This window comes from Pseudomonas sp. SJZ077 (genome assembly GCF_007993905.1).
Lineage (GTDB): Bacteria > Pseudomonadota > Gammaproteobacteria > Pseudomonadales > Pseudomonadaceae > Aquipseudomonas > Aquipseudomonas mandelii.
This window is the reverse complement of sequence record NZ_VIUJ01000020.1, coordinates 1-109,193: the sequence shown is the minus strand read 5'-3', so window position 1 is coordinate 109,193 and position 109,193 is coordinate 1. Positions and strand designations below refer to the sequence as shown.

The following is a 109,193-nucleotide window of genomic DNA, read 5'->3' as shown; positions in this document are numbered from 1 at the left end:
AACTGCGTAACTCTTTGTTTACCAAGGAGTTTTCCGTTTCGACTGCGCCGGAAGTGGGGCGAATTATAGACTTCCAGAATCTGCCGTCAACCCCTAACTTAAGCTTTATTCAGATTTGAGCGTAATACGCGCAAATGCCTTCTTTCCGGCCTGGCAAACATGGGTCGCGCCCAGCACGTATATAAAGGTGCGATCAACAACCTCTCCATCTATACGCACACCGCCGGAATTCAGCAGATCACGGGCCACCGCCGAGTTCTTCACCAGCCCCGCCTTATTAAGGACAGCAGCAATCGGCATGTCTTCAGTAGCCGTCAGCTCGATCTCCGGCAGATCGTCCGGCAACTCGCCATCCTTCATACGATTGCCCGCTGCACGGTGAGCATTGGCCGCGGCCTCTTCACCATGGAAACGCGCAACGATCTCTTCGGCCAGCTTGATCTTGATGTCACGAGGATTGGCGCCCGCCTCGACATCAGCACGGAATGCGTTGATTTCATCCATGGAGCGGAAGCTGAGCAATTCGAAGTAGCGCCACATCAGCGCATCCGGAATAGAGACCAGCTTGCCATACATGACACCCGGCGCTTCCTGGATACCGACGTAGTTGCCCAAGGACTTGGACATCTTCTTCACACCATCCAGACCTTCGAGCAGCGGCATCGTCAGAATGCATTGAGCCTCCTGACCATAACCGCGCTGCAGTTCACGCCCCATCAGCAGATTGAACTTCTGATCGGTACCGCCCAACTCGACATCCGCGCGCAAAGCGACCGAGTCATACCCTTGAACCAGCGGATAGAGGAACTCGTGAATAGCGATTGGCTGGTTGGTCGTGTAGCGCTTGTCGAAGTCATCACGCTCAAGCATGCGAGCCACGGTGTACTGCGAAGTCAGACGGATGAAGTCCGCCGGCCCCATCTGGTCCATCCAGGTGGAGTTGAACGCCACCTCGGTTTTGGCCGGATCAAGAATCTTGAAGACTTGAGTCTTGTAGGTCTCGGCATTCTCGAGAACCTGCTCGCGGGTGAGCGGAGGACGCGTTGCGCTCTTGCCGCTCGGATCACCGATCATACCGGTGAAGTCACCTATAAGGAAGATCACCTGGTGACCCAGTTCCTGGAACTGGCGCAGCTTATTAATAAGCACGGTATGACCCAGGTGCAAATCCGGCGCGGTCGGATCGAAGCCTGCCTTAATACGCAGCGGCTGGCCACGCTTGAGCTTTTCGATCAGCTCGGACTCGACCAACAGTTCTTCCGCACCACGTTTAATCAGCGCTAGCTGCTCTTCAACCGACTTCATAACAGACCCGCAAGGCTCGAATTCAAAGGGGACCAACCATACAAGATCACGCGTCAAATACAAAGTTTGGCCGGCGCAATGACGCCAATCCGCTGGCAGAGTGACCGCGGACTTGCTTCAGAGATGATTTGGTTATATTTTATACAGTTATTTCATCTTCATCATGTCATTCATCTTTTCCAATTCATCTTTTTCAAAGTCAAAAATTACCTATGACCAAAGAATCGTCTAAAGCGCCACCGCTTTACCCGAAGACCCACCTGCTCGCAGCAAGTGGCATCGCCGCTCTTCTGAGCCTGGCGCTTCTGGTATTCCCTTCCAGTGATGTAGAGGCCAAAAAGACGACGCTGAGTCTTGAGCTGGAAAGCCCTGCTGAACAACTGACACAAGATCAAGACGCTGCTGAAGCCGTTCAAGCCACAAATGAACCGGCAGCCTCCCCTTTCGCGCAGATCGAAAACAGCGCTGAAGAGCCACAGGAAACCGCCCAGGCCGAGCCCGTACCTACCCCGGTCACCGAAGAAAAGAAGACCCCAAACCACAGGGAAGTGATCGTTTCCAAAGGCGACACACTTTCCACGCTGTTCGAGAAAGTAGGCCTCCCCGCCACTTCGGTGCATGAAGTCATGGCCAGTGACAAGCAGGCCAAGCAATTCAGCCAGCTCAAACGCGGCCAGAAACTCGAATTCGAACTGACCCCCGACGGCCAGCTGAGCAACCTGCACAGCAAGCTCAGCGACGTCGAAAGTATTACCCTGACCAAGAATGACAAGGGTTATACGTTCAACCGCATTACCGCCAAGCCAACCGTGCGCTCCGCCTACGTTCATGGCGTGATCAACAGCTCGCTATCGCAGTCTGCCGCGCGTGCCGGGCTGTCCCACAGCCTCACCATGGACATGGCCAGCGTGTTTGGCTATGACGTCGACTTCGCCCAGGATATCCGCCAGGGTGACGAGTTCGATGTGATCTACGAGCAGAAAGTCGTCAACGGCAAGGCTGTCGGCAACGGCCCGATCCTGTCCGCACGCTTCACCAACCGCGGCAAGACCTACACCGCCGTGCGTTACACCAACAAGCAAGGCAACAGCAGCTACTACACAGCCGACGGCAACAGCATGCGCAAGGCGTTTATCCGCACGCCAGTGGACTTCGCCCGCATCAGCTCGAAATTCTCCATGGGTCGCAAACACCCGATCCTGAACAAGATCCGCGCTCACAAAGGTGTCGATTACGCCGCTCCACGCGGCACGCCGATCAAAGCGGCCGGTGACGGCAAAGTGTTGTTGGCCGGTCGCCGTGGCGGTTACGGCAATACCGTGATTATCCAGCACGGCAACACCTACCGTACGCTGTACGGCCATATGCAAGGCTTTGCCAAAGGCATCAAGACTGGCGGCAGCGTCAAGCAAGGCCAGGTAATCGGTTATATCGGCACAACCGGGCTCTCCACCGGCCCACACTTGCACTATGAGTTCCAGGTCAATGGCGTGCACGTCGACCCACTGGGCCAGAAAGTTGCGATGGCCGACCCTATTTCCAAAGGGGAACGCGCACGCTTCCTTTCGCAAAGTCAGCCGCTGATGGCGCGCATGGACCAAGAGAAAGCCACCATGCTGGCTTCGAAGCGCTAAATCATGACGCTCTATATCGGTGTGATGTCCGGAACCAGCCTCGATGGCCTGGACATTGCGCTAATCGAGCTGACCCCGGCGATCAACCTGATCGCCACGCACTACACCCCCATGCCTGACTCCCTGCGCGCCGAGCTGCTTGGCTTGTGCGCCAGCGGCGCGGACGAGATTGCCCGCTCCGCCATCGCCCAGCAGAACTGGGTGAAACTGGCGGCTCAGGGCATTAACACTCTCCTCCGCCAACACAACCTGAAACCCGAAGACATTCGCGCGATTGGCAGCCACGGCCAGACCATTCGCCACGAACCGGCGCGCGGCTTCACGGTACAGATCGGCAACCCGGCCCTGCTGACCGAGTTGACCGGCATCACCGTGGTCAGCGACTTCCGCAGCCGTGATGTGGCCGCTGGCGGGCAAGGCGCGCCTTTGGTGCCGGCCTTTCACGAAGCGTTGTTTGATGAACGTGCCGGCAATCGTGCGGTATTGAATGTCGGCGGATTCAGCAACCTCAGCCTGATCGAGCCCGGCAAACCTGTCGCCGGTTTCGACTGCGGCCCGGGCAACGTCCTGCTGGATGCCTGGATTCATCAGCAACGCGGCGACAATTTTGATCGTGACGGCCAATGGGCTGCCAGTGGCAAGGTTGAACCGGTTCTGCTGAATGAATTGCTGAGTGATCCATTCTTCGTAACCAAAGGCCCGAAAAGCACCGGCCGCGAAGTGTTCAACCTGCCATGGCTGACACAGCATCTCTCGAAGCTCCCGCCCTTCGCCGCGGAAGATGTGCAAGCAACCCTGCTCGAACTGACCGCACTGACCATCGTCGAGTCATTGCAGCACGCCCAATCGGACACGCAGGAACTGCTGGTCTGCGGTGGTGGCGCGCACAACGCCACGCTGATGAACCGTTTGGCCGCCCTGCTGCCGAACGCGAGAGTCAGCAGCACTGCCGCTTACGGTGTGGACCCGGACTGGGTCGAAGCCATGGCCTTCGCTTGGCTGGCTCATTGCTGCCTGGAAGGCATCGCCGCCAACCGCCCGAGCGTCACTGGCGCCCGCGGCCTGCGCGTACTCGGCGCCATCTACCCGGCATAAACGCCGCACAGCAAAACGCCGCAAAGCCCTGAAGCCATGCGGCGCTTGATACTGCGGTGAAGCGCGATCAGATCGAGAACGAAGAGCCGCAACCACACGTGGTGCTCGCGTTCGGATTCTTGATCACAAAACGCGAACCTTCCAGACCTTCCTGATAATCCACCTCGGCACCGGCCAGGTACTGGAAGCTCATCGGGTCTACGACCAGACTCACACCTTCGCGCTCGACGATGGTGTCGTCATCGGCCACTTCTTCATCGAAGGTGAAGCCGTACTGAAAACCTGAACAACCGCCGCCCGTAACGAATACGCGCAGCTTCAAGCGATCATTCCCCTCTTCATCGACCAGGCTCTTCACCTTGTGCGCGGCACCGTGGGTGAATTGCAAAGCGGTGGGGGTGAAGGATTCGACGCTCATGCTGACTATCTCCCGGCGTTACGCCGCCATAATGCGTGATGACGCGCATTATCCGCTTCTCCTAGAAAATCGGTCAACTATTGTTACGGTATAGCAATAAACCCGATTGCCGGTTCGAAATGCAAAAAGGCCCGTCAGACGGGCCTTTTTGCTGAGCGGGATAAAGCCTTACGGCAGCATGCCGGCGTGGGACAGGCCCAGGCGCTCATCCAGCCCGAACAGAATGTTCAGGTTCTGCACCGCTTGACCCGACGCACCCTTGACCAGGTTATCGATTACCGACAGCACCACCACCAGATCGCCGTCCTGCGGACGATGCACGGCGATACGACAAACGTTGGCACCGCGAACACTGCGGGTTTCCGGGTGGCTGCCCGCCGGCATCACGTCGACGAACGGCTCGTTGGCGTAGCGCTTTTCAAACAACGCCTGCAGATCCACCGAGCGATCCACGACGGTCGCATACAGCGTCGAATGAATGCCGCGAATCATTGGTGTCAGGTGCGGAACGAAGGTCAGACCGACGTCCTTGCCCGCTGCACGACGCAGACCCTGGCGGATTTCCGGCAAGTGACGGTGACCTTTGACGGAGTAGGCTTTCATGCTTTCCGACGTCTCGGCGTACAGCGAACCGACCGAAGCGCCACGACCGGCACCGCTGACACCGGACTTGCAGTCAGCAATCAAACGCGTGGTATCGGCCAGGCCGGCTTCCAGCAATGGCAGGAAACCCAATTGCGTCGCCGTTGGATAGCAACCCGGCACCGCGATCAGGCGCGCATCCTTGATTTGCTCGCGATTGACTTCCGGCAAACCGTAGACCGCCTCCTCCAGCAACTCCGGCGCGCCGTGAGGCTGGCCGTACCACTTGGCCCACTCGGCAGCGTCTTGCAGACGGAAGTCAGCCGACAGGTCGATGACCTTGGTCCCCGCTGCGAGCAACTCACCGGCCAGTGCATGGGCAACACCATGAGGCGTGGCGAAGAACACCACATCGCAAGCGCCCAGCGTCTTGATGTCCGGAACACTAAAGGCCAGGCCGTCGTAGTGGCCTCGCAGGTTCGGGTACATGTCGGCCACGGCCAGACCGGCCTCGGATCGGGAAGTGATCACAACCACTTCAGCTTGCGGATGCTGTGCCAACAGACGCAGCAGTTCGACACCGGTGTAACCCGTGCCGCCGACGATACCGACCTTGACCATAAACCTGCCCTCAACGAACCCACTGGAAAGCCGTCGATAATAGGGGCCGCGCGGCCCTGCGACAACCGCTTAGGTGACGTGTGGCGGCTCATGTGTCCCTTCTCGGGCATATCGCCCAACTTTTGGCGAGTGGCTTTTGTGGCCAGGCAAGGCCTCGCGACGAGTCATAGCTCGCTATGGCGAGGAGCGGCAACGCCGTCTGGCCGCAAAAGACGCCGTCAAAATTGAACAGTTATGTCCGAGACGGGACACTTTCTCTACTATTCGGGCTACCGTGAACCTGGGAATAACTAAAAATGCTTTATCTATGGCTCAAAGCGCTTCATATCGTCAGCATGGTCTGCTGGTTTGCCGGCCTGTTTTACCTGCCCCGCCTGTTCGTTTATCACGCCCAAAGCGAAGACACCGTCAGCAAGGAACGCTTCAGCCTCATGGAGCGCAAGCTGTACCGCGGCATCATGGGCCCGGCGATGATCGCTACCCTGATATTCGGCATTGCACTGATCTGGCTTAACCCGAGCCTCTTCAGTCAAGGCGCGTGGATTCACGCCAAGCTGACCCTGGTGGTGATCCTGATCGGCTACCACCACATGTGCGGCGCGCAGGTGAAACGTTTTGCCCGTGGCGAAAACACCCGCAGCCATGTCTTTTATCGCTGGTTCAATGAAGTGCCGGTTCTGATATTGCTGGCTATCGTAATTCTGGTCGTCGTTCGGCCGTTCTAATAAGCACAACTCACCGGGGTACTTCCAATGTCGCTGCCCGCTTTGCTCGAACAACGCTTGCGTCTGCCGGTAGTGGCAGCGCCGATGTTTCTGATTTCCAATCCGCAATTGGTGCTCGCCTGCTGCCGTAACGGCGTCGTCGGCAGCTTTCCTGCGCTGAACCAGCGCGAGAGCAGCGGCTTCAAGGCCTGGCTGGAAGAGATCGAAGCAGGGTTGGCGACACTGGAGAACCCGGCGCCTTACGCGGTCAACCTGATCGTTCACAACACTAACCCACGGCTGCAAGCTGACCTTGCGATCTGCATCGAGCATAAAGTACCGATCGTGATTACCAGTCTCGGTGCAGTGAAAGAAGTAGTCGATGCCGTTCACAGCTATGGCGGACTGGTGTTCCATGACGTGACGACGCGGCGCCATGCCGAGAAAGCTGCCGAGGCCGGTGTGGACGGCTTGATCGCCGTGGCAGCGGGTGCCGGTGGACACGCTGGAACCTGGAGCCCGTTCTCGCTGATTGCCGAGATTCGCCAGTTTTTCGACAAGACCCTATTGCTGGCAGGCTGCCTTAACCACGGCCACGAGATCCTTGCTGCGCAATTGCTCGGCGCTGATCTGGCCTATTTCGGTACGCGATTTATCGGCACCACCGAAAGTCATGCGCCTGACGCCTACAAAGAGATGCTGCTGACGTCCAGAGCCGCGGACATCGTCCATACGCCGGCAGTGTCAGGCGTACCGGCGAGTTTCATGCGTCAAAGCCTGGAGGCTGCCGGTTTCGACATGGCGGCACTGCAAGGCAAGGGCGAAGTCGACTTCGGCTCCAAACTCAAGCCGATCAGCGATGAAGCCAAAGCCTGGAAAACCGTGTGGTCTGCGGGCCAGGGTGTCGGGGAAATCGATGATTTGCCGAGCGTCGATCAATTGGTCGCTCGACTTGACGCGGAATACCGCAAGGCTCTGGAACTGGCGGCCGAGCTGCCCAAACGCTGGCCACGATGAGATGAAAGTTTGGCCAGCCCGCCCCGGCTGGCCTTACAATCCACGCTTGAAACACACCCTATTACAAATTCTCGCGACAAGGATGCCTCGCAATGAGCGACAACCGTTTCAAGATCGTGTTCGACGGCGCTCTGCTGCCAGGCGTTGACGCCGCCAGCGCCAGAGAGAACCTGGCTAAACTCTACAACAGCCAAGTCGCAGCCGTCGAACGGCTATTCACTGGCAAGACGGTTACGCTCAAGAAAGACCTGTCGCACGCCGACGCGCAAACCTACCTTCAAGCGCTGACGAAAACCGGCATCGATGCTCGCATCGAAAGCGAATCGTCCATTGAGCTGAACCTGGACGAAGCCCACGAGCACAGGCCTGTCGCCAGCCAACCGGCATTTGCCGACCCCGCATCCCCTTACGCACCACCCCGAGCCACTGTCGGCGAAAGCCTGCCCGCGTATGCTCCACTCAAGCCATTCAGCGTTGAAGGCCGCATCGGTCGTTTGCGCTATCTCGCCTGGACGATGGTCCTGACGCTGGTCACCCTGGCCGTCGGTTCGGTATTGGCCATTTTCGCCTTCGCCATCATCAGCGCCGATTCGACCGCAGGCCTGATACTCGGTGGCCTGGTTGCGTTCATGCTGTTCATTGCCATGGCGGTCGTGAGCATTCAGATCAGTGTCCAGCGCCTGCACGACATCGGCTGGTCCGGCTGGCTCTGGTTGCTGAACCTCGTACCCTTCGTAGGCAGCTTCTTCCCGTTCGTGATCATGATCGCCCCGGGCACCAACATCGCCAATCGCTATGGCGCGCCGCCTCCACCCAACACCACGGCTGTCAAAGTGTTGTCTTCGTTGTGGGTGGTGTTGATCGCCATCGTCTTGGTTGGTGCGCTGGCCGGAGGCCTTACGGCGATCCAGGAAGAGTATGAAACTGCTGCCGAAACCAGCTATGACAGCAGCTCGGTAATCACTGAAGAAGTGGAAGTCGAGCCGGCCGCAGAGGCTGAGCAGGCACCCGATTCTGCAGACGATGAAGCCGAATAAGCCCCGGTCCCTGTAGACTCTGCGAAAGAATGAACAGCGCTCCCCGCCCGTGACACCCGCGTCGCCGGCGCGGAGCTGCTGCGATGGAGAACTGCATGACCCGTTACGCTCTGATCACTGGCGCTTCCAGTGGGATCGGCCTGGCGATGGCCGAAGCGCTGGCCCGCCGAGGCCGCAGCCTGATTCTGGTGGCCCGACAACGTGATCAGCTGGAAAGTATTGCCATTGAACTGACCCAACGCTTTGGCGTGGAAGTGCTGTTCCGCGCCTGTGACCTCGGCGAACCGCTACGGCTGTCCGGGTTCCTGCTGGAACTGGAGGAAGGTGACCGGCAAATCGATTTGCTGGTCAACTGCGCCGGCATCGGCACCTGCGGACCCTTTCTGGCCCAGGACTGGATGACCGAGCAGGACCTGATCGAAGTGAACATCCTGGCCCTCACTCGCTTGTGCCATGCCATCGGGAACAGCATGGCCTTGCAGGGGGGCGGACAAATTCTGAACGTCGCTTCAATGGCGGCATTCCAACCAGGCCCGTGGATGAGCACGTACTACGCCAGCAAAGCCTATGTGCTGCATTTTTCCGAAGGGTTGCGCGTCGAACTGAAGAAATGTGCGGTCAAGGTCTCGGTGCTGTGCCCCGGCCCGACCCGTACCGGGTTCTTCCGTACCGCTCAACTGGACACCGGTAAACTGGCCGACAGCAACATGCTCATGAGTCCCGAAGAGGTTGCGCTGTATACGGTGCGCGCCCTGGAGAAAAATCGAGCGATCATCATTCCCGGTCGAGGCAATCGCTGGCGCGCCCTCCTGCCACGGCTGGGCTCTCGCTGGCTCAATCGGACAATCGCTGGCATGGTCAACAAGGCCTACTGCCCGCGCTGACCCGGCCTCAAGGTAAAAGGCTGGGCTCGGGGATAACCCATGAGTACACTCAAGCCAGCCCAAACAACGGAGAAAACAGCTGTGGATACTCTGTTCACCAAGATCATCAACCGGGAAATCCCGGCGAAGATCATCTACGAGGACGACCAGGTACTGGCCTTCCACGACATCGCCCCACAGGCACCGGTGCATTTTCTGGTCATTCCGAAAAAAGCGGTGCGCACCCTCAACGACCTCACCGAGGAAGACAAGGCTTTGGCCGGACATATTCTGTTCACCGCCCAGCGCCTGGCCCTGGAACTGGGCTGCGAAGAAGGTTTCCGTGTGGTCATGAACTGCAATGAACTGGGTGGGCAGACTGTCTACCACATTCATATGCATGTGCTGGGTCAGCGCCAGATGCACTGGCCGCCGGGCTGATTGCAAAAAGCTTCGAGGGAGTGGCCAGCCACTCCCGTATGACCCAGCGCAAACCTTCCCCGGCCGATTGGGTTAAACTGGCCGCCGAGATTCCTCCCGGAGGTCAGCATGACTACCCAGCGTCACTACTCGCCGATTGACCGTCTTCTGCTGCAAGCCGATGCCGCGATGCGAACGTTGCTGCCTTTCAGTGGCCAGCCATACCGTCCGTCGCCAGCCATCGTGCAGCCGGATGCGCAAATGAGTGACGAAGACACCCGCCACGTTGCTGGCTTGATGCGCATCAACCATACCGGTGAAGTCTGCGCCCAGGCGCTGTATCAGGGTCAGGCCCTGACCGCCAAGCTGCCGCACGTGCGGGCCGCCATGGAACATGCTGCCGAAGAAGAAATCGATCACCTGGTCTGGTGCGAGCAACGCATCCAGCAACTGGGCAGCCACACCAGCATTCTCAACCCGCTGTTCTACGGCATGTCGTTCGGGATTGGCGCAGTGGCCGGATTGATCAGCGACAAGGTCAGCCTGGGTTTTGTCGCCGCCACCGAGCATCAGGTGTGCAAACACTTGAACGAGCACCTCGAGCAATTGCCGGCGGAAGATGAAAAGTCCCGGGCTATTCTCGAGCAGATGCGGATTGATGAAGAACATCATGCCGAGAGTGCACTGGATGCCGGAGGTTTTCGTTTTCCGGCGCCGGTGAAGTTCGGGATGAGTCTGTTGGCCAAGGTAATGACCAAGAGTACTTACCGGATCTGATCGATACGTTGCCTGACAGGGCCTCTTCGCGAGCAGGCTCGCTCCCACAAGGTTCTGTATTCCAGACATGAAAAAGGCGACTGCCGTGAGGAAGTCGCCTTTTTTGTGCTTGAAATCTTAGTTCGGCATGTTGCGCGCGTAGAAGATTTCCAGCATTTCGTGTTTCACACGGTCAGTCACCTGAGCACGCTGCTCGGAAGACAGGTTGCTGGTGGCATCGCCGAACAGGTAGTTATCCAGTTCGAAGTTCTTCAGCAACATTTTGGTGTGGAACAGGTTTTCCTGGTACACGTTCACGTCGGTCATCTGGTACGCGCCGCGGGTGTCTTCGGACAGGTAGTTCTGGATCGAGTTGATCTCGTGGTCGATGAAGTGCTTTTTGCCTTCCACGTCACGGGTGAAGCCGCGCACGCGATAATCCACGGTCACGATGTCCGAATCGAACTGGTGAATCAGGAAGTTGAGCGCTTTAAGCGGTGAAATCACGCCACAGGTCGACACGTCAATGTCCACACGGAATGTCGCAATGCCGTCGTCCGGGTGGATCTCCGGGTAGGTGTGCACCGTGATGTGGCTCTTGTCGAGATGGGCCAGGATAATCTCGGGCAACGGGCCCGGCGATTCTTCGATCTGGCTGTCGGTCGGGGTTACCGGCTCTTCAGAGATCAGAATCGTGACGCTGGCGCCCTGGGGTTCATAGTCCTGACTGGCAATGTTCAGGATGTTGGCACCAATGATATCGACAACTTCCGTGAGGATCTGCGTCAGGCGTTTCGCGTTGTACTCTTTATTGATGTACTCGACGTAAGCCTGTTGGTCTTGCGGGGTTTCCGCGTAGCAGATGTCATAGATGTTGAAGCTCAAGGTCTTTGTCAGGTTATTGAACCCGTGGAGCTTGAGTTTGCTTTTCACCGTTAAAAACTCTCTATGTATTGCGGCCCGGGCCGCGTGATCAAGCATGCCCGTCAGATGCGAACAACGCAGCTGCGTAGGACGGTTAACACCTCTTCGCGATGGCGATTTTGGTTGTCTGTTCGGGTTCGCAGCCTGTCGATGACGAGGCCGTTACCCTGAAAAAAGTGGCGCATTATGCAGACGTCAGCTTGGGATCGCCAGAGTCTGCACTGCTTTTATGATAGTTGAATGTCGATTCAACCGAGTTCGATGATTTCGTAGTCGTGGGTAATGGCCACGCCAGCCGCGCCCAGCATGATCGAAGCCGAGCAATACTTCTCCGCCGACAGCTCGATGGCGCGTTTGACTTGGGCTTCTTTCAGCCCCCGGCCCTTGACCACGAAGTGCATGTGGATCTTGGTGAAGACTTTCGGATCCTCGGTCGCGCGCTCGGCTTCGAGAAAGGCTTCACAGCTTTCGACGGCCTGACGGGACTTCTTGAGGATGCTGACCACATCGAAATTGCTGCAACCGCCGACACCCAGCAGAAGCATTTCCATCGGCCGGACACCCAGGTTGCGACCACCTGCATCGGGCGGACCGTCCATGACCACGACGTGTCCACTGCCGGATTCACCGAGGAACATGGCTTCGCCAGCCCATTGGATGCGTGCCTTCATCGCCAGACTCCACTGCATAAAAAAGGGTCGCCAGCTTAGCACAGGGCCCCGGACTGACAGTGCCTTGCATTTGTAGGGCATAACCTTCTGAACCGTAGGTAAATTCTCGAATATTGCAGGAAGTGTCTGTTAAGCTGGCGCCAATTCGCTGGCGCATGGCCAGCCTTTGCGCAGCCGTCGTCTGCGACTCATAAAAAAACCAAACACACCGTGAAGTCTTTTCGGGATACAACCATGGTTGCTATTGCCCCAACCCCCAAAATCAAGAACCTCGACAAGCTGTTGATGCATTGCCAGCGCCGTCGTTATGCGGCCAAGAGCAACATCATTTGTGCCGGTGATCGCTCGGAAACGCTGTTCTTCATCATCAAGGGTTCGGTCACGATCCTGATCGAGGATGACGACGGCCGCGAAATGATCATCGCCTACCTGAACTCCGGGGACTTTTTCGGTGAGTTGGGTCTGTTTGAACAAGCGGGGCTTGAGCAGGAACGCAGCGCTTGGGTACGCGCGAAGATCGAGTGTGAAGTCGCAGAAATCAGCTATGCAAAATTCCGCGAGCTGTCCCAGCAAGATCCAGACATTCTTTACGTGCTCAGCGGACAAATCGCACAGCGTCTGCGCAATACCACGCGCAAGGTCGGCGACCTGGCCTTCTTCGACGTAACCGGTCGTGTCGCCCGCTGTCTGCTGGAACTGTGCAAACAGCCAGATGCCATGACCCACCCGGACGGCATGCAGATCAAAGTGACCCGCCAGGAAATCGGGCGGATTGTCGGTTGTTCACGGGAGATGGTCGGTCGCGTGCTCAAGGATCTGGAAGAACGCAACCTGGTGGACGTCAAAGGCAAGACCATGGTGGTCTTCGGTACGCGCTAAGCCTTGAACATGTCTGCCAGCAACTGGCGATAAAGCGCATCAAGCCGCCCGAGCGCATCGGGTGCGGCAAATTTCTCATGCAGGGCAATGTGGCTTTCGGCGCGAACCCGCTGCTCCAGGCCGCAGGCTTCATTGAAGCGATTGACTGCGGCGACCATCGACTCACGTTCGTTATCCAGCAACAACGCACCGTGTACCAATCCGACCGGACGTGTGCCGCCCTTGCTCTGGCGCCAGCGCTGGGCAGTGCCGACCATCTTGCGGCCGTCGAGATTGACGTTGAAACGGCCATCGCAGAATGCGCCGTCGACTTCGCCCAGGGACGAAACGCCGCCCAGCTCATCCAGTAACTGACAGATCGGGTCGCAGAGTCGACGGTAAGCGGTTTCGATTCGATTTTGATCGCCTTCGCTACGCGGGGGTGCGTAGACAAGGGCGATATTGATGGTGGAAGCCGATTGCGGCACTGGCTCGCCGCCGGTTTCACGTAACAGCACCGGCCAACCGGCGGCGGCTGAGACTTCGCAGGCCGCTTCGAAGCCGGGTAGACGATTCAGGCGTCGGGGCATGACCAGTGCGCGGTCGCCGGGTTGCCAGAACAGCAGACCAAACTCAACATCACCGGCACAGACAGACGCCAGCAGATCCTGTTCGGCCTGTAAGCCGGCTTCGACAGTCAAAGAGACGATTGAGGTCATAAGGTATTCCGTTGGACATGAAGTCTGTGGTGCTACTTATGCCGCCATCGCGAGCAAGCTCGCTCCCACAAGGAGTTTGCGGACACCGCAGATCCAATGTGGGAGCGAGCTTGCTCGCGATGGGGTCGACTCGGCCGGAGCCTGATCAGTCGAGGGTCGAACCGCTGACCGGACCGCCGCGCTCAGGAAAGAACAGGCGCTGCAGTTCAGTGCCCGGGCTTTCAGCGCGCATGAATGCCTCGCCCACCAGGAACGCGTACACGTCGCTGATTTCCATCAGTTCCACATCCGCCCGGTTGAGAATGCCGCTCTCAGTAATCACCAGGCGATCACGCGGGATGCGTGGCAACAGGTCGAGCGTGGTTTCCAGGCTGACATCGAAGGTGTGCAGGTTGCGGTTGTTCACGCCGACCAGTGGCGTGTCGAGGGTTTTCAAGGCCCGCTCCAGCTCGTTGCCATCATGGACTTCTACCAGCACATCAAGGCCGACGCTTTTGGCCACGGCCGCCAGCTCGGCCATTTTCACGTCGTCCAGTGCGGAGACGATCAACAACACGCAGTCAGCGCCCAAGGCACGGGCTTCGACGATCTGGTACGGGTCGATCATGAAATCCTTGCGGATCACTGGCAGGTTGCACGCTGCCCGCGCCTGCTGCAGATACGCATCGGCACCCTGGAAGTAATCGATATCGGTTAGCACCGACAAGCACGTCGCGCCGCCCTTCTCGTAGCTTTTGGCGATGTCGGCGGGAACGAAGTGCTCGCGGATCACGCCTTTGCTTGGCGACGCTTTCTTGATTTCGGCAATGACGGCCGGTTGTTTCGACTTGGCCTGAGCAATCAATGCCTGGGCAAAACCACGGGGTGCATCGGCCGCCTTGGCCAGACTTTCCAGCTCCGCCAGACTCACACGGGCGCTACGCTCGGCGACTTCCTGGACTTTGCGGGCCAGAATGTTTTCCAGAACCGTCGGTACACTCATCCCTCATTCTCCACTTTGAATACCGCGGTAAATGCACCCAACTCCTCAAGTTTTTCCCGTGCGAGGCCTGTGTGCAGCGCATCGTGCGCCAGGGCAACGCCTTCTTTCAAACTGGTCGCCAGGTCGGCGGCGTACAGCGCCGCACCGGCATTGAGCACAATCATCTCGGCGGCTTTCTGTCCGCTCTCGGTCTTGCGCTTGCCCAAAGCATCGCGAATCAGCTCAAGGGACGCCGCCGGACTTTCCACTGCCAGGCCGTGCAGGCTCTGGCTCTTCATGCCCAAGTCTTCTGGCTCGACCCAATATTCGGTGATCTGGTCATTCTTCAGTTCTGCCACATAGGTTGGCGCCGCCAGGCTGAACTCGTCCAGGCCATCCTTCGAGTGCACCACCAGCACGTGCTTGCTGCCCAGACGTTGCAAGACTTCGGCCAGTGGCCGGCACAACGCCTGACTGAACACGCCCACCACCTGATGTTTCACGCCGGCCGGATTCGTAAGCGGGCCGAGCATGTTGAACAAGGTACGCAGGCCGAGATCCTTGCGCGGGCCGGCGGCGTGCTTCATGGCACTGTGATGGGTCTGGGCAAACATGAAACCGATGCCGACGTTATCGATGCAGCGAGCCACCTGCACCGGGGTCAGGTTCAGGTAGATCCCGGCCGCCTCCAGCAGATCGGCGCTGCCGCTTTTGCCCGACACCGCACGGTTACCGTGCTTGGCTACGGTGCAACCGGCTGCAGCGACTACGAAGGAGGAAGCTGTCGAGACGTTGAAAATGTTCGCACCATCACCACCGGTGCCGACCACATCGACGACGCCGTCGAGGGTCTTGAGTTCGACCTTGTCCGCCAACTCGCGCATGACAGAGACCGCGCCGACGATCTCGTCGATGCTTTCGCTCTTCATACGCATGGCCATCATGAACGCGCCGATCTGCGCATCCGTGCATTGCCCGGTCATGATTTCGCGCATCACATCGCGCATTTCATCGGTGCTGAGGTCGAGCTGATCGACGATACGGCTCAGGGCTGTCTTGATATTCATGAAAAGTCCTTAGCGCGTGCCGCCGGTTTGTTTGAGGAAGTTTGCGAACAGCTCGTGGCCCTGCTCGGTGAGGATAGACTCGGGGTGGAACTGCACACCCTCGATGTTCAATGTCTTGTGGCGCAAGCCCATGATCTCGTCGACCGAGCCGTCTTCGAGCTGGGTCCAGGCGGTCAGCTCCAGGCAATCGGGCAGGGTTTCGCGCTTGACGATCAGCGAGTGATAACGCGTCACCGTCAGCGGATGATTCAGACCTTCGAACACGCCCTTGTCCTCGTGGAATACCGGGCTAGTCTTACCGTGCATGACTTGGCGGGCGCGGACTACATCACCGCCAAAGGCCTGGCCGATGGACTGGTGGCCGAGGCAGACGCCGAGTATCGGCAGCTTGCCGGCGAAATGCTTGATCACGTCGAGCGAGATGCCGGCTTCGGTCGGTGTGCAAGGACCGGGGGACACGACGATGCGCTCAGGGTTGAGGGCTTCTATGTCGGCAATGGTGAGTTCATCGTTGCGCACGACTTTGACCTGGGAGCCGAGCTCACCGAGGTACTGCACAACGTTGTAAGTAAAAGAGTCGTAGTTATCGATCATCAGCAACATGGCGTTTGGAACCTCTTGAATTCACTGACTTTTAATACAGCCTTCGAATGATTACCCGCAGCGTCCTGCGCTTTTTCAGTCGCCGGGTGCGCCAGCAAAGCGGTATGTCATACGGGTGAAGAAGGCAAAGCGGTACAGGTCCGGCGGGGCCGGCAAAAGAATTCAGGCGCGCCAACGCCAGCGGGCGTGTGCCTTGATGACTTGATCCAGAAGTTTGCTGATGATCAACACGGGGAAGGTCTCATTCATACGTCTCGGCACAGTAACTTAGCTGGGCAGAGCGTGCAATATGGCCGTGGCGACTGGCTGCGAAACAATCGAAGGGTTCGCGACCGATGGCAAAAGGCCGGAAGTTTTTGGTACTGTCGTTTCGTTCACTACAACAATAAATAAACGGACTTGCTCATGATCAAACAGACGTTGTTTGTACCGCTCGCAGGATGCTTGCTCGCCGCGGCCTGCGCCCAGGCGATCGCCGCGCCTAACCCTTACTCCAATTTCGTCGTCTTCGGCGACAGTCTCAACGATGCCGGGACCTTTGCCGACACGGGCGGGCCTGCCGGCTCGACCCAGCGCTATACCAACCGCACGGGGCCGGTTTACCTGGATGGCAACGGTGAAGTCCGCTCGCTCAACTCCACGCAGATCCTGGGGGGGAAACTGGGGTTCTCGGCGGATCAGACCGCCTCATCGTCCTCGGCGGTACGTGCCAGCAATGGCCAGCCCGATGGCAACAACTGGGCCGTCGGCGGTTATCGTACCGACCAGATTCTCGACTCGATCACCAGCACCTCCGCCACGGGTGATCGCACCCGGGCAGGCTACCTGCCGTCGAACAATTTCCGCGCCGACCCGAATGCGCTGTATTACATTTCGGGCGGTGGTAATGACTTCCTTCAGGGGCGCGTGACCAGCCTGCCCCAGGCCAGCGCTGCCGCCGATCGTCTGGTCAGCAGCGTGCAAACCCTGCAACAGGCCGGTGCTCGCTACATCATGGTCTGGTTGCTGCCGGACATCGGCTTTACCCCGGCCTTCAACGGCACCCCGTTGCAAGCGTTCACATCCCAGCTCAGTTCTCAGTTCAACACCGAACTGGTAAGCCAACTGCAAAACGTCAATGCCAACGTCATCCCGCTCAACATTCCGGTGCTGCTCAAAGAGACGTTTTCCAACCCGGCGCAGTTCGGCCTGGCCACCGACCAGAACCTGAGCGCCACCTGTTTCAGCGGCAGCAGCTGTACCGAAAACGCCCGTTACGGCATCAACAGTGCGACGCCGGACCCGACCAAGCTGATCTACAACGACTCGGTGCACCCGACCGAAGCCGGGCAGCGTCTGATTGCCGATTACGCTTACTCGCTGCTGGCCGCGCCGTGGGAAGCCACCCTGTTGCCACAAATGGCCCAGGGTACGCTGCGCTCTCATCAGGATGAGTTGCGCAACCAATGGCTGGCCGATTGGGAAAACTGGCAAGGCGTGGGCCAATGGCGAGCGATTGTCGCCGGCGGCGGCCAGCACCAGGATTTCGACAGCCAGCGCAGTGGTGCCAGTGCTGACGGCAATGGCGCCAACCTCAACATCGGTGGCAGCTACCGGCTGAATGACGCGTGGCGTGTAGGTTTGGCGGCGGGCTTCTACAACCAGAAGCTCGAAGCCGGCGACAACGATTCGGACTACAAGCTCAATACCTACATGGGCACGGCGTTCGCCCAGTACCAGCAGAATCGCTGGTGGGGTGACGCGGCCGTGACGGCCGGGCATCTGGATTACGACAGCCTCAAACGTAAATTCCAGCTGGGGGTCAATGAACGCGGGGAGAAAGGCGATACCGACGGCTATCTGGTGGCTTTCAGCGGTCGCGTGGGGTACGACATCGCGCCGATGGCGAGCAGCCCGTGGCACTTGTCGCCATTCGTGAGCGCTGATTTCGCCAAAGTTGAAGTCGACGGTTACTCGGAGAATGGCGCCGACTCCACTGCGCTGACATTCGACGACCAATCGCGCATTTCCCGGCGTCTCGGCCTTGGCCTCCAGGGTAAGTACCAGATCACCTCGCAAACCCAAGTCTTCGGCGAACTGGCTCACGAGCGTGAGTACAACGACGATACCCAGAATGTGACCATGAACCTCAAAAGCCTGCCGAACAACCGCTACACCCTGGCCGGCTATACCCCACAGACCAACCTGAACCGCCTGAACCTGGGCGTGAGCCACAACCTCACCAAGGACCTGGCTTTGCGGGCGAGTTATGACATTCGCAAGGATGATGACTTTACCCAGCAAGGCATTAACGTAGGCGTTGCGCTGGACTTCTAAACATCAGGCAAAAAAACGCGGCGCCCTCACAGACGCCGCGTTTTTTTATGCTGAACACTTATTGTGGCGAGCGATCTTGCTCGCGCTCGGCTGCGAAGCAGTCGTCGATTGGGCCTGCTTCGCAGGCCAACGGGAGCAAGCTCCCTCGCCACAAAGGCTCACTCCCACAGATGTTGCGTGAACTCAGGCGTCCGGGGTTTGTTCGGCCAAGGCTACGGCGCGGAACATCGCGCGGCGCTTGTTCAGGGTTTCTTCCCATTCCAGCGCCGGCACCGAATCGGCGACGATGCCGCCGCCGGCCTGCACGTGCAGCTCGCCGTCCTTGATCACGGCCGTGCGGATCGCAATGGCGGTGTCCATGTTGCCGTTCCAGGCGAAGTAGCCCACCGCCCCGCCGTAGACGCCACGCTTGACCGGCTCCAGTTCGTCGATGATCTCCATCGCCCGAATCTTCGGCGCGCCCGACAACGTGCCCGCCGGCAGAATCGCCCGCAGCGCGTCCATCGCCGTCAGCCCGGCTTTCAATTGGCCAGTGACGTTGGAGACGATGTGCATCACGTTGGAATAACGCTCGATGACCATCTTCTCGGTGAGTTTCACCGAACCGATTTCCGAGACCCGTCCGGTGTCGTTACGGCCCAGGTCGATCAGCATCAAGTGCTCGGCGATTTCCTTGTCGTCCGACAGCAGGTCTTTTTCCAGCGCCAGATCGGCCTCTTCGTTAGCCCCGCGTGGGCGAGTGCCGGCAATCGGGCGCACGGTGATCAGGTTGTCTTCGACCCGCACCAGCACTTCCGGCGAACTGCCGACGACGTGGAAGTCGCCGAAGTTGAAGAAATACATATAAGGCGTCGGGTTGAAGCAACGCAGCGCCCGGTACAGATCGATCGGCGCAGCCTTGAAGTCGATCGACATACGCTGCGACGGCACGACCTGCATGCAGTCACCGGCCAGGATGTATTCCTTGATGGTGTCGACGGCTTTTTCGTAATCGTCCTGGGTGAAACTCGAACGGAATACCGGGTCAGCCGACTGTTGCTTGCTGAAATCCAGGCCGCGGCGCGGGGTGATCGGCTGACGGAGTTTTTCCAGCAGCTCTTCCAGTCGCGCCTGGCCTTGCTCGAATGCATCGTCCTGCGACGGATCGGCCAGCACGATGGCGTGCATTTTCCCGGCGAGGTTGTCGAACACCACCACCGCGTCGGAGACCATCAGCAGAATATCCGGTACGCCCAGCGGATCCGGGTTCGGGCATTTGCCCAGACGTTTCTCCACATAGCGCACGCAGTCGTAACCGAAGTACCCCACCAGACCGCCATTGAAGCGCGGCAGGCCGGGAATGGTTGGCACGTTGTAGCGGGCTTTGAATGCTTCGACGAAGGCCAGCGGATCTTCGGCTTCATGGCTTTCGATCTCGACGCCGTCGTGGGTCACGCTGACGTGATGATCATGAACCCGCAGCACGGTGCGGCACGGCAGGCCAATGATCGAATAACGGCCCCACTTCTCCCCGCCCTGCACCGATTCCAGCAGGTAGGAGTTTGGCTCGTCGGCCAGTTTCAGGTAGATCGACAGCGGCGTGTCGAAGTCGGCCAGGGTTTCGCAGGCCAACGGGATACGGTTATAGCCGGCAGCGGCCAAACGCAGGAATTCTTCGCGGATCATGGGGTAGCCTCGTGGCTTGAGGTGCTAACAGTCAGGTATGCAAACGCGCCGGAAAGCCGGCCAGAATCGAGTCAGGCGCGCCAACGCCAGCGGGCCAGGGCCTTGATGACTTTCATCCAGAGTTTGCGAGTGACCACCACGATGACGTTTCCAGAAGGGGATTGAGCAACGTCGGGCAACGTTATCTCAGAGGCTGGATCCAGGCAACCGGGAATTAGCTTGCGCAGATCGTCGATCACCAGCGCCGGCGACTCTTCCGAAATCGGCCGACCGTGGTTGTAGCCGTAGCTGAGGGCCACGCACTTGACCCCTGCCGCTTTCGCCGCCAGCACATCGCTGCGTGAGTCGCCGACAAACAGCGACTGCGAGGCCGGTATGTTGGCCATTTTCATCACGAAAAACAGCGCGGCCGGGTCAGGTTTCTTCTGCGGCAAGGTGTCGCCGCCGATGATCCATTTGAAGTAACGGCCGATTTTCATCTGATCCAGCAGTGGCGCGACGAAGCGCTCCGGCTTATTGGTGATCAGCGCCATTTCGACACCCTGCTTGTGCAGCCATTTCAGGGTGTCACGCACGCCGGGATAGACCACGGTCAGATCATGGCTCTCGCTGTAAGCCTCCATGAAGATATCCAGCGCGCCCTCGGCTTCGCCATCGTCGACCGCCGAATGGTCGATGCCACCGGCCAGCGCACGGCGGACCAGCACCGGCGCGCCATTGCCGACCCATTCACGCACCGACTCGATGCCGGCGGGTTGACGCCCCAGTTTGAGCAGCATGTTATCCACGGCCACAGCGAGGTCGGGGACCGAGTCGACCAGCGTGCCATCCAGATCGAACATCACCAGCCGTGGTAGACGCCCCGGAAACAGCTGCTCAAAGCCACTCATGGACGAGCCAACGCCAGTTCGGAACGCATCTTTTCAATCACCTCTTGGTAGTTCGGTGCATTGAAGATCGCCGAACCGGCGACGAAGGTGTCCGCGCCAGCCGCAGCGATTTCACGGATGTTGTTCACGTTGACGCCGCCGTCGATTTCCAGGCGGATGTCACGGCCGGAGGCATCGATCAGCGCGCGTGCTTCACGCAGTTTGTCGAGGGTGCCGGGAATGAACTTCTGCCCGCCAAAGCCCGGGTTGACGCTCATCAGCAGAATCATGTCGACCTTGTCCATCACGTACTTGAGTACGTCCAGCGGCGTCGCCGGGTTGAACACCAGGCCGGACTTGCAGCCGCCCTCGCGGATCAGTTGCAGGGAACGGTCGACGTGCTGCGTGGCTTCGGGGTGGAAGGTGATGTAGGTCGCGCCGGCCTCGATGAAGTCACCGACAATGCGGTCCACCGGGCTGACCATCAGGTGCGCGTCAATCGGCGCGGTCACCCCGTATTTGCGCAGCGCGGCGCAAACCATCGGGCCGATGGTCAGGTTTGGCACATAGTGGTTGTCCATGACATCGAAGTGCACGAAGTCGGCGCCGGCGGCCAGGACGTTGTCCACTTCTTCACCCAGGCGGGCGAAGTCGGCGGAGAGAATCGACGGAGCAATGACGAAGGGCTGCATGACGCACCTTTTTTGAGCAGAATCACGATGGCGCGCATTGTATACCTCATGCTTTGATGCGCGCGACGTGGCCGCGATGATCAGTACGCCGCTCGGTAAATCTTCTCGATATCGACGGCGCTCAGTTTGCGTGGATTGTTGCGCATCAGGCGCTCGATTCCCGCCGCTTCCACGGCCATGGCCGGGATCGCATCCTCCGGCACACCGAAACTGCGCAGCCCTGGCGGAATCTCTACCGCCGCGCACAATGCGGCCATTGCCTCCACGGCTTTGTCTGCTGCTTCGTTGGCGCTCAGATGGACAGTCCTCACCCCCATGGCTTCGGCAATATCCTGCATACGCTCGACGCAGGCCATCTTGTTCCACGTCATGACATACGGCAGCAGCAAGGCGTTGCTGACACCATGAGCGATGTTGAAACGCCCGCCCAGCGGATACGCCAGCGCATGCACCGCGCCGACCCCGGCATTACCGAAGGCCATGCCGGCCATCAGGCTGGCGGTGGCCATGTCTTCGCGGGCTTGCAGGTTGGACGGGTTGGCATAGGCCTTGGGCAGCGCTTTGGCGATCAGCTTGATGGCGCCGATGGCCAGGGCATCGGTGATCGGCGAGGCGTTGACCGACAGGTAGGATTCGATGGCATGCACCAGCGCGTCGACACCACTGGCGGCGGTGACGCTGCGCGGGCAGGTCAGGGTCATTTGCGGACTGACCAGCGCCACGTCCGGCAATAGGTAGTCGCTGACAATCCCTTTCTTCAATTGCGCGACCTTGTCGGAGAGGATCGCCACATTGGTCACCTCCGAACCGGTGCCGGCCGTGGTCGGGATGGCGATCAGCGGCGGACCTTTGCGCGGCACCTGATCCACACCAAACAGATCCTCCAGCGCACCGTGGTAACCGGCGTAGGCCGCGACGCTTTTGGCGATGTCGATGGCGCTGCCGCCGCCGAGGCCAATCAGACCGTCATGCCCGCCCTCGCGGTAAACCCGCATGCAGTCTTCGACGATGGCGATTTCCGGGTCTGGCAGCACACGGTCGAAAATTTCGTAGGATCGATCGCCCAACTGCGCCAGCGCCAGCTCGACCGTGCCTGACTTGACCAGCGCCGCGTCGGTGACGATCAGCGGGTTGTCGATATCCAGGCGGGTAAGTTCGGCGGCCAACTGCTCGATGGCACCTGCGCCGGTGATCAGTTTGTGAGCAATCTTGAAAGAGGAAAGACTCATCGTGCGCAGCCTCTTATAAATAGGGGAGCTGGGCACAATAGTAGCTGGGGATTGGGGTTTGTCTGCTATTCAGGTTGTGAATGACCCAACATCCCGAAACACCTTGAACTCCTGTGGGAGCGAGCCTGCTCGCGATAGCGGAGTATCAGTCGACATCAATATTGAATGTCAGTCCGTCATCGCGAGCAGGCTCGCCCCCACAGGGGATGGTGTGTGGGTTTAGACCTGGGCGGTGCGCAGTTTTTCGCTGCGGCCACGCAGCCACTCGAGGGTCAGCAACAGGATCACCGAGAAGGCAATCAGCAGGGTTGCTGCAGCGGCAATCGTCGGGCTGAGGTTTTCGCGGATACCGCTGAACATCTGCCGAGGCAAGGTCGCTTGTTCGGGACCGGCGAGGAACAGCGTCACCACCACTTCATCGAACGACGTCGCGAAGGCAAACAGCGCACCCGAGATCACACCCGGCGCAATCAGCGGCAACGTCACCCGGCGGAACGCCGTCAGCGGCGAAGCTCCCAGACTGGCAGCGGCGCGCACCAGGTTATGGTTGAACCCCTGCAAGGTCGCCGAAACAGTAATGATCACGAAAGGCACGCCCAGCACCGCGTGCACCACGATCAGCGAGAAGAAGCTGTTGCCCAGGCCCAACGGCGCAAAGAACAGGTAGCTCGCCACACCGATGATCACTACCGGCACCACCATCGGCGAGATCACCAGGGCCATGACCAGCGCTTTGCCCGGGAAATCACCCCGAGTCAGGCCAATCGCCGCCAGCGTTCCGAAGATCATCGCCAGCACCGTCGCCGCCGGAGCGACGATGATGCTGTTCCTCAATGCCCGCATCCATTCCGCCGAGGCGAAGAAGTCCTGATACCAGTGCAGCGAGAAGCCTTGCAGCGGATAGACCAGGAAACTGCCCGAGTTGAACGACAGCGGAATGATCACCAGCACCGGCAGAATCAGGAACAACAGAATCAAGCCGCAGAGAATCCGCAAGCTGTAGAACCACACCCGCTCAATGGGCGACATATAAGGACTCAGCATTTCATTCTCCCCTTAGCTCAGGCGCAGGCGACTGGCGCCCACCAGCCAGCTGTAAATCAGATAAAGCACCACGGTCGCCAACAGCAGCAGCCCACCGAGTGCGGTCGCCATGCCCCAGTTGATGCTGGTGTTGGTGTAGAAGGCGACGAAGTAGCTGACCATCTGATCGTTCGGGCTGCCCAGCAACGCCGGGGTGATGTAGTAGCCAATGGCGAGGATGAACACCAACAGGCAACCGGCGCCGACACCGGCATAGGTCTGTGGGAAGTACACCCGCCAGAAACTGGCGAACGGGTGGCAGCCGAGGGAAATCGCGGCGCGCATGTAGGTCGGCGAAATGCCTTTCATCACGCTGTAGATCGGCAGAATCATGAACGGCAGCAGGATGTGCACCATGGAGATGTAAACGCCTGTGCGGTTGAACACCAACTCCAGCGGCTTATCGATGATGCCCAGCGCCATCAGGCCGCTGTTGATCAAGCCACCCGATTGCAGTAACACGATCCACGCGGCCACCCGGACCAGGATTGAGGTCCAAAAAGGTAACAACACCAGAATCATCAGCAGATTACTTTGGCGTGACGGCAGGTTCGCCAGCAAGTAAGCCAAGGGATATGCCAGCAACAAGCAGATCACGGTGATGATCAGGCCCATCCAGAACGTGCGGGCGAAAATGTCGAGGTAGATCGCCTGGTCAGGCGTGGCCGGTGCGATTTCGCCGAGGTCGTCGATGCGATGATCGACAGCCGCCAGCAAATAGTACGGTGTGATGTTGCTGGTATTGCGGCGCACCGCTTGCCAATAGGCCGGGTCGCCCCAGCGTTCGTCGAGGCCTTCCAGCGCTTCTTTATAAGAGGCCGGTTCAGTGGCGAACGGCAAGGCGCGGGCGGTTTTGGTCAGCAGGCTGCGGTAGCCGGCCAACTCCATGTTCAAGCGCTTGGACAAGTCGCCCAGGGTCTGATTCTTGCGCGCTTCAGCGAGGTCTTCGCTGGCCGCTTTGTACACCGGCTCGGCGGGCAGGCCGCGGCCGTCCCAACTGGCGATGGCCGCCACAGTGCGCGGCATGCCGCCGACCACTTCTGGGTTACCAACGCTTTTGTAGAGCAGCGCCACGATCGGCACCAGGAACACCAGCAACAGAAACAGCACCAGGGGCGCGATCAAGGCCTGGGCCTTCCAGCGGTTGATCCGCTCGGCGTGCTTGAGCCGCTGCTTCAAGGTGGGGTCAGTGCCCGCGTTCAGGGGAATGGCGGTGGCCATGGCGTACTCCGGAAATCTTTGATCGTTGCAGAGGCAGGCAAGCCTCCTCTGTTCTTGATAACTACATATCACCCCTGTAGGAGCGAGGCTTGCCCGCGAAAACGTCGGCACATTCAACATTAATGCTGACTGACACGCCGCCTTCGCGGGCAAGCCTCGCTCCTACAGGGGACTGATCGTTCCCACGCTCTGCGTCACAAGGACGCGGGGCGTCCCGGGCGGCATTCCCACGCAAGGCGTGGGAACGATCATCCGCAGAACCGTCGTCCTGTGTGACTTGCTTATTTGGCAGCCCAGGAATTGAAGCGCTGCTCCAGTTGCTCGCCGTTGTCAGCCCAGAAGCTGACGTCGATCTGCACCTGGTTGGCGATGTTTTCCGGGGTGGTCGGCATGTCTTTCAGGACATCCTTGGCCAACAACGGTACGGCTTGAATGTTGGCCGGGCCGTAAGCGATGTTTTCCGAGTAGGTCTTCTGCTGCTGCGGCGCCACCGAGAACGCGATGAATTTCTTCGCCGCTTCGGCGCGCTTGGCGTCCAGACCTTTCGGGATAGCCCATGCGTCGAAGTCGTAGATACCGCCGTTCCACACGACTTTCAGGTTGCTTTCTTTCTGCACGGCGGCGATCCGGCCGTTGTAGGCCGAGCTCATGACCACGTCACCGGACGCGAGGTATTGCGGCGGTTGTGCGCCGGCTTCCCACCACTGAATGCTTGGCTTGAGCTCATCGAGCTTCTTGAATGCGCGGTCCTGACCGTCTTTGCCAGCCAGCACTTTGTAGACGTCTTTCGGCGCAACGCCGTCGGCCATCAGTGCGAATTCCAGGGTGTACTTGGCGCCTTTACGCAGGCCGCGCTTGCCCGGGAATTTTTTGGTGTCCCAGAAATCCACCCAGCTGGTCGGTGCCGAGGCCAGTTTGTCGGCGTTGTAGGCCAACACGGTCGACCACACGAAGAAACCTACGCCGCAAGGCTGGATCGCGCCCTTGACGTAATCTTCGGATTTGCCGAACAGCGCAGGATCAAGTTGCTCGAACATATCTTCGTCGCAACCGCGAGACAGTTCTGGCGACTCAACTTCCACCAGGTCCCAGGACACGCTCTTGGTGTCGACCATGGCTTTGACCTTGGCCATCTCACCGTTGTATTCGCCAGCCACGATCTTGCCGTTGCCTGCCGCTTCCCACGGTGCGTAGAAGGCTTTGACCTGCGCCGCCTTGTTCGCCCCGCCAAAGGACACCACGGTCAAATCCTGGCCCGCCGCCATCGCGTGTGCCGCACCGATCATGCCCATGACCAAAGCGGTGAATTTCAGGGATCTCAACATTTATTGTTCTCTCCACGTGCAGGGTTGGTGTTGGTGTAGCCGGGGCGATCAGTTCGCCTCTAGAAGGGGATCGAGCGCGCGAACGTGTTCGACCTGCCAGCCAAGCGGTACCACGTCGCCGACAGCCAGCGCGGGATCGAGCTCGGCAATCGGTTGTTTCACGAAGAAGTCGGTCTTGCCGCAGACTTCCAGGCGAACCCGGACGTGGTCGCCCAGATAGATGAATTCCGCTACCCGCCCTGAGAAGCGGTTGACGCAGGACTCGCTGGAGCCGTTGAGGCTTACGCGTTCCGGGCGAATCGACAGCGTGACCGGTTCGCCGGTTTTGCCGACGTTGACCGCCAGGGCTTCAACCTTTTCACCGCGGCCGAGCTCGACGATGCAGCGGTCGCCGGTCTGGCTGTGCAAGCGGCCGTTGAGGCGGTTGTTCTCGCCGATGAAATTGGCGACGAAGGTGTTTTTCGGCTCTTCATAGAGGGTGCGCGGCGCGGCGATCTGCTGGATCTCGCCCTGATGGAACACTGCCACGCGGTCGGACATGGTCAGGGCTTCGCCCTGGTCGTGAGTCACGTAGACCACGGTCACGCCGAGGCGCTGGTGCAGGTGTTTGATTTCCATCTGCATGTGTTCACGCAGTTGTTTGTCCAGTGCGCCGAGGGGTTCGTCCATCAGCACCAGTTGCGGTTCGAACACCAATGCGCGGGCTAGGGCCACACGCTGTTGCTGACCGCCGGACAGTTGTGCCGGGTAGCGCTGGGCGAAGGCGTCGAGCTGAACCATGCTCAGCACACGTTTGACCCGGTCACTGACATCGCTCTTGTTCAAGCCGCGCACGGTCAGCGGGAACGCCAGGTTCTCGGCGACGGTCATGTGCGGGAACAACGCGTAGTTCTGGAACACCATGCCGATGTCCCGCTTGTGCGGCGGTACGTTGTTGATGGAGCGTCCGGCCAACTGGATTTCGCCGGCGGTGGGTGTTTCGAAACCGGCGAGCATCATCAGGCTGGTGGTCTTGCCGGAGCCGGAAGGCCCGAGCAAGGTGAGGAACTCGCCTTTGCGAATCTCCAGGTTGAGGTCTTTGACGATCAGGTTCTCGCCGTCGTAGCTTTTTTGCACTCCACGAAAGCTGACCAGAATGTCACTGGCCCCTGCGTTTGAATCGACCTGGCTCATACCCACACCTTTTTTGTTGATGACTGCTGTGGACTAAGCCTAGTGGACGCTGCCGACCGCGCAAATCGGGGCGCAGGAGAGAATCGCCTCAGCGGGATGGAAGGTTGGGTGTAGGGATTGCCCTACAAGGATGGCGGGGATGGGCAGGTGCAACGGTGATTTGCAGCTGCAAGCGGCAAAAATGGGCAAAAGCGGGATTTCAGGATGTCGCAAATGGATATGACGACGAGATTCCTGTAGGAGCGAGGCTTGCCCGCGAAGGCGCCCGCGCTGGCGCTAAAAGCTTCGCGGGCAAGCCTCGCGCCTACAGGGGATCGCATTCAGATCTAGAGGAGTTTGTGTTCCATCGCGTACTTCACCAGTTCCGCCAGTGAGGTGATGTTGAGCTTTTGCATCAGCCGCGCCTTATGGGTACTGATGGTTTTGCTGCTCAGGGCCAGTTGCTGGGCGATATCGTTAACGTTGGCGCCCTGGGCCAGGCGTTCGAACACCGAGAACTCACGCTCCGAGAGCAATGAGTGCAACGGCCGCGAATCGGTCAGGCCAACTTCGAAGACCATGCGGTCCGCCAGGTCCGGGTCAATGTAACGACCGCCCGCCGCGACCTTGCGGATCGCTGTCAGCAACAGCGCCGGATCGCTGTCCTTGGTCGCATAACCCGCGGCGCCGACCTTTAATGCCCGGGCAGCCATTTGTGCCTCATCGTGCATCGACAACACCAGGATGGCCGGCGGATTGTTCAACGCACGAATCCTTGGAATCGCTTCCAGGCCATTGACGCCAGGCATGGAGATGTCCAGCAACACCACTTCGCAGGGCACATGCCGCAAGGTTTCGAGCAACTGCTCGCCATTGCTCGCCTCCCCTACCACCAGCAAGTCCTTGGCCAGGCCAATCAACTGCTTGATGCCTTCACGGACGATGGTGTGGTCTTCGGCTACCAGTACACGGATCACAGTCTTCTCCATTCTTTTTATGTAAGAGCCAAGATCATTCTCGGGCAAGCTCGCTCCTAAAGTGGACTGCGGGGTTATCAGCTATCTGCGCACCTGCCCGAATCCCTGTGGGAGCGAGCCTGCTCGCGATGACGAAAGCAAAGTCACCACGAAGACTTCAGCCCTCATCCACCGGCACTCGCACACTCAACGTGGTGCCCTCCCCCGGCTCACTCTCCAGCGACAACCGCCCGCCCATGATCAACACCCGCTCACGCATGCCGACCACACCGAAGGACGTTGCCCTGCCCGTGGCGGGGACAAATCCTACGCCATCATCGCTCACCGTCAGACACAACTCGGCACCTTCCAGCGTCAATGTCAGTTCGACAGTATGCGCCTGGGCATGCCGCATGACATTGGTCAGCGCTTCTTGAAGGATTCGGAACAGCCCAATGGCCTTGGCATCACTGAGCACCGGCAGGTTCTCCGGCACCTGCACCAGACATGGAATCTGCGTGCGCGCCTCGAAACGCCGGGCCTGCCACTCGATCGCCGAGGCGATCCCGGCATCGAGAATCGGTGGTCGCAGCGCGGTCGCCACATCGCGCACCAGTTGGAACAGCTGCGCAATCAGGCGTTTCATGCTGTTCAAGCGCTCGTTCAGACCAGGGTCGAGCTGGGCGTAGGCCAATTCGCACATGGAGGTTTCCAGCTTCAGCACGGTGAGCATCTGACCCAGTTCATCGTGAACTTCCCGGGCGATGCGCGCTTTTTCCTCTTCCCGTACGCTCTCCAGGTGAGCGGAAAGCTCACGCAGTTGCTCGCGAGAACTGGCCAGTTCCAGTTCGATGCGCTTGCTCTCGCTGATGTCCCAGACAATCCCGTCCCAGACATAGGCGCCATCTTCGAGCCGACGAGTGATGGCCTTGATCTCGGCCCAGCGCTGCTCGCCCGAACGAGTAAGAATCCGCCCCTGCCACGACCAGTCACTGTCGGTGTCCAGCGCATGGTCCTGAGTCTGGTGATAGCTGGCCTTGTCGTCCGGGTGCACCAGGCTGCGCAGGCCTTTGTCACGGTGGGCCAGGGTCGCCGGCGAATAACCCGACAGGCTCTCGCTGCCTTCGCTGATGTAGGCAAAGTCGATCTGCCCTGTCACCGGCGCCCGCTCAAGGCGGAAGACCAATCCCGGAACGTTGGCCGCAATCCCCTGCAACCGCGCTTCGCTTTCCTGCAACGCCGCCAGGGCGCGACGACGTTCGGTGACGTCGTTGAGGTAGACCACCAGGTATTCACCACCACGAAAGCGCATAAAGCTCAACGAAACATCGGTCGGCAGGATGCTGCCATCCGCTCGCACACAGTTGGTTTCGAAACTTTGCGGCCCTTCTTCGCTGGCCCGGGCACGCTTCCACAGGTTCAGCCAGCGGTCCATGTGCAGGCCCGGCTCAAAGTCGATCAGCGGCCGATCCATGATGCCGCCGACCGGATACCCGAGCATGGTTTCGGCCGCGCGGTTGGCGTAGCGCACGTGGCTGTCCCAATTGACCCAGAGGATGCCGACGGTGCTCTGATCGATGGAAAATTGCGTGAGGCGCAACGCCTCTTCGCTGGCCTCGCGCAGGGCGATGTCCGCGCGCGCCTCCAATAGTCGCTGTTCCAGACTGTGTTGTTGGCGGCGCTGCCAGAACACGATGGCCATGCTGCTCAGCATCAACACCGCCATCAACAGGCTGAGGTTTTGCCAGAAGCCCGGGGTCTCGGTCAGGCGCGGGTATTTGGGTTGCAGCCATTGGTTGTGCAGTTGCTCCAGGTCCTTGGCCGGGATCGCCCGCAGCGCGCTTTCGACGATGCCCGCCAGTTCCGGTTGGTCCCGCCGAGTGGCTACTCGCAGCAATTGCGGCAAGCCGATGTCACCCACCACGACCAGCCCGGCAAATTCGGGCTCGACGGACAGCCGCCCCAATTGCGCTTCATCGACCACGGCATAACCGGCCTGCTGACTCAGCAACAATTGCAATGCCTGGCGCTCGGTCGGTACGCCTTGCAGGTTCAGGTGGGGATAGTTGCCGCGCAGATAGTCAGCCGTCGCACTGGGCATGCGCACAGCGACGCGGGTTTGGCTGTCGAGTTTTTCCAGCTCCACCGCGCCGGTGCTTTTCTGGTCACTGACCACCAGTTGCGGCACCCGCATGTAGGGGTCGGAGAATTGCCAGAACCGCAAGCCGGCGGGGGTTTGGGTCAGCCCGGGAGCGATGTCGATTTCACCCTCGCGCGCGGCGGCTTCCAGTTGCGCAAGGTCGGGGAAATTACGCCAGCTCAGCTCGACCTTGAGCGCTTTGGCCAGCCATTTCATCAACTCGACGTTGACCCCCGACAGGCGCTGCAAGCGGCGATCGTATTGCGCGTAAGGCGCCTGCAGCACCAGCCCGACACGCAATTCTCCGTGCGCTGCCAGCCACTGTTGTTGCTGGAGCGACAGGGGCGCGACGTGCGTCGGTGGCGCGGAAGCCGCCCAACTCATCAAGGGAAACCACAAACAGCCGATAACCCACAGGCAGCGAAAACGCATCATCGAAGTCTCACACACTGACAAATACTGACCAACCCATTAGGCTGCCGGAATAACTTCTGGCCTGGAATATCCGATGCCCCCTGTCTACCGCCTGGCATTGCCAGCATTGTGCCTGTCGCTGATCCTGCCTTGCGCCTTTTCCGTCGAGGCGGCCGACCCGGCACCTGCCGCTGCGGAAAAACCCGCAGAAGAAAAACCGGTCGAACGCCAGCCACTGCTTGAGCGTAGCCAGGAAGAAACGACAGCACTTGAGCGAAAAATCCCCGCGCAGGAACAGCAACAGCTGCAAGCCGGCGCCGACACCTTCCTTGCGCTGTGGAAACCGGCCAACACCGCCGAGCCCAAAGGCGCGGTGATTATCATCCCAGGCGCAGGTGAAACCGTTGACTGGCCGCAAGCAATCAGCCCGTTGCGTAACAAATTGCCCGACGCGAAGTGGAGCAGCCTGAGTATCACCTTGCCGGACGTGCAAAGCGACGCCATTGCACCACGCGTCATGGAAATGCCGCCAACGCTCAAGGCGCCGGAAACCGGCAGCAAGGACTCGACCACGGCAGCTCCCATTGAGCAAGCGGCAGGTGGTGAAGCGGAAGTTGCCGACAAGGCCATCGCCGAAACCACTGAGGAACAGTCAAAGGCCGCCGCCGAACGCATCTTTGCTCGAATTGATGCGGCCATTGCGTATGCCGAACAGCAAAGCGCTCGCAGCATCGTGGTGTTGGGCCATGGCACAGGTGCTTATTGGGCCGCGCGTTATTTGAGCGAGAAGCAGCCGTCGCAAGTGGAAAAATTTGTGATGGTCGCGGCACAGACGCCTGCCGCGGCGAAACCCGAACTGGTCGAACTGACGCCGACACTGAAGCTGCCGACGGCAGATATCTTCTACATGGATAAGCCGCTGGATCGCAACGCAGCACTGGCACGGATGCAGGCCAGCAAGCGCTTGAAGTCTTCAGCGTTCAGCCAGGTGTCGCTCAAGGCGTTGCCCGGTGACGCCAAGGCCGAGCAAGAGCAACTGGTGCGCCGGGTGCGCGGGTGGTTGAATCCGCAGAAGGCGGCGGACTGAAAGACCGCGTCGCCCCCATCGCGAGCAAGCCTAGCTCTTACAGGTTCTGTGCTGTATGACGCGAAACCTGTAGGAGCGAGGCTTGCCCGCGAAGACGGTATCCCTGGCGACACGAATCTTTCCAGCTACCGAAAATCCCGCCGCTCACGAATCAACGTATAAGCCGTATGCAGTTCGCGAGTCTTGTCCGTCGCCTCACGCACCTGCAACGCCGTCGCACCGCTGCCGGCAATCTTGTCCGGATGATGGCGACTGAGCAGGCGTCGATAGGCACGCTTGATCTGCGCCGGCTCGCTGGTCGCCGACACCCCCAACAGCTGCAAGGCATCCTGATAAGTCAGGGTGCTGCTGACCTGCGGGCGCTTGTGCTGATCGTAGTCAGCCGCCAGCGCCAGTACTTGTTGCGGCGTCCAGCCCAGCCACTTGCCCCACAGGGCCAGCAATTCACGTTCATTGTTCCCCGCACGCCCATCGGCCCAAACCATGCGCCAACAGGCGCGCAATACGCCTTCCGCGGCGTGGGGCTGAGCACTCAAGCGCCGCAGATACCCGCGCAACCGGTCACGGCCCGACTTGCCGCGATTGAACGCGGCAATAGCACGACGCTGCGCCGATTCGGTCATTTCCAGCGCACGCATTTCCTGGCGAGCCTGCTGGATGTGACCATCCACCACGCGTCCATCGCTCTTGGCCAACCGCCCCAGCAACACGAACAACAGTTCATCGTTGCGCAGCATCGGACGACCGCCGAGCTTTTCACGCAAATGCCCCCAGCTTTGCAGGTGCAAGCGCCGATCCAGCGCCTGTCCCAGCAAAGCACCGAGCATGGCCCCCGGAATGCTGGCTATGGCAAAGCCCGCTCCGGCTCCAATCAGAGTCCCTGGCCACAGCATCTCAGCGTCTCGCTTCTATCAGGGTTTCAACTTCAGCCAGGCGTTCATGCGTGCCGACATCCACCCAGTATCCGCTCAGGCGTTCGCCGGTAACCTGTCCATCCGCCATCGCTTTGCGCAGCAACGGCGCCAGTTTGAAGGCGCCGGCCGAGCAACCGTCGAACAGTTGCGGATGCAGCACGGCAATACCGCTGTAGGTCAGGGTGTCGGCGTCAGGCTGACCGTCGCGCACTTGCCCGTCGACCAGCGTGAAATCGCCGGTAGGGTGATGGGCTGGATTATCCGCCAGCACCAGGTGCGCCAACCCGGCGATGGGTTGATGCAGCACGCTGAAGTCGTAGTCAGTCCAGATGTCACCATTGACCACCAGGAATGCTTCATCGCCCAGCAGAGGCAATGCGCGGAAGATACCGCCGCCGGTTTCCAGTGGCTCCCCTTCCGGTGAGTACTGAATACGCAGGCCGTATTGCGAGCCGTCACCCAAGTAGCTTTCGATCTGCTGACCGAGCCAGGCGTGGTTGATCACAATCTCGGTAAACCCGGCGTTTGCCAGGGCTTTCAAGTGGTACTCGATCAGAGGCACGCCGCCAGCACGAACCAGCGGTTTGGGTGTGGTCAGGGTCAGCGGGCGCATGCGCTCGCCTTTGCCGGCCGCCAGAATCATCGCCTTCATGCAGGGGCTCCAGCACGCAGGCTCAGCAGCAACACATCCAGCTCGGCCAGCTCAGGACGGCGGGCGATCACTGCATCTATATAAGCAAAGAAGCGCGGCACATCGGCCAGGTAGCGCGGCTTGCCGTCGCGATGACAGATGCGGGCGAAAATGCCGATCACTTTCAGATGACGCTGCACGCCCATCAGGTCGCTGGCGCGCAGGAAGTCTTCAAAATCAGGCTGCACGGGAATGCCGAGCGCACCCGCTTGCTGCCAGTAATTTTCCAGCCAGGCTTGTACACGCTCCTCGGGCCAACTGAGGAAAGCGTCCTTGAACAGGCAAGTGACGTCATAGGTCACCGGGCCGTAGACCGCGTCCTGGAAATCCAGCACGCCGGGGTTCGGCTCGCTGAGCATCAGGTTGCGAGGCATATAGTCGCGATGCACCAGCACTTTAGGCTGGGCCAGGGCGCTGTCGATCAGCAGCTCAGTCACGTGCTGCCAGAGCGTTTGCTGCGCCGAGTCGAATTCGATGCCCAACTCGCGCTTCACGTACCACTCGGGGAACAGCTCCAGCTCACGACGCAGCAAAGCCACGTCGTAACTCGGCAACGGCGCGACCATCGGCAATTGCTGGAAAGCCAGCAATGCTTGCAGGGCATCCTTGAACAAATCGTCGGCGTTTTCGCTATCAATTACGTCCAGATAAGTCTTGTTGCCCAGGTCATTGAGCAAAAGAAATCCGCGTTCGAGGTCTTCGGCATAAATTTTCGGCACATTTATTCCGGACTTCGCCAACAAAAAAGCGATATCCACGAAGGGTTTGCAGTTTTCCTGGGGCGGTGGCGCGTCCATCACGACGAAACTTCTGCCTTCGCCTTCCCACCGGAAATAGCGCCGAAAACTCGCGTCACTACTGGCCGCGGTCAATGTGGCCGGGGGTACGACGCCCCAGCCCTGTTCTGCAAAGAGGATAGCCAACTGCTCATCGAGCCAAACTTTCAGGTGTTGCAAACGTACATCTTGGTCAGGCATTGCAAGGGTCTCCGACGGCGCTAGCCGTCAAGCGGGTCATGCTTTATTATCCAGCATCTTTTTCAGACCATCGAGAGGCGTGCGGCCCACACCGCGGGCAGATGGCACGCAGGAAGCCCGGACTAATAAGATGGCATTGAAATCCCCCGCGTTTCGTAAAAAATTTCCGTTGTTGGTTACCGGCAGTCTGCTGGCCCTGCAACCCCTAGCCACTTCTTTCGTGGTCGCCGCGGAACAGTATGACTGCTCAGTCTCTGCTTCGGGTGCCTGGGACTGTGCGCCAAAAGCGCCAGCGGCGGCATTGCCTCCGCGTCCCGTCCATGACGGCAGCGCAGTTTCCGCCACCGGCGAACCTGCGTCCGAAAGTGGCACCAGTGAAGACACTGGCGCCAAGCCTGTGCTGGTTACCGAGTCCAAAGGCCGCGGCCTGAAGTCGCGTAGTGCAGACTACAGTCACCTCGACTGGGTTCCGCGCGAGAACCTCACGGCAGCGCAACTGGCAGAGACCGGTCCTTACTGCTCTGGTTCCTATATCGAACCGATTCGTCCTGGCATGAATGACAAGACGAATAAAAGTGACGCTCCAACCTTTATCGGCGCGAAAGCCTCCCGCTATAAGCAGGAAGAGCAAGTCGCGACCCTGGCCGGTGACGTCGTCATGCGCCAGGGCAGCATGCAGGTTGAAGCCGACGAAGCGAATCTTTACCAGGCCGAGAGCCGTGGCGAACTGAGCGGCAACGTGCGCATTCGCGACAACGGCGCACTGATCGTGGGCGACCACGCCGACGTGCAGCTCGATACCGGTGAAGCCAAGGTCGATAACGCCGAATACGTGATGCACAAATCCCGTATCCGCGGTAACGCGCTGTACGCCAAACGTGCCGAAAACGCGATCATCCGCCTCAAGGATGGTACGTACACCACGTGCGAACCGAACAGCAACGCCTGGCAGCTCAAGGGCAACAACATCACCTTGAACCCGGCGACCGGCTTCGGTACCGCGACCAACGTGACACTGCGGGTCAAGGACATTCCTGTCCTGTACACGCCGTACATCTATTTCCCGATCGATGACCGTCGCCAGTCCGGCTTCCTGCCGCCGACTATCGGCACGGGCAGCGATACCGGCTTCATGCTGGTCACACCGTATTACTTCAACCTGGCACCGAACTACGATGCCACGTTGTATCCGCGCTACATGAGCAAGCGCGGCTTGTTGATGGAAGGCGAGTTCCGCTACCTGACCCCGTCCAGCGAAGGTCAGTTCGGTGCTGCGTACCTCAACGACGAAGATACCGATCGCAGCAAGCAGACCGACTACCAGAAAAACCGCTACATGTATAACTGGCAGCACAAGGGTGGTCTGGATTCGCGGGTCCTCACGCAGGTTGATTACACTAAGATCAGCGATCCGTATTACTTTCAAGACTTGCAGACTGATCAGATTGGTATAAAAAGCGCCGATTATGTTAACCAGCAAGGCTCCGTCACTTACCGTGGCGATAGTTACTACGCTCAACTGAATGCACAGGCCTATCAGCTTGCAACGGTGTCGAACATTACACCGTATAACCGCTTGCCACAGATTACGTTTGCGGGCCGGCTACCAACTCAACCGGCCGGCCTGAACTTTGATTACCAGACCGAGCTGGTACGGTTTGATCGCGACTTGAAAAACGGCACTTTCACCGACGAAGACGGGAACGTGACTCCGCGCCTAGACACGAACGTTGTTGGCTTGGCACGCGCTACAGGTGATCGTCTCAACCTTGCGCCAGCCGTCAGTCTGCCTCTGAACTGGACTTACGGCTTCCTGAAGCCGACGCTCAAGTACCAGTACACCCAATACAGCCTGGATCTGGACAACAGGGGCAAAACCTTTGTTTCCAACCAGACCGCAGAACAGGACAGGCTACTCGGAAAGTTTGACAGCAATCAGAACCGTGGCGTGCCGATCGCCAGTGTCGACAGCGGGCTTTACTTCGATCGCAATACGCAATGGTTTGGCAAGAACTACCGTCAGACTCTCGAACCGCGCCTGTTCTATCTGTACGTACCAGAGACCGATCAGGAAGACATTCCGGTATTTGATACCAGCGAATACACCTTCAACTATGCGTCGCTCTTCCGTGATAACCGTTTCTCCGGCTCCGACCGCGTCGGTGACGAGAACAAACTGTCGTTGGGCGTGACCAGCCGCTGGATCGAAGACAACGGCTTCGAACGTCAACGCATCAGTGTCGGCCAGGCCTTGTACTTCAAGGACCGCGAAGTTCAGTTGCCGGGTATCGATGCAAAGACCCGCGACGATGCGCACTCCAACGTGTCGCCTTATGCGCTGGAATACGAATACCGCTGGAACCGCGATTGGCGCACCACGGCCGATTACAACTGGGACCCGGACAGCCGCAGCCCTCGCTCGGGCAGCGCGATGTTCCACTACCAGCCTGAGGACAACCCGAACAAGGTCATCAACGCCGGTTATCGCTATCGCAATGACCAGGTCCGTTACGACCAGAACAGCGGTAAATGGTCGGTGGGCGGTGGTGATTACGGCACCCCAGGCCAACCTGGCTACGTGAAGGACTACTACAAAATCCAACAGCACGACTTCTCGGTGATCTGGCCAATCGTGCCGCAATGGAACGCCATCAGCCGCTGGCAGTATGACTACAACCGCAACCGTACCCTGGAAGCCTTCGGTGGTTTCGAGTACGACAACTGCTGCTGGAAACTGCGCCTGATCAACCGTTACTGGGTTTCCTATGACGAGTTCAGTCAAGATGCCCCGCAAAACGAAAAAGGCGACCACGGCGTCTTCCTACAAATCGTTCTGAAAGGTCTCGGCGGCCTCACCGGCGCCAAAGTAGAGAGCTTCCTCGACAAAGGCATCCAAGGTTATCGTGAACGTGAAGACCAAGCTTTCTGATTGTCTGCGCCCGCTAGTGCTGGGCGCGCTGTTCCTGGGTACTGCGGCGAACGCCGCGGTACAGTCCATCGATAAAGTGGTGGCCATTGTCGACAACGACGTGGTCATGCAAAGCCAACTGGACCAGCGTGTTCACGAAGTTCAGCAAACCATCGCCAAACGCGGTTCTGCGGTTCCGCCGGCCGGCGTGCTGGATCAGCAGGTGCTTGAGCGTCTGATCGTCGAAAACCTGCAATTGCAGATCGGCGAGCGTTCCGGCATCCGCATTACCGATGAAGAACTGAACCAGGCTGTCGGCACCATTGCCCAGCGCAATAACATGTCGATTGATCAGTTCCGTGCTGCCCTGACTCGTGACGGCCTCTCTTATGAGGACGCACGGGACCAGATTCGTCGCGAAATGATCATCAGCCGAGTGCGCCAGCGTCGTGTGGCCGAGCGCATTCAAGTGTCTGAACAGGAAGTGAAGAACTTCCTCGCTTCCGACCTCGGCAAAATGCAGCTGTCCGAAGAATTCCGTCTGGCCAACATCCTGATTCCTACGCCGGAAAGCGCCAACTCCGATGCAATTCAGAATGCAGCCAAGCAAGCGGACGCGGTTTACCAGCAACTCAAGCAAGGCGCTGACTTCGGTCAGTTGGCAATTGCCAAATCCGCCAGCGAAACCGCACTGGAAGGCGGCGACATGGGCTGGCGTAAAGCCGCTCAACTGCCACCTCCGTTCGATCGCATGTTGAGCACCATGACCGTTGGCGACATTACCCAGCCAATGCGCACGCCGGGGGGCTTCATCATCCTGAAGATCCTCGACAAGCGTGGCGGTGAGACCCAGACCCGTGACGAAGTGCACGTGCGTCACATCCTGGTCAAGCCGAGCCCGATTCGTGACGAAGCAAAAACCAAAGCCCTGGCTGAATCGCTCTACACCCGAATCGAAGCAGGCGAAGATTTCGGCGAACTGGCGAAAAGCTTCTCGGAAGACCCGGGTTCCGCCCTCAACGGTGGCGACCTGAACTGGATCGACCCGAACGCATTGGTGCCCGAGTTCCGCGAAGTGATGGCCAAGACCCCGCAAGGTCAACTGTCCAAGCCGTTCCAGACTCAATACGGCTGGCACGTTCTGGAAGTCCTTGGCCGCCGCGCCACCGACAGCACGACCCAGGCCCGTGAGCAGCAGGCGATGACCGTACTGCGTAACCGCAAATACGACGAAGAGCTGCAAACCTGGCTGCGTCAGATCCGTGACGAAGCGTATGTAGAGATCAAACTCCCTGGTGCAGACCAGGCAGCGCAGTGAAACCCAAGCGTTTCGCGCTGACACCCGGCGAACCGGCCGGCATAGGTCCTGACCTGTGCCTGCTGCTCGCCTCGCAAGCCCAGCCACATCCCCTGATTGCCATAACCAGCCGCGACCTGCTCCTTGAGCGGGCCGCGCAGCTGGGTGTGGTCGTCGATTTGCTGCCGGTAACACCGGACAGTTGGCCGGATGCCCCGGCACCCGCCAACAGCCTGTATGTCTGGGATACCCCGCTCAATGCACCGGTCATCGCCGGGCAACTGGACAAGGCCAATGCGGCTTTCGTTCTGGAAACCCTGACCCGTGCGGGCCAAGGCTGCCTCGACGGGCATTTCGCCGGCATGATCACCGCCCCCGTGCACAAGGGCGTGATCAATGAATCGGGCATTGCCTTCTCCGGGCACACCGAATTTCTCGCTGACCTGACCCATACCGCACAAGTGGTGATGATGCTTGCCACCCGCGGCTTGCGCGTGGCGCTGGTCACCACTCACCTGCCCCTTCGGGAGATTGCCGATGCAATCACCCCGGAGCGTCTGGAACGGGTCACACGCATTCTGTACTCCGACCTGCAACAAAAGTTCGGCATCGCCCGGCCACGCATCCTGGTCTGCGGGCTAAACCCGCACGCCGGTGAAGGCGGACATCTGGGCCATGAAGAAATCGACATCATCGAACCTACATTAGAGCGCCTGCGCGGCGAGGGCATGGACCTTCGCGGCCCCCTGCCCGCCGACACTCTGTTTACCCCCAAATATCTGGAGCACTGCGACGCGGTGCTGGCGATGTACCACGACCAGGGCCTGCCTGTGCTGAAATACAAAGGCTTCGGCGCGGCAGTCAACGTGACCCTGGGCTTGCCGATCATCCGCACATCGGTCGACCACGGCACTGCCCTGGATCTGGCCGGCAGCGGCAACATCGACACCGGCAGCCTGCAAGTCGCCCTGGAAACCGCCTACCAGATGGCCGAGACCCGTTTATGACCGAACATTACCAACACCGAGCGCGCAAGCGTTTTGGCCAGAACTTCCTGCACGATGCCGGCGTTATCGACCGCATCCTGCGCTCCATCCACGCCAAGCCTGAGGACCGCCTGCTGGAAATCGGCCCGGGCCAGGGTGCACTGACCCAGGGCCTGCTGGGCAGCGGCGCGCAACTGGACGTGGTGGAGCTGGACAAAGACCTGATCCCGATCCTCAATCAGCAGTTCGCCGGCAAGAGCAACTTCAACCTGCATCAGGGCGACGCGTTGAAGTTCGATTTCAACAGCCTGAACGCAGCGCCGGGCAGCCTTCGGGTCGTCGGCAACCTGCCGTACAACATCTCTACGCCGCTGATTTTTCACTTGCTGCACAACGCCAGCCTGATTCGCGACATGCACTTCATGCTGCAAAAGGAAGTGGTCCAGCGTATGGCGGCGGGCCCTGGTGGCGGTGACTGGGGCCGTCTGTCGATCATGGTTCAGTATCACTGCCGGGTTGAGCATCTGTTCAACGTTGGCCCGGGTGCGTTCAATCCGCCACCGAAAGTCGATTCGGCCATCGTGCGCCTGGTGCCTCACGCGGTGCTGCCGCACCCGGCCAAGGATCACAAGCTGCTGGAGCGTGTTGTGCGCGAAGCCTTCAACCAGCGCCGCAAAACCCTGCGCAATACCCTCAAGTTGCTGCTGAGCAACGACGAAATCACGGCAGCCGGTGTCGACGGCAGCCTTCGTCCAGAGCAGCTCGACCTTGCCGCCTTCGTGCGCCTTGCCGACAAGCTCAGCGAACAAGTCCTGGCTACCCCCGCCGTCGACTGACAGCCGACGAGCGTTATCGGGTAGGACACCAGCGCCCATGTCTGGTTTACTACCCGATACTTGGCCTAGACTGAGCTCCATCAGCTACGCCCCGCGTCCCGCTTCGCTTTTAAGGCCTCTTGCATGTCCGATCCTCGTTATCAGGTCGACGTCAGCGTCGTCACCCGCTATCTGGCAGAACAATCGCAACCCGAGCACAACCGCTTCGCCTTTGCCTACACCATTACCGTGCACAACAATGGCAAGCTACCGGCCAAACTGCTGTCTCGGCACTGGGTCATCACCGATGGCGACGGGCATGTCGAAGAGGTTCGCGGTGCGGGCGTTGTCGGCCAACAACCGTTGATCGAACCAGGCAAGAGCCATACCTACAGCAGCGGCACCGTCATGACCTCCAAGGTCGGTACGATGCAGGGTACTTATGAAATGATCGCCGACGACGGCAAACACTTTGACGCCGTTATCGCGCCATTCCGCCTGGCGGTGCCCGGAGCCCTGCACTGATGGCGACGTATGCCGTCGGAGACCTTCAAGGCTGCCTTGAAGCCCTGCAATGCCTGCTCAAAAAAGTCGCTTTCGACCCTGCAAAGGATCGCCTGTGGCTGGTGGGCGATCTGGTCAACCGTGGCCCGCAGTCGCTGGAAACCCTGCGTTTTCTCTACAGCATCCGCGAATCGCTGGTGTGCGTGCTAGGCAACCATGACCTGCACCTGCTGGCCGCCGGTAAGAACATCGAACGCCTGAAGAAAACCGATACCCTACGCGAAATTATCGAAGCCCCCGATTGCGCCGAGCTGCTGGAATGGCTACGCCAGCAAAAACTCATGCATTACGACGAACAACGTAACGTTGCGCTGGTGCATGCCGGTATTCCCCCGCAATGGTCGCTGCGCAAAGCACTGAAGTACGCCGCCGAGGTCGAGACGGCGCTGCGCGACGACAATCTGCTGCCGCCCTACCTCGACGGCATGTACGGCAACGATCCGGCGAAATGGGACAGCGACCTCAGAGGCGTCACGCGCCTTCGGGTGATCACCAACTATTTCACCCGCATGCGTTTCTGTACGGCCGAAGGCAAGCTGGACCTCAAGAGCAAGGAAGGCCTGGGCACTGCGCCACCCGGCTACAAACCCTGGTTCCAGCACAGGGAACGCAAGACCAAAGGCGTGAAAATCATTTTCGGGCACTGGGCCGCGCTTGAAGGCCAGTGCAACGAACCGGGCATCTCTGCGCTCGACACGGGTTGCGTCTGGGGCGGTGCCCTGACGATGATGAACGTCGACAGCGGCGAACGCCTGTCCTGCAAATGCGACGAGCATGGCCATGCCGCCGCGCCGCCAGTCGCCCCACGAACTAGCGAACAAACGCCAGCCAGCGCCCAGCGCTAGACTGCGCTTTCAGCCGAGCCACAGGAGCCCGCCATGAGCGAATTCAAACGTATCCCCCCAGAACAGGCACAGGCCCTGCGCGCACAAGGCGCCGTGGTGGTCGATGTCCGTGACCCCGCGACCTATGCCGCCCTGCACATCAGCGGCTCGAAGCATCTGGACAATCATTCCCTGCATGCCTTCATTCAGGCGGCCGATCTGGACGCACCGACCGTGGTGGTCTGCTATCACGGCAATTCCAGCCAGGGCGCCGCCGCATACCTGATCAGCCAGGGCTTTTCCGACGTGTACAGCATGGATGGCGGTTTTGAGCTGTGGCGTACGACTTATCCTGCGGAAACGGCGCAAGGCACTTCCGAATAATTTTTTTGTAACGTGCAAGCCCCGTCCCCTGTGGGCTCGCGCGGTGGCAGACGAACGGTCTGCCACAACTAATTACGTATCTCGCCTTTACCTCCTGAATAAGCAACTATCCTTAAGCGCAGGCCATCCAAAACAGGGGAGAGCCGGTACACCGGCGCGCGGGTCATCGGGAGTAGCTTTCGAGGTCGTCAGCTTCGAAAGAGTTCTGGGGGGTAAACAGCGACTGCATATCCGGTTGCTGCCAGCATCGACTGAATGATCCGGCGTCGGCTCCACGTATCGAGCGAGGTGACGTCATGAGTATCTTTAGCCACTTCCAACAACGCTTCGAGTCCACACGCCAGGAAGAACTCTCGCTGCAAGAGTATCTTGAGCTGTGCAAACAGGACCGCAGCGCCTACGCCTCCGCCGCCGAGCGTCTATTGCTGGCCATCGGAGAACCGGAGCTGCTCGACACCTCGACCAACTCGAGACTGTCGCGAATCTTTTCCAACAAGGTGATCCGCCGCTATCCGGCCTTTGAAGACTTCCACGGGATGGAAGAATGCATAGACCAGATCGTGTCGTATTTCCGCCATGCCGCTCAGGGCCTGGAAGAGAAGAAACAAATCCTCTATCTGCTCGGCCCCGTCGGTGGCGGTAAATCGTCCCTGGCCGAGAAGCTCAAACAACTGATCGAGAAAGTGCCCTTCTACGCCATCAAGGGCTCGCCGGTATTCGAGTCGCCGCTGGGTCTGTTCAACGCCACTGAAGATGGTGCGATCCTCGAAGAAGACTTCGGCATTCCGCGGCGCTACCTCAATACCATCATGTCTCCATGGGCCACCAAGCGCCTGGCCGAATTCGGCGGCGACATCAGCCAGTTCCGCGTGGTGAAACTCTATCCGTCGATCCTCAACCAGATCGCGGTGGCCAAAACCGAACCGGGCGATGAAAACAACCAGGACATCTCGGCGCTGGTGGGCAAGGTCGACATCCGCAAACTGGAGGAATACCCACAGAACGACGCTGATGCCTACAGCTATTCAGGCGCGCTGTGCCGGGCCAACCAGGGCCTGATGGAATTCGTCGAAATGTTCAAGGCGCCAATCAAGGTGCTGCACCCATTGCTGACCGCCACCCAGGAAGGCAACTACAACAGTACCGAAGGCCTCGGGGCGATTCCGTTTACCGGGATCCTGCTGGCTCACTCCAACGAATCGGAATGGCACACCTTCCGCAACAACAAGAACAACGAAGCCTTCATCGACCGGATCTATATCGTCAAAGTGCCGTACTGCCTGCGGGTCAGCGACGAGGTGAAGATCTACGACAAGCTTCTGTTCAACAGCTCTCTGGCCAAGGCCCATTGCGCACCCGACACCCTGAAAATGCTCGCCCAGTTCACCGTGCTCTCACGCCTCAAGGAGCCGGAAAACTCCAACATCTATTCCAAGATGCGTGTGTATGACGGCGAGAACCTCAAAGACACGGATCCGAAAGCCAAGTCGATCCAGGAATACCGCGACAACGCCGGTGTCGACGAAGGCATGAACGGTCTGTCGACCCGGTTTGCTTTCAAGATCCTGTCCAAGGTCTTCAACTTTGATCCGCACGAAATCGCCGCCAACCCGGTGCATTTGCTCTATGTGCTGGAACAACAGATCGAACAGGAACAATTCCAGGCCGAGACCCGTGAACGCTATCTGCGCTTCCTCAAGGAATACCTGGCACCGCGTTATATCGAATTCATCGGCAAGGAGATCCAGACTGCCTATCTCGAGTCTTACAGCGAGTATGGCCAGAACATCTTCGATCGCTACGTGCTGTACGCAGACTTCTGGATCCAGGACCAGGAATACCGAGATCCGGAAACCGGCGAAATCCTCAACCGCGTCGCGCTGAACGAAGAGCTTGAGAAAATAGAAAAACCGGCCGGCATCAGCAATCCGAAGGATTTCCGCAACGAAATCGTCAACTTCGTCTTGCGCGCCCGGGCCAACAACAATGGCAAGAACCCGACCTGGCTCAGCTACGAAAAACTGCGGGTGGTCATCGAGAAGAAAATGTTCTCCAACACCGAGGACCTCCTGCCTGTCATCAGCTTCAATGCCAAGGCCAGCAAAGAGGACCAGCAGAAGCACAACGACTTCGTCACACGGATGGTCGAGCGGGGCTACACCGACAAACAGGTACGACTGCTGTCCGAGTGGTACCTGCGGGTCCGGAAATCGCAATGACGCAGCGGCAAGCCATAAGCTACAAGCGGCAAGAAAAAGCGCGTAAGCCCTGATATCCGGGCAGCTTCTACTTGCAGCTTGTAGCTCACAACTTGAAGCCGCCCGGAGGGGCCTATGAGCTATGTGATCGACCGACGTCTCAATGGCAAGAACAAGAGCACGGTGAACCGTCAGCGGTTTCTGCGGCGTTATCGTGATCACATCAAAAAGGCCGTCGAAGAGGCGGTCAGTCGGCGTTCCATTACCGATATGGAACACGGCGAACAGATCAGCATCCCCGGCCGCGACATCGACGAGCCGGTGCTTCACCATGGACGTGGTGGCAAGCAGACCGTCGTGCACCCCGGCAACAAGGAATTCACCAGCGGCGAACACATTGCCCGTCCGCCAGGCGGTGGTGGCGGCAGAGGCCCAGGCAAGGCAGGCAACTCGGGCGAAGGGATGGACGAGTTCGTCTTCCAGATCACCCAGGAGGAATTCCTCGAATTCATGTTCGAGGACCTCGAACTGCCGAACCTGGTCAAGCGCAACCTGACCGGCACCGACACCTTCAAGACCGTGCGCGCGGGTATCAGCAACGAAGGTAACCCGTCGCGAATCAACATCATCCGTACCCTGCGCTCGGCCCATGCCCGGCGAATCGCCCTGTCTGGCAGCAGCCGGGCAAAGTTACGGGAAGCCAAAGAAGAACTGCTGCGACTCAAGCGGGATGAACCGGATAACTTCGGCGATATTCAGGAGATCGAAGCAGAAATCGAAAAACTCAGTGCGCGCATCCATCGCGTTCCCTTTCTCGATACCTTCGACCTCAAGTACAACTTGCTCATCAAGCAGCCGAACCCCAGCTCCAAGGCGGTGATGTTCTGCCTGATGGACGTGTCCGGCTCAATGACCCAGGCGACCAAAGACATCGCCAAGCGCTTTTTCATCCTGCTGTACCTGTTTCTCAAGCGTAACTACGACAAAATCGACGTCGTCTTCATCCGCCACCACACCAGCGCCCGCGAAGTGGATGAGGAAGAGTTCTTCTACTCCCGGGAAACCGGCGGCACCATCGTCTCCAGCGCCTTGAAACTGATGCAGGAAATCATGGCCGAGCGTTATCCGAGCAATGAGTGGAACATCTACGCGGCCCAGGCCTCCGACGGTGACAACTGGAACGACGATTCGCCGATCTGCCGCGACATTCTGATCAACCAGATCATGCCGTTCGTGCAGTACTACACTTACGTTGAGATTACCCCGCGCGAACACCAGGCTTTGTGGTTCGAATACGAACGCATCGCTGAAGCCTTCTCTGACACTTTTGCCCAGCAGCAACTGGTCTCGGCCGGGGATATCTACCCGGTCTTCCGTGAACTCTTCCAGCGCAGGTTAGTGACATGACCGCCAAAGAGCAGAAGCGCCAACCCATTTCCACCGGCTCAGAATGGACATTCGAGCTGATCCAGGCCTATGACAAAGAAATCAGTCGCCTGGCGGCTCGTTATGCCCTGGATACGTACCCTAACCAGATCGAAGTGATCACCGCCGAGCAGATGATGGACGCCTACGCCTCCGTCGGCATGCCACTGGGTTATCACCATTGGTCCTATGGCAAACACTTCCTCAGCACCGAGAAGTCCTACAGCCGTGGGCAGATGGGGCTGGCCTACGAGATTGTGATTAATTCAGACCCATGCATCGCCTATCTGATGGAAGAAAACACCATCTGTATGCAGGCCCTGGTGGTCGCTCATGCCTGCTATGGCCACAACAGCTTCTTCAAGGGCAATTACCTGTTCCGCACCTGGACCGACGCCAGCTCGATCATCGATTACCTGGTTTTCGCCAAGCAGTACATCATGCAATGCGAAGAACGCCACGGCATCGATGCAGTGGAGGACCTGCTGGATTCCTGCCATGCGCTGATGAACTACGGGGTCGACCGCTACAAACGCCCATATCCGATTTCGGCTGAAGAAGAGCGCCGCCGGCAGAAGGATCGGGAAGAGCACTTGCAGAAACAGATCAACGATTTGTGGCGGACCATTCCAAAAGGGGCCGACAAGTACAGCGACAAGGACAACGCGCGCTTCCCCGCCGAACCTCAGGAAAACATCCTGTACTTCATCGAAAAACACGCGCCGCTGCTGGAGCCCTGGCAGCGGGAAATCGTGCGCATCGTGCGCAAGATCGCCCAATATTTCTACCCGCAACGCCAGACCCAGGTCATGAACGAAGGCTGGGCCACGTTCTGGCACTACACGCTGATGAACGACCTGTATGACGAAGGCCTCGTTACCGACGGCTTCATGATGGAGTTTCTGACGTCCCACACCAGCGTGGTCTACCAACCCGGCTTCGACAGCCCCTACTACAACGGCATCAACCCCTACACCTTGGGTTTTGCCATGTACCGGGACATCCGCCGCATGTGTGAACACCCTACCGAGGAGGATTACCGCTGGTTCCCTGAGATAGCCGGTACCGACTGGCTGTCGAGCATCAAGTTCGCCATGAGCAGCTTCAAGGACGAAAGCTTCATCCTGCAGTACCTGTCACCGCAGGTGATCCGCGACCTGAAATTGTTCAGCATTCTCGATGACGACCAAAAGGACGACCTGCTGGTCCCGGCCATTCACGATGAAGGTGGCTACCGCACCATTCGCGAAACACTGGCCGCGCAGTACAACCTGGGTAATCGAGAGCCCAATATTCAGATCTACAGCATCGACCGGCGTGGCGACCGCTCCCTGACCTTGCGTCACCAGCAGCACGACCGCAAACCGTTGGGCGAGTCCACCGAGGAAGTGCTCAAGCACCTGCACCGGCTGTGGGGCTTCGACATTCACCTGGAAACGCTGCAAGGCGACCAGGTCATGAAAGTTCACCATGTCCCGCCCAGAAGCGAGCATAGCGAGGGGGATTACGGCCGGCTGGACTTGGCTGTCATTCATCTTTGATCCTGTTTCTGCCTCCGGAAGTTCGACGCAAAGGTTATTCTGTCGAGCTAACGGAGGTTTTTTATGCGGATTTATAAAGTCGGCGGCGCGGTACGCGATCGCCTGCTGGGCAAACCTGTCACCGATATCGACTGGGTCGTGGTCGGTGCCACCACTGAAGAAATGCTCGCCCAGGGTTATCGCCCCGTGGGTGCCGACTTTCCGGTATTTCTTCACCCCAAGAGCGGTGAGGAATACGCCCTCGCCCGTACCGAACGCAAAAGCGGACGTGGTTACGGCGGTTTCACCTTTCATGCCAGCCCCGAAGTCACCCTCGAAGAAGACCTGATCCGTCGCGACCTGACAATCAACGCCATGGCCGAAGATGATCAGCAGAATCTGACCGATCCTTACCACGGCCAGCGCGATCTCGAAGCCCGAGTTCTTCGTCACGTTTCCCCCGCGTTCGCCGAAGATCCGCTCCGTGTCCTGCGCGTTGCCCGCTTCGCAGCCCGATACGCAGGACTGGGCTTCACCGTTGCGCCTGAAACTTTGGAGCTGATGCGCCAACTCAGCGAATCAGGTGAACTGAAGGCGTTGACGGCGGAACGCAGCTGGAAAGAGATTTCCCGTGCACTGATGGAAGATCAGCCACGGGTGTTCATTGAGGTGCTGCGTGAATGTGGCGCGCTCAAAGCGTTAATGCCGGAAGTTGATGCTCTGTTCGGCGTGCCGCAACCGGCAGCCCATCACCCTGAGATCGACACGGGGGTGCACACCCTGAGCGTCCTTGAGCAAGCGGCGCAGCACAAACAGCCGCTGACCGTGCGCTGGGCATGCCTGCTGCATGATCTGGGCAAAGGGCTCACGCCCGAGGAAGAATGGCCACGCCACATTGCCCATGAGCACACGGGCCTGAAGCTGATCAAAGTGGTGAATGAACGGTTCAAGGCACCGAAAGATTGTCAGGAATTGGCATTGCTGGTGGGTCAGTACCACACCCACGGCCACCGCGCCCTGGAGCTGAAACCCTCTACGTTACTGGACCTGCTGCAGAGTTTTGACGTTTACCGTCGGCCGCAGCGGCTTGAAGAGTTCATTGCGGCGTGCGAGATGGACGCCCGCGGCCGCAAAGGGCTGGAGCAGAGAAGTTACCCACAGGCGGATTATTTACGCGGAGCGGCGACTGCGGCGCGGAACGTGGCGGTACAGCCGTTGCTGGAGAAGGGATTCAAGGGGCCGGAGCTGGGTGAGGCGATCAAGCGTGAGCGACTAAAAGCGCTGAAGGCCTACAAAGAGGCGGCGTCTGCCTGAAAAGCTTTGCGGGCAAGCCTCGCGCCTGCAAGATCCAAGTCGTTTGCGATGGGGCGAACGACGCAAAACCTGCAGGAGCGAGGCTTGCCCGCGAAGGCGTCATCCGCCTCACAACAAACTCGAAGGTGTCAGCTGTTCACCGCGCCACTCAAACGCCACCGGCGCCAACACCTGATCAATCTGTGCCTCACGCCACAACGTCGCAAAGCTTTTGCCTACCCCCGGATGCACTCTGTCCGGCGCAATCAGGGACAACGGCCATAGCACAAAGGCATTTTTCAGAATCTCTGCCCGCGGCAGGATCAATCCATCGAAATTGCCCACCAGATCGCCAAACAGCAGCACGTCGATATCCAGCGGCAAACCCTTGCGGTCGGGCGCATACCGGCCATTGTCCGCCTCGATGAATTTCAATCGACGGTCCAGCTCCATCAGCGGCAAATCGGTGTAAGCCGACACCACGAAATTGAAGAACGGACCGCTCTTGATCCCCACTGGCTGGCTTTCGAACACCGCCGAGCAACGGATATCCACCAGGAAGCCTGCCAGGGCTTCCAGGCCCGCCTGCAAATGGGTTTCGCGCTCGATATTGCTACCGAGCCCGAGATACACCTGAGTCAGCGACATCCGCGCTCGATCTCCACGCCCACACCACCGGTGGCCGCCGGGACGGCGCCAGGCTTGGTCAGTTTGAGGCGCATCCAGGTGATCTTGAATTCGCTCATCAATACTTCAACCAGACGCTCGGCAAAGGTCTCGACCAGTTGGAACTGTGCCTGCTCGGCAAAGGCCTGGATGCGCGACGAAACGCTCGCGTAATCGAGCGCCAGGGTCAGGTCATCGCCTGCCGCTGCCGGGCGATTATCCCAGGCGAAGCTCAGATCAAGTCGCAGGCACTGTCGGATGCCTCGTTCCCAGTCGTAGGCACCAATCACGGTGTCGACTTCCAGGCCCTCGATAAACACTCTGTCCAAGCACTTTTCTCCGCTGCACGACAAGGGCGCAATGCGCCGTTAGAATCAGGGCGTCCTCGCCCGGAATAGTTAGCATGTTTTGGTTACTGGCGACCCTCGCCTACCTGCTCGGCTCTCTGTCCTTCGCCATTTTGCTCAGCCGCCTGACCGGTAACCCCGATCCGCGAATGAGTGGCTCGGGCAATGCCGGCGCCACCAACATGTTGCGCCTGGCCGGCAAGAAACTCGCCATCCTGACCCTGATCGGCGACCTCTGCAAAGGCCTGTTGCCGGTGTTGATCGCCGGTGTTGCGGGTCTTTCGCTGCAAGAACAGGCCTGGATCGGCGTCTGTGCCGTGATCGGCCACCTGTTCCCGCTGTACTTTCGCTTTCGCGGTGGCAAGGGTGTCGCCACCGCGGCCGGAATGCTCCTGGGCCTGTATCCGCCAGCTGCATTGCTGGCGGTTTGCGCCTGGTTGCTGACGTTCTACCTGACCCGCACCAGCTCCCTCGCCGCATTGATCGCCACGCCGCTGACCCTACCGCTGCTGGCCTGGCAAGCACCTGCGGCACTGCTACCCATGAGCGCACTCACGGGGCTGATCGTCTGGCGTCATCGCGGCAATCTACGCGACCTGTTTGCCGGGCGCGAACGGCATTTTTAAATACCGGACATGAGCCCCGCTCATCACAGCGCCGACAGTTGCTCCATCGGCCAGCGCGCCTGCACGCTGATCGCCAGGCTTTCGTGCTGACCGGCCTGCAAGCGCTGGCAACCGGCAAACGCAATCATCGCGCCGTTGTCGGTGCAGAACTCCGGACGGGCATAAAACACGTCGCCCTTCATGTCGCCGAGCATCTTTTCCAGGGAGGTGCGCAGCGCCTTGTTGGCGCTGACGCCCCCAGCGATCACCAGACGCTTCATGCCCGCTTGTTTCAGGGCGCGCTTGCACTTGATGGTCAAAGTCTCCACCACGGCCTGCTGGAACGCCAGCGAGATGTCGCAACGGGCTTGCTCGCTGTCGTCCCCGGCGCTGACGCTCTGCTGCCAAGTGTTCAGGGCGAAGGTTTTCAAGCCACTGAAGCTGAACGCCAGGCCCGGGCGGTCGCACATGGGACGCGGAAAAGTGAAACGTCCTGAAACGCCCCGCTCCGCCAGCTTGGCGATTTCCGGACCGCCCGGATAATTGAGGCCCATCATCTTCGCGGTCTTGTCGAACGCTTCACCGGCGGCGTCATCGAGGGTCTCGCCCAAGAGCGTGTAGTGACCGATACCGTCGACCTGAACCAGCTGCGTATGACCACCCGACACCAACAAAGCGACGAACGGGAATTGTGGCGGCTGCGGCTCCAGCATCGGCGCCAGCAAGTGACCTTCCATGTGGTGCACACCCAAGGCCGGAATGCCCCAGGCAAAGGCCAGCGCCTGAGCGCAAGAGGCGCCCACCAGCAAGGCACCGACCAGGCCAGGACCCGCGGTATAAGCGATGGCATCGATCTCGGTCGGCACACAGTCAGCTTCGGCCAACACCTGACGAATCAAGGGCAGCATGCGTTTGACGTGGTCGCGCGAGGCCAGCTCCGGCACTACACCGCCATAGGCGCGGTGCAGGTCGATCTGACTGAACAGCGCGTCGGCCAGCAGGCCGCGTTCACTGTCATATAATGCGACACCGGTTTCGTCGCAGGAGGTTTCTAATCCCAGTACTAGCATGGGTTTGCGCCTTGTTTAGGCTGAATTCGAAGGCGCGCATAATAGTCGCCATGGGATGCCCCGACTAGCGGTTTTCGATCAGAGGCTTTGCATTCCGGTCGATGAGGAGTTAACATCCGCAACCCTTAAAAACCGACGTCTTCAAGTGCTCTTTTGCCGCGAGGATGTTGACCCCGGTAATGAATGAAGGTAGCTCTGGATGCCAGCCGTCAAAGTAAAAGAGAACGAACCCTTCGACGTAGCTCTGCGTCGTTTCAAGCGCTCCTGCGAAAAAGCCGGTGTACTGGCTGAAGTTCGTAGCCGCGAATTCTACGAGAAGCCTACTTCCGAGCGTAAGCGCAAAGCAGCAGCCGCTGTTAAGCGTCACGCGAAGAAAGTTCAGCGCGAACAGCGCCGCGCCGTTCGTCTGTACTAATACACAGACGTTCGTAGCAAGCTTCTGCCAAGCCCGGCCCTCAGCCGGGCTAATGGCATTTGCGGAAAACGCTTGATGCTTCACCGTCAAAGCCGCAGACGCGACCGAGACAAACCTGCTTCGCAGCGTCAGACCTGGCTTTTTTGCCAGCGGTGCACGTCTTTTCTGACGAGCCTTCCAAGGCTACTGACGAGCACACCCACTGATTCCTCTTACGACGATCAGCCCAAGGCACCTTCTTGCGTGCCCGCTTATGAGCTATCCGAGGCCCTCGACTGGCCGCAGCGGATTTCAGCGAAATACTTTCGTATAGTCGAATACTGATTGGTACTAACGTCAGTGGATTTTCGGCAGATACACTTCCCGACAGCGATTACGCAGACGACACCGGTCGAGCCGCACATTTTGCGCGCCTCAAACAACGACCTGCGTTCGGCCGCTCATCGTTTTGGGTCCATTTCAGCGCAGATGACGAGAACGCCATGGCCGGGCTAATTCCCCAGAGCTTCATTGACGACCTTCTGAACCGCACCGACATCGTCGATGTGGTCAGCTCGCGCCTGCAAATGAAAAAGGCCGGTAAAAACTACACCGCCTGCTGCCCTTTTCATAAAGAAAAAACCCCGTCCTTCAGCGTCAGCCCCGACAAGCAGTTCTATTACTGCTTCGGCTGCGGCGCGGGCGGCAACGCCCTCGGCTTCATGATGGACCACGACAACCTGGATTTCGTCCAGGCTGTCGAAGAACTGGCCAAAGCCGCGGGCATGGAAATCCCCCGCGAAGAAAGCGGTCGGCCGCACAAACCGCGGCAACCGACTGATTCGCCGCTTTACCCGCTGCTGACTGCAGCCGCCGACTTCTACCGGCAAGCCCTGAAAAGCCATCCATCGCGCAAAGCGGCTGTGGATTATTTGAAAGGTCGTGGGCTGACCGGCGAAATCGCCCGGGACTTCGGCCTCGGCTTCGCGCCGCCCGGTTGGGACAATCTGTTCAAGCACTTGAGCAGCGACACCCTGCAACAAAAAGCCATGGTCGACGCCGGCCTGCTGATCGAGAACGCCGAAACCGGCAAACGCTATGACCGCTTTCGCGATCGCGTGATGTTCCCGATCCGCGACAGCCGCGGACGCATCATTGCTTTCGGCGGCAGGGTATTGGGCGACGACAAGCCGAAATACCTGAACTCACCGGAAACCCCCGTATTCCATAAAGGCCAGGAACTCTACGGCCTTTATGAAGCACGCAAGAACAACCGCAACCTCGACGAAATCATCGTCGTCGAAGGCTACATGGACGTCATTGCCCTCGCCCAACAAGGCTTGCGCAATGCCGTCGCGACCCTGGGCACCGCCACCAGCGAAGAACACTTGAAGCGGCTGTTTCGCGTCGTGCCTAACGTGCTTTTTTGCTTCGACGGCGACCAGGCCGGCCGCAACGCTGCGTGGCGCGCACTGGAAGCTGCCCTGCCGTGCCTGCAAGACGGGCGGCGCGCGCGCTTTCTGTTCCTGCCCGAAGGTGAAGACCCCGACACGCTGGTCCGCTCCGAAGGCACTGACGCTTTCCGCGCGCGAATCAACCAGCACGCCCAACCGTTAGCGGATTATTTCTTTCAGCAACTGACCGAGGAATCGGACCCGCGCTCGCTCGAAGGCAAGGCCCACATGGCCACCCTCGCCGCGCCGCTGATCGACAAGGTCCCTGGCGCCAACCTGCGCATCTTGATGCGTCAGCGCCTGACCGAAATTACCGGCCTCAGCGGTGAAGCCGTGAGCCAACTGGTTCAAAGCGCACCTCAAGATGCGCCGCCGGCATACGACCCGGGCGTCGATTACGACGCCATGCCGGATTACAGCGACTACCATCAGCCGCAGGCACAAGAGATGTATGTGCCGCAGCAGGAATGGACGCCGAAGAAACCCGGAGCGGGCGGCAAGAAGTGGGACAAGAAGCCCTGGGACAAAAACGGCAAGCGAGGCGGTGATCGCGATCAACCTAGCGCCCCGCGCACACCGATTGCTGTGGAAGCCCCAACCCTGATCGCACTTCGCACGCTCATTCATCACCCCGATCTGGCTAGCAAGGTCGAAACCGCCAACCACTTCGCCAATGAGAGCAATACCTACGCTCAGTTGCTGGTAGCGCTGATCGAGGCCGTGCAAAAAAATCCTAAGCTAAACTCTATTCAGTTGATGGCCCGCTGGCACGGGACTGAACAGGGGCGTCTGCTCAAGGCTTTGGCGGAAAAGGAATGGCTGATTGACGGCGACAACCTTGAACAACAGTTTTTAGACACCATTACTAGGCTATCGGCAAGTCAACACACGGATAGCCTGGAAGTACTTATCAGGAAAGCAAGGCAGCCAGGATTGACCGCGGAGGAAGCAAATCAGATCGCAAATCAGATGCGCGACCTATTAAAACGCAATATGGCTGTATCAACCCCGACCTCAACTGGCGCGTGAGGTCATAGCTCAGGTATAATCCTCGGCTTGTTTTTTGCCCGCCAAGACCTTCAGTGGATAGGGTGTTATGTCCGGAAAAGCGCAACAGCAGTCTCGTATCAAAGAGTTGATCACACTTGGTCGTGAGCAGGGTTACCTGACTTACGCGGAGGTCAACGACCACCTGCCGGAGGATATTTCAGATCCGGAACAGGTGGAAGACATCATCCGCATGATTAACGACATGGGGATCAACGTATTCGAGGTTGCGCCAGATAAGGATTCCCTTATGCTGGCCGACGCCGATACTGACGAAGCCGCGGCCGAAGAGGCAGCAGCAGCGTTGGCAGCGGTCGAGACCGACATTGGTCGTACCACCGACCCAGTGCGCATGTACATGCGCGAAATGGGTACGGTAGAGCTCCTCACTCGTGAAGGCGAAATCGAAATCGCCAAACGTATTGAAGAGGGTATCCGTGAAGTGATGGGCGCAATCGCGCACTTCCCTGGTACGGTTGACCACATTCTCTCCGAGTACACTCGCGTTACCACCGAAGGTGGCCGCCTATCCGACGTCCTGAGCGGTTATATCGACCCGGACGACGGCATTGCGCCGCCTGCTGCCGAAGTGCCGCCGCCTGTCGATCCGAAAGCCGTTAAAGCGGACGACGATACCGACGACGAAGAAGCTGAAGCCAGCACCGACGACGAAGAAGAAGCCGAAAGCGGTCCGGATCCGGTCATCGCAGCACAGCGTTTTGGCGCTGTCTCCGATCAGATGGAAATCACCCGCAAGGCGCTGAAAAAGCACGGTCGTGGCAACAAGCTGGCAATCGCCGAGCTGGTGCTGCTGGCTGAGTTGTTCATGCCGATCAAACTGGTTCCGAAGCAATTCGAAGGCCTGGTCGAGCGTGTTCGCAGTGCCCTGGATCGCCTGCGTCAGCAAGAGCGCGCGATCATGCAACTTTGCGTTCGTGATGCCCGCATGCCGCGTGCCGACTTCCTGCGCCAGTTCCCGGGCAACGAAGTTGACGAAAGCTGGACCGATGCACTGGCCAAAGGCAAAAGCAAATACGCTGAAGCCATTGGTCGCCTGCAACCGGACATCATTCGTTGCCAGCAAAAGCTGACCGCGCTGCAAACCGAAACCGGTTTGACGATCGCCGAGATCAAGGACATCAACCGTCGCATGTCGATCGGTGAGGCCAAGGCCCGCCGCGCGAAGAAAGAGATGGTTGAAGCGAACTTGCGTCTGGTGATCTCCATCGCCAAGAAGTACACCAACCGTGGCCTGCAATTCCTCGATCTGATCCAGGAAGGCAACATCGGTTTGATGAAAGCGGTAGACAAGTTCGAATACCGCCGCGGCTACAAATTCTCGACTTATGCCACCTGGTGGATCCGTCAGGCAATCACTCGCTCGATCGCCGACCAGGCCCGCACCATCCGTATTCCGGTGCACATGATCGAGACGATCAACAAGCTCAACCGCATTTCCCGGCAGATGTTGCAGGAAATGGGTCGCGAACCGACCCCGGAAGAGCTGGGCGAACGCATGGAAATGCCTGAGGACAAGATCCGCAAGGTATTGAAGATCGCTAAAGAGCCGATCTCCATGGAAACCCCGATCGGTGATGACGAAGACTCCCATCTGGGTGACTTCATCGAAGACTCGACCATGCAGTCGCCAATCGATGTCGCCACTGTTGAGAGCCTTAAAGAAGCGACTCGCGAAGTGCTGTCCGGCCTCACTGCCCGTGAAGCCAAGGTTCTGCGCATGCGCTTCGGTATCGACATGAATACCGACCACACCCTTGAGGAGGTTGGTAAGCAGTTCGACGTGACCCGTGAACGGATTCGTCAGATCGAAGCCAAGGCGCTGCGCAAGCTGCGCCACCCGACGAGAAGCGAGCATTTGCGCTCCTTCCTCGACGAGTGATCACAGAACCCCCGGCCCAGGCCGGGGGTTTTGCTTTCTACAGATAAAATCCCCCGTACCTCCCCCCCGCCGAATTGCCCGTCTACACTCGAAACATTCCCCGAGCCATAACGAGACCGTTATGCCCAGACTGCCGACCGTGCTTTTTTTGCTGTCGCTGATGACCTGGACCGCAACGGCTGGCGCGCTGACTCTGACCGACGAAGAACGTAGCTGGCTGGCGGCTCACCCGGACTTGCGCCTGGGTGTCGACGCGTCCTGGCCGCCGTTCGAATTTCGTGACGACCAGGGCCGCTATCAGGGCCTGGCGGCTGACTACATCAACGTGATCCGTCAACGGCTGGCCGTCAAACTGACGCCCATCGAACCGATCAGCTGGACCGAAGTCCTGCAACAGGCCAAGCAAGGCAAGCTGGACGTCTTGCCGGGCATCATGTCGACCCCGGAGCGCCAGTCGTACCTGTCATTCACTCGTCCCTACCTGGACTTTCCGATTGTCATCCTCGCCCATGTCGGAGGCCCCCAACCGCGCAAGCTCGAAGATCTCTACGGGCTGAAGATCGCTGTGGTGGAAAACTATGCGCCCCATGAGCTGTTGCGCACGCACCACCCCGACCTGAATCTGGTGGCGATGCCCAATGTCAGCTCAGCCTTGCAGGCGTTGGCCACCGATGAAGTGGATGCGGTCGTGGGCGATCTCGCCTCCAGCGTCTGGAGCCTGCGTCAGCTCAAGCTCGACGGCTTGTATGTCAGCGGCGAAACGCCCTATCGCTATCAATTGGCGATGGCAGTGCCCCCCGACAACAAGATACTGGTCGGGATTCTGGACAAAGTCCTGGCGGACATGACTTCAAGTGAAATCAGCGCCATTCAGGAACACTGGGTGGGCAATGTACTGGATCACCGAACCTTCTGGTCCGACTTGCTGGTTTACGGCCTGCCCGGATTGCTGTTTCTGATGATCACGCTGGCCGTGGTCATCCGGATTAACCGCCGGTTGAGTTCGGAAATCGCCCGGCGGGTCGACCTCGAACAAGAGCTGCGCAGCAGTGAATACCATTACCGCGGGCTGGTGGAGAGCCTTTCCGCAATTGCCTGGGAAGCACGGATCAGCGATTTCACCTACAGCTACGTGTCTCCGCATGCCGAAGAACTGCTCGGCTATCCCCTGTCCCATTGGCTCATTCCGGGGTTCTGGCGCAACATCATCCACCCTGCGGACCTGACCCGGGCCCAGACATTCTGCGATCACGAAGTGCTGGCCGGGCGCGATCATAGCGTCGATTACCGCGTTATCACCGCCGACGGGCGCTGCCTGTGGGTGCGCGATATCGTCAGTCTTATCGAGCATGGCCATGAGCCGGTTATGCGCGGATTGATGATCGACATCAGCGACGCCAAGCGCACGGAAGAAGCGTTGAGACTCTCCGAGCAAAAATTCGCCTCCGTGTTTCAGCAATGCCCGGACATCCTGGTGATTGCGCGGCTGTCCGACGGCTGCCTGCTCGAAGTCAACAACGCGTTCGAAGAACAAATTGGTCTCAAGGCCGAAGATGTCATTGGCCAGACCGCCACCGACCTCAACATCTGGGGCATCCCCGGCGTCGGGCCGGGCCTGCTGCAGCGCCTGCAAGCCGGCAGCATCCGCAACCTGGAGATGCCTTTTCGACGCAGCAATGGCCAGGTGTTTACCGGTCTGATTTCCGCCGAGCCCTTCGACCTCGATACGACCCCTGCGCTGGTCGTCGTGGTGCGCGATATCAGTCAGCTCAAGGAAACCCAGCAGCAACTGCAAACCTCCGAAGAAAAATTCGCCAAGGCCTTCCACGCCTCACCGGACGGCTTGTTGCTGTCGCGGCAGAGCGACGGGTTGCTAATGGAGGTCAACGAGGGTTTCAGCCGCATCACAGGCTTCAACAGCGCGATGTCCGTGGATCGCTCAGCCCTGGAGCTGGGGATCTGGGTTAATCTCAATGAACGCAAACAGATGCTCGACTTGCTGCACCGGGATGGCTTCGTCCGCGACTTCAGTTGCCACATCCGCCGCAGTGACGGGCAGATCCGCCTTTGCGAGGTTTCAAGCCGTCCGCTGCCGATCGGCGACGAAGACTGCATGCTGACCATCGCCCGGGACATCACCGAGCGGCACCTGATGCAGGAGAAACTGCAACAGGCCGCCACAGTGTTCGAGAGCACCGCCGAGGGCGTGTTGATCACCGACACCCAACAGCACATCAGCGCGGTCAACCGAGCGTTCACCGAGATCACCGGTTACAGCGAGAGCGAAGCACTCGGCCACACCCCTCGCTTGCTCGCCTCGGGGCTTCACGACAGCGCGTTCTATGCGGCGATGTGGCATCAGCTGACGGACGAAGGTCACTGGCAAGGCGAGATTTCCAACCGACGCAAGAATGGCGAGCTCTACCCGAGCTGGCTGACCATCAGCGCCGTGCGTAACCGGGAAAAATTCATCACCCACTTCGTGGCGGTGTTCGCGGACATTTCCAGCCTCAAACACGCGCAGGCCAAACTCGACTACCAGGCGCACCACGATCCGCTGACCGGCCTGCCAAACCGCACGCTGTTCGAGAGCCGACTGCTGACAGCACTCAATACCCAACAGGAAAACGGTGGCCAGGGCGCGGTGCTGTTCCTCGACCTGGATCGCTTTAAACACATCAACGACAGCCTTGGCCATCCGGTGGGCGACCTGCTGCTCAAAGGCATTGCCGTGCGCCTCAAAGAGCAGCTGCGCGACATCGATACCGTCGCGCGCCTGGGGGGCGACGAATTCATCATCCTGCTGCCCGGCCTGCAACAATCCAGCGATGCCGACAACATTGCCACCAAACTGCTCAATTGCTTCGCCGCCCCTTTTCAGGCCGGCGAGCACGAGTTTTTCATCAGCGCCAGCATCGGCACCAGCCTGTACCCCAAGGATGGCTGCGATGTCGCCACGCTGGTCAAAAACGCCGATGCGGCGATGTATCGCTCCAAGGCCAAGGGCCGCAACCGGGTGGAAAGCTACACCCGCGACCTCACCGCCCAGGCCAGCGAACGCGTGGCGCTGGAACATGAATTGCGCCGCGCCATCGAGCGCAATGAGCTGTTTCTCTATTACCAACCGAAAATCAGCCTCGCCGACCATCGACTGGTCGGCGCCGAAGCGCTCATCCGCTGGCAACATCCGACCTTCGGCTCGGTACCGCCGGAACACTTCATTCCCTTGGCGGAAGAAAACGGCATGATCCTGCAAATCGGCGACTGGGTGCTGGAGACAGCCTGCCGACAGATGAACGAGTGGAATCAGGTCTACGAGTGCCTCGGCCCCCTCTCGGTCAATCTCGCAGGTGCTCAATTGCGTCAGCCGAACCTGCTCGGACGGATCGAGCAACTGCTCAAAGACAACGGCCTGGCGCCCGGTTTACTGCAACTGGAAATTACCGAAAACTTCATCATGAGCCAGGCCGAAGAAGCGCTGGCAGTGCTGCACCAACTCAAACACCTGGGCGTGCAATTGGCCATCGACGACTTCGGGACCGGCTACTCGTCACTGAGCTACCTCAAGCGCCTGCCACTGGACATCCTCAAGATCGACCAGTCCTTCGTCCGCGGCCTGCCTGACGATCCCCACGATGCAGCCATTGTTCGCGCCATCATTGCCTTGGGCCGCAGCATGCAATTCACCGTCATTGCGGAGGGCGTCGAGACCCTCGCACAGCAACAATTCCTCGCCGAAGAAGGCTGCGAACAGATCCAGGGCTACATCGTCAGCCTGCCGCTTCCCCCCGACGAATTCGCCGCGACGTTTCTTCGTATAGCCGTATCGGATTTTTCGGATAGCACAGCCGAGAAACCATCGCTATAATCCGCGGCCTACTGAGGGCCTATAGCTCAGTTGGTTAGAGCAGAGGACTCATAATCCTTTGGTCCACGGTTCAAATCCGTGTGGGCCCACCAAACAAGAAAGCCGCGCTGATGCGCGGCTTTCTTTTGATTTAACGAATCACGTCAATAGTGCTATCGAAGCGACTGACCGGATGAGATTGAGCGCTTCCCAGCGGCGAAAGCCGTAACTGCGCAACGCGGTTCGCAAGTGGTGTCCGGATCTGCTTTACCAAATCGAAGAAGACGCCTATGGCGTCTTTTTTCGTTTCTGCCCTAGCAATACAGCCCTGCTCATAATCCTTTGGTCCACGATTCCTCCGTGTGGACCCACCAAACACGAAAGCCGCGCAAATGCGCGGCTTTTTTCTGCGACTAACGTTTGGCCTAAGAGATCAGACCAGCCGAACCACCAAGGCAACAGCAACAATAGTCACGAGCGCCAGCGCGGCACCGAGTCCAAACGGCAGTAGGATTGCTCGGGTCGCGATGGGGGATGGGCTACGCATGTCTTCGGCCAAGGCGGCCACGTCACGGTGTAACTGTTCAATGCTGGCTTGAATCGTAGGAGGTGTGGACATACTGCGTCTTCCTGCAGGGATCACGAGTCACGCCTAATGCGCTAACCCTTGTTAGATAAGGTGGGCTGCTAAGCGGTAAAACTCAAGCACCTCAGATCATTGGTCGCTTCCGTGTGTTAGCGATTTTAAAGCTTGGACCACAATCCGACGGCGGCGACAACGGCGGTCACTAGACCGGCGCCTACTGCGAACGGATACCAAAAAGCCTCCTGCCTAAGCTTGCTTTCTTCCGCCATAAACTTGCGGGTTTCAGCAATGAATCTCCGGATTTCGACTTGAAGCTTATCGAGCTCCAGATTTTTGCGGTCATTTTGTAGCATCAGTCATCCTGTCGGGGCTCGGGTCGCGTCCTGTGCGCTGCTCCGCGGGGGGACATGCGTTTTTTCCTGTCTGCCGTCTAGGTTATATTTTGCGCTGACGTGAGGTTATCGGATGACGTCTGCCAAGGTTGTAGGCAAACTCCGAGAATTGCGTAATGGGTGCGTTTGGGCACTTTGCCGCCTTGTTGGCGTTCTCTTCGACGGGATACTCTCCGGACGTCGCTGCAAATGCAGCGATCGGGTGTGGTAACCCGGCTAGACAAAGTGCAGCAGTGCTCCCATCACGGTTTCATGTGTTTTTACACCTGTAATCCTGAGTTATGGCGGCTGTGCGTGGGAGACCTTCGGGTCTGCCGGTTTCTTTGCTCTCCCGGTTTACCACCCTGCGTACAGCTGCCACCCATTCGTGTGGTAACGAATGCGGCAGCTCCTCGTTTTAAGGAGCGAAACAATGAGCAAAACCAATTCGTCTGCACCGTCAGACCTGAAAACCATCGGTTTCACCCCACTCATCTACTGCTCGGATCAGGCGTTGTTTAACGTCCGCGCCGGCGTCCCCATCGTTGATGCATTGTCACAAGCCTCCGATCTGCTGTTCCTCGCCAAATCATTTGCCGAGGACGCAGCCTACGCAAGAGACACTGACCGCCACGCTTGGGCCGCGCACTATCTGACGGCGATGGGTAAGGCGGTGATTGATGATGTGGTGAAGGTGCTTACACCAAGGCCTCCCCGGACAGCGACGGAGTCCGAGTAATAGCGCGGCTTTTCCCGTTGTAAGGCGCCCCGATTATTCGGGGCTTCCGAATCGTAATCGGGCGTGCATTGCGCGCCTGCAATGTCGTTATTTCTTGAATGGATCGGCATTACTGCAGCTGCCAGCCCCAACGCCCAAGGCCGGAATCGCCCGCACCACCCCCATCAGCTCAAGCCCCTCCCTCGTCAACACGCCCTCATACGTATCCGCCGCCCTGCCCCATTGCTCCACGATACTCATGCCATCCACCAACGCCTCGCCCAACCCAATAATCGTATCGGCCAACTGCTCAACGATTGTTTGAGTCCGTAACCACAGGCGATCCGTAATCTCTTTCAGCTCGGCGGTTACGCGATCAGGCGAAGCCGGATCCGTATCGGGGTAGGTGATGTTGCGCAGCAAGTGCCGTAACTCCCTGATTTTTGCGTAGTCCTGTTCTGCCCCAAGTTCTCCCTTCAGGATGGCGGTCGCTTTCGGCCGATCGACATGTTTGCCGAGTGAACGTTTTGAGGTTAATGACTGCGCCATAGCGCCGGCAAAGAGGACCATCATCCGGGCTTCCAGATGCTCCTTCATGGCTTCAATCGACGAAACTGAACGCGCCAAGGTAATGGAGGCGCCCGCTTGATGCCTCAAGTCCATGGTGACCGTCACACTCACGCCGCCCGTTTCAAACCCCAGGGCCCGGGCAACGACATAGTGACCCATTTCGTGATTGGCAATCTGCACTGCGCGATCCCGTACAGCGGGAGGCATCTTCTTCGTCATTGTGGTCACCTCGCATCCCTCGATTTCGCATTCGACTACGACTGACTCTGTGTGTCCATCCTATGGACCAGATGCCCGGCCAAAGCCCGCCATGGCACGGCACCGAAACCAGATCCCACCTCCGCTTCACCAGCCGTGCTGTAACATGCCAAGCCACTGATTTGTGTTGCCGGAGACGACCCTTGCCTGACACCCGCCCACCCGTTCTTGACGAAATCGACCGCCAACTGATCGCGGCCTTGCAGATCAACGCCCGTGAAAGCGTGGCCATGCTCGCTCGCCAGTTGGGAATCGCACGGACCACGGTGACTTCTCGTCTGGCACGGCTGGAAAAGGCAAAAGTCATCACCGGTTACGGCGTGCGTTTGGGCCAACGGGTGGTGGATGGCGGCTTGCAGGCGTATGTCGGGATCACGGTGCAACCGCGCTCGGGCAAGGAAGTGCTGCGCCGGCTCAGTGCCATGGCCCAGGTGCAGCAGTTGTGTGCGGTGAGTGGCGAATTTGACTACGTGGCGTGGTTGCGCACGGAATCGCCGGAGCAGCTGGATCAGTTGCTGGATCAGATTGGCAGTGTGGATGGGGTGGAGAAGACGACGACGTCGATCATCTTGAGCAGCAAGATTGATCGGGGGCAGCCGGTTTGATTTGCAGCGTCTTGAGGGCCTCATCGCGAGCAGGCTCGCTCCCACATTGGTCAGTGTGTAGTAGTTTTTCGTCATAGTGACCAAAAAATTATCAAAACGACGACACATTGCGTCTTATTAACGTGTTCTACGCTCTCTAGAATGGCTGCCATCTTTTCCTATACTCAGATGCGCATTCCGCGTCGGGTCGCCAGTAAGGTCAGTCATGAACAAGAACAATCGCCATCCTGCAGACGGTAAAAAACCAGTCACCATTTTCGGCCCGGACTTTCCTTTCGGCTTTGACGACTGGATCGAACACCCGGCCGGCCTGGGCAGCATTCCGGCACACAATCATGGTGCCGAAGTGGCGATTGTTGGCGCAGGTATCGCCGGTCTGGTGGCAGCTTATGAGTTGATGAAACTGGGCCTCAAACCCGTCGTCTACGAAGCTTCGAAAATGGGTGGCCGTCTGCGTTCCCAAGCGTTCAACGGGACCGATGGCATCGTCGCCGAACTGGGCGGCATGCGCTTTCCGGTGTCGTCCACGGCGTTTTACCACTATGTCGACAAGCTCGGTCTCGAGACCAAACCCTTTCCCAATCCGCTGACGCCAGCCTCTGGCAGCACCGTGATCGACCTGGAAGGCAAAACCCATTACGCACAGAAACTGGCAGATCTTCCTGCACTATTCCAGGAAGTGGCTGACGCTTGGGCAGATGCACTGGAGGCTGGCTCGCAGTTCGCCGATATCCAGCAAGCGATCCGCGACCGCGATGTGCCACGCCTCAAAGAGCTGTGGAACACCCTGGTTCCGCTGTGGGATGACCGAACCTTCTACGACTTCGTCGCTACCTCCGAAGCCTTCGCCAAGCTCTCATTCCATCACCGCGAAGTGTTCGGCCAGGTCGGTTTCGGTACCGGCGGCTGGGACTCGGACTTCCCGAACTCGATGCTGGAAATCTTCCGCGTCGTGATGACCAACTGCGACGATCACCAACATCTGGTCGTCGGCGGCGTCGAACAAGTGCCGCAAGGCATCTGGCGTCATGTGCCGGAACGTTGCGTGCACTGGCCCGAAGGCACCAGCCTCAAGTCGCTGCACAGAGGCGCGCCACGCTCCGGGGTTAAAAAAATCGCTCATGCCCCGGACGGCCGTTTTGCGGTCACCGATAACAACGGCGACACCCGCGAATACGCGGCGGTACTGACCACCTGCCAGAGCTGGCTGCTGACCACCCAGATCGAATGCGACGAAACCCTGTTCTCGCAAAAGATGTGGATGGCCCTCGACCGCACCCGCTACATGCAATCGTCGAAAACCTTTGTGATGGTCGACCGGCCATTCTGGAAGGACAAAGATCCGGAAACCGGCCGCGACCTGATGAGCATGACCCTCACCGATCGCCTGACCCGCGGCACCTACCTCTTCGACAACGGCGACGACAAGCCGGGGGTGATTTGCCTGTCGTACTCGTGGATGAGCGACGCACTGAAAATGCTGCCGCACCCGGTGGAAAAACGCGTGAAGCTGGCGTTGGACGCATTGAAAAAGATCTACCCGAAAGTCGACATTGCCGCGCGCATCATCGGCGATCCGATCACCGTGTCATGGGAAGCCGACCCGCACTTCCTCGGCGCTTTCAAAGGCGCCCTGCCCGGCCACTACCGCTACAACCAGCGGATGTATGCGCACTTCATGCAGGACGACATGCCGGCCGAGCAACGCGGGATCTTCATCGCGGGCGACGACGTTTCATGGACGCCGGCGTGGGTGGAAGGCGCGGTGCAGACCTCGCTCAACGCGGTCTGGGGCATCATGAAACACTTCGGCGGTGAAACTCACGCCGAGAACCCGGGTCCAGGGGATGTGTTCAACGAGATCGGTCCGATCGCCCTGCCCGAGTAAAAGGAGTTCCAAATGCGCGTAGCCCTTTACCAATGTCCACCGCTGCCCCTGGATGTCGCAGGCAATCTGCAACGCCTGCATCAACTGGCGCTGGAGGCCAAGGGCGCTGACTTGCTGGTGCTGCCGGAGATGTTCCTGACCGGCTACAACATCGGCATCGATGCCGTCAGCGTGCTGGCGGAGGTGCACAACGGTGAATCGGCGCAGCAGATCGCGCGCATTGCCAAGACCGCCGGGATTGCCATTTTGTATGGCTATCCCGAGCGCACCGAGGACGGGCAGATCTACAACGCCGTGCAGTTGATCGACGCCAACGGCGAGCGCCTGTGCAACTACCGCAAGACTCACCTGTTCGGCGACCTCGATCACTCGATGTTCAGCGCCGGGCAGGATGATTTCCCCTTGGTGGAACTCAACGGCTGGAAGCTCGGCTTTTTGATCTGTTACGACCTGGAGTTCCCGGAAAACGCCCGTCGCCTGGCCTTGGCCGGTGCCGAGTTGATCCTGGTGCCGACGGCGAACATGGTTCCCTTTGACTTCGTTGCCGATGTCACCGTCCGCGCCCGCGCCTTCGAAAACCAGTGTTATGTGGCATATGCCAACTATTGCGGGCAGGAAGGTGAAATCAACTATTGCGGCCAGAGCAGCATCGCTGCACCGGATGGCAGCCGCATCGCCCAGGCGGGCCTGGATGAAGCACTGATTGTCGGTGAGCTGGATCGTCAGTTAATGGTCGAATCCCGTGCCGCCAATCGCTACTTGGTCGATCGCCGTCCTGAGCTTTACGGCGACCTTAACAAGCGCTGATCCATCGTAATCCGCTAGCATTAGCGCTTCTCTGTCCTGGAAGTGCTCATGCCTGCGCTGAATCACCCTCGCCCCCACACTGAAACCCTGGCCAACGGCTTGCGGGTGACGCTGCGTCATGCTCCCGATTTGAAGCGCTGCGCCGCGGCGTTGCGGGTTTTCGCAGGCAGTCATGACGTGCCGCTGGCATGGCCCGGCCTCGCGCACTTTCTCGAGCATTTGTTGTTTCTGGGGACGGAGCGCTTTCCCGCAGGGCAAGGGCTGATGGCCTACGTGCAAGGTCATGGCGGCCAGGTCAATGCGCGCACCAGCGAACGCACCACCGACTTCTTTTTCGAACTGCCGCCTCAGGCGTTTAGCGGTGGGCTGGAGCGTCTGTCAGACATGCTCGCTCATCCGCGTATGAATCTGGACGATCAGCGGCGGGAACGGGAAGTGCTGCACGCCGAATTTGTCGCCTGGTCCCGGGATGCCACGGCTCAACAGCAGTTCGCGCTGTTTGACGGTCTGTCGACGGCTCACCCGCTACGGGCGTTTCATGCGGGCAACCGTTACAGCCTGCCGGTGCCGCAGCCGGAGTTTCAGCAAGCGTTGAGGGATTTCTATCAGCGGTTTTATCGGACCGGACAGATGACGTTGAGCCTGGCCGGACCGCAGAGTCTCGATGAGTTGAGGGCAATGGCTCAGCACTTTGGCGATCTTCTCGCCGTAGGGGAGAGGGTTGCGCAAGAAGCACCTGCACCGCTGATGGACTCTTCCGACAAAAGTTATCAACAGGCTGGCGAACGCCGGCTCGATCTACTGTTCGCGTTCGAAGCGTTGCCCGACTCATCCCGCGAGGCATTAGCGTTCCTGTGCCATTGGCTGAACGCCGCTAAACCTGGCGGTCTGCTGGCTGAATTGCGCGAGCAAGGGCTGGCGGACAGCCTGAAAGCCGCGCCGTTGTATCAGTTCGCCGGCCAAGCCTTGCTGCACATTGAATTCACCACAACTGAACCGGGGAACGCGATCCGCGAACGGCTTGTGGATTGGCTGGGCTTTTTTGCCTCTCGCCAGAACTGGACCGAGTTGCGTCAAGAGTACGCCGCCCTGCTCGACCGTCAGCAACACGTCAGCGGTGCCCTGCAACTGGCGCGACTGGACAGTGAGCAGCTTGAAGCCGGTTTATCCGAACAAGGCGTCATAGCACTCAAGGACATCCTGAAAAAAATCGGCGCTGTGGATAACTTCTCCGGCGAATGGCAATTGCCAACGCCAAACCCGTTTTTACGCACAGAAGCACCAGCGACCAATGCCGGACTGATTCGCGGCCAGACCAGCAAACACCGCGGCCTGCGGACGTTTGCCCAGGATCGCTCGCGCAGCCGTCGCGAAAACTCGCCGATGCAATTCAGTCAGGCGTTGCCGGATAACACGGATGAGGGCGCGATTTATCTGCGCTGGCGACTGCTGGCCAAACCTCATCCCCGTGTTCAATCGAACCTGGAAAATCGCCTGCAACCCTTGCGTGAAGATGCCCGCCAGGCGGGGGTCGACTTTTCCTTCAGTGCATCAGGCAATGAATGGCTGCTGAAGATGACAGGCCTGCAGGAGCCCATGCCGACCGTCCTCGAACATGTGCTGAAAGAGCTGACAAAACCCGATGTCGGTTTCCCACAGGAAGAACCGCCAAGCATGCCGTTGATACCGATCAGACAGCTGCTGAAAATGCTTCCCGAGCATTCACTTGAGCGCACCGCTGAAAGTGATGACGTGCAGCAGCTCTGGGCGAGCGCACGCTGGCAAGGTCTGGCGATGGGCCTGTCGGCGCAGACGCAAGCAGCGATGGGCCTGGCATTTAGCCGCGTGCCCGGTGCTGCGGACGATCAGCCGTCGCCGCCCGCCTCGATAAACGCGCTGCATCTGTGGAGCACGCTCGACACCGGTTCCAGCGAACACGCGCTATTGCTGTTTTGCCCGCCAGCCACGCAAGACATCACCGACGAAGCCGCTTGGCGTTTGCTCGCTCACCTGTGCCAGACGCCGTTCTATCAGCGCCTGCGGGTTGAACTGCAATTGGGTTATGCCGTGTTCAGCGGCCTGCGTCAGTTCCATGGGCAGACCGGGCTGCTGTTCGGCGTTCAATCACCGAGCGTTGCCCCTCAGGATCTGCTGAAACACATAGAGCGCTTCTTGAACGAAATGCCCGCATTGATTGAAGGCGTCGATGATGCGACCTTCATTGCCCAGCGCCAGGCCTTGGCCGACCAATTCCACGCCACCGCACTGCCCCACGCTCAGGCGGCCGAACTGCTCTGGCAGGGCAAACTGGCGGGCCACTCGTCGGATTATCTGGAGCGATTGCCTGAAGCGATCCTGCTGATCGACCGCAACGCATTGAATGAAGCAGCCCGGCGACTGAATCAGGCCGAAGGTGGCTGGCGCTGTCTGGCCAGCAGCGCCTGCGCGACAGCACCTTGGCAAGCGGCAAAATGATCATTACCGACGCTGCAATTAGCTTTCTCAAAGATTCGCGGCCAATCGCTCTGTAATTTTGAGTAACATAGCCACCTAACTATCTGAACATCTCCGACTGGAGGTGGACTATATGTATAGGTCTCAACTGTCTCATCACCTGAAGGAGCGCTCCCATGTCCTGGTCCAAACCTGCTTACACCGACCTGCGTATCGGCTTTGAAGTCACCATGTACTTTGCAAGCCGCTAAGGTCTGCCGTTGTAATGATGTGCAACGCCTCGGTTTACCGGGGCGTTTTTATTTTCAGCGTTGAAATGGAGCGCCCATGTTTGTCCAGATTCTAGGTTCCGCCGCCGGCGGCGGTTTCCCCCAGTGGAACTGCAACTGCGTGAACTGCGCCGGTTTTCGCAACGGCAGCCTGAACGCCAAGGCGCGTACCCAGTCGTCCATCGCGATTTCCGATGACGGCGTGAACTGGATCCTGTGCAACGCTTCGCCGGACATCCGCGTCCAGTTGCAAGGCTTCACCCCGCTGCAACCGGGCCGCGCCCTGCGCGATACCGGCATCAGCGCAATCATCCTGATGGACAGCCAGATCGATCACACCACCGGTCTGCTCAGCCTGCGCGAAGGTTGCCCGCACCAGGTCTGGTGCACCGACATGGTCCATGAAGACTTGAGCACCGGTTTCCCCCTGTTCACCATGCTCAAGCATTGGAATGGCGGGCTGAACTGGAACCGCATTGAACTCGACCGCAGCTTTACCATCCCGGCCTGCCCAAGCCTGCTCTTCACCCCGCTGCCCCTGCGCAGCGCAGCGCCGCCCTACTCGCCGCACCGCTTCGACCCGCACCCGGGCGACAACATTGGCCTGATCGTCGAAGACCTGAACACCGGCGGCAAACTGTTCTACGCGCCGGGCCTGGGTAAAGTCGATGCGCCGCTGCTGGACATCATGGCCGCCAGCGATTGCCTGCTGGTGGACGGCACGATGTGGGATGACGACGAAATGCAGCGCCGTGGCGTCGGCACGCGCACTGGACGGGAGATGGGCCATCTGGCGCAAAATGGCCCCGGCGGCATGCTCGAAGTGCTGGAACAGTTGCCCAAGCAGCGCAAAGTGCTTATCCACATCAACAACACCAATCCGATTCTCGACGAAGATTCGCCGGAGCGTGCCGAGTTGGCTCGGCGCAAGGTTGAAGTGGCGTATGACGGCATGAGTATTGTGTTGTAGCGGATAGCCTCTTCGCGGGCAAGCCTCGCTCCTACAGTGATCGCGTGCCCCTGTAGGAGCGAGGCTTGCCCGCGAAGGCGTCGGACCAGACACCAGAGAATCCACCGGTCATCCCCGGAGAACCGCAATGACTGACACCCCAATGTCCCCCGCCGAATTCGAAGCAGCCTTGCGCGCCAAGGGCGCCTATTACCACATCTATCACCCGTACCACGTGGCGATGTATGAAGGCCGGGCGACCCGCGAGCAGATCCAGGGTTGGGTCGCCAATCGCTTCTATTATCAGGTGAACATCCCCCTGAAGGACGCTGCGATCCTCGCCAACTGCCCGGATCGCGAGATCCGTCGCGAGTGGATTCAGCGTCTGCTCGACCATGACGGCGCCCCCGGCGAAGACGGCGGCATCGAAGCGTGGCTGCGTCTGGGCCAGGCCGTCGGGCTCGACCCGGATCAGCTGCGCTCGCAGGAACTGGTCTTGCCGGGCGTACGTTTCGCCGTGGACGCCTACGTAAACTTCGCCCGCCGGGCCAGTTGGCAGGAAGCCGCCAGCAGCTCGCTGACCGAGTTGTTCGCGCCGCAGATCCACCAATCGCGCCTCGACAGCTGGCCGCAGCATTACCCGTGGATCGACCCGACGGGCTACGAGTATTTCCGCACCCGTCTCGGCCAGGCACGCCGTGACGTGGAACACGGTCTGGCGATCACTTTGCAGCACTACACGACGCGTGAAGGCCAAGAGCGCATGCTGCAAATTCTCCAGTTCAAACTGGACATCCTTTGGAGCATGCTCGATGCCATGAGCATGGCCTACGAACTGAACCGCCCGCCGTATCACAGCGTGACCGACCAGCGGGTCTGGCATAAAGGAATCACCTTATGAGTTTCGATCGCAGCAAGACCCCAACGTGGCGTCAGGGCTACCGCTATCAGTACGAACCGGCGCAGAAAGGCCATGTCCTGCTGTACCCGGAAGGCATGATCAAACTCAACGACAGCGCTGCGCTGATTGGCGGTTTGATTGATGGCCAGCGTGACGTAGCGGCGATCATCGCCGAACTGGACGCGAAGTTCCCCGACGTGCCCGAGCTCGCTGAGGACATCGAGCAGTTCATGGAGGTTGCCCGTGCTCAGCACTGGATCGAACTTGCCTGATTCCGTGTCAGGCACGTTACCGCCAAAACCTGAAATCGGCCTGCCGCTGTGGCTGCTGGCCGAGCTGACGTACCGCTGTCCGCTGCAATGTCCGTACTGCTCCAACCCGCTGGACTTCGCCGAACAAGGCAAAGAACTGAGCACCGAGCAGTGGATCAAAGTGTTCCGCGAAGCCCGGGAAATGGGTGCCGCACAGCTGGGCTTTTCCGGCGGTGAGCCGCTGGTGCGCCAGGACCTTGCCGAGTTGATCGCCGAGGCGCGCAAGTTGGGTTTCTACACCAACCTCATCACGTCCGGAATTGGCCTCACCGAGCAGAAAATCAGCGACTTCAAGAAAGCCGGCCTTGATCACATCCAGATCAGTTTCCAGGCCAGCGACGAACAAGTGAATAACTTGTTGGCGGGTTCGAAAAAGGCCTTCGCGCAGAAGCTGGAAATGGCTCGTGCGGTGAAAGCCCACGGCTACCCGATGGTGCTGAACTTCGTGACCCATCGGCACAACATCGACAAGATCGACCGGATCATCGAGCTGTGCATCGCCCTTGAAGCGGACTTTGTCGAACTCGCCACCTGCCAGTTTTACGGTTGGGCACAGCTCAATCGGGTCGGCCTGTTGCCGACCAAAGAGCAATTGGTTCGCGCCGAACGCATCACCAATGAATACCGCGCCAAACTGGAAGCCGAAGGTCATCCGTGCAAGCTGATTTTCGTCACGCCGGACTACTACGAAGAACGCCCGAAAGCCTGCATGAACGGCTGGGGCAGCATTTTTCTTACAGTCACGCCGGACGGAACCGCACTGCCGTGTCACGGTGCCCGACAGATGCCGGTGCAATTTCCGAACGTGCGCGATCACAGCATGCAGCACATCTGGTACGACTCGTTCGGCTTCAACCGCTTCCGTGGTTACGACTGGATGCCCGAGCCATGCCGCTCCTGCGACGAGAAAGAAAAAGACTTCGGCGGCTGCCGCTGCCAGGCGTTCATGCTCACGGGTGACGCCAGCAATGCCGACCCGGTGTGCAGCAAGTCGGAGCATCATGGCGTGATTCTCAAGGCCCGCGAAGAAGCCGAACACGCGACCCAGACCATCGAACAACTGGCCTTTCGCAATGAACGAAACTCACGCCTCATCGCTAAAAGCTGAACCCTTCAGCGCTTCCCGGGCCGTCGCAGCCGGTATCGACTTCGCCGAGCTGTTAGTCGGCCAGCATGGCCTGTTCTGGAACGAATACCGTCCCGAAGATGCCGCCTGCAGGATCTGGCATTGGCGCGACGGCCAGGCCCGTTGCCTGACGTCGGCAGGATTCAGCGTGCGCAGTCGGGTGTACGAATATGGCGGTGGCGCGTTTTGTCTGACGGATGACGGGATTGTTTTCGTCAACGAAGCAGACCAGCAACTCTATCGGCAATCGCTGGCGGGCGAGACGCCTGAGGTGCTGACCTCCGGGGAATGCCGTTACGGCGATCTGCAGTTTGCCAACGGACAGATTTTGGCGGTTGAAGAAAACCGGGACCGGCATCGTCTGGTGGCGATTGATGTGGCTGACGGCCAGCGTCATCTGCTGGCCGAAGGCGCCGATTTCTATGCCGCGCCGACGCTGAGCCCGGACTCGCAACGATTGGCGTGGATTGAATGGAGCCGCCCGGATCAGCCATGGACCGCCACTCGCTTGATGGTTGCCGAGCGCCAGAATGATGGGGGCTTCGCTCAACCGCGTTGTGTGGCGGGCGATGGTGCGCAGGAGTCACTGCAACAACCGCGTTTCGACAGCGACGGCCACCTGTTTTGCCTGACGGATCGCGGCGGCTACTGGCAGCCTTGGGCGGAATCCGCAGACGGCCTGAGCCTGCTGCCGAGTGCCGCCGCTGACCATGGGCCGGCACCGTGGCAGCTGGGGGGCAGCACCTGGTTGCCGCTGGGCGAAAGCCGCTACTTGGCCAGCTGGACCGAAGGCGGGTTCGGCAAACTGGGAATCTGCGGTGACGCCGCTGAAGATTTCACCGGTGATTACAGCCGTTTTCGTCATCTCGCACTGGATGAGCAATTCATCTATTGCATCGCGGCATCGCCGGTCAGTTCGTCGGCGGTGATCGCAATCGAGCGCGATACCCGCCAGGTCAAAATCATCGCCGGCGGGATCGCACCGTTGCCCGCCGAGCGCATCAGCGTCCCGCGAACCTTGCGCTACCCGAGCGGTTCGGGCGAGGCCCACGGCTTCTTCTATCCGCCGATGACCGGCGAGGCGAAACCGCCGCTGGTGGTCTTCATCCACGGCGGCCCGACCTCGGCCTGCTACCCGATGCTTGATCCACGCATTCAGTACTGGGCGCAACGCGGCTTCGCCGTGGCCGATCTCAACTACCGCGGCAGCAGTGGCTATGGCCGGGCGTATCGCCAGGCGCTGCATTTGAGTTGGGGTGACGTGGATGTCGAAGATGCCTGCGCGGTGGTCGCTTATCTTGCCGATCGCGGCTTGATCGACGGCGACAAGGCGTTTATTCGCGGCGGCAGTGCTGGCGGTTACACCACGCTGTGTGCGTTGGCCTTTCACAACGTCTTCCGCGCAGGCGCCAGCCTTTACGGTGTCAGCGATCCCGTGGCATTGGGCCGCGCGACCCACAAGTTCGAAGGCGATTATCTGGATTGGCTGATTGGCGATCCGGTTGAGGATGCCGAACGATACGCCGCGCGTACTCCGCTGCTGCATGCGAACAACATCAGTGTTCCGATGATTTTCTTTCAGGGCGAACTGGACGCCGTGGTGGTGCCGCAACAGACCCGCGACATGGTCAAGGCGCTACAAGACAACGGCATTCTGGTTGAAGCGCATTACTACGCGGACGAACGGCATGGCTTTCGCAAGGCGGGGAACCAGGCCCATGCGCTGGAGCAGGAGTGGTTGTTTTATCGGCGGGTGATCGAACTCGCAAGCTGAAACCGCGTCGCGCCCTTCGCGGGCAAGCTTCGCTCCTACAGGTACGGTGTTATCCCGTAGGAGCGAGGCTTGCCCGCGAAAGCGATCTATCTGACGCCGCAGAACTCAGCGCTTGGCGATGATGTACACCGCATGCACGATCCCCGGAATGTAACCGCACAACGTCAGCAAAATATTCAGCCAGAAAGCGCCGGCGAAACCGACTTGTAGAAACACGCCCAGTGGTGGCAACAGAATGGCAATGATGATGCGAATGAAATCCATGGGGCAGCTCCTGATGTGAAGTGAACTCGTGTGAGCCCTACTGCTAATCGACACGCGCCGTTCGTCAGGGTTCAGTAGGAACCTGGCGCAATAGCGAAACCTCATGAATCGCAGGCAAAAAAACGCCCCACGCGAAAGAATCAAACGTGGGGCGATGCGTTATTACCGCGAGACGGTTCTGGAATTAGTGCGGGAAAAGTCTGATCAGACCGCAATCCCCTTGCGGCACTGCAGTTGTGCGGTGCGTACGCGGGAAAAGGCGCGGGACAGGCGCAGGATCATTTCGTCGATGTTGGCGTTGCTGACCGTGAGCGCCGGGGTAAAGCGCAGGCAATCGGGTTGTGGGGCGTTGAGCACCAAGCCTTCGGACAACGCGGCTTTGACCACGGCTTCAGCGGAATCGTCGGACAGGGTCAGTCCCCAGAGCAGCCCTTGCCCGCGCAACTCGCCGTGACCATAGCGATAGGACAAACGACTCAAGGCTTCGCGCAGGTGCTGACCGGTTTCAACCACATGATCGAGAAAAACCTTGTCCTGAATCGTGTTCAACACCGCAAGACCGGCAGCGGTCATCAGCGCATTGCCATGATGAGCGCCCGACAGGTCGCCCACCTCGAAACAACAGGCCTTGCCCCGCGCCAACAACGCAGCCAATGGCACGCCACCGCCAAGCCCTTCGCCGAGGACGACGATATCTGCCTGAACACCGTGGACCTGTTCGGCAAGCAACGTGCCGCAGCGACCAAGGCCGGTGTGCACGTCGTCGAGGATCAACAAAATGCCCAGCTCCCGACACAGGCGTTCGACACCCTTGAGGTAATGCGCGGTGGCCGGAATCACCCCGGCTTCGTTTTGGATCGGTTCGAGCAGGATGGCCACGGTCCGGGCATCGACCGCCGCGTGCATCGCCGCCAGATCATTGAAGGGAACGGGGTGAAAGTCCGACGGTGAAATCGTCCCGGGACTATGGCCATGGCAGCCGTTGCTGGCCACGATGATCCGTGAGGCCCCGCTGCGATGCAGTCGACCCCATTGACGAGCCAGTTGAATCGCGGCCTCACGGGCTTCGGCGCCGCTGTTGAGCAGGTACGCCTGATCACTGCAGGTGCTATTGCAGAGCCGCTCGGCAAGGTTGAGCATGCCGCGGTTATGCAGTGCGAAACCCGGGTTGATCAGCGATTGAGCCTGTTCTGATATCGCATTGACCAGCACCGAAGGGCTGTGGCCCAGGCTGTTGGCGCCGCCACCCTGCGAGAAATCCAGGTAAGCGCGGTCATCGCTGTCCCACAGCCAGGAGCCTTGGCCGCGGACAAAAATCTGCTTCGGCCGCTCGACACTGGGCATCAGGCACTCGCGGGAAAGGTTGTCGCGTCTGGACGCTTGGGGAGTGTCTACGACCAAGTCGTCGAGGCTCGGTGGAGTGCGACGCAAGTTGAACAGATTCATCCGCAAAAGCCTCGCTTGAGGTTTTTTGTCTTACCTATGTAAACACCATCAACGTAAACGGTATTCATCGTGCGCTCTGGCCCTGTAAGCCTTGTGAATGCGGTTAGACTAGGCCCAGACAAGGCGTTGAGCCATTTCGATTTCCCAGCATTTTCGATAAGCGCACCTTATGGATTTCAAGCAACTGCGTTATTTCGTCGCGGTCTATGAAGAAGGCCACGTCGGCCGGGCGGCCGAGCGACTGTCAATCTCCCAGCCGGCGCTGTCCCAGCAGATCCGCCAGCTCGAGCAAAACCTCGATGTAAGCCTGTTCGAACGCAGCAGCAAGCGCCTGCTACCCACTCTGGCCGCCCATACTTTGTACAACCACGCCCTACCCTTGCTCGATGGCCTGCAACGGGCCCGCGAGGCATTGGGCAACTTCAAGGGTCAGGCGCTGCGCACCTTGGCCATTGGCGTGTTGCAGACGGTTCACACCAGCCTGGTGCCGCAGATGCTCGAACGCGTGCGCAAGGCGCAACCGCATCTGGTGGTGCAGATCTATGAATTGACTGGCCTGGAAATCGAGCGGCGGCTGCTCAATGGTTCCCTCGACATCGGCATCAGCTACCTGCCGCCCCGACAGCCGGGGTTGCACGGCGTCATGCTGTACGAAGATGAACTGACCCTGGTGATCCCGGCGGACCACCCGTTGCGCGAGTTCAAGAAAGTCTCGATGAGTCAGGCCGCCGAGTTGCCCATGCTGTTGCTGGGTGAAGAGTTTCAAGTGCGGCAGATCTGGCAGACACAACTGGCCAATCTGGGACGACGGCCGCAGGTGCAGGCGGAACTGAATAACATGGCGGGGATTCTCGACAGTCTGCCCCACACCCGGCTGGCCACCGTGCTGCCCGGGCGCTCGCAAAAGGCGCTCGGCAACAATGAATTGCTCTGGAAACCGCTGACCGAGCCCCGAGTGCCGCTGAAAGTCGGATTAGTGTGTCGGGATGTGCAGCGGCAACAAGCCTCGCTGGCCCTATTGCGCACGCTGTTGGAAGAAGTGATGAACGGGCCCGACGACCGTTTGAACAGCTCGACTGCGCTCGACGGGCCGCGCTGAATACTTTTCTGCGGGCAAAAGAAAACCCCGCCGAAGCGGGGCTTTGCAGACTGTTTCCCTGACATCCATTTCACTCCGCCGTCCTGGCAGAATCCTACGTGTCCGTGTTGTTGCTTTGCGCTTCCTGCGCGACGTCCATGTGAAGTAGATTAGCTCTGGATCCAATCTTCGCCTATGGGAGAACAGCAGCACGTCATGTAAGAGAATGCTTACATGACGCTATCGGGTCAGAACTGTCCGGCGTCCAGCAGGAACAGCGACTCGCTCCCCGCCTTCACCGACGCACTCAACGAGTGAATACGCGGCAGCAGACGGGCGAAATAGAACCGCGCCGTGCCCAGCTTGCTCGCGTAGAAATCATCCTGCGCTTCTTTGCCGAAGGCCGCCTTGGCCATCAGGGCCCACATGTAAGCGTAAGCCACGTAACCGAAGGTTTGCAGGTACTCGACCGACGCCGCGCCGATTTCGTTCGGGTTGTTTTTCGCCCGGTCCAGCAACCACGAAGTCAGCTCGTCGAGGGTGGTGACGGCATCGTTCAGCGGCTTGGTGAACTCCGCGAGATCAGCGCTGGCGGTGGCGGTGAAATGACGAATCTCATCCGCGAACAGGTTGTAGAACGCCCCGCCCGTGCCGACGATCTTGCGTCCTACGAGGTCAAGCGCCTGAATGCCGTTGGTGCCTTCGTAGATCTGGGTGATGCGCACGTCGCGAACCAGTTGTTCCTGACCCCACTCACGGATGTAACCGTGGCCGCCAAAAACCTGCTGGCCGTGCACGGTGGTTTCCAGACCGAGGTCGGTCAGGAACGCCTTGGCTACTGGCGTCAGCAGAGCGACCAGATCTTCCGCGCGTTTGCGGACGGTCGCGTCTTCGCTGAACTTGGCCGTGTCCAGTTGCATGGCCACGTAAGTGGAGAACGCACGACCGCCTTCGTTCGAGGCTTTCATGGTCAGCAGCATGCGACGCACGTCCGGATGGACGATGATCGGGTCAGCGACCTTGTCCTTGTTCTGCGCGCCGGTCGGCGAACGGCTTTGCAGGCGGTCGCGGGCGTATTCGACGGCGTTCTGGTAGGAGCGTTCGCCGGTGGCCAGGCCCTGGATACCGACGCCCAGACGCTCGTAGTTCATCATGGTGAACATCGCCGCCAAGCCTTTGTTCGGCTCGCCGACCAGGTAACCCACGGCTTCGTCGAAGTTCATCACGCACGTCGCGGAGGCCTGGATGCCCATCTTGTGTTCGATCGAACCGCAGTTCGCCGGGTTACGCGCGCCCAGGCTGCCATCGGCATTGACCATGAACTTCGGTACCAGGAACAGCGAAATGCCTTTCGGCCCCGCTGGGGCGTCCGGCAGTTTGGCCAGCACCAGGTGAATGATGTTCTCGGTCAGGTCGTGCTCGCCGCCAGTGATGAAGATCTTGGTGCCGCTGACCTTGTAGGAACCGTCGGCCTGAGGCTCGGCCTTGGTGCGGATGATCCCCAGGTCTGTACCGGCGTGCGGTTCGGTCAGGCACATGGAACCGGCCCAGACGCCGGCATACATGTTCGGCAGGTACGCAGCTTTCAGTTCTTCACTGGCGTGGGCGTTGATCGACAGGCAGGCACCGGCGGTCAGCATCGGGTACAGACCGAACGACAGGCTGGCGGAGTTGACCATTTCTTCGACTTGCGCCGACACGGCCTTGGGCATGCCCATGCCGCCGTAGGTCGGATCGCCACCGACACCGACCCAACCGCCTTCAGCGTAAGTCTGATAAGCCTGTGGGAAACCGGCCGGCGTGGTGACGGCACCGTCCGCCCAATGGCAACCTTCTTCGTCAGCTGCACGGCTCAGGGGCGCGATGCTTTTGCTGGTGACCTTGCCGGCTTCTTCGAGAATGGCTTCGACGGTTTCAGCATCAACGGTTTCGGCCAGCGCAGGCAGCTGCGCCCAGAGTTTGGCGACCTCGAAGACTTCATTGAGGACGAAGCGCATATCGCGCAGGGGCGCTTTGTAGTCAGCCATGGCAAACCTCGCAAGATCTAAACAGGTGATTCGTGGGAATGATGTTTTCGTTGGGCTCGAGTGTAACCCAACAACTTTTGCGACACATAGGGTCAGGCCGTGACCGTTTTGTAATTTTTAGTCAGCAGCATTTCAGCTGAGCAGTTCTCGTCTGGCAGAACGCATTCGCGGGCAAGCCTCGCTCCTACAGGTCGGGGTCACGCATATCCCGTGAACGACACTGACCTGTAGGAGCGAGGCTTGCCCGCGAAGCTTTTAACAATCGTCAGAGCGCAAACAACTCCGCCGGCAACTTCATCAAACAATCACTCCCCGCTTCGATAGCCGCCCGATGAGCGGCAGTACGCGGCAGCAAACGCTTGAAGTAGAACTCGCTGGTTGCCAGTTTGCCTCGGCAGTAATCCGCATCACCGCTGCCAGCGTCGAGTTGCGCCTGGGCCACCAGCGCCATGCGCAACCACAGATAGCCGAGGATGATGTAACCGCTGTACATCAAGTAATCCACCGACGCCGCACCGACTTCGTCCGGATTCTTCATTGCGGCCATGCCAACCTTGGCGGTCAACTCGCCCCACTGTTGATTCAGTCCATTGAGTTGAGCCACATAGCTGGCCAGTTGTGGATGCTCGGCATTCGCCGCGCAGAATTTGTGGACGATTTTGGTGAAGCCACGCAGCAATTTGCCCTGACTGCCGAGCACTTTGCGCCCGAGTAGATCCAGCGCCTGAATGCCGTTGGTGCCTTCGTAGATCGGCGCGATCCGGCAGTCGCGAACCAACTGCTCCATGCCCCATTCACGGATAAAGCCGTGACCGCCAAACACCTGCATACCGTGGTTGGTGACCTCCAGACCGGTGTCAGTCATGAAGGCTTTGCAGACCGGCGTCAGGAAGGCCAACAGGTCTTCGGCGTCCTGACGCGCCGTTGCATCCGGGCTCAGGTGCGCGACGTCCAGCAGCTGCGCGGTGAAATAGGTCAGCGCGCGGTTGCCTTCGTTGAAGGCTTTCATGGTCAGCAACATCCGGCGCACGTCAGGATGAACGATGATCGGATCGGCGGCTTTGTCCGGTGCTTTCGCGCCAGTCAGCGCGCGCATTTGCAGGCGATCGTTGGCGTACTTGATGGCACCCTGGAAACTCGCCTCACCCAGACACAACCCCTGCATGCCAGTGCCGAGCCGTGCGTGGTTCATCATGGTGAACATGCAGTTCAGGCCCTTGTTCGGCTCGCCGATCAAGAAGCCCTTGGCTTCGTCGAAGTTCAGCACGCAGGTCGCCGAGGCCTTGATGCCCATTTTGTGTTCGATCGAGCCGCAGGAGACGCCGTTGCGCTCGCCGGCTTCACCCTCGGCATCGGCTAGGAATTTGGGAACGATGAACAGGGAAATACCCTTGGTGCCTGCCGGAGCATCCGGCAGTTTCGCCAACACCAGATGAATGATGTTGTCGCTCATGTCGTGTTCGCCGGCCGAGATGAAGATCTTGCTGCCGGAAATCGCGTAGCTGCCGTCGGCTGAAGGCACGGCGCGGGTTTTGATGATGCCCAGGTCAGTGCCGCAATGCGCCTCGGTCAGGCACATGGTGCCGGTCCATTGGCCAGCCGTCAGTTTGCTCAGGTAGGTGTTCTTCTGATCTTCGGTGCCGTGGGCGTGGATGGCCGACATCGCCCCGTGGGTCAGGCCGGGGTACATGCCCCACGAGGTATTGCTGGAGCCAACCATCTCACTGATGACCAGGCCCAGAGAACTTGGCAAACCCTGGCCGCCATACGCCGGATCAGCTGCCAGACCGTGCCAGCCACCTTCCACGTACTGTGCGAAAGCCTGCTTGAAGCCTGTAGGCGTTGTCACCACACCGTTGTCGAAATGGCAGCCTTCTTCGTCACCGCTGCGATTCAACGGTGCGAGAACGTTCTCACAGAATTTCGCGCCTTCTTCGAGGATCGCATTGACCATGTCCGGGCTCGCGTCGGTGGCGCCCAGCGCGGCGTAGTTGGTGTGGAAGTCGAAGACGTGGTCGATCAGAAAGCGCATGTCGCGCAGGGGAGCTTTGTATTCGGGCATGGTCGTTTCTCCGTCAGCAGATCGTTCAAACCTACTGCCGCCCACCCGGCCTCACAATCACAGTCCAGACGCTGAATGCGCCATCATCACTCAACCCGTAGCGGCGTCCATACGCACCGCGCCACGGCGAGTCTGACCGAATGCCACCACGCAATTTCGCCCGGCGCCCTTGGCGCTGTAGAGCGCTTCGTCCGCGGACTTGAGTACTTTTTCGGGGGTGCGCTGCTCTTGTCGTTCGGCCACGCCGATGCTGACAGTGACCGACACACTGGTAGCGCCCGAACCTGCACGTTTCTGGCGACCTTGCTGGTCGTCCTGAGGACGGCTGTCCTGATTGCGCAACTGAATGTTGTAGGTGGCGATGGATTCGCGGATGACTTCCAGGTGCGGCATGCACTCTTCGAGGGTCTTGCCCGCGAACACCAGGGCAAATTCCTCACCGCCGTAGCGATATGCCCTACCGCCTCCTCCGATTTTCGACAGTTTACTGGCGACCAGTCTCAAGACCTGATCGCCGACATCGTGACCATGGGTGTCGTTGAATTTCTTGAAGTGATCGACGTCGCTCATGGCCAGCACGTAATTGCGCCCCAGCCGCTGCATCCGCTCGTTCAAGGCGCGACGACCCGGCAGGCCAGTGAGCTCGTCGCGGAAGGCCATTTGATAGGCCTCGTGGGCGACCGCGGCGGCAATCATTAACATCACCTGACTGCACATGATGTTCAGGGTGAACGGCAGGATGAAAGTTTTCGGCAACGCCCAGAACAACCCGACCAACCCCACCAGTTGTGCGGCGTGCAAGGGTCTGGGGTTACGCCAGTATTGCCAGCTCAGCAGCAGGAACGAGGCGATGAACACGGGATAGGACAACTGGATCAAGCTCATCCAGGCGCCATGCAGCGCTGGCCAGCGGATTTCCGACAGCCACATCAACAAGGCCTGGGGATAACTTTGCTCCAGCCCGAGCGCGACACTGCCAACAGCGAGCAATACCGCGAAGCGCGCCACCATGTCCTGAAACAAGTGGGTGCGTTCCTGCCATGCGGCGAACACGCCGAACAACAGCGGCAGCAATAGGCAACACAGGTGGAACACCACTGCTGCATCTTCACGGACCTTGCCGTTGTCGCGGTAATAGTCGGTCTGGGTGTCGAGCAGAAAGTAGGCGATGTACACCGTCACCATCAGAAACAGTTCGCGCTGACGTCGGTAAACCGCGCAATACGCACCACCGAGTAACAGCACCAGGGTCGGCAGCACGTTGAACAGCGAAGTGAAAAAGACGTTGAGGTCCTTGATGTAAGCGGCCGCAAGCCCCGCAAGCAAAAGCAGTAACGACGGTAGGAAATGGCTGATACGTACAGCGGAAGAACGCGGCAAGGGTAAAGCTCCGACCGTCATGACAATAGATGGCATTGTGCCCACCTACTGTAACGGCAGAAATGCCGACTTACTGAGTCGATTGTCAGGTTTTTTTAGCGGGTGTTTCAGTGGCCGCAGACCGAATTGGCAGTGACTGGCTCCCATCAAAGATCGCGGGCGAGCTTTTACTTTCACCAGGAACAAAAAAGCCGCTACCCCGGAAGGGATAGCGGCTTTATGAAGAACTGCGTTGAGGCTTAGTAGCCCAGTGCGAAGTCTTCTTCTTTCATGTCCATCAAGTTGTTGGCACCCGACAGCATGGTTGCAACATGAGTGCGGGTACGCGGCAAGATGCGCTGGAAGTAGAAGCGCGCAGTCTGCAGCTTGGCGGTGTAGAACGCCTCTTCGGAGGTGCCGGCAGCCAGTTTCTCGGCAGCCAGACGCGCCATGTCAGCCCAGAAGTAGGCCAGGCAGGCGTAACCGGAGTACATCAGGTAGTCCACCGACGCCGCGCCGACTTCTTCGCGGTCCTTCATGGCCGCCATTCCGACCTTCATGGTCAGCTCGCCCCATTCTTTGTTCAGTGCAGCCAATGGCTCGACGAACTCTTTGACCGCTTCGTTGCCTTCGTTGGTCTGGCAGAACTTGTGGACGATCTTGGTGAAGCCTTTGAGGGCTTCGCCTTGAGTCATCAGCACTTTACGACCCAGCAGGTCGAGTGCCTGGATACCGGTGGTGCCTTCGTACAGCATCGAAATGCGGCTGTCGCGAACGTTCTGCTCCATGCCCCACTCGGCGATGAAGCCGTGGCCACCATAGATTTGCACGCCGTGGTTGGCAGACTCAAAACCGACTTCAGTCATGAAGGCTTTGGCGATTGGCGTCATGAACGCCAGCAACGCGTCGGCTTTTTTCTTCTCTTCTTCGTCTACGCCGTATTTGACGATGTCGACTTGCTTGGCGGTGAAGTAAACCATCGCGCGGTTGCCTTCGGCGAACGCTTTCATGGTCAACAACATGCGACGTACATCAGGGTGAACGATGATCGGATCAGCGGCTTTTTCCGGCGCTTTCGGGCCAGTCAGCGAGCGCATTTGCAGACGATCGCGAGCGTATTTCAGACCGCCCTGGAAGCCGATCTCGGCGTGGGCCAGGCCTTGCAGCGCGGTGCCCAGACGAGCGGTGTTCATAAAGGTGAACATGCAGTTCAGGCCTTTGTTCGCCGGGCCGATCAGGTAACCGGTGGCTGCGTCGAAGTTCATCACGCAAGTGGCGTTGCCGTGGATACCCATCTTGTGTTCCAGGGAACCACAGGTCACGGCGTTGCGGGCGCCGATCGAACCGTCAGCGTTCGGCATGAACTTCGGCACGATGAACAGCGAAATGCCTTTGGTGCCAGCCGGTGCATCCGGCAGACGTGCCAGCACGATGTGGACGATGTTGTCGGCCATGTCGTGTTCACCGGCCGAGATGAAGATTTTGGTGCCGGAGACTTTGTAGGAACCGTCGGCTTGAGGTTCAGCCTTGGTGCGCAGCATGCCCAGGTCGGTGCCGCAGTGCGGTTCGGTCAGGCACATGGTGCCGGTCCATTCACCGGACACCAGCTTGGTCAGGTAAGCCTCTTGCTGCTCAGGCGTACCGTGCTCGGAAATGGTGTTCATCGCGCCGTGCGACAGGCCTGGGTACATGCCCCACGACCAGTTGGCTTCGCCAACCATTTCGCTGACGGCCAGACCCAGAGACTCCGGCAGGCCCTGGCCACCGTGTTCTACGTCGTGGGCCAGGCTTGGCCAGCCGCCTTCAACGAATTGCTTGTAGGCTTCTTTGAAGCCAGTCGGGGTTTTAACGCCGGACTCGCTCCAGGTGCAGCCTTCGGTGTCACCCACGCGGTTCAGCGGAGCCAGCACCTGCTCACAAAACTTGGCGCCTTCTTCGAGAATGGCGCTAACCATGTCTGGAGTTGCGTCTGCGCAAGCCGGAAGGCTCTGATAGTGCGCTTCGTAGCCGAGCAGTTCGTCACGAACGAAGCGAATATCACGCAAGGGGGCCTTGTAGTCAGGCATAGCGATAAACCTCTGCTGATGTAACCGGGAATGAACGACCGTGTTGATTTGTTGTGACGGTCAAACAGTTGTTTGAAACATACGTTTACGCCCAAATCTTGTCAAGCGCCGATCTTTTGCCGTTCGTCATCACGCGCACAAATGCCGGGCACGCAGCCGCGCCGCCGCCGTTGACAACGCAACAAGCCATGCAGGAAAGATTAGTTGAGGGAGAAGGACTTACGCACAAAAACGCCGCGAATAGTCGCGGCGTTGGCAGGACGGGTTCAGCGAGGGGTCAAGCGTAGGTATCAATCAACGTTCCAAGCATTTCATCGGATGCCTTGGCGACTTTCACGCCGGCCTCCACCTGAAACTTGCCCTGGGCCATCTCGACCATATTGCTGGCCAGGTCCGATTGCTGGCTGCGGTCAACCGAACGCAGGCGGTCTACCTGAACCTCGGAAGACTGGCTTGTCACCGAACGCTCGAGGGTACTGCTGGCGATCTGGCCGGAAGCCTGATCGACACGGTTCTGCCCTGTCTGAATAGTGCTCAGACCGGCATAAAAAGCGGTGTTTCCTGAGATTTCCATGGGAGAACTCGTCCTAAATAGGAACAACAGCGGCCATTGAAACAGACCTGATGGCAAAAGGCCCGACAAAAACACTAATGGCACAGTGCCTTGTCATAGGCAAAACCTCAATCCAGCAGATCCAGTTGCAGATGCTCCGCCACCGCTTCTGCGGTGACCGATTTGAGTTTTGGCACCCGTCCAAGGCAAGGCGCGGGAATGCGCTCGGCGAGGGTCGCGAGGTTCTCTTCCAGGCGCGAGGTCTTCGGATCGATGATATTGGCCACCCACCCCGCCAGCTGCAAACCGTCCTGGGCAATCGCCTCGGCGGTCAGCAGCGCATGATTGATGCAACCCAGGCGCACGCCGACCACCAGGATCACCGGCAGGCCCAGCGCCATTGCCAGATCCGACAGATTGTCCTGATCCGCCAACGGCACGCGCCAGCCGCCGGCGCCTTCGATCAAGGTGAAATCGGCCTGCATGTCGAGAATCGCGAGCATCGGCGTCAACAGTGATTGCACCGTCAGCGCCACGCCCGCCTCCCGCGCGGCCAGGTGCGGAGCAATCGGCGGTTCGAACGCCACCGGGTTGACCTGTGCATAAGTCAGCGGCAACGAGCACTCGGCCAGCAGCGCCAGCGCATCGGAATTACGCAAACCCTTGGGCGTCACATCACAGCCGGAAGCGACCGGCTTGCCCGCCGCCGTACTCATGCCCGCCGACCGCGCAGCATGCAACAGGCCGGCAGCAATGGTGGTCTTGCCGACATCAGTGTCCGTGCCGGTAATGAAATAAGCAGCGCTCATATGGGTTTCTCCAACACGGCGTAGACCACTTGATAAGTCGCCGGCAATCCTTCGGCCTGACGAAACTGCTCATAAGCCTCGACCAAGCCAAGGATCCGCGCCCGACCGGTCAAACCGCCCGGCCGACCGGGGTTCAAGTTGTGTGCGCCCAACGCCTTGAGTTCATGCGTCAGGCTGCGCACGTCCGGGTAATGCAACACATGAGGACGGGTCTCCAGACTGACAATCCGCAAGCCACTGGTCGCGCACAGCTGTTGATAAATACCGAACTCGCGGAAGCGATTGACGTGCACCATGCCATCCACTTGACGCCAGCTGTCACGCAACTCAAACAGCGTCCCTACACAAAGACTAGCAAACGCGAATACCCCGCCCGGCTTGAGTGCCCGAAACGCCTCACTGAGCACCGATTCGAAATCCGCGCACCACTGCACCGCCAGGCTGGAGAAGATCAGATCACAGGTCGAATCCTGCAACGGCAACCGTTCTGCATCCCCGGCGATGAAATGGGTGGCGCCGCCTAATGGCCGGGCGTGTTTGAGCATGCCTTCGGCGATGTCCATTGCCAGTCCGTTGCCCGAAGAAAAGCGCTCGCCCAATGCCCGACTGAAATGCCCCGTACCGCAGCCCAGATCCAGCCAGACACCCGGCACAAAATCACCGGGCAAACGGCTCAACAACTGGCTGCCGACATCGCGCTGCAATTCGGCCACGCTGTCGTAGCTCGACGCCGCGCGGGAGAAGGAGGCCGCCACCTGGCGCTTGTCAGGCAAGCCGCCGGGTAGATTGGGGAAAGATAAATCAGTCATCACCGGACTCGTGCAAAAAGGCCTGGATCGCCCCCGCCACACCGTGGGGGTCTTCCAGTAGAAACGCATGGCTGGCCTGTTCGATCAGGCCGATTTCGACATCCGGCAGCAAGGCCAGCAACTCGCTCGCTGCCTCGGCCGGGACCAGACCGTCGAGGCCGGCGAACAAATGCAGTTGCGGACCACGAAATGCCTGCAAGGCTTGACGGGTATCTAGTTGGGCAAGCACTTCCAGACCGCTCATCAGCACTGCTTCAGAGGTGTGCGGCGCCCCACCGAGCAACAACCGCGACAGCCCGCGAGGATCTTCCGAGCCTTGGGCGCAAAGGAGTGAAAAGCGCTTCAACGTCATTCGCGGATCGGCCTTGCAACCGGCGAGAAACGCGTCGAAGGTTTCGCCAGCCATCGCGCTCGGCCATTGCTCATGGGCGACAAAAGAAGGATTGCTCGCCAGGGTCAGCAAGCCACAGCAACGATCACCACGACGCGCCGCCAGCTCAGACGCAAGCATGCCACCGAGGGACCAGCCACCGAGCCAGGTGTCTTGCGGGATCGTCGAATCCAGTTCATCGAGCCACTCTTCAATATCGCTCGATTCCAGTTCCGGCAACGGCTCGATCTCGACCCGCAGATGCTCATCCAGCCCCTGCAAGGCGGCCGCTAAAGGCTCCAGCGGTGAAATTCCGAGGCCCCAGCCGGGCAGCAGAATCAGTCGATCACGCATGGCTTGGCTCCGGTCCCAGTAATTGAAAACAATCGGCCAGTCCATTCAACAATAGCTGCACCTGCGCTTCGCTGTGGGCGGCGGTCAGGGTCACGCGCAGACGGGCGCTGCCGGCGGGCACGGTGGGCGGACGAATCGCCGTGACCATCAGTCCGCGCTCGCGCAGCATCTGCGACAGTCGCATCGCACGCCCGGCATCGCCGATCATGATCGGCTGGATCGGCGTGAAGCTGTCCATCAACTCCAGGCCGATCTGCTCGGCGCCATGGCGAAACTGGCGGATCAGCGTCTTCAGATGCTCGCGTCGCCAATGTTCAGTGCGCAGCAGCTCAAGGCTTTTCAGCGTCGCGCAAGCCAGGGCCGGTGGCTGGCTGGTGGTGTAGATATAGGGGCGGGCAAACTGGATCAGGCTTTCGATCAGTTCTTCGCTGCCGGCCACAAAGGCTCCTGCCGTGCCGAATGCCTTGCCGAGGGTGCCGACCAGCACCGGCACGTCTTCCTGACTCAGGCCGAAATGCTCGACAATCCCGCCGCCGTTGGCGCCCAGCGGGCCGAAGCCATGGGCGTCATCGACCATCAGCCACGCGCCCTTAGCCTTGGCTTCCCGGGCCAACGCCGGCAAGTCGGCAATATCGCCGTCCATGCTGAACACGCCGTCGGTGACCACCAGTGTATTGCCGGTAGCCTTCTCCAGCCGCTTGGCCAGGCTGACCGCGTCGTTGTGCAGATAGCGATTGAAACGCGCGCCGGACAACAAACCGGCATCCAGCAACGAGGCATGATTGAGGCGGTCTTCCAGCACCGTATCACCCTGCCCGATCAACGCGGTGACCGCGCCGAGGTTGGCCATGTAACCGGTGGTGAACAGCAGCGCACGCGGGCGACCGGTCAGGTCGGCCAACGCTTCCTCCAGCTCATGATGCGGCGTGCTGTGGCCAATGACCAAATGCGACGCCCCGCCACCGACACCCCAACGAGCAGCGCCAGCGCGCCAGGCTTCGATCACTTGCGGATGATTGGCCAGGCCCAGGTAATCGTTGTTGCAGAACGCCAGCAATGGCTGACCGTCGACCACCACTTCCGGGCCTTGAGGGCTTTCGAGCAGGGGGCGCTGGCGGTAGAGGTTTTCGGCACGACGGGCAGCAAGGCGTGCGGCGAGATCGAAAGACATGCAGGCCTCGTGGATCAGAATTCAGTAACGATCGCAGTACCTGTGGGAGCGAGCCTGCTCGCGAAAGCCATCGAACAACCAACATGTATGTTGAATGTGAATGCCTCTTCGCGAGCAGGCTCGCTCCTACAGGGTTTTGCATTCCTTCAGAAGGATCAGTGGAGCGTCAAACAGCCGCGTTATAGAACTGCTCGCTGCTCTTCTGCTCAACCAACGCTTGTTCGATCGCGGCCTGATGCACTTCGTCCGCGTGCTCTTCGCGCGCTTCCGGCAGGATCCCCAGGCGCGAGAACAGTTGCATGTCCTTGTCGGCCTGCGGGTTGGCGGTGGTCAGCAGTTTTTCGCCGTAGAAAATCGAGTTGGCACCGGCGAAGAACGCCAGGGCCTGCATCTGCTCGTTCATCGCTTCGCGGCCAGCGGACAGACGCACGTGGGATTGCGGCATCAGGATGCGCGCGACGGCGAGCATGCGGATGAAGTCGAACGGGTCGATGTCCTCGGCGTTTTCCAGCGGCGTACCGGCGACTTTCACCAGCATGTTGATTGGCACCGACTCTGGATGCTCGGGCAGGTTGGCCAGCTGGATCAGCAGATTGGCGCGGTCATCGAGGGACTCGCCCATGCCGAGGATGCCGCCGGAGCAGATCTTCATCCCCGATTCACGCACGTAAGCCAGGGTTTGCAGGCGCTCGCTGTAAGTGCGGGTGGTGATGATGCTGCCGTAGAACTCCGGCGAGGTGTCGAGGTTGTGGTTGTAGTAATCGAGGCCGGCGTCGGCCAGCGCAACGGTCTGGTCCTGATCCAGGCGACCCAGGGTCATGCAGGTTTCCAGGCCCATGGCTTTCACGCCTTTGACCATTTCCAGCACGTAAGGCATGTCTTTGGCCGACGGGTGTTTCCACGCCGCGCCCATGCAGAAACGGGTCGAACCGATGGCCTTGGCGCGAGCGGCCTCTTCGAGGACCTTCTGCACTTCCATCAGCTTTTCTTTTTCCAGGCCGGTGTTGTAGTGACCGGACTGCGGACAATATTTGCAATCTTCCGGGCAGGCGCCGGTCTTGATCGACAGCAGGGTGGAAACCTGGACGCGGTTGGCGTCGAAATGCGCGCGGTGCACCGTTTGCGCCTGGAACAACAGGTCGTTGAATGGCTGAACGAAGAGTGCTTTGACTTCGGCCAAAGACCAGTCATGACGCAGGGTGGCAGAGGTGCTGGCGCTCATGGGCGTTTCCTTGTTTATGCTTGGCAAGCGACTGGGGAAGGGAATACCCACAGACGCGACACGGATGTTCGGCATATTTAAGGAAGAGTGATGCGCTGTCAACCACGATACGTTGGACCGGTTTACATCTGGTTAAATAATAACCAACACTGTTTGCTCTGCAGTGAAGCCACCGAGGACGTCAGGCCGATCTGCATGGCCTGTGAAACCGACCTGCCCTGGCTGGGCGATCACTGCCAGACCTGCGCGCTGCCCTTGCCTGCGTCAGGCCTGACGTGTGGCCCATGTTTAAAACTGCCGCCGGCTTTCGAGCGGGTCGCCGCGCCCTGGACGTACAGCTTTCCGGTGGACACATTGATCACGCGCTTCAAGCACAGCGCCAAGTGGCCGTTTGGCCGCCTGCTCGGCGAACTTCTCGCGCAGTTCCTGCAACATCGCTTCGATGAGGACCTTAATCGGCCCGACGTTCTGGTCCCCGTTCCGCTGGCTGCAAAACGCCTGCGTCAACGGGGTTTCAACCAGGCCGCGATGCTCGCCCACTGGCTCAGTAGCAGCCTCGACATCCCTTGCGATGAACAACTGCTGCTGAGGATTCAGGACACCAGCGCGCAACAGGACCTGAATGCCGACGCTCGCAAAAAGAACCTGCGCAATGCGTTTGCCCTGACGGCCGATGCGCCGGTCAAAGGGCGGCACCTGGCAATTGTGGACGACGTGCTGACCACCGGCGCCACGGCTCAGGCCCTGGCTCGCCTGTTGATGGACGCGGGCGCGGCTCGGGTAGATGTTTATTGCCTGGCCCGCACGCCCAAACCCGGCGACGCAGCCTGACGTAACGCCATGCACAAAACCTGTGGGAGCGAGCCTGCTCGCGATGGCGGTGTATCAGACACATCAACGGTGACTGTGATGGACGCATCGCGAGCAAGCTCGCTCCCACAAGGACGTGGGCTGACTTGACTCCCAGACTTCCAGCCGCCAACGTCCTCCCCATCACCACAGCCCAAAGCGCCTCACCATGTCCTTGCCCACCTTGTTGTCCCAGCACATTGTCCGTCGCCCGCAGCGCATCGCGTTGCTGCAACATATTGCCGAACAGGGCTCGATCACCCGCGCCGCGAAAAGCGCGGGACTGAGTTACAAGGCGGCGTGGGACGCTATCGATGAGCTGAACAACCTAGCGCAAAAACCGCTCGTGGAGCGCAGCGTCGGCGGCAAGGGCGGTGGTGGCGCCAAACTTTCAAGTGAAGGCCAGCGAGTGCTGCGCCTTTATCAAAAACTGCAAACCTTGCAGGCCCAGGTGTTGGAAGCCGCCGAAGATGCCAGCGACCTGGACCTGCTCGGTCGACTGATGCTCAGAACCAGCGCGCGCAATCAATTGCACGGCAAGGTCGTGGCGATCGACAACCAGGGGCACAACGACCGGGTCCGTCTTGAACTGGCCGAAGGCTTGACCCTCGATGCGCAGATCACGCACGACAGTACCCTGCGCCTGGAGCTGGAGACCGGCACCGAAGTCGTGGCCCTGATCAAGGCCGGTTGGCTGGAGTTACTGGGCATCGATCAACAAGCGACACCGGGTAGCAACTTTCTGAATGGCATCATCGAAGAAATACTCGACGCCCCAGACGGCCCCAGCGAAGTGCGCATCGGCCTGCCCAATGGCCAGACACTCTGCGCCCTGGCCGAGCCGCAGCACCTGAGGGGCCAGGGGCTTGCCACCGACAAACCGGTGCGGGTGCAGTTCGCGCCGTCCAACGTCTTGCTCGGCACACCGCTCTGAAACAAAAGTTTCATCATTGCTCTTTAAGGTGGCTGCAAAACCAGCAGGGAGCCTGATGTGAGCCTATTAGAAGAAAACCAGTCCACCGACCTCGAGAAAATGGTCGGCCTCAGCCGTCGCGGTTTCATCAGCGCCGGCGCCCTCTGCGGTGCGGCCATGTTCCTCGGTGGCAACCTGCTGAGCCGCAGCGTATTGGCCGCGAGTGTCAGCGCAGGCTCCAGCAAATTGTTGGGTTTTGACAGCATCCCCGCCGCCACCAGCGACGCAATCACCCTGCCGCCGGGCTACAAGTCTTCGGTACTGATCAGCTGGGGCCAGCCATTGCAAAAAAACGGTCCGAGATTTGACCCTAGCGGTAACGGCACCGCCGAGCAACAGGAAGTCCAGTTCGGTGACAACAACGACGGCATGAGCCTGTTCGAATTTCCCGGCGAAAAAGACCGGGCGCTGATGGCAATCAACAACGAATACACCAACTATCGCTACCTCTACCCGCACGGCGGCATGCCGCAATCGGCCGAAGAGGTGCGCAAGGCTCTGGCCTGCGAAGGCGTGTCGGTGATCGAAGTGCAACGCAAGAACGGCCAATGGGCGTTCGTCCAGGGCTCGCGCTACAACCGACGCATTCACGGCAACGCACCGATCAGCCTCAGCGGCCCGGCTGCCGGCCACGCACTGGTGAAAACCAGCGCTGACCCGCAGGGCAAGCATGTCCTCGGCACCTTCCAGAACTGCGCCAACGGCATGACGCCGTGGGGCACATACCTGACCTGCGAAGAGAACTTCACCGATTGCTTCGGCAGCAGCAATGCCGAGCAGAAGTTCGATGCCGCGCAGAAGCGTTATGGCGCAGTGGCGGCCAGCAAAGAGATCAACTGGCATCAACACGATGAGCGGTTCGACCTGGCGAAAAATCCGAACGAGCTCAACCGTCACGGCTGGGTCGTGGAAATCGACCCGTTCGATCCGCAATCGACGCCGGTCAAACGAACTGCGCTGGGCCGCTTCAAACATGAAAACGCTGCGCTGGCTGAAACCCATGACGGTCACGCCGTGGTGTACATGGGCGACGACGAACGCGGCGAGTTCATCTACAAGTTCGTCAGCCGCGACAAAATCAACCACAAGAACCCCAAGGCCAACCGCGACCTGCTGGACCACGGCACCTTGTACGTGGCGCGCTTCGATGCGGGCGACAGCAACGCCGATCATCCGAAAGGCCAGGGCGAATGGATCGAACTGACCCACGGTAAAAACGGGATCGACGCCAGCAGCGGTTTTGCCGATCAGGCCGAAGTGCTGATTCACGCGCGCCTCGCGGCCAGCGTGGTGAAGGCCACGCGCATGGACCGTCCGGAATGGATCGTCGTCAGCCCCAAGGATGGCCAGGTCTATTGCACGTTGACTAACAACGCCAAGCGTGGCGAGGACGGCCAACCGGTGGGCGGGCCGAACCCGCGCGAGAAAAACGTCTACGGGCAGATTCTGCGCTGGCGCACTGATCGTGACGATCACGGTTCCAAAAGCTTTGCCTGGGACCTGTTTGTGGTCGCCGGCAACCCGGGCGTCCACGCTGGCACGCCGAAGGGCGGTTCGTCGAACATCACGCCACAGAACATGTTCAACAGCCCGGATGGCCTGGGCTTCGACAAGGCCGGGCGGTTGTGGATTCTCACCGATGGCGATTCGAGTAATGCAGGCGACTTCGCCGGCATGGGCAACAACCAGATGCTGTGTGCCGATCCGGTGACCGGGGAGATTCGTCGGTTCATGGTCGGGCCGGTTGGTTGCGAGGTCACGGGGATCAGCTTCTCGCCGGATCAGAAGACGCTGTTTGTCGGGATCCAGCACCCTGGAGAGAACGGGGGCTCGACGTTCCCGGAGCATCTGCCGAATGGCAAGCCGCGGTCTTCGGTGATGGCTATCACGCGTGAAGATGGCGGGATCGTCGGCGCCTGATCGGGCCCCATCGCTAGCAGGCTAGCTCCCACACGGGATCTGCGACACACCGCAAATCCCCTGTGGGAGCTAGCCTGCTAGCGATGGCAACACCACTCATCTCAAGCCTTAACACTAAAGACGCCCCGTCTGCGCTACCATGCTTGGCCGGACGCGGCAGCCTGCTGCGCGCAGGAGTCAGCATGGCCCACCCGTTTGCAACCCTCACCCCAGACCTCGTGCTCGATGCCGTCGAAAGCATCGGCTTTCTCAGCGACGCACGCATCCTGGCGCTCAACAGCTACGAGAACCGCGTCTATCAAGTCGGCATCGAAGACTCCGAGCCGCTGATCGCCAAGTTCTACCGCCCACAACGCTGGACCAACGAAGCGATTCTCGAAGAACACCAGTTCACTTTCGAACTCGCCGAGTGCGACGTGCCGGTAGTGGCGCCGATGATTCACAACGGCGTCAGCCTGCATGAACACGCCGGGTTTCGTTTCACCCTGTTCCCCCGCCGTGGTGGCCGTGCGCCGGAGCCGGGCAATCTTGATCAGCTGTATCGACTGGGTCAGTTGCTCGGCAGGCTGCACGCCGTCGGCGCCACCAAGCCGTTCGAACACCGTGAAGCGCTGGGCGTGAAGAACTTTGGTCACGATTCGCTGACCACCCTGCTCGAAGGCAATTTCGTCCCCAAGAGCCTGCTGCCGGCCTACGAGTCCGTGGCCCGCGACCTGCTCAAGCGCGTGGAGGAGGTCTACAAGGCCACCCCGCACAAGAACATCCGCATGCACGGCGATTGCCACCCCGGCAACATGATGTGCCGCGACGAAATGTTCCACATCGTCGACCTCGACGACTGTCGCATGGGCCCGGCGGTGCAGGACATCTGGATGATGCTGGCGGGGGATCGCCAGGAATGTCTCGTTCAACTGTCGGAACTGATGGACGGCTACAACGAATTCCACGACTTCGACCCACGGGAACTCGCGCTGATCGAACCGCTGCGCGCCTTGCGCCTGATGCACTACAGCGCCTGGCTCGCCCGCCGCTGGGACGACCCGGCGTTCCCGCACAGTTTTCCGTGGTTTGGCAGCGAGCGGTATTGGGGTGATCAGGTGTTGGCGTTGCGCGAGCAATTATCTGCTCTCAACGAAGAACCGTTGAAGCTCTTCTGACAACCAGATCCCCTGTAGGAGCGAGGCTTGCCCGCGAAGAACGATATCGCGGTATTTCAGGCAGACCGCGATATCGTTCTTCGCGGGCAAGCCTCGCTCCTACAAAAAATACAACACATCTATACAATCCCCTCTTTGTTAGCTGCCTAAGCAAGGATTCTGCATGCAAGCTGCCAACCCGCGTCGCGGGTACATCTTGGGCCTGAGTGCCTACATCATCTGGGGCCTGTTCCCGATCTATTTCAAAGCCATCGCCAGCGTGCCGGCCGTGGAGATCATCATTCACCGTGTGCTGTGGTCGGCGCTGTTCGGCGGCTTGTTGCTGATGGTCTGGAAACACCCGGGATGGTGGCAGGAACTGCGGGATAACCCGAAACGCCTGGCGGTCCTGGCCCTGAGCGGCACGCTGATTGCGGCCAACTGGCTGACCTACGTCTGGTCGGTGAACAACGGGCGCATGCTTGAGGCCAGTCTCGGTTACTACATCAACCCTCTGGTAAACGTGCTGCTGGGGATGTTGATCCTCGGTGAGCGGCTGCGGCGCATGCAGTGGATCGCGGTGGGCCTGGCGGCCATCGGCGTGGCGCAGCAGGTGTGGCAAGTCGGCAGCTTGCCGTGGGTGTCGCTGGTGTTGGCGCTGACGTTCGGCTTCTACGGTTTGATCCGCAAGCAGGCACCAGTCAAGGCGCTGCCCGGCCTGGTGGTGGAAACCTGGATGCTGGTGCCGATTGCCATTGCCTGGCTGCTGTTCAATCAGACGGCCACAAGCGCTCAGCCCGAGTTCTGGACCACATCCGAAGCCTGGTGGCTGGTGGCGGCCGGGCCAGTGACGCTGGTGCCGCTGGTGTGTTTCAACGCCGCCGCACGGCATCTGCCCTACACGACGCTGGGTTTCCTCCAGTACCTGGCGCCGACGCTGGTGCTGTTGCAAGCCGTGCTGTTGTTTGGCGAGCATTTGTCTTCCAGCACGCTGGTCGCGTTTATCTTTATCTGGGCAGGTCTGGCGGTTTACAGCGTCGATGCGGTGATCAGTCTTCGCCGCCGCAGCTGATCAAAAAACACACAAACCTCTGCGAGCCACGTCCTTCGTGGCCTGCAGTGATCCTTCCCAAGGTTATCCACAGCGTGATCCCCGCCGTTTGTGCGCAACTTGTTGAAACTGATGGTTTTTTGATCAGATCTAGAAGAAGCCCGGCCGGCGTGGGCTGGCGGGCTGTCTCTACAGGTTATCCACAGGCAGGTGCACGTTTAACTTGGATAACCCGGTCAGGGTTCACTGCGCAGCACCAATTCCACCATCAGATCGTCGGCCAGGGTTTCCAGGCGCGACTGCAAGACATCCAGCGATAAGGTCAGCGGCACCGCCAGGATCGCTTCGGCGTGAAACAACGGCTCGCTGCTCATCGGTGCCGGACGCACTTCGGTCACCAGACGCTCCAGGCTCACCCCTTGCTCACTCAGCAGGCGAGTGATGTCACGGACAATCCCCGGGCGGTCATTGCCCACCAACTCCATGGCAATCGGTTTCCAGGTGCAGGATTGCTCAATGCCGCTTTCGGCGATCAGCACGCGAATACCGTGTGCGGACAACGCCTTCAGGGCATCGACCAGCTCATCGTAAGCCTCGGCCGGCACGCCCACCCGAAGAATCCCGGCGAACTGCCCGGCCATGCGCGACATGCGGCTCTCCAGCCAGTTGCCGCCATGCTCGGCAATGCATTGGGCAATGCGCTCGACCTGCCCTGGCTTGTCCGGAGCGAAAACGGTGAGTACGAGGTGGTCCATGGCGCAGCCCTCTTTTGTTATAGAAAAAGAAGTATAGGCAAGGGTTGTTACGGCGTTGAATCGGCGGACGCCTTCGCGGGCAAGCCTCGCCCCTAGAAGGAGCCGCCCCCTGCAGGAGCGAGGCTTGCACGCGAAAGGAGCGCCGCGAAGAACATCGCGAACAATAAATCGTGTACAAGTTTTTATATTTAACTGGAACAATCCAATAGTTTTTTGAGAACATCCCGTGCCCCGACGTGACCGCAATGCGTCATGGGGTCGCAGAACGACGTAATTAGTCTAATTTTCACAAGCGCAATTCATCATGTAGTATGCCGCAGCGCGCACTACATAACGTTGGATCGATGTCTGCCACAGGCACACTCGCAGCCCTGATAGCCCTGTCAGCAAGGCCTCAAAGCCGTTGATCGGTTCCATCCCAGCCGCCCGAAATGGCATGTACTGGTGGAAGGGGTTTGTGGTTTAAATAGCCAGAGGCTTCATTGTTAATTTGAAGAGCTGAAAAGCGAAATAGCTGAGCAGAGTGAGGCAAGCAATGACTGAACACGTTCAAGTCGGTGGCCTGCAGGTCGCCAAAGTCCTGTTCGACTTCGTGAACAACGAAGCCATTCCCGGTACCGGCCTCACCGCCGATAAGTTCTGGGCCGGTGCCGACAAGGTCATCCATGACCTGGCGCCGAAGAACAAAGCCCTACTCGCCAAACGCGATGATTTCCAGGCTCGTATCGATGGCTGGCACCAATCCCGTGCCGGTCAACCACACGACGCTGTGGCCTATAAAGCCTTCTTGCAAGACATCGGTTATCTGCTGCCAGAAGCGGCTGATTTCCAGGCAACGACGCAAAACGTCGATGACGAAATCGCCCGCATGGCCGGTCCACAGCTTGTGGTTCCGGTGATGAATGCCCGTTTCGCGCTCAATGCCTCGAACGCCCGTTGGGGTTCGCTGTATGACGCGCTCTACGGCACCGATGCCATCAGCGAAGCTGACGGCGCGGAGAAAGGCAAAGGCTACAACAAGGTTCGCGGCGACAAGGTCATCGCCTTCGCCCGAGCCTTCCTCGACGAAGCCGCGCCCCTGGCGGCCGGCACTCACGTCGATTCCACCGGCTACAAGATCGTTGACGGCAAACTGGTCGTCGCCCTCAAAGGCGGCAGCAACACCGGCCTGCGCAACGATGCACAGCTGATCGGTTTCCACGGCGATACAGCCGCACCGACTGCAATCCTGCTGAAAAACAATGGCCTGCACTTCGAAATCCAGGTCGATGCCAGCACCCCGGTCGGCCAGACCGACGCTGCCGGTATCAAAGACATCCTGATGGAAGCTGCGCTGACCACCATCATGGACTGCGAAGACTCCGTCGCCGCTGTCGATGCCGATGACAAAGTGGTGATCTACCGCAACTGGCTCGGCCTGATGAAGGGCGACCTGTCGGAAGAGGTCTCTAAAGGCGGTCAGACCTTTACCCGTACCATGAACGCTGATCGCACCTACACCGGTGTCGACGGTAAGGAACTGAGCCTGCACGGTCGTTCGCTGTTGTTCGTGCGCAACGTCGGTCACCTGATGACCATCGACGCGATCCTCGACAAGGACGGCAACGAAGTGCCGGAAGGCATTCTCGACGGCTTGATCACCAGTCTGGCAGCGATCCACAGCCTCAACGGCAACAACTCGCGCAAGAACAGCCGCACAGGTTCGGTCTATATCGTGAAGCCGAAAATGCACGGCCCGGAAGAAGCCGCGTTCACCAACGAGCTGTTCGGTCGCATCGAAGAAGTCCTCGGTCTGCCGCGCAACACGCTGAAAGTCGGGATCATGGACGAGGAGCGCCGCACAACGGTCAACCTCAAGGCCTGCATCAAAGCTGCGAGCGAGCGCGTGGTGTTCATCAACACCGGTTTCCTCGACCGCACGGGCGACGAAATCCATACCTCCATGGAAGCCGGCCCGATGGTGCGCAAGGCGGACATGAAGGCCGAGAAGTGGATCGGCGCCTACGAGAACTGGAACGTCGATATCGGTTTGAGCACCGGCCTGCAAGGTCGCGCCCAGATCGGTAAAGGCATGTGGGCGATGCCCGACCTGATGGCGGCGATGCTCGAACAGAAAATCGCTCACCCGCTGGCCGGCGCCAACACCGCCTGGGTTCCATCGCCGACTGCCGCTGCGTTGCACGCGCTGCATTACCACAAGGTCGACGTGTTCGCCCGTCAGGCCGAACTGGCCAAACGTGCCCGCGCGTCGGTTGACGACATCCTGACCATCCCGCTGGCGGTGAACCCGCAGTGGACTGCGGAACAGATCAAGAACGAACTGGACAACAACGCCCAGGGCATTCTCGGTTACGTGGTGCGCTGGATCGATCAGGGCGTGGGTTGCTCGAAGGTGCCGGACATCAACGACATCGGCCTGATGGAAGACCGTGCGACGTTGCGGATTTCCAGCCAGCACATCGCCAACTGGCTGCGTCATGGCATCGTCACACATGACCAGGTCATGGAAAGCCTCAAGCGCATGGCGCCGGTGGTTGACCGCCAGAACGCCAACGACGCGCTGTATCGTCCGCTGGCACCGAACTTCGACAGCAACATCGCCTTCCAGGCGGCGGTCGAACTGGTGGTTGAAGGCACGAAGCAGCCAAACGGCTACACCGAGCCGGTCCTGCACCGTCGTCGTCGCGAGTTCAAGGCTGCCAATGGCCTGTAACTGAGCACTGACGCCGGACAAAAAAAGGCCCTGATCGAAAGATCAGGGCCTTTTTATTTCAGATTCCGGTGCATCCATTCCCAACTCATGCTTGACCAGCGCCAACAGCTTGCCGGTATTGACAGGTTTGAGCAGGAAGTCGACCACGCTCAAGTGCATTGCAGCAATCGCGTCTTGTACATCGGCGTCGCCGGAAACGATGATGATCGGCATGGCCGCCCTTTCCGACTGGCGAACCTGGCGGATCAGGTCCAGGCCATTGATGTGTCCCATGCGCAGATCGGTAATCACCAGGCCGATCGAGGGTTTCTCGTCCAGCATTTTGAGTGCGGTTTCGCCACTGGCGGCGGTCATGCAACGAATACCGTCCAACGCAAGAATCTCCGACAACAGCTCACGCGAGTCTTTATCGTCGTCAACGATCAGCACCCGCTGCGCCGGTAAATCGGGTTCGAGCATGACGGCACTCAGCGCCTCGCGCTCGGCATCACTCAAAATATCGTGGTCGGACATGGCTTTCTCTACGTTTTCAATTCAATCCCCTAGCACTTTCGTCAGACATCGCTAAGTAGACCTTCAATGTGCACTTCGTCGGAAACTTTTCCTATAGCCAATGTAGGAGGTTTTTCCTGCATTTGCGTCAGACATTTCCTAACTTCCGAAGCCTGCACGCCCCGACCTAGACTTACGTCCAATGGGCACCCTGCATGTACGAGCCGACCATGGGGGTAGTCATCCGACAACAATTCAAAAAAGACTGCGGTAATGGTTATGAGTAGAGAGGACGCCTTTACACAGGCAGGGAAAACCGCGGTGTTGCAGAACATTCAGGGCACTTTGCAATTCCTTCAGCGATTCCCGCCCTTCAATCAAATGGAACACGCGCACCTGGCGTACCTGGTTGAACAATGTCAGCTGCGTTTTTATGCGCCCGGCGAAAGCATCATCAAACCGGCCGACGGGCCGGTCGAGCATTTCTACATCGTCAAACAAGGACGGGTTGTGGGTGAGCGCCCGCATACGGCCAAGGGCGGCACCGAAACCACCTTCGAAATCACCACCGGCGAGTGTTTCCCCCTCGCCGCGCTGCTGGGCGAACGGGCGACCCGCACCGAACACCTGGCGGCCGAAGACACCTTTTGCCTTCAGCTCAACAAGCTGGCGTTCATCAAGTTGTTCGCCCTTTCCACCACGTTTCGCGACTTCGCCCTGCGCGGTGTCAGCAGCCTGCTGGATCAGGTCAATCAGCAAGTCCAGCAAAAAGCCGTGGAAACCCTCGGTACTCAATATTCGCTGAACACGCGACTGGGCGAATTGGCCATGCGCCATCCGGTGACTTGCAGCCCCGCCACGCCATTGCGTGAAGCCGTGACCCTGATGCATGAGCAACAGGTCGGCAGCATCGTGATTGTCGACGAGCGCAAAGCCCCGCTGGGCATTTTTACCCTGCGCGACCTGCGCCATGTGGTGGCCGACGGCACTGACGACTTCAACGAAGCGATCGAACGCCACATGACCCAGGCGCCGTTTTTCCTGTCGCCGGACCACAGCGCCTTCGATGCAGCGATCGCCATGACCGAACGGCACATCGCCCACGTCTGCCTGGTGAAGGACCATCGTCTGTGCGGCGTGGTGTCCGAGCGCGACCTGTTTTCCCTGCAACGGGTGGACCTCGTCCATTTGGCGCGGACTATTCGCAGCGCCCAGAAAGTGGAAAACCTGGTGGCGCTGCGCGGCGAGATCGGCCAACTGGTCGAACGCATGCTGGCGCACGGTGCCTCCTCGACCCAGATCACCCACATCATCACCTTGCTCAACGATCACACCGTGTGCCGGGTGATCGAACTGACCCTCGCCGAAAAAGGCGACCCTGGGATTCCATTCAGTTGGCTGTGCTTCGGCAGCGAAGGTCGCCGCGAACAGACGCTGCACACCGATCAGGACAACGGCATTCTTTTCGAAGCCCGGGACGCGGCGCATGCCGCCGAAATTCGCGGCAAATTGCTGCCGATTGCCCAGCAGATCAACCAGAGCCTGGCACTCTGCGGCTTCACGCTGTGCAAGGGCAACATCATGGCCGGCAACCCTGAACTGTGTTTGTCCCGGGCCGAATGGGCGCGGCGTTTTGCGGCGTTTATTCGTGAGGCGACGCCGGAGAACCTGCTGGGATCGAGCATTTATTTCGACCTGCGGGTGGTCTGGGGCGACGAACAAGGTTGCGAGCAGCTGCGTCGGGGAATTCTCGATCAGGTGAATGACAACCGGTTGTTCCAGCGGATGATGGCCGAGAACGCCTTGCGCAACCGCCCTCCGGTCGGGCGTTTCCGTGAGTTCGTGCTGGCGCGCAAGAATGGCGAGAAAGCCACGCTGGATCTGAAGGTCCAGGGGCTGACGCCTTTCGTCGATGGCGCCCGATTGCTGGCCCTGGCCCATGGCATCGAGTCCAACAATACCCTGGAGCGCTTTCGCGAACTGGTGGCCAAAGAGGTCATCGAACGGCTCGACGGCGCCGCGTATGAAGAGGCCTACCACTTCATCCAGCAAACCCGCATGCAGCAACATCAGCTACAGACTCGGGAGAACCTGCCCTACTCCAACCGGGTCGATCCTGACAGCCTCAATCATCTGGACCGACGGATCCTGCGTGAGTCCCTGCGCCAGGCTCAACGCCTGCAAAGCAGCCTGGCCCTGCGGTATCAGCTATGAGCCTGTTTTCATGGCTGCGTCCGGCAGGCCCAAGCCTGACCACTGAACTCCAGCTACGTCTGCAACGCTTACCCTCGGCGGCCGATCTGAGTGAATGCAGCCTGCGCGAGCAGCGCTGGGTGGTGCTCGACCTGGAAACCACCGGGCTGAACCTGAACAAGGACCGGGTGTTGTCCATCGGCGCGGTGGTGATCGAAGACGGAGCGATCGATTTCAGCCAGCAGTTCGAACGCACGCTGCAATGCGCCGATATGAAGGTAGGGCCCAGCGTATTGATTCATGGTCTGGGGCCTAGCGCGATTGCCGCTGGCAGCGATCCGGCTCAGGCACTGGTCGAATTTATGGAGTTCGTCAGAGACAGCCCGGTGCTGGCGTTTCATGCGCCGTTTGATCAACACATGCTGGGGCGTTCGCTGAAAGAGCATCTGGGCTACAAATTGCAGAATACGTTTCTGGATGTGGCGGACATCGCACCGTTGCTGTGTCCTCAGGCTCACATTCGCGATGCCGGGCTCGATGACTGGATCGACTGGTTCAAGCTGGAAGTCTTCGAACGCCACAACGCCAGCGCCGATGCGTTGGCCACCGCGGAGCTGGCGTTGATTCTGTTCAGCCGGGCGCGGCAGCAGCAGATTCATAGCCCGTTGAATTTGCAGCAGCGGGTGAGTCAGTGGAAACGCCGGCAGCGGGCGCCGTCCTTCTAAATCTGCGGCGCCGTTCTGACGCCTTCGCGGGCAAGCCTCGCTCCTACAGGTTTTGTGTTGATCTGTGGAACGACGACATCCTGTAGGAGCGAGGCTTGCCCGCGAAGCACGACAACGCGGTCCACCTGAAGACTCCCCATCAAAAACCACCTGACCAGTGGCCAATTGCTTACCTCCCCCGCCTCTGCCACAATCGCGAACAATTCTCGTTAGTTAACACTTCCCAATCGGTGATGCTGCGTGTCGTCAGTCCAAAGCCCCCAAAGTGAGCTCGTTGGTGCGTTGTATCGCGACCATCGCGGTTGGCTATTGGCCTGGCTGCGACGCAATGTGGCCTGCCCACAACGAGCCGAAGACCTGAGTCAGGACACCTTCATGCGCCTGCTCGGCCGTGATGAGCTGAAGGAGCCTCGTGAACCGCGGGCGTTTCTGGTGGCGATCGCCAAGGGCTTGCTGTTCGATTATTTCCGTCGCGCAGCGCTGGAACAGGCCTACCTCACCGAATTGATGCTGATCCCCGAAGGCGAACAACCGTCGGTGGAAGAACAGCAGCTGATCCTCGAAGACCTGAAAAACATCGACCGCCTGCTTGGCAAGCTTTCCAGCAAGGCCCGGGCGGCGTTTCTCTATAACCGCCTCGACGGCCTCGGCCATGCGCAAATCGCCGAGCGTCTGGGCGTGTCAGTGCCTCGGGTTCGCCAATACCTGGCACAAGGCATTCGTCAGTGCTACATCGCGCTGTACGGTGAGCCGGTATGAGCCCGGCCAGTTCCAAACCGGTATCAGCCCAAGTGCTGGACGCCGCGATTGCCTGGCAATTATCCCTGGATTCCGGCAGCCCGGTGGAGCGCGAAGAGTTCACCAAATGGCACGCCGCCCACGAGGAACACGCGCGGGCCTGGCGCCAGCTGGGCATGCTCGACCAGCGTTTCAGCGTCGCCAGCGGCCCGGCGCGCACGGCGTTATTGCAATCGCGCGAAAGCATTCGCCGACGGGTGCGCAAGCTCGGCAGTGGCCTGGCCAGCGTCGTCGCAGTAATCGGCTTGGCGCTGTTCGTCGGTGATCGTCATTTGCCCATCGACTATTGGCTGGCCGACCAGCGCACCGCCACCGGCGAGCAGCGCACCCTGCGCCTGAGCGACGGCACGCTGATCAACCTCAACACCCACAGCGCGGTGGACGTGCGTTTTGACGAGAAGCAGCGGCTGATCATCCTTCAGGAAGGGGAAATTCTCGTCGAAACCGGTCATGGCGACGCTCGACCGTTTATCGTCGAAACCCGTGAAGGCAGCCTGCGCGCGCTGGGTACGCGGTTCCTGGTCAAGCGCGAGGACGACGGCACGCGACTGAGCGTGTTGCAGTCCGCAGTGGCCGCCCATCCGCAGTCGAGCCCTGAAGAGCAGATCCTGCGTGAAGGCCAGCAAGTGCTGATGCGCAGCAATGGCCTGGGCCCAATCGTCGCGCTGAACCTCGGCGCCGATGCCTGGACCCGCGGCATGCTGGTGGTGGACAACACACGACTGGAAGACCTGGTGCACGAACTCGGTCGATATCGACGGGGGCATTTGGGCGTTGCGCCGGAGGTGGCTGACCTGCGGATCACCGGTAGCTTCCCCCTGCACGACACCGACAAGGCGCTAAGCGCGCTGCTGCCGACCTTGCCCGTGCAGATCGAACAGCACACGCCGTGGTGGGTGACGGTGGCGAAGGCCGAAGCCAAGCCCTGAATTTTTTTCAACAGGTCGATCGCCTTCGCGAGCAGGCTCGCTCCCACAGGGGATCGCGGTCAAAAGTGGGAGCGAGCCTGCTCGCGAAGGGGCCATCAGCCTCCCCACGAAAACCGGGTAGATCCAACCATCTTTCAGCGCTCACTTACTGAATCGAAATTATTTTCATCCAGCCCTATCACTTTGGGATTCTCATTCGGCTCCTAGGCAATTGAGAAATATTTCCATTCAGGAGCCGCTGTATGTCCCGTTCGCTAGACACCTTGTTACGCCCCAGCTTGCTGGCCATCGCCATTGCCCTTTGCGCCCCGCTGGCCAGCAGTCAGCTGATTGCGGCTGAACAGGCGTCCAGCGTTCGCGCCTACAACCTGCCGGCCGCGCCATTGGCCAGCACGCTGAACCAGATCGCCAGCCAGGCGGGCCTCGCGCTGTCGTTGAACCCTTCGCTGGCCGCGGGCAAGACCTCAGCGCCGGTCAAGGGCCAGTACGACGCCGCCAGCGCCCTGCGTGAAGCCTTGCGCGGCACCGGTCTGCAACTGGAGCAAAGCAGCGCCGGCACCTACAGCCTGGCCGCCATTCCCGAGGGGACGCTGGCCCTGCCGGAAACCGCCGTCATCGGTGTCCAAAACACTGAAAGCGCCTGGGGCCCGGTGGAAGGCTACGTCGCCACGCGCACCGCCGCCGGCAGCAAGACCGACACCGCGCTGGTCGAAGCGCCGCGCTCGATATCGGTCGCCACTCGCCAGCAAATGGAAGATCGCAATGTGCAGAACCTCGATGACGCCGTGCGCTACATGCCCGGCATCGTCGCCAGCAGCTACGGCAGCGACACCCGTGCCGACTGGCTGCGGGTCCGGGGCTTTGAGCCGACCCAGTTCCTCGATGGCCTGCCGCTGCCGAAAGGCACCTACGCCAACCCGAAACAGGAAACCTGGAACCTCGATCGCCTCGCCCTGCTGCGCGGCCCGGCGTCGTCGGTCTACGGCCAGACCCCGCCGGGTGGCTTGCTGGACATGGTCAGCCGCCGTCCAAGCGCTGAAGACAGCCACGAGATCCAGCTGCAATACGGCAGCGACAACCAGCGCCAGATCAACTTCGCCAGCACCGGCAAAATTGATGACGAAGGCCAGTTCCTCTATAGCCTGAGCGGCGTGGTGCGCGACAGCGGCACGCAGATCGATCACGTCGACAACAAGCGCTACAACATCGCGCCAAGCCTGACCTGGAACATCGACGAAGACACCCGCTTCACCCTGCTCACGCAATTCACCCGCGACGATACCGGCATCACCAGCCAGTTCCTGCCGGTGCAGGGCACCAAGATCGACATGCCGTTCGGCAAGGTTTCCCATCATAAGAATCTCGGCGACCCGGACTGGGAATACTACGACCGCACCTACTACGCTCTGGGCTATGCGTTCGAACATCGCTTGAACGACGTCTGGCAGTTCAAGCAGAACCTGCGTTACACCAAATCCGATCTGTCGTTCCAGGGGCTCACTGTCGGCTCGTATCCGTTCACCCAGGTGGATAACGAAGGCAACGTCGGGCGCACCAGCACCATCGTCGATGAAGACATCAGCCAGTTCGCCGTGGATAACAATTTCCAGGCCGATTTCGCCACCGGCGATGTCCGTCACACCCTGCTGCTGGGTCTCGACCACCAGCGCAGCAACACCAACTACACCTCGATTTTCGGCGACGGGCTGACCACCAACGTCAACAACCCGATCTATGGCCAGCCCATCGTTCGTCCACCGCGCTCCACCGCGTTCTACGACTACAACCAGAAGACCTACCAGACCGGCCTGTACGTGCAGGATCAAATGGCCCTCGACCAATGGCGCCTGACCGTCGGCGGACGTGAGGATTGGGTCCACACCAGCACCGAGTTTTTCAACAAGGGCGATGCCACCAACACCCAGCGCGACAAAGCCTTCAGCGGCAACGCGGCGATCAGCTATGTGTTTGACTCCGGCTTTGTGCCGTATCTGTCTTACGCCGAATCCTTCCAACCCACCACCGGCGCATCAGCCTCCAGCACCGAATCGTTCAAGCCGACCGAAGGCAAGCAGTGGGAATTGGGCATCAAGTACCAGCCACCGGGCAGCAACACCCTGCTCAGCGCAGCGGTGTATGACCTGACCCAGAAAAACGTTTCGGTCACCACCACCGTCGGCGCCACACCGATCACCAGCCAGACTGGCGAAGTGAAGGTCAGGGGCCTGGAGCTGGAAGCGGTATCCGACGTCACCGAAAACCTGAAAATCATCGCGGCCTACACCTTGGCCAAATCCGAAGTGCAGAAAGGCGACTACAAGGGCAATCGTCTGCAATTGATGCCCAACCAACAGGCTTCGCTGTGGGCCGATTACACCTGGCACGCCGGCGTACTGGACGGCTTCGGCATTGGTGCCGGCGCTCGCTACACCGGCAACACCTACGGCGATCAGGGCAACACCTGGCTGGGCAAGGCCGACGCCTACACCGTGTTCGACGCGGCGGTCCATTACGACCTCGGCCGCCTGGACAACAGCCTGAAAGGCGCGTCCCTGGCACTGAACGCCACCAACCTGCTGGACAAGGACTACATCTCCACCTGTGACAGTTTCTACTGCTACTACGGCGACCAGCGCAGTGTCGTCGCCAGTGCAACTTACAAGTGGTAAATGCCTGAGCTGAACGCTCCAAGACCAAGCCGTCCTTCGGGGACGGCTTTGGTATTTCTGAAGGCCATCAAATGAAAAGTAAAACAATTCGCCGCTGGTCGTTCATCCACACCTGGACCAGCCTGATCTGCACCGTGTTCCTGCTGATGCTGGCGCTGACCGGCCTGCCGTTGATCTTCCACCACGAGATCGACCACCTGCTGGGCGATGCCGCCGAGTTGAAGCAAATGCCGGCGGACACCCCGCAGCTGAATTTGCAGCAGTTGGTGCAGGCGGCGGAAAAACATCGCCCCGGCGAAGTCATGCAGTATTTCGGCTTCGACGAAGAAGAGCCCAACGCTGCGATCGCCATCATGGCGGCCACCGCCGGTACCGAGCCCAATTCGTCGCACACCTTCATGCTCGACGCCCGCACCGGCGAAGCGCTGGAGATGCCGTCGGCCAACGGCGGTTTCATGATGGTGATGCTGCGCCTGCACGTGGACATGTTCGCCGGTCTGCCGGGCAAGTTGTTGCTGGCGTTCATGGGGCTGATGTTTGTCGTGGCCATCATTTCCGGGACGGTGCTGTACCTGCCGTTCATGCGCCGCTTGAAATTCGCCAGCGTGCGCCAGGACAAATCCACTCGCCTGCGCTGGCTCGACCTGCATAACCTGATCGGCGTGGTCACCCTGACCTGGGCGCTGGTGGTCGGTGTCACCGGCGTGATCAGTGCCTGCGCCGACCTGCTGATTGCCGCGTGGCGTAACGATGCCTTGAGCACGATGATCGCGCCGTATCGCGATGCGCCACCGCTGACGCAATTGGCGCCGGCGACTCGTTTGCTCGACATCGCCAAGGAAGTCGCGCCGGGCATGCAACCCGATTTCATCGCCTTCCCCGGCACGCGGTTTTCCAGCGAACACCATTACGCCGTGTTCATGAAAGGCAGCACCCACCTGACTTCGCACCTGCTGACCCCGGTGTTGATTGACGCCAGCACCCTGCAAGTCACGGCAGTGGCGGAACGACCGTGGTACATGGACGCCATGGGCATGTCGCAACCCCTGCACTTTGGTGATTACGGTGGCATGCCGATGAAAATCCTCTGGGCGACTCTGGATGGGCTGACCATCGTCGTGCTGGGCAGCGGGGTTTATCTGTGGGTAGTGCGGCGCAAGGCGGCGAAACCTGCGCTCGAGCAAGCGGAGGCTCAAGCATGAGGCCACGACAGTCGAACTTCTGGAAGGTCTTCGCCACGCCCACCGTGATCGCGCTGCTCAGTGCCGCGGGGTTGTTCGCCGCGTTGCTGGGCGACGGCGTGTGGGATGCCTTGAGCTGGCTTGGCCTGGGCGTCCCTGCCGTCCTGGCCCTGCGCGGCCTGCTGCAACGCCGCTGATCCTTGTGGGAGCGAGCCTGCTCGCGATGGCGGCCTGACATTCAACAGGGGTGCTGAATGTAAACGACCTCTTCGCGAGCAGGCTCGCCCCCACGATCTTGAGCAATCTCTTGAACGCGCTATGCTGCCCAGCACTGCCCAACTCCGAGACGCTGCCATGTCCGCCCCCAGCATGACCCTGTTCCACAATTCGTTATCGCCCTTCGTCCGCAAAGTCATGGTGCTGCTGCACGAAACCGGTCAGACCGACCGCGTGGCGCTGCAAGACTGCGTGCTCACACCGGTAAGCCCGGATCAGGCGCTCAACGAGGACAACCCGCTGGGCAAGATCCCGGCCCTGCGCCTGGCCGACGGCAACGTCATCCATGACAGCCGGGTGATCCTCGATTACCTCGATCATCAACACGTCGGCAACCCGCTGATCCCCCGCGACGGTTCGGCCCGCTGGCGCCGTTTGACCCTGGCCTCGCTGGCCGACGGGATCATGGACGCGTCGGTGGTGGTTCGTTATGAAGTGGTCCTGCGCGCCCCCGAAAAACAGTGGGACGAATGGCTCGATGGCCAGCGCGACAAGATTCGTCGCGCACTGGCGCTGTTGGAGAAGGACGCGATTGCCGAGCTGACCAGCCATTTCGATGTGGCGGCGATCAGCGTGGCGTGTGCGCTGGGTTACCTCGACCTGCGCCATCCGGATCTGCAATGGCGCGAGGCGAATCCCCAGCTGGCGGCCTGGTATTTCGAGGTGAGCCAGCGGCCGTCGATGGTGGCGACGATGCCGAAGGTTTGAATCTTCGCTGACGGTTCCGGCCTCATCGCGAGCAGGCTCGCTTGTATGTTTAGACTTGAAGGGGTGGGTGGGACTAAAGCTCGTCATCTGACTCTGACCAGTACAGACCGTGGGAGAC

At 59.6% G+C, this 109,193-nt stretch carries 94 protein-coding genes and 1 tRNA gene; 54 read left to right on the top strand and 41 right to left on the bottom strand.

Features of this window, described 5'->3' with window-relative positions; genetic code table 11:
- Nucleotides 1–105: 105 nt before the first annotated feature.
- Nucleotides 106–1,305: a tyrosine--tRNA ligase gene (gene tyrS / locus FBY01_RS25295; protein WP_010467228.1), complete on the bottom strand. Its 1,200-nt coding sequence runs from the start codon at nucleotides 1,303–1,305 to the stop codon at nucleotides 106–108.
- A 212-nt stretch (nucleotides 1,306–1,517) separates the two neighbouring features.
- Between tyrS and FBY01_RS25285 the strand changes: the two genes are divergently transcribed.
- Complete coding sequence (locus FBY01_RS25285; protein WP_145309984.1) at nucleotides 1,518–2,939, top strand: peptidoglycan DD-metalloendopeptidase family protein; 1,422 nt, start codon at nucleotides 1,518–1,520, stop codon at nucleotides 2,937–2,939.
- Nucleotides 2,940–2,942: 3 nt separating this feature from the next.
- Nucleotides 2,943–4,034, top strand: coding sequence for an anhydro-N-acetylmuramic acid kinase (locus tag FBY01_RS25280; RefSeq protein WP_145309982.1), 1,092 nt, complete (start codon nucleotides 2,943–2,945; stop codon nucleotides 4,032–4,034).
- Nucleotides 4,035–4,101: 67 nt separating this feature from the next.
- On the opposite strand, the gene erpA is transcribed toward FBY01_RS25280, so the two are convergent.
- Nucleotides 4,102–4,452: an iron-sulfur cluster insertion protein ErpA gene (gene erpA, locus FBY01_RS25275; protein WP_007947969.1), complete on the bottom strand. Its 351-nt coding sequence runs from the start codon at nucleotides 4,450–4,452 to the stop codon at nucleotides 4,102–4,104.
- 168 nt (nucleotides 4,453–4,620) lie between these two features.
- Nucleotides 4,621–5,655 (bottom strand): N-acetyl-gamma-glutamyl-phosphate reductase, encoded by a 1,035-nt coding sequence (argC, locus tag FBY01_RS25270; RefSeq protein ID WP_010467224.1) that lies wholly within the window; start codon nucleotides 5,653–5,655, stop codon nucleotides 4,621–4,623.
- Nucleotides 5,656–5,951: 296 nt separating this feature from the next.
- Here argC and hemJ point away from each other — a divergent pair, with 296 nt between their 5' ends.
- The 6 genes from hemJ to coq7 all read left to right on the top strand — a co-directional run bounded on the left by hemJ (nucleotide 5,952) and on the right by coq7 (nucleotide 10,473).
- On the top strand, nucleotides 5,952–6,380 hold the full coding sequence (gene hemJ / locus FBY01_RS25265) for a protoporphyrinogen oxidase HemJ (RefSeq protein WP_010467221.1): 429 nt from the start codon (nucleotides 5,952–5,954) through the stop codon (nucleotides 6,378–6,380).
- A 27-nt stretch (nucleotides 6,381–6,407) separates the two neighbouring features.
- Nucleotides 6,408–7,376 (top strand): nitronate monooxygenase family protein, encoded by a 969-nt coding sequence (locus tag FBY01_RS25260; RefSeq protein WP_010467219.1) that lies wholly within the window; start codon nucleotides 6,408–6,410, stop codon nucleotides 7,374–7,376.
- Nucleotides 7,377–7,468: 92 nt separating this feature from the next.
- Nucleotides 7,469–8,413, top strand: a complete 945-nt coding sequence (locus tag FBY01_RS25255) for a DUF805 domain-containing protein (RefSeq protein WP_077747324.1) — start codon at nucleotides 7,469–7,471, stop codon at nucleotides 8,411–8,413.
- Nucleotides 8,414–8,508: 95 nt separating this feature from the next.
- Nucleotides 8,509–9,297, top strand: a complete 789-nt coding sequence (locus tag FBY01_RS25250) for an SDR family oxidoreductase (RefSeq protein ID WP_010467216.1) — start codon at nucleotides 8,509–8,511, stop codon at nucleotides 9,295–9,297.
- Between the two features lie 81 nt (nucleotides 9,298–9,378).
- Nucleotides 9,379–9,717: a histidine triad nucleotide-binding protein gene (locus FBY01_RS25245; RefSeq protein ID WP_010467214.1), complete on the top strand. Its 339-nt coding sequence runs from the start codon at nucleotides 9,379–9,381 to the stop codon at nucleotides 9,715–9,717.
- Between the two features lie 108 nt (nucleotides 9,718–9,825).
- Nucleotides 9,826–10,473, top strand: a complete 648-nt coding sequence (gene coq7, locus FBY01_RS25240) for a 2-polyprenyl-3-methyl-6-methoxy-1,4-benzoquinone monooxygenase (protein WP_010467212.1) — start codon at nucleotides 9,826–9,828, stop codon at nucleotides 10,471–10,473.
- 117 nt (nucleotides 10,474–10,590) lie between these two features.
- Here coq7 and speD read toward each other — a convergent pair whose 3' ends face one another.
- Together speD and FBY01_RS25230 are read right to left on the bottom strand one after the other, a co-directional pair.
- Nucleotides 10,591–11,385 carry an adenosylmethionine decarboxylase gene (speD, locus tag FBY01_RS25235; RefSeq protein ID WP_010467209.1) on the bottom strand — a complete coding sequence of 265 codons (795 nt, stop codon included), beginning with the start codon at nucleotides 11,383–11,385 and terminating at the stop codon, nucleotides 10,591–10,593.
- Nucleotides 11,386–11,624: 239 nt separating this feature from the next.
- A complete protein-coding gene (locus FBY01_RS25230) occupies nucleotides 11,625–12,047 on the bottom strand; it encodes an OsmC family protein (RefSeq protein WP_007941657.1) in 423 nt (140 codons plus the stop codon).
- A gap of 234 nt (nucleotides 12,048–12,281) precedes the next feature.
- Here FBY01_RS25230 and crp point away from each other — a divergent pair, with 234 nt between their 5' ends.
- Complete coding sequence (crp, locus tag FBY01_RS25225; protein WP_008027103.1) at nucleotides 12,282–12,926, top strand: cAMP-activated global transcriptional regulator CRP; 645 nt, start codon at nucleotides 12,282–12,284, stop codon at nucleotides 12,924–12,926.
- Here crp and FBY01_RS25220 read toward each other — a convergent pair.
- The 4 genes from FBY01_RS25220 to FBY01_RS25205 form a co-directional block, all read right to left on the bottom strand.
- Nucleotides 12,923–13,624 (bottom strand): lipoate--protein ligase family protein, encoded by a 702-nt coding sequence (locus tag FBY01_RS25220; protein ID WP_010467202.1) that lies wholly within the window; start codon nucleotides 13,622–13,624, stop codon nucleotides 12,923–12,925. The two genes, crp and FBY01_RS25220, sit on opposite strands and share 4 nt — an antisense overlap.
- A gap of 145 nt (nucleotides 13,625–13,769) precedes the next feature.
- On the bottom strand, nucleotides 13,770–14,606 hold the full coding sequence (gene trpC / locus FBY01_RS25215; RefSeq protein ID WP_010467200.1) for an indole-3-glycerol phosphate synthase TrpC: 837 nt from the start codon (nucleotides 14,604–14,606) through the stop codon (nucleotides 13,770–13,772).
- Nucleotides 14,603–15,652, bottom strand: a complete 1,050-nt coding sequence (gene trpD, locus FBY01_RS25210) for an anthranilate phosphoribosyltransferase (RefSeq protein ID WP_010467198.1) — start codon at nucleotides 15,650–15,652, stop codon at nucleotides 14,603–14,605. Before trpD ends, trpC begins: the two co-directional genes overlap by 4 nt.
- A gap of 9 nt (nucleotides 15,653–15,661) precedes the next feature.
- Nucleotides 15,662–16,255 carry an aminodeoxychorismate/anthranilate synthase component II gene (locus FBY01_RS25205; protein ID WP_010467196.1) on the bottom strand — a complete coding sequence of 198 codons (594 nt, stop codon included), beginning with the start codon at nucleotides 16,253–16,255 and terminating at the stop codon, nucleotides 15,662–15,664.
- A gap of 405 nt (nucleotides 16,256–16,660) precedes the next feature.
- On the opposite strand from FBY01_RS25205, the gene estP reads away from it, so the two are divergent.
- Nucleotides 16,661–18,571, top strand: coding sequence for an esterase EstP (estP, locus tag FBY01_RS25200; protein WP_145309979.1), 1,911 nt, complete (start codon nucleotides 16,661–16,663; stop codon nucleotides 18,569–18,571).
- A 183-nt stretch (nucleotides 18,572–18,754) separates the two neighbouring features.
- Here estP and trpE read toward each other — a convergent pair whose 3' ends face one another.
- The 10 genes from trpE to FBY01_RS25140 all read right to left on the bottom strand — a co-directional run bounded on the left by trpE (nucleotide 18,755) and on the right by FBY01_RS25140 (nucleotide 31,338).
- Nucleotides 18,755–20,236: an anthranilate synthase component I gene (trpE, locus tag FBY01_RS25190; protein WP_010467190.1), complete on the bottom strand. Its 1,482-nt coding sequence runs from the start codon at nucleotides 20,234–20,236 to the stop codon at nucleotides 18,755–18,757.
- Between the two features lie 71 nt (nucleotides 20,237–20,307).
- Nucleotides 20,308–21,126 (bottom strand): phosphoglycolate phosphatase, encoded by an 819-nt coding sequence (locus tag FBY01_RS25185; protein WP_102595487.1) that lies wholly within the window; start codon nucleotides 21,124–21,126, stop codon nucleotides 20,308–20,310.
- Complete coding sequence (rpe, locus tag FBY01_RS25180) at nucleotides 21,123–21,797, bottom strand: ribulose-phosphate 3-epimerase (protein WP_008035979.1); 675 nt, start codon at nucleotides 21,795–21,797, stop codon at nucleotides 21,123–21,125. Before rpe ends, FBY01_RS25185 begins: the two co-directional genes overlap by 4 nt.
- An 80-nt stretch (nucleotides 21,798–21,877) precedes the next feature.
- Nucleotides 21,878–23,026 carry an iron-containing alcohol dehydrogenase gene (locus FBY01_RS25175; protein WP_083375644.1) on the bottom strand — a complete coding sequence of 383 codons (1,149 nt, stop codon included), beginning with the start codon at nucleotides 23,024–23,026 and terminating at the stop codon, nucleotides 21,878–21,880.
- Nucleotides 23,027–23,245: 219 nt separating this feature from the next.
- Nucleotides 23,246–24,070 carry an ABC transporter permease gene (locus tag FBY01_RS25170; RefSeq protein WP_010467184.1) on the bottom strand — a complete coding sequence of 275 codons (825 nt, stop codon included), beginning with the start codon at nucleotides 24,068–24,070 and terminating at the stop codon, nucleotides 23,246–23,248.
- Nucleotides 24,071–24,082: 12 nt separating this feature from the next.
- Nucleotides 24,083–25,330, bottom strand: a complete 1,248-nt coding sequence (locus FBY01_RS25165; protein ID WP_010467183.1) for an ABC transporter permease — start codon at nucleotides 25,328–25,330, stop codon at nucleotides 24,083–24,085.
- Between the two features lie 281 nt (nucleotides 25,331–25,611).
- Entirely contained in the window at nucleotides 25,612–26,655 is a 1,044-nt protein-coding gene (locus FBY01_RS25160) for an ABC transporter substrate-binding protein (RefSeq protein ID WP_145309974.1), read from the bottom strand.
- Nucleotides 26,656–26,703: 48 nt separating this feature from the next.
- A complete protein-coding gene (locus FBY01_RS25155; protein WP_010467179.1) occupies nucleotides 26,704–27,828 on the bottom strand; it encodes an ABC transporter ATP-binding protein in 1,125 nt (374 codons plus the stop codon).
- A 326-nt stretch (nucleotides 27,829–28,154) separates the two neighbouring features.
- Nucleotides 28,155–28,796 (bottom strand): response regulator transcription factor, encoded by a 642-nt coding sequence (locus FBY01_RS25145; protein ID WP_154501908.1) that lies wholly within the window; start codon nucleotides 28,794–28,796, stop codon nucleotides 28,155–28,157.
- Between the two features lie 145 nt (nucleotides 28,797–28,941).
- On the bottom strand, nucleotides 28,942–31,338 hold the full coding sequence (locus FBY01_RS25140; protein WP_145309970.1) for a PAS domain S-box protein: 2,397 nt from the start codon (nucleotides 31,336–31,338) through the stop codon (nucleotides 28,942–28,944).
- 73 nt (nucleotides 31,339–31,411) lie between these two features.
- On the opposite strand from FBY01_RS25140, the gene FBY01_RS25135 reads away from it, so the two are divergent.
- Nucleotides 31,412–32,404: an alpha/beta hydrolase family protein gene (locus FBY01_RS25135; RefSeq protein ID WP_077747317.1), complete on the top strand. Its 993-nt coding sequence runs from the start codon at nucleotides 31,412–31,414 to the stop codon at nucleotides 32,402–32,404.
- Nucleotides 32,405–32,529: 125 nt separating this feature from the next.
- Here the strand turns inward: FBY01_RS25135 and FBY01_RS25130 are convergent, their stop codons facing one another.
- Genes FBY01_RS25130 through FBY01_RS25120 form a run of 3 tightly spaced genes read right to left on the bottom strand, consistent with a single transcriptional unit; the run spans nucleotide 32,530 to nucleotide 34,986 of the window.
- On the bottom strand, nucleotides 32,530–33,297 hold the full coding sequence (locus FBY01_RS25130; RefSeq protein ID WP_077747316.1) for a TerB family tellurite resistance protein: 768 nt from the start codon (nucleotides 33,295–33,297) through the stop codon (nucleotides 32,530–32,532).
- A gap of 1 nt (nucleotide 33,298) precedes the next feature.
- Nucleotides 33,299–33,970, bottom strand: a complete 672-nt coding sequence (murU, locus tag FBY01_RS25125) for an N-acetylmuramate alpha-1-phosphate uridylyltransferase MurU (RefSeq protein WP_145309968.1) — start codon at nucleotides 33,968–33,970, stop codon at nucleotides 33,299–33,301.
- On the bottom strand, nucleotides 33,967–34,986 hold the full coding sequence (locus FBY01_RS25120) for an aminoglycoside phosphotransferase family protein (RefSeq protein ID WP_145309966.1): 1,020 nt from the start codon (nucleotides 34,984–34,986) through the stop codon (nucleotides 33,967–33,969). The genes murU and FBY01_RS25120 overlap by 4 nt, the downstream gene beginning before the upstream one ends.
- A 130-nt stretch (nucleotides 34,987–35,116) precedes the next feature.
- Between FBY01_RS25120 and FBY01_RS25115 the strand changes: the two genes are divergently transcribed.
- The 11 genes from FBY01_RS25115 to FBY01_RS25065 all read left to right on the top strand — a co-directional run bounded on the left by FBY01_RS25115 (nucleotide 35,117) and on the right by FBY01_RS25065 (nucleotide 49,221).
- Nucleotides 35,117–37,915 (top strand): LPS-assembly protein LptD, encoded by a 2,799-nt coding sequence (locus FBY01_RS25115; protein WP_145309964.1) that lies wholly within the window; start codon nucleotides 35,117–35,119, stop codon nucleotides 37,913–37,915.
- The gene (gene surA / locus FBY01_RS25110) at nucleotides 37,896–39,212 is read left to right on the top strand and encodes a peptidylprolyl isomerase SurA (protein WP_010467166.1); all 1,317 of its coding nucleotides are present in this window, start codon (nucleotides 37,896–37,898) and stop codon (nucleotides 39,210–39,212) included. The genes FBY01_RS25115 and surA overlap by 20 nt, the downstream gene beginning before the upstream one ends.
- A complete protein-coding gene (gene pdxA, locus FBY01_RS25105) occupies nucleotides 39,209–40,198 on the top strand; it encodes a 4-hydroxythreonine-4-phosphate dehydrogenase PdxA (RefSeq protein WP_102595386.1) in 990 nt (329 codons plus the stop codon). Before surA ends, pdxA begins: the two co-directional genes overlap by 4 nt.
- Nucleotides 40,195–41,013 carry a 16S rRNA (adenine(1518)-N(6)/adenine(1519)-N(6))-dimethyltransferase RsmA gene (gene rsmA / locus FBY01_RS25100; protein ID WP_010467164.1) on the top strand — a complete coding sequence of 273 codons (819 nt, stop codon included), beginning with the start codon at nucleotides 40,195–40,197 and terminating at the stop codon, nucleotides 41,011–41,013. The genes pdxA and rsmA overlap by 4 nt, the downstream gene beginning before the upstream one ends.
- Before the next feature lie 123 nt (nucleotides 41,014–41,136).
- Nucleotides 41,137–41,517, top strand: a complete 381-nt coding sequence (gene apaG / locus FBY01_RS25095) for a Co2+/Mg2+ efflux protein ApaG (RefSeq protein WP_145309962.1) — start codon at nucleotides 41,137–41,139, stop codon at nucleotides 41,515–41,517.
- Complete coding sequence (locus FBY01_RS25090) at nucleotides 41,517–42,401, top strand: symmetrical bis(5'-nucleosyl)-tetraphosphatase (protein ID WP_145309960.1); 885 nt, start codon at nucleotides 41,517–41,519, stop codon at nucleotides 42,399–42,401. The genes apaG and FBY01_RS25090 overlap by 1 nt, the downstream gene beginning before the upstream one ends.
- 33 nt (nucleotides 42,402–42,434) lie before the next feature.
- Nucleotides 42,435–42,764: a thiosulfate sulfurtransferase GlpE gene (gene glpE, locus FBY01_RS25085; RefSeq protein ID WP_077747310.1), complete on the top strand. Its 330-nt coding sequence runs from the start codon at nucleotides 42,435–42,437 to the stop codon at nucleotides 42,762–42,764.
- Between the two features lie 296 nt (nucleotides 42,765–43,060).
- On the top strand, nucleotides 43,061–44,983 hold the full coding sequence (locus tag FBY01_RS25080; protein ID WP_010467160.1) for a PrkA family serine protein kinase: 1,923 nt from the start codon (nucleotides 43,061–43,063) through the stop codon (nucleotides 44,981–44,983).
- 114 nt (nucleotides 44,984–45,097) lie between these two features.
- Complete coding sequence (locus FBY01_RS25075; RefSeq protein ID WP_010467159.1) at nucleotides 45,098–46,369, top strand: YeaH/YhbH family protein; 1,272 nt, start codon at nucleotides 45,098–45,100, stop codon at nucleotides 46,367–46,369.
- The gene (locus FBY01_RS25070; protein WP_077747309.1) at nucleotides 46,366–47,928 is read left to right on the top strand and encodes a SpoVR family protein; all 1,563 of its coding nucleotides are present in this window, start codon (nucleotides 46,366–46,368) and stop codon (nucleotides 47,926–47,928) included. Before FBY01_RS25075 ends, FBY01_RS25070 begins: the two co-directional genes overlap by 4 nt.
- Nucleotides 47,929–47,991: 63 nt before the next feature.
- On the top strand, nucleotides 47,992–49,221 hold the full coding sequence (locus FBY01_RS25065) for a multifunctional CCA addition/repair protein (RefSeq protein WP_145309958.1): 1,230 nt from the start codon (nucleotides 47,992–47,994) through the stop codon (nucleotides 49,219–49,221).
- Nucleotides 49,222–49,329: 108 nt separating this feature from the next.
- Here FBY01_RS25065 and folK read toward each other — a convergent pair whose 3' ends face one another.
- Both folK and folB read right to left on the bottom strand, forming a co-directional pair.
- On the bottom strand, nucleotides 49,330–49,848 hold the full coding sequence (folK, locus tag FBY01_RS25060) for a 2-amino-4-hydroxy-6-hydroxymethyldihydropteridine diphosphokinase (RefSeq protein ID WP_083375637.1): 519 nt from the start codon (nucleotides 49,846–49,848) through the stop codon (nucleotides 49,330–49,332).
- On the bottom strand, nucleotides 49,839–50,195 hold the full coding sequence (gene folB / locus FBY01_RS25055) for a dihydroneopterin aldolase (RefSeq protein WP_008051601.1): 357 nt from the start codon (nucleotides 50,193–50,195) through the stop codon (nucleotides 49,839–49,841). The genes folK and folB overlap by 10 nt, the downstream gene beginning before the upstream one ends.
- Before the next feature lie 74 nt (nucleotides 50,196–50,269).
- Here folB and plsY point away from each other — a divergent pair, with 74 nt between their 5' ends.
- Nucleotides 50,270–50,839, top strand: coding sequence for a glycerol-3-phosphate 1-O-acyltransferase PlsY (gene plsY / locus FBY01_RS25050; protein ID WP_077747307.1), 570 nt, complete (start codon nucleotides 50,270–50,272; stop codon nucleotides 50,837–50,839).
- Nucleotides 50,840–50,862: 23 nt separating this feature from the next.
- On the opposite strand, the gene tsaD is transcribed toward plsY, so the two are convergent.
- Entirely contained in the window at nucleotides 50,863–51,888 is a 1,026-nt protein-coding gene (gene tsaD / locus FBY01_RS25045) for a tRNA (adenosine(37)-N6)-threonylcarbamoyltransferase complex transferase subunit TsaD (protein ID WP_010467153.1), read from the bottom strand.
- 199 nt (nucleotides 51,889–52,087) lie between these two features.
- Between tsaD and rpsU the strand changes: the two genes are divergently transcribed.
- The 5 genes from rpsU (at nucleotide 52,088) to FBY01_RS25020 (ending at nucleotide 60,643) form a co-directional block, all read left to right on the top strand.
- Nucleotides 52,088–52,303, top strand: coding sequence for a 30S ribosomal protein S21 (gene rpsU / locus FBY01_RS25040; RefSeq protein ID WP_002551877.1), 216 nt, complete (start codon nucleotides 52,088–52,090; stop codon nucleotides 52,301–52,303).
- Nucleotides 52,304–52,785: 482 nt separating this feature from the next.
- Entirely contained in the window at nucleotides 52,786–54,765 is a 1,980-nt protein-coding gene (dnaG, locus tag FBY01_RS25035) for a DNA primase (RefSeq protein ID WP_010467152.1), read from the top strand.
- A 67-nt stretch (nucleotides 54,766–54,832) separates the two neighbouring features.
- The gene (gene rpoD / locus FBY01_RS25030; RefSeq protein WP_077747306.1) at nucleotides 54,833–56,683 is read left to right on the top strand and encodes an RNA polymerase sigma factor RpoD; all 1,851 of its coding nucleotides are present in this window, start codon (nucleotides 54,833–54,835) and stop codon (nucleotides 56,681–56,683) included.
- 121 nt (nucleotides 56,684–56,804) lie between these two features.
- Nucleotides 56,805–60,551 (top strand): EAL domain-containing protein, encoded by a 3,747-nt coding sequence (locus FBY01_RS25025; RefSeq protein ID WP_145309956.1) that lies wholly within the window; start codon nucleotides 56,805–56,807, stop codon nucleotides 60,549–60,551.
- Nucleotides 60,552–60,566: 15 nt separating this feature from the next.
- Nucleotides 60,567–60,643, top strand: a tRNA-Ile gene (locus FBY01_RS25020).
- 631 nt (nucleotides 60,644–61,274) lie between these two features.
- Here FBY01_RS25020 and FBY01_RS25010 read toward each other — a convergent pair.
- Nucleotides 61,275–61,469, bottom strand: a complete 195-nt coding sequence (locus FBY01_RS25010; RefSeq protein ID WP_109635340.1) for a hypothetical protein — start codon at nucleotides 61,467–61,469, stop codon at nucleotides 61,275–61,277.
- Between the two features lie 451 nt (nucleotides 61,470–61,920).
- Here FBY01_RS25010 and FBY01_RS25005 point away from each other — a divergent pair, with 451 nt between their 5' ends.
- Nucleotides 61,921–62,226 carry a DUF3077 domain-containing protein gene (locus FBY01_RS25005; RefSeq protein WP_145309954.1) on the top strand — a complete coding sequence of 102 codons (306 nt, stop codon included), beginning with the start codon at nucleotides 61,921–61,923 and terminating at the stop codon, nucleotides 62,224–62,226.
- A gap of 87 nt (nucleotides 62,227–62,313) precedes the next feature.
- Here FBY01_RS25005 and FBY01_RS25000 read toward each other — a convergent pair whose 3' ends face one another.
- Nucleotides 62,314–62,994 carry a peptidase M41 gene (locus FBY01_RS25000; protein WP_145309952.1) on the bottom strand — a complete coding sequence of 227 codons (681 nt, stop codon included), beginning with the start codon at nucleotides 62,992–62,994 and terminating at the stop codon, nucleotides 62,314–62,316.
- A gap of 182 nt (nucleotides 62,995–63,176) precedes the next feature.
- Between FBY01_RS25000 and FBY01_RS24995 the strand changes: the two genes are divergently transcribed.
- From FBY01_RS24995 to FBY01_RS24950, 10 genes are all read left to right on the top strand, one after another.
- Nucleotides 63,177–63,638: an Lrp/AsnC family transcriptional regulator gene (locus tag FBY01_RS24995; protein ID WP_109635345.1), complete on the top strand. Its 462-nt coding sequence runs from the start codon at nucleotides 63,177–63,179 to the stop codon at nucleotides 63,636–63,638.
- A 205-nt stretch (nucleotides 63,639–63,843) separates the two neighbouring features.
- Nucleotides 63,844–65,526, top strand: a complete 1,683-nt coding sequence (locus FBY01_RS24990; RefSeq protein ID WP_010467144.1) for an NAD(P)/FAD-dependent oxidoreductase — start codon at nucleotides 63,844–63,846, stop codon at nucleotides 65,524–65,526.
- 12 nt (nucleotides 65,527–65,538) lie between these two features.
- On the top strand, nucleotides 65,539–66,333 hold the full coding sequence (locus FBY01_RS24985) for a carbon-nitrogen hydrolase family protein (RefSeq protein WP_010467143.1): 795 nt from the start codon (nucleotides 65,539–65,541) through the stop codon (nucleotides 66,331–66,333).
- 48 nt (nucleotides 66,334–66,381) lie between these two features.
- Nucleotides 66,382–68,808, top strand: coding sequence for a pyrroloquinoline quinone biosynthesis protein PqqF (gene pqqF / locus FBY01_RS24980; RefSeq protein WP_145309950.1), 2,427 nt, complete (start codon nucleotides 66,382–66,384; stop codon nucleotides 68,806–68,808).
- Between the two features lie 155 nt (nucleotides 68,809–68,963).
- The gene (gene pqqA, locus FBY01_RS24975; protein WP_009045898.1) at nucleotides 68,964–69,038 is read left to right on the top strand and encodes a pyrroloquinoline quinone precursor peptide PqqA; all 75 of its coding nucleotides are present in this window, start codon (nucleotides 68,964–68,966) and stop codon (nucleotides 69,036–69,038) included.
- Between the two features lie 76 nt (nucleotides 69,039–69,114).
- Nucleotides 69,115–70,026, top strand: coding sequence for a pyrroloquinoline quinone biosynthesis protein PqqB (gene pqqB, locus FBY01_RS24970; protein ID WP_010467139.1), 912 nt, complete (start codon nucleotides 69,115–69,117; stop codon nucleotides 70,024–70,026).
- Between the two features lie 127 nt (nucleotides 70,027–70,153).
- Nucleotides 70,154–70,906 (top strand): pyrroloquinoline-quinone synthase PqqC, encoded by a 753-nt coding sequence (gene pqqC / locus FBY01_RS24965; RefSeq protein WP_010467138.1) that lies wholly within the window; start codon nucleotides 70,154–70,156, stop codon nucleotides 70,904–70,906.
- Entirely contained in the window at nucleotides 70,903–71,178 is a 276-nt protein-coding gene (gene pqqD, locus FBY01_RS24960) for a pyrroloquinoline quinone biosynthesis peptide chaperone PqqD (RefSeq protein ID WP_010467137.1), read from the top strand. The genes pqqC and pqqD overlap by 4 nt, the downstream gene beginning before the upstream one ends.
- Before the next feature lie 4 nt (nucleotides 71,179–71,182).
- Nucleotides 71,183–72,325: a pyrroloquinoline quinone biosynthesis protein PqqE gene (gene pqqE / locus FBY01_RS24955; protein ID WP_167362294.1), complete on the top strand. Its 1,143-nt coding sequence runs from the start codon at nucleotides 71,183–71,185 to the stop codon at nucleotides 72,323–72,325.
- Nucleotides 72,291–74,117 (top strand): S9 family peptidase, encoded by a 1,827-nt coding sequence (locus tag FBY01_RS24950; protein ID WP_145309948.1) that lies wholly within the window; start codon nucleotides 72,291–72,293, stop codon nucleotides 74,115–74,117. The genes pqqE and FBY01_RS24950 overlap by 35 nt, the downstream gene beginning before the upstream one ends.
- A gap of 105 nt (nucleotides 74,118–74,222) precedes the next feature.
- Here the strand turns inward: FBY01_RS24950 and FBY01_RS24945 are convergent, their stop codons facing one another.
- Nucleotides 74,223–74,381, bottom strand: a complete 159-nt coding sequence (locus FBY01_RS24945; protein WP_007904205.1) for a YqaE/Pmp3 family membrane protein — start codon at nucleotides 74,379–74,381, stop codon at nucleotides 74,223–74,225.
- Between the two features lie 204 nt (nucleotides 74,382–74,585).
- A complete protein-coding gene (locus tag FBY01_RS24940) occupies nucleotides 74,586–75,827 on the bottom strand; it encodes an aspartate aminotransferase family protein (RefSeq protein WP_145309946.1) in 1,242 nt (413 codons plus the stop codon).
- A 169-nt stretch (nucleotides 75,828–75,996) separates the two neighbouring features.
- On the opposite strand from FBY01_RS24940, the gene FBY01_RS24935 reads away from it, so the two are divergent.
- Nucleotides 75,997–76,926, top strand: a complete 930-nt coding sequence (locus FBY01_RS24935; RefSeq protein WP_010467132.1) for a LysR family transcriptional regulator — start codon at nucleotides 75,997–75,999, stop codon at nucleotides 76,924–76,926.
- A 227-nt stretch (nucleotides 76,927–77,153) separates the two neighbouring features.
- Here the strand turns inward: FBY01_RS24935 and FBY01_RS24930 are convergent, their stop codons facing one another.
- From FBY01_RS24930 to bioB, 10 genes are all read right to left on the bottom strand, one after another.
- Nucleotides 77,154–78,932: an acyl-CoA dehydrogenase C-terminal domain-containing protein gene (locus tag FBY01_RS24930; protein WP_077747298.1), complete on the bottom strand. Its 1,779-nt coding sequence runs from the start codon at nucleotides 78,930–78,932 to the stop codon at nucleotides 77,154–77,156.
- 265 nt (nucleotides 78,933–79,197) lie between these two features.
- Nucleotides 79,198–80,994, bottom strand: coding sequence for an acyl-CoA dehydrogenase C-terminal domain-containing protein (locus tag FBY01_RS24925; protein WP_145309944.1), 1,797 nt, complete (start codon nucleotides 80,992–80,994; stop codon nucleotides 79,198–79,200).
- Nucleotides 80,995–81,084: 90 nt separating this feature from the next.
- Entirely contained in the window at nucleotides 81,085–82,374 is a 1,290-nt protein-coding gene (locus FBY01_RS24920) for a GGDEF domain-containing protein (RefSeq protein WP_145309942.1), read from the bottom strand.
- 239 nt (nucleotides 82,375–82,613) lie between these two features.
- Nucleotides 82,614–84,419 (bottom strand): phenylacyl-CoA dehydrogenase, encoded by a 1,806-nt coding sequence (locus tag FBY01_RS24915; protein ID WP_010467123.1) that lies wholly within the window; start codon nucleotides 84,417–84,419, stop codon nucleotides 82,614–82,616.
- 277 nt (nucleotides 84,420–84,696) lie between these two features.
- Complete coding sequence (locus FBY01_RS24910; RefSeq protein WP_010467121.1) at nucleotides 84,697–84,993, bottom strand: hypothetical protein; 297 nt, start codon at nucleotides 84,991–84,993, stop codon at nucleotides 84,697–84,699.
- Between the two features lie 107 nt (nucleotides 84,994–85,100).
- Nucleotides 85,101–85,781, bottom strand: coding sequence for a dethiobiotin synthase (bioD, locus tag FBY01_RS24905; protein WP_010467119.1), 681 nt, complete (start codon nucleotides 85,779–85,781; stop codon nucleotides 85,101–85,103).
- Nucleotides 85,778–86,590, bottom strand: a complete 813-nt coding sequence (gene bioC / locus FBY01_RS24900; RefSeq protein WP_010467118.1) for a malonyl-ACP O-methyltransferase BioC — start codon at nucleotides 86,588–86,590, stop codon at nucleotides 85,778–85,780. The genes bioD and bioC overlap by 4 nt, the downstream gene beginning before the upstream one ends.
- The gene (locus tag FBY01_RS24895) at nucleotides 86,583–87,314 is read right to left on the bottom strand and encodes an alpha/beta fold hydrolase (RefSeq protein ID WP_010467117.1); all 732 of its coding nucleotides are present in this window, start codon (nucleotides 87,312–87,314) and stop codon (nucleotides 86,583–86,585) included. Before FBY01_RS24895 ends, bioC begins: the two co-directional genes overlap by 8 nt.
- On the bottom strand, nucleotides 87,307–88,485 hold the full coding sequence (gene bioF, locus FBY01_RS24890) for an 8-amino-7-oxononanoate synthase (RefSeq protein ID WP_010467116.1): 1,179 nt from the start codon (nucleotides 88,483–88,485) through the stop codon (nucleotides 87,307–87,309). Before bioF ends, FBY01_RS24895 begins: the two co-directional genes overlap by 8 nt.
- A 166-nt stretch (nucleotides 88,486–88,651) precedes the next feature.
- Nucleotides 88,652–89,707, bottom strand: a complete 1,056-nt coding sequence (gene bioB, locus FBY01_RS24885) for a biotin synthase BioB (protein ID WP_010467114.1) — start codon at nucleotides 89,705–89,707, stop codon at nucleotides 88,652–88,654.
- A gap of 90 nt (nucleotides 89,708–89,797) precedes the next feature.
- On the opposite strand from bioB, the gene FBY01_RS24880 reads away from it, so the two are divergent.
- From FBY01_RS24880 to rarD, 5 genes are all read left to right on the top strand, one after another.
- The gene (locus tag FBY01_RS24880; RefSeq protein ID WP_042932511.1) at nucleotides 89,798–90,538 is read left to right on the top strand and encodes a ComF family protein; all 741 of its coding nucleotides are present in this window, start codon (nucleotides 89,798–89,800) and stop codon (nucleotides 90,536–90,538) included.
- A 187-nt stretch (nucleotides 90,539–90,725) separates the two neighbouring features.
- Nucleotides 90,726–91,490 carry a TOBE domain-containing protein gene (locus FBY01_RS24875; RefSeq protein WP_145309940.1) on the top strand — a complete coding sequence of 255 codons (765 nt, stop codon included), beginning with the start codon at nucleotides 90,726–90,728 and terminating at the stop codon, nucleotides 91,488–91,490.
- 57 nt (nucleotides 91,491–91,547) lie between these two features.
- A complete protein-coding gene (locus tag FBY01_RS24870; RefSeq protein WP_145309938.1) occupies nucleotides 91,548–93,449 on the top strand; it encodes a PhoX family phosphatase in 1,902 nt (633 codons plus the stop codon).
- Nucleotides 93,450–93,631: 182 nt separating this feature from the next.
- On the top strand, nucleotides 93,632–94,606 hold the full coding sequence (locus FBY01_RS24865; RefSeq protein ID WP_077747291.1) for a serine/threonine protein kinase: 975 nt from the start codon (nucleotides 93,632–93,634) through the stop codon (nucleotides 94,604–94,606).
- Between the two features lie 163 nt (nucleotides 94,607–94,769).
- Nucleotides 94,770–95,657, top strand: a complete 888-nt coding sequence (gene rarD / locus FBY01_RS24860) for an EamA family transporter RarD (RefSeq protein ID WP_010467094.1) — start codon at nucleotides 94,770–94,772, stop codon at nucleotides 95,655–95,657.
- 215 nt (nucleotides 95,658–95,872) lie between these two features.
- Here rarD and FBY01_RS24855 read toward each other — a convergent pair whose 3' ends face one another.
- Nucleotides 95,873–96,391, bottom strand: coding sequence for a glycine cleavage system protein R (locus FBY01_RS24855; protein WP_010467092.1), 519 nt, complete (start codon nucleotides 96,389–96,391; stop codon nucleotides 95,873–95,875).
- 535 nt (nucleotides 96,392–96,926) lie between these two features.
- On the opposite strand from FBY01_RS24855, the gene FBY01_RS24850 reads away from it, so the two are divergent.
- On the top strand, nucleotides 96,927–99,104 hold the full coding sequence (locus tag FBY01_RS24850) for a malate synthase G (RefSeq protein WP_010467089.1): 2,178 nt from the start codon (nucleotides 96,927–96,929) through the stop codon (nucleotides 99,102–99,104).
- Between the two features lie 42 nt (nucleotides 99,105–99,146).
- On the opposite strand, the gene FBY01_RS24845 is transcribed toward FBY01_RS24850, so the two are convergent.
- Nucleotides 99,147–99,617 carry a response regulator gene (locus FBY01_RS24845; RefSeq protein ID WP_145309936.1) on the bottom strand — a complete coding sequence of 157 codons (471 nt, stop codon included), beginning with the start codon at nucleotides 99,615–99,617 and terminating at the stop codon, nucleotides 99,147–99,149.
- 252 nt (nucleotides 99,618–99,869) lie between these two features.
- Between FBY01_RS24845 and FBY01_RS24840 the strand changes: the two genes are divergently transcribed.
- The 8 genes from FBY01_RS24840 to FBY01_RS24805 all read left to right on the top strand — a co-directional run bounded on the left by FBY01_RS24840 (nucleotide 99,870) and on the right by FBY01_RS24805 (nucleotide 109,075).
- Complete coding sequence (locus FBY01_RS24840) at nucleotides 99,870–101,810, top strand: putative nucleotidyltransferase substrate binding domain-containing protein (RefSeq protein ID WP_042932509.1); 1,941 nt, start codon at nucleotides 99,870–99,872, stop codon at nucleotides 101,808–101,810.
- Nucleotides 101,807–102,514 carry a PolC-type DNA polymerase III gene (locus FBY01_RS24835; protein ID WP_145309934.1) on the top strand — a complete coding sequence of 236 codons (708 nt, stop codon included), beginning with the start codon at nucleotides 101,807–101,809 and terminating at the stop codon, nucleotides 102,512–102,514. The genes FBY01_RS24840 and FBY01_RS24835 overlap by 4 nt, the downstream gene beginning before the upstream one ends.
- Before the next feature lie 240 nt (nucleotides 102,515–102,754).
- Complete coding sequence (locus tag FBY01_RS24830) at nucleotides 102,755–103,273, top strand: RNA polymerase sigma factor (protein WP_010467082.1); 519 nt, start codon at nucleotides 102,755–102,757, stop codon at nucleotides 103,271–103,273.
- On the top strand, nucleotides 103,270–104,241 hold the full coding sequence (locus FBY01_RS24825) for a FecR domain-containing protein (protein ID WP_010467080.1): 972 nt from the start codon (nucleotides 103,270–103,272) through the stop codon (nucleotides 104,239–104,241). Before FBY01_RS24830 ends, FBY01_RS24825 begins: the two co-directional genes overlap by 4 nt.
- Before the next feature lie 242 nt (nucleotides 104,242–104,483).
- Nucleotides 104,484–106,910: a TonB-dependent siderophore receptor gene (locus FBY01_RS24820; protein WP_145309932.1), complete on the top strand. Its 2,427-nt coding sequence runs from the start codon at nucleotides 104,484–104,486 to the stop codon at nucleotides 106,908–106,910.
- A gap of 71 nt (nucleotides 106,911–106,981) precedes the next feature.
- Nucleotides 106,982–108,112, top strand: a complete 1,131-nt coding sequence (locus FBY01_RS24815; protein ID WP_145309930.1) for a PepSY domain-containing protein — start codon at nucleotides 106,982–106,984, stop codon at nucleotides 108,110–108,112.
- A complete protein-coding gene (locus FBY01_RS24810; RefSeq protein WP_010467072.1) occupies nucleotides 108,109–108,288 on the top strand; it encodes a hypothetical protein in 180 nt (59 codons plus the stop codon). Before FBY01_RS24815 ends, FBY01_RS24810 begins: the two co-directional genes overlap by 4 nt.
- Nucleotides 108,289–108,445: 157 nt before the next feature.
- Nucleotides 108,446–109,075, top strand: coding sequence for a glutathione S-transferase (locus FBY01_RS24805; RefSeq protein WP_077747449.1), 630 nt, complete (start codon nucleotides 108,446–108,448; stop codon nucleotides 109,073–109,075).
- Nucleotides 109,076–109,193 lie beyond the last annotated feature (118 nt).

What these genes read in the sequence shown, in the direction of transcription:
- murU (WP_145309968.1), bottom strand. Translation starts at nt 33,970, where the DNA reads ATGAAGGCGATGATTCTGGCGGCCGGCAAAGGCGAGCGCATGCGCCCG.
- rsmA (WP_010467164.1), top strand. Translation starts at nt 40,195, where the DNA reads ATGACCGAACATTACCAACACCGAGCGCGCAAGCGTTTTGGCCAGAAC.
- FBY01_RS24940 (WP_145309946.1), bottom strand. Translation starts at nt 75,827, where the DNA reads ATGAATCTGTTCAACTTGCGTCGCACTCCACCGAGCCTCGACGACTTG.
- FBY01_RS25070 (WP_077747309.1), top strand. Translation starts at nt 46,366, where the DNA reads ATGACCGCCAAAGAGCAGAAGCGCCAACCCATTTCCACCGGCTCAGAA.
- hemJ (WP_010467221.1), top strand. Translation starts at nt 5,952, where the DNA reads ATGCTTTATCTATGGCTCAAAGCGCTTCATATCGTCAGCATGGTCTGC.
- FBY01_RS24825 (WP_010467080.1), top strand. Translation starts at nt 103,270, where the DNA reads ATGAGCCCGGCCAGTTCCAAACCGGTATCAGCCCAAGTGCTGGACGCC.
- trpD (WP_010467198.1), bottom strand. Translation starts at nt 15,652, where the DNA reads ATGAATATCAAGACAGCCCTGAGCCGTATCGTCGATCAGCTCGACCTC.
- FBY01_RS25065 (WP_145309958.1), top strand. Translation starts at nt 47,992, where the DNA reads ATGCGGATTTATAAAGTCGGCGGCGCGGTACGCGATCGCCTGCTGGGC.
- erpA (WP_007947969.1), bottom strand. Translation starts at nt 4,452, where the DNA reads ATGAGCGTCGAATCCTTCACCCCCACCGCTTTGCAATTCACCCACGGT.
- estP (WP_145309979.1), top strand. Translation starts at nt 16,661, where the DNA reads ATGATCAAACAGACGTTGTTTGTACCGCTCGCAGGATGCTTGCTCGCC.
- FBY01_RS24855 (WP_010467092.1), bottom strand. Translation starts at nt 96,391, where the DNA reads ATGGACCACCTCGTACTCACCGTTTTCGCTCCGGACAAGCCAGGGCAG.
- FBY01_RS25120 (WP_145309966.1), bottom strand. Translation starts at nt 34,986, where the DNA reads ATGCCTGACCAAGATGTACGTTTGCAACACCTGAAAGTTTGGCTCGAT.
- FBY01_RS25075 (WP_010467159.1), top strand. Translation starts at nt 45,098, where the DNA reads ATGAGCTATGTGATCGACCGACGTCTCAATGGCAAGAACAAGAGCACG.
- pqqD (WP_010467137.1), top strand. Translation starts at nt 70,903, where the DNA reads ATGAGTTTCGATCGCAGCAAGACCCCAACGTGGCGTCAGGGCTACCGC.
- FBY01_RS24950 (WP_145309948.1), top strand. Translation starts at nt 72,291, where the DNA reads ATGAACGAAACTCACGCCTCATCGCTAAAAGCTGAACCCTTCAGCGCT.
- rpoD (WP_077747306.1), top strand. Translation starts at nt 54,833, where the DNA reads ATGTCCGGAAAAGCGCAACAGCAGTCTCGTATCAAAGAGTTGATCACA.
- FBY01_RS25260 (WP_010467219.1), top strand. Translation starts at nt 6,408, where the DNA reads ATGTCGCTGCCCGCTTTGCTCGAACAACGCTTGCGTCTGCCGGTAGTG.
- FBY01_RS25080 (WP_010467160.1), top strand. Translation starts at nt 43,061, where the DNA reads ATGAGTATCTTTAGCCACTTCCAACAACGCTTCGAGTCCACACGCCAG.
- FBY01_RS24875 (WP_145309940.1), top strand. Translation starts at nt 90,726, where the DNA reads ATGTCCTTGCCCACCTTGTTGTCCCAGCACATTGTCCGTCGCCCGCAG.
- FBY01_RS25145 (WP_154501908.1), bottom strand. Translation starts at nt 28,796, where the DNA reads ATGGAGAAGACTGTGATCCGTGTACTGGTAGCCGAAGACCACACCATC.
- FBY01_RS24845 (WP_145309936.1), bottom strand. Translation starts at nt 99,617, where the DNA reads ATGTCCGACCACGATATTTTGAGTGATGCCGAGCGCGAGGCGCTGAGT.
- FBY01_RS24810 (WP_010467072.1), top strand. Translation starts at nt 108,109, where the DNA reads ATGAGGCCACGACAGTCGAACTTCTGGAAGGTCTTCGCCACGCCCACC.
- FBY01_RS25005 (WP_145309954.1), top strand. Translation starts at nt 61,921, where the DNA reads ATGAGCAAAACCAATTCGTCTGCACCGTCAGACCTGAAAACCATCGGT.
- pqqC (WP_010467138.1), top strand. Translation starts at nt 70,154, where the DNA reads ATGACTGACACCCCAATGTCCCCCGCCGAATTCGAAGCAGCCTTGCGC.
- FBY01_RS25025 (WP_145309956.1), top strand. Translation starts at nt 56,805, where the DNA reads ATGCCCAGACTGCCGACCGTGCTTTTTTTGCTGTCGCTGATGACCTGG.
- apaG (WP_145309962.1), top strand. Translation starts at nt 41,137, where the DNA reads ATGTCCGATCCTCGTTATCAGGTCGACGTCAGCGTCGTCACCCGCTAT.
- FBY01_RS24945 (WP_007904205.1), bottom strand. Translation starts at nt 74,381, where the DNA reads ATGGATTTCATTCGCATCATCATTGCCATTCTGTTGCCACCACTGGGC.
- glpE (WP_077747310.1), top strand. Translation starts at nt 42,435, where the DNA reads ATGAGCGAATTCAAACGTATCCCCCCAGAACAGGCACAGGCCCTGCGC.
- FBY01_RS25230 (WP_007941657.1), bottom strand. Translation starts at nt 12,047, where the DNA reads ATGAAGGCACGCATCCAATGGGCTGGCGAAGCCATGTTCCTCGGTGAA.
- FBY01_RS24930 (WP_077747298.1), bottom strand. Translation starts at nt 78,932, where the DNA reads ATGGCTGACTACAAAGCGCCCCTGCGCGATATGCGCTTCGTCCTCAAT.
- bioC (WP_010467118.1), bottom strand. Translation starts at nt 86,590, where the DNA reads ATGACTGATTTATCTTTCCCCAATCTACCCGGCGGCTTGCCTGACAAG.
- trpC (WP_010467200.1), bottom strand. Translation starts at nt 14,606, where the DNA reads ATGAGTGTACCGACGGTTCTGGAAAACATTCTGGCCCGCAAAGTCCAG.
- FBY01_RS24840 (WP_042932509.1), top strand. Translation starts at nt 99,870, where the DNA reads ATGGTTATGAGTAGAGAGGACGCCTTTACACAGGCAGGGAAAACCGCG.
- FBY01_RS25160 (WP_145309974.1), bottom strand. Translation starts at nt 26,655, where the DNA reads ATGTTGAGATCCCTGAAATTCACCGCTTTGGTCATGGGCATGATCGGT.
- FBY01_RS24815 (WP_145309930.1), top strand. Translation starts at nt 106,982, where the DNA reads ATGAAAAGTAAAACAATTCGCCGCTGGTCGTTCATCCACACCTGGACC.
- bioF (WP_010467116.1), bottom strand. Translation starts at nt 88,485, where the DNA reads ATGTCTTTCGATCTCGCCGCACGCCTTGCTGCCCGTCGTGCCGAAAAC.
- FBY01_RS25170 (WP_010467184.1), bottom strand. Translation starts at nt 24,070, where the DNA reads ATGCTGAGTCCTTATATGTCGCCCATTGAGCGGGTGTGGTTCTACAGC.
- FBY01_RS25280 (WP_145309982.1), top strand. Translation starts at nt 2,943, where the DNA reads ATGACGCTCTATATCGGTGTGATGTCCGGAACCAGCCTCGATGGCCTG.
- FBY01_RS24805 (WP_077747449.1), top strand. Translation starts at nt 108,446, where the DNA reads ATGTCCGCCCCCAGCATGACCCTGTTCCACAATTCGTTATCGCCCTTC.
- rpe (WP_008035979.1), bottom strand. Translation starts at nt 21,797, where the DNA reads ATGCAGCCCTTCGTCATTGCTCCGTCGATTCTCTCCGCCGACTTCGCC.
- FBY01_RS25285 (WP_145309984.1), top strand. Translation starts at nt 1,518, where the DNA reads ATGACCAAAGAATCGTCTAAAGCGCCACCGCTTTACCCGAAGACCCAC.
- plsY (WP_077747307.1), top strand. Translation starts at nt 50,270, where the DNA reads ATGTTTTGGTTACTGGCGACCCTCGCCTACCTGCTCGGCTCTCTGTCC.
- pqqB (WP_010467139.1), top strand. Translation starts at nt 69,115, where the DNA reads ATGTTTGTCCAGATTCTAGGTTCCGCCGCCGGCGGCGGTTTCCCCCAG.
- FBY01_RS25185 (WP_102595487.1), bottom strand. Translation starts at nt 21,126, where the DNA reads ATGAGTGGCTTTGAGCAGCTGTTTCCGGGGCGTCTACCACGGCTGGTG.
- FBY01_RS25115 (WP_145309964.1), top strand. Translation starts at nt 35,117, where the DNA reads ATGGCATTGAAATCCCCCGCGTTTCGTAAAAAATTTCCGTTGTTGGTT.
- folK (WP_083375637.1), bottom strand. Translation starts at nt 49,848, where the DNA reads ATGTCGCTGACTCAGGTGTATCTCGGGCTCGGTAGCAATATCGAGCGC.
- FBY01_RS25165 (WP_010467183.1), bottom strand. Translation starts at nt 25,330, where the DNA reads ATGGCCACCGCCATTCCCCTGAACGCGGGCACTGACCCCACCTTGAAG.
- FBY01_RS24835 (WP_145309934.1), top strand. Translation starts at nt 101,807, where the DNA reads ATGAGCCTGTTTTCATGGCTGCGTCCGGCAGGCCCAAGCCTGACCACT.
- FBY01_RS25090 (WP_145309960.1), top strand. Translation starts at nt 41,517, where the DNA reads ATGGCGACGTATGCCGTCGGAGACCTTCAAGGCTGCCTTGAAGCCCTG.
- tsaD (WP_010467153.1), bottom strand. Translation starts at nt 51,888, where the DNA reads ATGCTAGTACTGGGATTAGAAACCTCCTGCGACGAAACCGGTGTCGCA.
- rpsU (WP_002551877.1), top strand. Translation starts at nt 52,088, where the DNA reads ATGCCAGCCGTCAAAGTAAAAGAGAACGAACCCTTCGACGTAGCTCTG.
- FBY01_RS25010 (WP_109635340.1), bottom strand. Translation starts at nt 61,469, where the DNA reads ATGCTACAAAATGACCGCAAAAATCTGGAGCTCGATAAGCTTCAAGTC.
- bioB (WP_010467114.1), bottom strand. Translation starts at nt 89,707, where the DNA reads ATGAGCGCCAGCACCTCTGCCACCCTGCGTCATGACTGGTCTTTGGCC.
- pqqF (WP_145309950.1), top strand. Translation starts at nt 66,382, where the DNA reads ATGCCTGCGCTGAATCACCCTCGCCCCCACACTGAAACCCTGGCCAAC.
- FBY01_RS24850 (WP_010467089.1), top strand. Translation starts at nt 96,927, where the DNA reads ATGACTGAACACGTTCAAGTCGGTGGCCTGCAGGTCGCCAAAGTCCTG.
- crp (WP_008027103.1), top strand. Translation starts at nt 12,282, where the DNA reads ATGGTTGCTATTGCCCCAACCCCCAAAATCAAGAACCTCGACAAGCTG.
- FBY01_RS25140 (WP_145309970.1), bottom strand. Translation starts at nt 31,338, where the DNA reads ATGATGCGTTTTCGCTGCCTGTGGGTTATCGGCTGTTTGTGGTTTCCC.
- FBY01_RS24820 (WP_145309932.1), top strand. Translation starts at nt 104,484, where the DNA reads ATGTCCCGTTCGCTAGACACCTTGTTACGCCCCAGCTTGCTGGCCATC.
- FBY01_RS24910 (WP_010467121.1), bottom strand. Translation starts at nt 84,993, where the DNA reads ATGGAAATCTCAGGAAACACCGCTTTTTATGCCGGTCTGAGCACTATT.
- FBY01_RS25130 (WP_077747316.1), bottom strand. Translation starts at nt 33,297, where the DNA reads ATGCTGTGGCCAGGGACTCTGATTGGAGCCGGAGCGGGCTTTGCCATA.
- dnaG (WP_010467152.1), top strand. Translation starts at nt 52,786, where the DNA reads ATGGCCGGGCTAATTCCCCAGAGCTTCATTGACGACCTTCTGAACCGC.
- FBY01_RS24915 (WP_010467123.1), bottom strand. Translation starts at nt 84,419, where the DNA reads ATGCCTGACTACAAGGCCCCCTTGCGTGATATTCGCTTCGTTCGTGAC.
- FBY01_RS24985 (WP_010467143.1), top strand. Translation starts at nt 65,539, where the DNA reads ATGCGCGTAGCCCTTTACCAATGTCCACCGCTGCCCCTGGATGTCGCA.
- FBY01_RS25175 (WP_083375644.1), bottom strand. Translation starts at nt 23,026, where the DNA reads ATGAGTCTTTCCTCTTTCAAGATTGCTCACAAACTGATCACCGGCGCA.
- rarD (WP_010467094.1), top strand. Translation starts at nt 94,770, where the DNA reads ATGCAAGCTGCCAACCCGCGTCGCGGGTACATCTTGGGCCTGAGTGCC.
- FBY01_RS25000 (WP_145309952.1), bottom strand. Translation starts at nt 62,994, where the DNA reads ATGACGAAGAAGATGCCTCCCGCTGTACGGGATCGCGCAGTGCAGATT.
- FBY01_RS25250 (WP_010467216.1), top strand. Translation starts at nt 8,509, where the DNA reads ATGACCCGTTACGCTCTGATCACTGGCGCTTCCAGTGGGATCGGCCTG.
- argC (WP_010467224.1), bottom strand. Translation starts at nt 5,655, where the DNA reads ATGGTCAAGGTCGGTATCGTCGGCGGCACGGGTTACACCGGTGTCGAA.
- FBY01_RS24895 (WP_010467117.1), bottom strand. Translation starts at nt 87,314, where the DNA reads ATGCGTGATCGACTGATTCTGCTGCCCGGCTGGGGCCTCGGAATTTCA.
- FBY01_RS24865 (WP_077747291.1), top strand. Translation starts at nt 93,632, where the DNA reads ATGGCCCACCCGTTTGCAACCCTCACCCCAGACCTCGTGCTCGATGCC.
- FBY01_RS24880 (WP_042932511.1), top strand. Translation starts at nt 89,798, where the DNA reads ATGCGCTGTCAACCACGATACGTTGGACCGGTTTACATCTGGTTAAAT.
- trpE (WP_010467190.1), bottom strand. Translation starts at nt 20,236, where the DNA reads ATGATCCGCGAAGAATTCCTGCGTTTGGCCGCTGCCGGCTATAACCGT.
- FBY01_RS24935 (WP_010467132.1), top strand. Translation starts at nt 75,997, where the DNA reads ATGGATTTCAAGCAACTGCGTTATTTCGTCGCGGTCTATGAAGAAGGC.
- tyrS (WP_010467228.1), bottom strand. Translation starts at nt 1,305, where the DNA reads ATGAAGTCGGTTGAAGAGCAGCTAGCGCTGATTAAACGTGGTGCGGAA.
- FBY01_RS25155 (WP_010467179.1), bottom strand. Translation starts at nt 27,828, where the DNA reads ATGAGCCAGGTCGATTCAAACGCAGGGGCCAGTGACATTCTGGTCAGC.
- FBY01_RS24925 (WP_145309944.1), bottom strand. Translation starts at nt 80,994, where the DNA reads ATGCCCGAATACAAAGCTCCCCTGCGCGACATGCGCTTTCTGATCGAC.
- FBY01_RS25255 (WP_077747324.1), top strand. Translation starts at nt 7,469, where the DNA reads ATGAGCGACAACCGTTTCAAGATCGTGTTCGACGGCGCTCTGCTGCCA.
- coq7 (WP_010467212.1), top strand. Translation starts at nt 9,826, where the DNA reads ATGACTACCCAGCGTCACTACTCGCCGATTGACCGTCTTCTGCTGCAA.
- FBY01_RS25135 (WP_077747317.1), top strand. Translation starts at nt 31,412, where the DNA reads ATGCCCCCTGTCTACCGCCTGGCATTGCCAGCATTGTGCCTGTCGCTG.
- FBY01_RS25205 (WP_010467196.1), bottom strand. Translation starts at nt 16,255, where the DNA reads ATGTTGCTGATGATCGATAACTACGACTCTTTTACTTACAACGTTGTG.
- FBY01_RS24990 (WP_010467144.1), top strand. Translation starts at nt 63,844, where the DNA reads ATGAACAAGAACAATCGCCATCCTGCAGACGGTAAAAAACCAGTCACC.
- FBY01_RS25220 (WP_010467202.1), bottom strand. Translation starts at nt 13,624, where the DNA reads ATGACCTCAATCGTCTCTTTGACTGTCGAAGCCGGCTTACAGGCCGAA.
- bioD (WP_010467119.1), bottom strand. Translation starts at nt 85,781, where the DNA reads ATGAGCGCTGCTTATTTCATTACCGGCACGGACACTGATGTCGGCAAG.